Raw genomic sequence first — 115,343 nt, 5'->3', positions numbered from 1 at the left:
CCATCCGTTTATAAAAGGCAATTACATACTTATAAAAAATTTGTCGAAATGGAGTAGGAATTTTTAAACTCCCCTCAAGCGTTTCCGGCAAAAAATGAACGTATCCAATCTTTCGTCCCATTTTTTTTGAAAATGTAGACAAATAAAACGTTGGATTAATGGTGTGATAATGACTAATGTTCGCTTGATTAAATTTATTAATCTCAATGTCAAACTCGTTTGGAAAATGTTTCTTTAACATCTTAATTAACTCAATGTATGCACTACCAACTCCTTGACCTTTTACTTTGTCAGCAGTTGAAAACATATCGATCTTTAACATCAACAAAACTCCTCAGTCAGATGTGTTAGTTTGCTTAGCTTTAGTTCGATCAAACTCTTTGATTGTATCATCATAAAAGCTCAACATCTGATCCACAAAATACTCAGCTGAAATTTCGTGTAATTTCTCTTCACGGACATTTTCGGAATCGGGGTATTCACCTCGGTGTTGCAAATAATCCACCGTTTCAGAAACAAACCTTTCTTCTGACTCAAACGTCATTCCAATTGATTTATCATCAATTAAGTCATCGGTGTACGGACTTCTTGCAACGACAACTTTGGTGCCAGCAGCAACTGCTTCAATGTACGTTAACCCCTGAGACTCAGAATTAGACGTAGAAACAAAAACATCTGCCATTCGATAATAATCATTGACATGATTATTATTAATTTCTCCGGTGAAAATAACATGGTCGTTAAGTTTCATGTCAGACACTTGCTTCATTAAATCATCTTCGGCAGGTCCTTCACCCACAATTACAAGCATAGCATTTGGAACTTGATCCAAAATTTTAGGTAGTGCATCGATCATTTCGGAGATGTTTTTTTCATACGCAACTCGACTAACGGAAACCATCAATGGGGTCTCATCACTAATGCCTAATTTTTTTCTAATATCAACATGGTCATTTTCTTCATAATGCTTAACGTCAATCCCAGTTGGAATAATTCGAATGGGACTCTTAACCCCATAATCAGTAAGCTTGTCCAAGACACGCTTACTTGGTGCCACCACACCGTCCATGTGATGGCAAAACGCTAACATCATTTCTTTTACGTGTACTGGTTTTAATAATTTGCCGTTAGCAACATAGTGCAAATAATCTTCATACATTGTGTGATAAGTGTGAATACAAGGAATATTCAAATTTTTAGCAACGAACTTTCCGATAATTCCAAGTGAAAATTCAGTTTGGGTATGAACGATATCTAATTTTAATTGCTTAGCAATTTGATAAGCCTGAAATATTCCTCTGACGGCGATTCTTCTTTCGGTAAAAGAAATAAAGGGAACACTTGAAAAACGGTAAATGTCTTTTTCATCGTCATCATTTTTTTCAACGTTAGGATCAGTTGTAGTAAAAATATAGACATGATTTCCACTCCTTTCTAACTCATCTTTTAACGTTTTGATTGACGTAGCAACTCCGCTAACTTGTGGAAAGTAAGTATCTGTAAACAAACCAATATTCACGTTGTTTTCCCCTCTCTCTTTAACGTTAAACAAATGTAATTATATGGGTTTCCCGCATGGTTTGCAACTTTGTGCCTAACTACTCAAACCTAAGTAAACCATCTACTCTGGCATCTTAGAGATAAAGTCATCAATCATCTTATTAACGTCACCAGTGGTATCTGCATTTTTAACGACACTATCAGCTAACTTACTTGCTGATTTCGAATTAATTTTACTAATATATGCTTTAGTTTTTAAAATTTGAGTTGGAGTGGCTGATAATTCATCCACTCCTAACCCAATCAAAAAAGGAATCACCTGTGGATCACACGCAACCTCACCACAAACACCCACGGTCTTAGAAGCGTTATGAACGATCCTAACGACCCTTTCAATTAAACGAAGCACGGCTGGATCACAAGCTTGGTACAAATAGGAGACACGCTCATTTAAACGATCAACAGCAACCGTGTACTGAACTAGATCATTAGTGCCAATACTTACAAAATCTACTCTTGAAATGATCTTATCAATCATAATTGCTGCCGCTGGAACTTCAATCATCGTTCCTAATTGAACATCTCCAAGTTTAACTCCTCTATCAATCAAATTCTGGCGTTCTTCAGTGTAAATCGAAAGAACCTGATCCAGCTCTGAGACCGTTGATATCATAGGAAACATGATCCGAATTGGTCCATAAGCTGAAGATCTAAGGAGTGCCCTGATTTGAGTGCGAAAAACCTTGCTTTCACCTAAACTATAACGAATGGCACGATAGCCAAGAAAGGGATTCGTCTCATTATGGGAAATATTAGGCAAATAATTAACTAGTTTATCTCCACCAACATCCATTGTCCTAAAAGTTAACTGCTTTCCTTTTACTTTTGAAACAATGTTTTTGTATATCAAAAATTGTTCGTCTTCGCTCGGGAGATGGTCAGAATCCATGTAAATGTATTCGGTACGAAATAATCCAATTGAATCAGCCCCAACTTCTAAAGCATTATCAACTTCATTTTCGTTACTAACATTAGCCCCCAATAGCAGAGGGTGCTCATCTAATGTCTTGGTCGATTGGCCCTTGAACTTTTCCCATGACCTTTTTTGTTTTCTAAATTTTTCAAGCTTTGTCTGGAATTTCTCGATTTCATCTGAATTGGGACTTTCAATAACGTTTCCATTACTTCCGTCAACAATCAATTGTTCATCATTTTTTAAATGATTTAGGCTGTCCTGCAATCCTAGTACAGCTGGAACGTCCATACTTCTAGATATAATGGCTGCATGAGAATTCTTGGTTCCAACAGCTGTAACAATCCCTTTAATATTTTTCTTTTGAACTTGTGCAATCTGAGTTGGAGAAATGGAATTAGCAACAATAATAACTGGCTGGTTAATAAGTGATAGATCGGGAGTATCGACGCCAAGTAGATGTCCCAAAAGCTGGTCTCTGATATCTTCAATATCATGAACCCGTTCCCTTAAATACGGATCATTCATATTCAAAAAAATAGCTGCATATTGATTGAATACACGATTCAATGCAAATGCAGCATTCTTTTTTTCTTCTGTTATGACTCTTTTAACCTCATTAATCAACTCTGGATCAGATAAAACTTCTAAATAAAAATCTAAAATATCAAGATATTTTTTAGCCATTTCAACTCTATTACTTTGTTTGATTTTTATAATAGTAGTTTTGGTATCTTGAAACGTTTTTTTAAGGCGTGCTTTTTCTTCGTCTATACCCAAAAAGGCTTCTTTATTAAAAGTTAAATCTGGTTTAGTTAAACAATAAGCTTTTCCAAATGCGATCCCATCACTAACACCAATACCCTTAAAGGTAGTCATATTAGTCGATCAATCCTTCATCTTTCATGGTTTTAGCAATTGCATCAAGGGCTTCTTTAGCATCGTCACCATCGGCTGAAATAGTAATATCAGCACCTTGGCCAACTCCTAATGACATAACACCCATGATTGATTTTAAGTTTACAGATTTATCACCATATTCAAGACTAATATTTGAATCAAATTTGCTAGCGGTCTGAACTAACAAAGTTGCTGGACGAGCATGAATGCCAGTTTCTGCCGTGATTTTGAATTGACGTTTCTCCATAATGAACGCACTCCTTTAATCGTTTATTTAACTCTATTTACAGTTTAAGAATATCAATTTATCATCTAAAAAACAAGTAATTATCATAAATCGCTTACATAATTGTTATGACGCTAATTTTCAGACGAATAATGATAGGTTAAAATGCCCTTTTCGCTGGCTTTCCCTACGATTCTTTTCCGTGTTGGAAAGCTCATAAAAGCCTGCTGAAATTTCGGAAAATCCTTTGGTTCAACCGTCAAATCTTTGATTTTTCCATCCTTTAATTGGTTTAAGAGTCCGGTAAAGTCATTTTCGTTTTTATCCATAATTATTGCCTCCTAATCGGTTTCAATGTTACCACATTAAAATAATTTCTAGATCAGTCAAAATACTTGATTGAATGTTATTAGTGCGTATAATATTCATGAATGGTCAATAAAGGTCAGACTTTCGTCTGACAATTTAGTTAAGCAAAAGGAGGCTTAAACTATGGAAGGACAAGGTTCATACGGATTTGGTAGTCTAGATGACTTTCTTCGTGCCATGCAAAATGGCCAAGTCAATGATTATCAAGTTCCACCACAAAGTGGACGCGGCAACGGCCGAAATGGTTCAAAATCAATTCTTTCAACTTACGGAACTGATTTAACTAAAAAAGCTAAAGCCGGAAAACTTGACCCAGTAATCGGTCGTGATAAAGAAACGGCTCGAGCAATCGAAGTTTTAAATCGTAGAGGCAAGAATAACCCAGTCTTGATTGGTGAAGCCGGAGTTGGAAAAACAGCAATCGTTGAGGGTCTCGCTCAAAAAATTGCTGATGGTACTGTTCCAGAAAAACTTCAAAACAAACAGGTAATTCAATTAGACATGGTTTCAATGGTTCAAGGCACAGGTATTCGTGGTCAATTTGAAAAGCGAATGCAACAATTAATTAAAGAGGTTCAGTCAAACCGTAACATCATCTTATTCATTGATGAAATTCATGAAATCATGGGTGCAGGTAATGCTGAAGGTGGCATGGACGCAGGTAACGTCTTAAAACCCGCTCTTGCTCGTGGGGACTTTCAATTAATTGGAGCAACCACCCTAAAAGAATACCGTGACATTGAAAAAGACTCTGCTCTTTCAAGACGACTTCAACCAATCATGGTCAAAGAACCAACGGTTGATCAGTCCACCAAGATTCTAAAGGGTCTACAAAATCGTTATGAAAACTATCATCTAGTCAAGTATACTGATCAAGCAGTGAAAGCGGCAGCTACCCTTTCAGATCGTTATATCAGTGATCGTTACCTTCCGGACAAGGCAATTGATTTACTTGATGAAACTGGTTCCAGAAAGAATTTAACTTTAAACATTGTTGATCCAAAAACAATTGACAAAGAGATTGACAGTGCTGAAAATGAAAAGAAGACGGCTTTAGATAAAGAAGACTACGAACAGGCCGCTTACTACCGTGATAAGATCAAACGACTTCATCAAAATAAGGATAAGGGTGCTACAAGTGAGAAACACAACACCGTTACCGAAAAGGATATGCAACAAGTTGTTGAAGAAATGACCAATATCCCAGTTGGAGAACTACAAACCAAAGAACAACAACAATTAAAGGACTTAGCTCCAAATTTAAAGCAACATGTGATCGGACAGGACAAGGCTGTTGATTCAGTTGCTAAAGCCATTAAACGAAATCGAATTGGTTTTAATGGTAGCGGTCGTCCGATTGGTTCATTCCTATTCGTTGGATCCACTGGGATTGGTAAGACTGAGATGGCTAAACAACTTGCCAAAGAATTATTTGGATCCGAAGATTCAATGATTCGATTTGACATGTCAGAGTATCGTGAACCACAATCAGTTGCTAAATTGATTGGTTCACCGCCTGGCTACGTTGGATACGATGAAGCTGGCCAATTAACCGAAAAAGTCCGTCGTAATCCTTACAGCTTGATTCTGTTAGATGAAGTTGAAAAAGCTCATCCAGACGTTCTTCACACATTCTTACAAATCTTAGATGACGGTCGTTTGACTGACTCACAAGGCCGAACGGTTTCCTTTAAGGACACTGTCATCATTATGACTAGTAACGCCGGAAGCGATGCCGAAGCAAGCGTTGGGTTTACACCAGAAGCAACTGGTAAAACTCATTCTGTGATGGATAAATTAGGACTTTATTTCAAGCCTGAATTTCTCAATCGTTTTGATGACATCGTTGAATTCAATCAACTTTCTAAAGATAACTTAAACCAAATTGTCGATCTGATGATTAAAGATATGAATAACATGTTAGCGTCAAGAAACGTTCACATTGATGTTTCCAAATCGGCCAAAGCAAAAATTGTCGAACTCGGTTACAATCCGTCAATGGGTGCCCGTCCGCTTCGACGAGTAATTCAAGAACAGTTAGAAGACCAAACGGCCGACTACTTCTTGAATCATCCAGAAACTAACAATCTTGTTGCTGATACAGACAAGAACAACAATATCGTTATTAGTACTAAGTAGTGAAAGAGACTTAGATTAGAATTCTAATCCAGGTCTTTTTTTATTTCCAGAAATGGTAAAATCAATATAAACCATCTTTGGAGGAAAATTATGTTTAATTGGATGAAAAAAATCTTTTCAAAAAATAATCATAACTACAAGCATTCAAAACATCGGATGAAAAGACCAATCAGACAAAACAACGTTAAAAAGACGACAACCTCCATAGATCCATCCGAAATTTCTTTAAACAAGCCAAAATCAATTCATACCACCACTCCATTACCTGCCGAAAATCATCAATCAACTCCTAAAAAAGAGGTTATCAGAACCCCAAGTACAGTTTTTATGGAATTTGTCGATCAAAACGGGAATCAATTAAAATCAACTGAAATCATTAGTGGTTCAGTTGGCGATCCAATTAATTTCATCGTTCCCAAAATAAAAAACTACATATTAGTTAGTGTTGATGGAATGACTAAAAAAATGCAAGCAAAAAAACAACTAATCAAGTTTCATTACATCCCTAAGTTAGGCCAACCAGTTAGCGTTTACTGCTTTGATTTTGATTCATTTCGCTTGCTTCTCCCTCCCAAAATCGTGAATGGTCCATTAAACCAGCAGTTTACACTAAAGTCTCCTGTGATTCCTAACTACCAGCTTCACCTATCGGTTGGTGACTTAACCGGTCAATTCACAAATAAAACCAAAAATATCATCTTATATTACCGACGTTCTAACTGGAAAGTGGTTCAGTCAGTCAATTATTTAGTCAAAATGAAAATCCCCACTTCCGTTTATGATTCACCCGTGCAAAAGCAAAGATACGATCAAATTTTGCCAGCTGGATCAACTTGGCGTGTCTTTACAGAAATTCGAACTAATCAAGATGATTGGTTAAATCTCGGCGGATCACAATGGATCAAAAAGCGATCCACGATTCGTACCCATAACAATGACAAACGTCTAACCTAAAAAAATCCCACTCTTATTGAGTGGGATTTTTTACAAATTTTTATCCATGTTATACGTCAATTTAGAGAGTGTAAGACCCTTTTCCATCAATTCATGCATAAATTGATAGGTTCGACTCCTCATTTCTTTGACCAATTGCTGATTCTGATCTTTCAAAAATTCAGATGCGTCCTGATCATTCATATTAGCAGCTTGACCCATCGTATCTGATATATGCCCTAAAAATAACTCGTTAGCATGTTTCTTAAAATCACGATCCTGTTGAATAAAATTACTGTAATGAGATTCAACGATCATCGATAGTTTACGATACATCCAGTATGCGCTCTTATCATCCATCGTGAGAGGAGTAACCTCATAACTTGGATCAGTCTCGTCAACGTTAGCAAAAAAAGGAACATATGGACTAAAGGCGGGAATTCCAAAATTTAGCCACATAATTGCCGAACATTTATCACTTACATCATTTCTAATTTGCAGAACATGTGAATTTTGGGTTCGATTCATTGAAATTGGTCTAAATTGAGTATTCGATTCTTTTGGATCTTTAGCCAATGGATCATATTTGGTCTCGTTATAATGAGAACTCAAAATAAACTGAACGTCACTAACTTCAATTTTACGGCTTGCTTTTCTAATAAACGGGAGATCATTTGAGGTTGGCTCCTGCTCAATCTCGGGATTCAGCACCTTTTGCCCATACCAAACTCGAGGTGTGTTGTAATGGTGATCAAATTCATTATGAGTCCCAAAGATATGTCGAAAGTTAAATCCCTCTTTATCAGGATTTAACTGGTACTTTTCAACAAACTCTTGTAACCCATCGGAATACATAAAGTTCTCTGGATCATCAAAATCAACCTGTTGAATCGCAACCTCATTTGCTACGACCGCATAACAATCGTCAGGAATTCGTTGTGCAACCCAGTGGTGACCAGTAACGATCTCCATATACCAGACTTCGTTCTTGTCACTAAAAAGGACCCCATTTCCCTCTGGTGAACCATACTTTTTGATTAAATTTCCAAGATAGGCAACTCCATCCCTTGCAGAATTAATGTAAGGGAGAACCATCGATTGTAAAGAATCTTCAGCTAATCCATGCTGAACAAGCGGATCATGAGCTAAAGCATGCTCGTTTCCATAAACACTTTCAGTGGCACTCATTGCAACATTCTTTTCATTAAATCCACTTTCAGCATAAACGCCTTCTTTTTTAACGTCAGCGTTCGGTGTCATCAAAATTCGGTAACCCGACTTTGGCATTGGAGCAGTAAAGCCGTTTTGGTTGGATTTCCAAACTTTGTCCTCGTTATGATATGCAGGTTGAACATAAAAACGTTGAGGAGTTAATGGTAAAAAGGTATCATCATTTCTAGAAATCATCGTTGACCCATCAACACTAGCGTCTTTACCAACCATCACACTGGTACAAGCACTTAACTTTTTCATAATTCATATCCACCTTTCACAAAAACTAGTTTATATCGAATATTACGTCAATTCAATCCTAAAGCTTGGCAGTTAACTTGACATCAGGATATTTATCTTTAAACCAGCGTTCTGCAAACTCATTTTCAAAAAGGAATAACGGATCCCCCTTTTGATCCCGTACTAAAATATTTCTAGACGAAGACATCTTTTCGTCCAGCTGGTCAGGGTCAATCCACCGGGCAATTTTATGCCCCATTGGTTCCATCACAACATCTGAGTTATATTCATTTTTCATTCGAAACTGAAATACTTCAAACTGAAGCTGACCAACTGCTCCCAAGATATACTGTCCCGTGCTGTAATTAGTGTAGAGCTGAATGGCTCCCTCTTGTACTAATTGTTGAATGCCCTTATGAAACGACTTCTGCTTCATAACGTTTTTGGCTGAAACTCTCATAAATAGTTCTGGAGTGAACTGTGGCAGCTTTTCAAACGCAATCGGTTTTTTGCCGGTATAAATGGTGTCGCCAATCTGAAAATTACCAGTATCATAAAGACCAATAATATCTCCAGCAACCGCTGTTTGAACGTTTTCACGCGTATTAGCCATAAATTCAGTAACGTTTGATAAACGGATCGGCTTCCGGGTACGATCAAGGGTAACATCCATGCCTTTTTGAAATTCACCAGAGCAAATTCGTACAAAGGCAATTCGATCACGATGACGTGGATTCATATTAGCCTGAATCTTAAACACAAATCCAGAAAATTCTGGTGCTGTTGGCTCAATTTCATTTCCTTGAAGAGTTTTGTGAGGACCTGGAACTGGTGAGAGCTTCAAATAAGCGTCTAAAAAAGTTTTAACCCCAAAGTTAACCAACGCTGAGCCAAAGAAGACTGGTGTTTGATCACCCTTGGCAATTTTTTCTCTGCTAAATTGATTCCCAGCTTCAGAGATTAAATCCATTTCACTTCTAGCATCTTGATAAATGCTATCGTCTGCTAGTGAGTTATCTCCAATAAGATTGCCATCATCATCTAGTTTAATAAAGTTCTGACCATCCGCTTCTGGTTTATAAAGTTCAACTCGATGATCATAACGGTCGTACAGCCCCTTTAAAATTCGACCAGAGCCAATGGGCCAGTTCATCGGATAAGCCTCAATTCCCAGTACATCTTCCAATTGATCGATTAATTCCATGGGATCCTTGCTATCACGATCAAGCTTATTCATGAAAGTAAAAATTGGAATTCCACGCATTTTACAAATTTTAAATAACTTTTTAGTTTGCGGTTCAATTCCCTTAGCGGCGTCAATCACCATCACGGCAGAATCCACTGCCATAAGAGTTCGGTATGTGTCTTCTGAAAAATCTTCATGTCCCGGTGTATCAAGAATGTTAATCCTTTTTCCCTGATAATCGAACTGCATAACCGAACTAGTAACTGAAATTCCACGCTTCTGTTCAATTTCCATCCAATCTGACTTAGCAAAATTTCCACTTTTTTTAGCCTTAACGGTTCCAGCTTCCCGAACAATCCCACCAAAGAGGAGTAGCTGTTCGGTGATAGTGGTTTTCCCAGCATCAGGATGGGAAATAATGGCAAACGTTCTTCGTTTATCGACTTCTTTTTCTAGGTCTGCTTTTTTCATCTTTACTTCCTTTCTGTTATAGATTAATTGTATACCATCAAACAAACAAAAAATCCGGAAAGCTCCGGATTATTTTTAACGAATTTGTTGCATTACATAATCAATCGTCTTAATCGAACTAAGTCCATCGTTAATCCGACAGAAGCGATTGTAAAATTGCATAAATTTAGGATCGTTTTCAACATTTTCGTCTTTTAAATCAGTTGAGATTCCCTTCATTAACTCATCAGAATCATAGACGATCCTTCCAGGCAAATCTCGTTCATAATTCAAGTAAAAGCCACGCAACTCATCCTTATACACGTGATAGTCATAAGGATAGAACAAAATTGGCCGTTTAAGGTAGGCGTAGTCAAAAAAGACTGAGGAATAGTCGGTTACCAGCAAATCTGAAATTAAATATAAATCAGAAATGTTGGAATAGTTCGATAGGTCATAGACGAACCCTTTGTAATCAGAGACGTCTAATGCATTCGAAATCAAGTAGTGCATCCGTAGAATTAGGACAGTATCACTTCCAAAGTGTTGTTTGAACTCTTCCAAACTAAACGGTAGCTTAAAAGTATATTTCCCCTTGCTCTCAAACTGATTATCTCGGTAAGTAGGAGCATATAGGACAACTTTCTTGTCCCGTGGGATTCCCAATCGATCCTTAATCTTATTAATCTCAGTAGGATTATTCCCGTTAATCAATTCATCATTTCTTGGATATCCCACCTTTAAAATCTTGTTTTCATACCCGAAGGCACTTCTAAAGACCTTGGTTGAAAAATCATTTGGTGAAATCAATGCATCCCAACGATTAGCTTCTTTAACAAAGTTATCATGGTACTTATTGGTTGTCGTACCAGGCATTGAAACTCGTTCAATATCTAACCCTAACTTCTTTAATGGTGTGCCATGCCAAGTTTGAACATACGTTACATAGTCTGGTTTAACGACCCAGGCAGGAAATCTAGCATTGCTAATCCATACCTTAGCCTTTCCCATGGTACGAACCCAACGTCCCGTATTTTTAATTACATAGTTAATGTTATGGTCTTTACAAAATTGCTTTTGTGACTTTTGAATGGACCACACAAAGTTAATCTTAGGATGTAATTTTTTAAACACCTGATAGATAGCATAAGGACTATCACTCACCTGACGTCCACCAAAGCTCTCAAACACGATCGTCGTAGTAGCAAATGGTGTATGCCCCCGTTTAAACAACTTTCGTAAGCGCAAACGATTAACTTTACTTAATAAGATTTTAAACGATTTCCACAAATGCTTAGCTTTTCCGTAAAACTTAGTAAGTCTTTTTGTAGGAGACGGCCGTCTTCTTTTAATAACACGAAGTTGACCTTGCTTTCCCGCTTTTAATACTAATTCACGATTATCACCTAAGTGAGAAACGGTTTTAAACGATGAAAGCGAAACATCCATCACCAATCTTTGCTGAAAATGCTTACCATGATAATTATACCTGATATACAAACGATATGTATCTTCATCCTTTAGCTCTTTAAGCGGAATGGTAATCGCAAAAATCCCTTGAAAAGGTGAATCGGTAATCGGATAAAGTCGTTTGCTTTGATCACTTGCTTGCTTAATCATAATTGCCATCTGATCAAGTTTTTTACCGTCAATGTGGTTAAACCCCGTTAATCGTAAATTACCGCCACCAAGCAAATTAACCGAGTTCATCACAAATTGCTTTTTAGATCGGTTCGTTCTGACATAAAAGACCGCCATGCCAGAGGGGTCAATCTCATATTGATAATAAGCATTTAACCCAATCCGCCGAACGGCACTCACGTATTCACTTTCAACTTGAATAAGGGTTCGACGGTCACTATTACCACACGAATAATAGAGTTGCCATTCAAATTCATCCTGTCCGACGGAGTCAAAGTGAAATTTATTTGGATCAATTATAATTGCTGCCTCATTGCCACTTACATCCCCTTTAAGAATAGGGACGGTGATTGAGGCTAAGCTTTCTTTTTCAATCAAAGTAACAGTTGCATCTTCATCAGCGTAACTAGGATTAATTAACTCAAATTCAATTTTCAACTTTGTTTGTTTTGGTATAACGTTAGAAAGTATTGCTCGCATTATTTCTCCTTAATAGTTGAAAATCACGTTTTGACCAAGATATTTAGAAAAGTTAACCATATCATCCAAATCGATAAAAATGGTAGTCTCCTTACCTTCAGCATACTTATTAACTAAAGCAACGTTAAATGCTGAAATATCACTATAACGGCTTGCATTGCCATAGTCTGAAATGACATATGATCGAGCATCTGAACCTTTAGACAAATACTTCAAATTACCAAGATTAACATCATAATCGATTAAATCACTAGTTGGTCTAGCAATCTTTAAACTTGTTTCTGGAGGTGAAACAACCGAGGTTTTACTAAGATAAAAAATCTGAGCTGCTCCACCGTTACTTTGATCCACCCGACATGCCACGTCACCACGTTGATTTAAAAATTTAATTACTTGATGTTCATCATTAATCCGTTTGAAAACAGCAGTAGCGTTATCATGATTGTCATAATAAATCGTTTTACTAACGTAGGGTCCATCATAAAAGATCACTTTGAATAAACCTGACCCAGCCAAAATTTCCTTTCGTTCAGCTCGAACCACCCCATTATGGTTACTGTAGACTTGAACGGACTGACCCTTAACCACTCTGTCGTGAACGTCAAATTGGGTTAAATCGTTATTTAAATCATGATTTTGATCAAAAATTCCACGTTGTTTACTAAAAACGTCAAACAATTGGATGATTTCTAATTGCACTTGCTGATGAAAAGAATCAGATAACTTCCTAATCAAAGTGGCCACGTACTGTGATTGATCATAGTTTAAAATGGAAATTACAACTTTAACTGAATTCCCGTCATCGATCATTCTTTCCAATCGTTCTTTAAATCGGGGCTTTTCAGCTCCATGAACTGAAGTTACCAAAAAAAGTGCTTGTTTCATTTTGCTCCCCTTAAACTAAAACATTCTAAGAAATAAAACGAAGAATCCTGGGACTTAAACTAATCTTTCCAATCCTTTTGGCTCGTGACGCCTAAATCAGACTTGATCTTAGACGTTGAAATTCCTTGGGTTCGCGGCAAATAAATCACTTTACAATACTCTTTAAGAAAGTCAAACTTACCCTTCCAATCGTCACCCATAACAAAGATATCAATCTTATGATCTTTAATATCTTGAATCTTCTGGTTCCATCCCTTTTCAGGAATTACTTCGTCAACGTAGCGGATAGCGTCTAAAATGTACTTACGATCCTCATAAGAATTATAAGCACGTTTCCCCTTTACGGCATTAAACTCATCCGTCGAAAGACCGACCGTCAATGAATCACCTAATTCACGAGCACGTTTTAATAAACGCACATGACCCTTGTGAAGCAGATCAAATGTGCCATACGTAATTACTTTCGTCATAATATCTCCTGTCAGAAGACCATAATTAATACTCCTACTTATCAACAATTAAATGTTAGCATATCTTCCATTATCGTCAATAAAATTCACGATCCATAACTAAAGTTTAATTTGGCTCATTTTCAGATGAATTAGTTTTTGCTGAATTAGTGGAATTCGAATCGTCATGTTGAACTAACCAAATATTGTAACAATATTCAATCACAACCTTCGCAATCGCATAAACTGGAATGGCTAGAATCATCCCAAACAACCCAGCAATGTGACCAGCTGCAAGTAAAATGATAATAATAGTTAGTGGATGAATCTTTAACGATTTCCCAATCACATTCGGGTACACCAAGTTTCCATCAATTTGTTGAACAATAATGACTACCACAATTACCCAGATAACTTGCATAATATTATCTGAAAAAGCAACAAAAAGTGATGGAATAATTCCAATGTAGGGACCAACGTATGGGATGATATTACATAATCCGGCAAAGACCCCGAGCAAAAGAGCATACTTTTGTCCGATCAGAAAGTATCCTAAAGTGGTAAACGTTCCAACAAACAGACACTCAATGACTTGGCCACCGATGTAACGTGAGAGAGTATGATTCATTTTTTTAAGTAGCGTTACCGTTTGTTTCCTGTGGTGTTTGGAAAGTCCGGGAGTTAACTTTTCAATGCTTGGAAGTAGTTTGTTTCCATCCTTTAACATGTAAAACAGAATGACAGGAACAGTAATTGCCGTGATAACCACGTTCGTTGCCATCGAAATAATCGTTCCCGCACTATTCGTCAAATTAGCCAGAACTGTTTTCAAATACGATGAATATGAGGACTGAATCTTGTCAACAATGGGACGCCAGTCCACTTTTTTTAAAAATCCATAACGCGTGATTTTAGTTAGTAATTCCTGCCCTTGTTTAGCAAATTCAGGTGCTGCCCCTACCATGTTAGCCACCTGAGTAATCAACCGTGGTACAAATGAAAACGCCATGTAAACAATAACCCCAATCACAATTAAAAATACGATGGCGGTGGCCCAGGTACGATTAATGTGTTTTGTTTTTGTGATTTTTATTTTCATTAGAAGGTTAACGATCGGATTCAACATGTAATACAAGAATCCCGCTAACAAGAGTGGAACGAAGATCGTTGACACAAAAATTACAATCGGCGAAAAAACAAAACTAATTTTGGAACATAAATAAACGATTCCAACTGCAATCAGAATCTCAACCGTCCAAAAAAATAAAGCCGAATTTTTAAATCTATTCATTTGATTCACTCCAATTAATTTTCTTTTGTGTCCAAGAATTGATCAATATCATCAAGATCAAAGCCCTTACGATATAACGACTGCTTGGCTTTCTGACGTCGACTCATATCATTATACTTCTTATACTTATTCCAAGCCTTGTTACCCTCTTTAGCAAGTAACTCATTTTGATGATTGACATCACTTTGAAAGTCTAATTCACTAATGATTGTATCAATATCATCAAATGAGTATCCCTTTCGGTATAAAGCCGTCTTAGTTTTTTGCATCCGTTTGTTAAAGGGATATCGCTGATTATGAGCAAAGATTTTTTGGGCCTGCTTTTTACCATTTTTAAGCGTCATTTCGCTCGAATAATTAACTGAAATTGCCTCATTTATGTATTCATCTGCAATTCCCTTTTGTTTTAAATACCTTGAAACAGCCATGGGACCCTTATTCTGTTGTTCAACAATTCCTTTGACATAGGTGTCAGCATAATGTTCATCATTAAGTAGATTAATCTGTTCTAGTTTTTCAACCGCTTCATCGACTGCTTCAAGGTTGTCTGAATATGATTTTAACTTATCTCTAACCTCTTTTTTTGAACGAGTCTGATACGAAATAAAATCAATAGCCTTATTATATAACTTTGAAACATCGTCCGCCGCCTTAATTTTGTCAATCTCACTTTGGCTTAACTCAGATCCCTTAAAGATCCCAAACTGAATCATTACTTCTTCACTCACAGGAAAAGCATAATGATCATTGATGTATACGTTATATCTCCCCGGTCTTTTTTGCGAAACAATTTTTGTGACCCTTAATTTATTTGCATTTTGCTTATCCATCAGCGCTAACTCCCATCAAATTAACAATTTGAAACTATTCTGATATACTTATTTGAAAACACTACAAAGGAAGTGGTTTCACTCATGCCAAAAGCACACGTGATTTACGCCACCATTACTGGTAATAACGAAGACGTTGCTGATATCGTCACCGAGGGACTTGAGGACCTTGGCGTAGATGTCGAAGAATCTGAAATTTCTCAAACCGACGCGGACGAACTTAAAGATACCGATATTATTGTTATATGTCCATACACCTACGACGAAGGAGCTCTCCCTGAAGAAGGGATGGACTTTTTTGAAGATTTAGATTCACTGAACCTAAAAGGAAAAGTTTTTGGAGTGGCTGGTTCTGGAGACGTTTTTTATCAAGAATATTATAACGTTGCCGTCGACGCATTTACCAAAGCTTTAAGGAAAACTAACGCTACTCAAGGAGCTAAAAGCGTCAAAATCAATCTTGAACCTGATGAAGATGACATCAAAGTTCTTGACCAGTTTTCTCGTGAACTGGTGAAATCCACCGAAAAATAATTTAGCAAAAAACATCACCACCTAATCCTGGGTGGTGTTTTTCTTTTTGGAACGAAATTTACGTGCACTAGAAATAATAGACCGAACGGATCCGTTTGTTGATTCAATGTTACCAGTAAAGTACTCTTGGATACTGGCATTAATAACGGCACCAAACATCAGCACGAGCCCAATAAAATATAACCACAACATCACTACTATAAAAGTTCCTAACGTCTTATAAGCGGTAATATTTCTAAAAAAGTACTCAATGATTAGCGAAAAAGCTTGTGACAAAATCATTAAACCAAGCACAGATATCGCTGATCCTAGAATTGTATAACGAATCTTGGTCTTAACACTTGGCACAAAATAGTACAAAAGCATCACAACTATGAAAGACCCAGAAATAATAAATGGAATTCGAATGGATGCAACCACTTGCGTTGCAATGGTTGAAAGATGCAGAATTGGTCTCAAATACGTGATAATTTCTTGACCAAACCCTTGCAAAATCATTAAAACAATCAATAAGAGTACCAGTAAAAGCATCCACACAAATGAAATTAAACGATTCGTGATGGCATTCTGAGTGTCAGCTACTCCGTAAGTTCGGTTAACCGTTCGTTGAAATGCTGCCATCGCCTGACTAGCTGACCAAATTACCAGCAACAACCCAATCGATAAGCTACCACCACTATTATTATTATCAAAAGCTGACTTAATCATGGGCAAAAGCATCGTATAAATCGATGACGGAACCGCGGTTCTGATATACATTAAGATATCATTAGGATCTCCATGTAAAAGTTTAATGATGCTACCAATCATGATTAAAATTGGAAACAGTGATAAGAGGGAATAATACGCCAAGACGATGGCAGAATCAGAAACGTTTCCCATCTTAAAATGTTTCATAACTAACTTAACAAATGAAATTACTTTTTGATTTGTTTTTAGTTCCACAAGCTAGGACTCTCCTTTAAAAGTTGCCTCAATTGCAGATAAGATTTGCTTAGCTGCCGTTCCATCCCCATAAGGATTATGAGCATCAGCCATTTTTTGGTAATCATCTTGATTATCAAGTAAATCCACCATCGCATCTTTAATGGCCTTAGGATCAGTCCCAACTAGTCTCAAAGTGCCCGCTTTAACTCCTTCGGGGCGTTCAGTCGATTCTCTAAGAACCAAAACGGGCTTTCCAAGTGAAGGAGCTTCTTCTTGAACTCCACCAGAGTCAGACATAATAAAATAACTTCGAGCCGCCATATTATGAAAATCAACCACATCTAAAGGTGCAATCAAATGGATACGAGAATCGCCCTTAAAAATCTGTTGGGCCATCTTTTGAACCACGGGATTAAGATGAACCGGGTAAACCACATCCACATCAGGATGTGAATCAACCACTTGTTTAATTGCTTGAAACGTTCGTTTCATTGGTTCACCTAGATTTTCGCGCCGATGCATTGTAAGTAAGATGATCCGCTGTCCATCATCAATGTTATCTAAGATCGAATGATGATAATTATCACTCACCGTTTGATGAAGGGCATCAATGGCAGTATTCCCGGTAACAAAGATGTTTGACCCCAGATGATTCTCTTTTATTAAATTTTGCTTACTTAACTCCGTGGGTGCAAAGTACAAGTCAGCTAAAACATCCGTTAATTGACGATTCATTTCCTCTGGATATGGGGAATATTTATTATGAGTACGCAGCCCTGCTTCAACGTGACCTAACATTTTTTTATGATAAAAAGCAACCACTGAAGCGGCAAACGTACTCGTAGTATCACCATGAACTAGAATAATATCTGGATTAGTTTTAGAAATAATTGGACTTAACTTAGTGATCACAGAAACAGTAATATCTCCAAGTGTTTGATCATTCTTCATAATGTTTAAATTATAATCGGGAGTGATTTTGAAAATATCGAGAACCTGCTGCAGCATTTCACGATGTTGACCCGTGACCACTGTGATTGGTTTAAACTTGTTTCGATTTCGCTTCATCTCTAAAATAATTGGAGCCATCTTAATGGCCTCCGGTCGAGTTCCAAAAACAGTCATAACTTTAATTGGTCTGGTCACACTTAATCCCTCCCATTTGCCTAGTACCTTAAGTATATCAAAAGATTTACCCAATTCCGATGCCAAACCACTTTAAATAATGATAAAATGATATTAAACAATCTGTAAATAATTGGTAATGTATTTTTGAATTTAAAAGTTTAATTGCCAAGTACTAAGGAGTAATTAATTTTGGAAAAAATTAGTCTGATTGTTCCTTGTTATAATGAACAGGAATCAATTGAACTTTTCTACAAAACTGTGGAAAAGGTTTTTGCACAAATGAATAAAGACGGTGAAAAGTATGAGCCTGATTACCTTTTTATAAATGATGGATCAAGTGACAATACCTTTAAGATCATTAAAAATCTTCACGAAAAACATCCTGACACCGTTCACTTCATCTCATTTTCAAGAAACTTCGGGAAAGAAGCCGGAATGGCTGCTGGGCTAAGAAATGCCAAAGGCGATTACATTGCATTAATGGACGTTGATCTCCAAGATCCGCCGGAACTCCTTCCTAAAATGCTTAAAATCATTCAGACCCAGGACTATGATTGCGTTGGCTGCGTCCAAACAAGCAGAAAGCAGAATCCAGTACGAGCTTTCTGTTCTTCGATGTTCTATAAAGTTATTGATAAAATGTCAGACGTTAAAATTAAGCCTAACGTTCGAGATTATCGTTTAATGTCTCGACGTTACGTCGATGCAGTAAATGAATTAACAGAATACAATCGATTCTCAAAAGGAATCTTTGCTTGGGTTGGCTTTAACACCAAATATTTAGAGTATCAAGGGGTCCCTCGGGCTGCTGGAGAAACTCATTGGTCTTTCTCACAATTGGTAGAATACTCGATGGAAGGAATTATTGATTTCTCTGATGCCCCACTAACCTTTGCCACTTACGTTGGGATAATCTCATTTTTATTCTCACTCGTTGGGATTGCTTTTGTCGTTATCAGGGCATTATTCTTTGGAGGAGCCGTATCTGGTTGGCCTTCTTTAGTATCAATTATTCTCCTAATCGGTGGAATCCAACTCTTCTGTTTGGGCATTCTAGGAAAATACATTGGAAAAATTTATTTAGAAACGAAACACCGTCCTCAGTACATCATTAAGGACGAAGCATAGTTTAACCGGTAGCCACCTATAAATTATAGGTGGCTTTTTTATACAAAAAAGACTTCACATCATAAAGTGAAGTCTTTTTGAATTTATTAACTAACTTAGAACATTCCCAGAATTCCATTCAGAATCAAGACCATTATTAGCCCCACAACTGAAATCACGGTTTCTAACACCGTCCAAATTGAGAAAGTTTGTTTCATAGTTAAGTCAAAGTATTCTTTGAACATCCAGAATCCGGCATCATTAACGTGTGATGCGGCAAGTGATCCAGCACCAATGGCTAAGGCCATCATTACTGGGTTAACGTTCAATGAAGACATCAGTGGCATAACAAGTCCGGCAGCGGTCATTCCAGCCACCGTAGCTGAACCTAGCGATACACGAAGAATAACGGCAACTAACCAGCCAAGGATGATTGGAGATAGTGATGAGTGCATCATGATGTTCTTAACGGCATCACCAACACCACCATCAATCAAGACTTGCTTGAAGGCACCACCACCACCAATAACCAATAGAAGCATGGCAATTGATTTAACGGAGGCTTCAATACTCTTAGAAACGTCACTCATTTTCTTACCACGATGGAAGCCCATTGACCAGATGGCAAATACTAAAGCGATTACCATGGCAATCATTGGGTTACCTAACATCGAGATAATAGCATCAAATCCTGATGGCTTAGCAACTGCTTTCCCGCCATGGAAAACTAACTGGTAAATGGTATTAACCGCCATGAAAATAGCTGGTAATAATGAAGTTAAAACCGAAAGACCAAAACTAGGAGTTTCATCTAATTTGTATTCTTTAACTTCACCAAAAGCTGGCAGGCTCTTCTTGACTACGAACGCGCTCGGAACAAACTTCTCAGCAAACTTCGTAAAGACAGGACCCGCAATTAAAACAGCTGGAATTGCAACAATGATACCAAAGAGCAATACCTCACCAATATTAGCGCCCAAGGCTGTGGCAACAGCAGTTGGAGCAGGTTGTGGTGGTAAGAATCCCTGGGTTGCTGACAATGCAGCCGCCATTGGAATTCCTAGATAAACAAATGGTACATCGGCTTCAAGGGCAACCGCGAAGACGATTGGAGTAAGTAATACCAATCCAACTTCGAAGAACAATGACATTCCGATAATGAACGAAGCAATTACGATTGCAATCTGTAATCGCTTCTTTCCAAATTTGTCGATCAGCGTCTTGGCGATTCGATACGAACCACCAGAATCAGAAACCAAACGACCGATCATGGCACCGAATCCGAAGACGATGGCCAATTCACCTAATGTACTACCAATACCAGTCTTAATGGCATCGGCAATTGATGCTGGGTTCATTCCTAATCCAAGCGCAACTAAAATAGCTGTGATGATCAAGGAAACAAAAGTATTTAGCTTAAGTTTGATGATCATGAAAAGGAGAAGTGCGATTCCTAAAATCAACACTATGAAGGGCATGTATGACATTTCTTTTCCTCTTTCCAATTATTAAATTAAAACAACGCTATAAATTAATTGTATACGGTTTCATGCCAGTTTTCAACACCATCTTTTAAAATTAAGCTTTAAAATAGCACTAGCCACCTCTTCTTTTACTTAATAAAACTAGTAATGACTCCTCCGATAATGACGAAAATCATTCCAATGGTAATATATAAAAGTTCTCTTTTAGTTTTGTGTTCGTGTAAAAAGATGATTCCACCAAAGGTTGATATGACAACACACATTTGCGAAATCGTAAATCCAGTTGCTACTCCATTTAATTCGGTTGAAATCAAATAGGTTAAAGCACCAAATCCAAACAAGAAACCACTGATAATATTTTTATAGGTAGCCACTTCTTTAAACGGATTAACCTTGGTTTTAAATATTATAAAGCAGGCAAAGATAGTTCCCATCACGACCATTCCAATGGTTTGAGGGAGAAACGCTGCCCATCCATTAGTATTAGCAACTTTTGGGAATGCCGAATAGCCAACATACCCAAAAGTTCCGATGATTAAAACTAAAACACCCTTTCTAATATTAACCTGTTGCTTTTCTTCCTCAGTTTTTGGTGCTAACGTTCTGTCTTTTTTGGTAGTTAGTAAAACACCCAAAATGATTAAAATAATCGATCCGAATCCAGCTAACTTTGGAATCAAACCCGCCCATTCACCAAAAACAATTACTCCAGTTAATGAATTGCCAATCAACTGAAGACCAGTTGACACTGGCATGGATAACGAAACTCCCATCAGTGAAAATGCCGTGTACTGAGTATATTGTCCAATTGCCCATGCCATCCCAGACAGAAGACAAAGCCAAAAAACTTCTTTTGAAATCACTGGTTGCTTAATGAAATAGACAATAACAGCAATTAAAATGGCTCCATATGTAGAACCCATTAGTTGATTAATTGGCTTTCCACCTAGCAAACCGATTGAAATTGGTAAAATACCCCAAGCAATCGCTGGTAATAATGCAATTAAAATATTCAAACTTAATCCCCCGAATTAAAATAATTTCTAACCATTCTCTTCAAGTTCAATATACTACCTTTTAAATCAAACCGATATTCAACTTCACAAAAAAAGGACACTAAATGTGTCCTTTTTTGAAAAGATAAAATTTTAAATAAAGCTTGTAATGACACCACCAAGAATGACACAAATCATTCCAAGTGTGACAAATACTAGTTCTTTCTTTGTCTTGTGTTCGTGAAGAATTATAATTCCACCAAAGGTTGAAATGACAACACACATCTGTGAAATCGTAAATCCAGTGGCCACTCCGTTTAATTCAGTCGAGATTAGATAGAAGAAGGCACCAAATCCGAACAAAAATCCGGTAATAATGTTTTTATATGAAACAGCTTGTTTAAACGGATTAACCTTGGTTTTGTAAGCACTAATAATAACAAAGATCGTTCCCATGATGACCATCCCGATCGTCTGGGGCAGAAAGGCTGACCAACCATTGGTATTATCAATCCTTGGAAAATCAGAGTAACCGATATATCCAAACATGCCAATTACTAACAGAATTAAACCATTCCGAGTATGCTGAGTGGCATTCTCTTCAGCCGTCTTGGGTTCATTACTGCTATTGTCTTTCAAAGTTGTTAGTAAGACCCCAATGATAATCAAAATAATTGATCCAAAACCAGCTAGCTTGGGAATTAAGCCAGCCCATTCACCAAAGAAGATTACTCCGGTAACTGAAGTACCAACTAACTGCAAACCAGTTGAAATTGGCATCGTTCGTGATACACCAATTTGAGTAAAGGCCATGTACTGAGTCATTTGACCAACTGCCCAAGCCATCCCTGAAAGTAAACACCACCAAAAGTCTTGCATGGTAATCACTGGCTGTTTAAAAATAAACACAAGAATGGCAATAATTAATGCACCATATGTAGTTCCCATCAACTGATTAACTGGTTTACCACCAATTAATCCGGTTGCAATAGGAAGAAGACCCCAACCTAACGCTGGGAGTAAAGCAATTAAGATATTCAATATAATTTCCTCCTAAAATATAAATCCGTGTAGAACCCATTATAATCGCCCATAAGCCCAAAAATCAATTAATTAATTATTATCAGCAACATTTGCCCAAATAAAAAACACCTCATTTAGATGAAGTGTTTTAGCGCATATAAATGACCCCACTCAGACTCGAACTGAGATCGACCGCTTAGGAGGCGGTTGCCCTATCCAGTTGTGCTATGGGGCCAAAAACATTTTCTATTCTCTCACGAATAAAAAATTTAGTAAAGAACCAAACTAATGGTGATTTTTATGACTACTTGGTTTACCCTTATCTTTTTGTTTTCGTTTTCGGTGTTTATTCTTTTTTGGTTTAGCCTGGATAGCTTCGTGCACCTGTCTTTTTTTAGTCAGTGCCTGTTGTTTGATTTCTTTTTGATGCTCTAACTGTGAGTCATCAATGTGATCAACGATCTCCCCATTGAAATAATAAATTGGTTTTAATTCATATTCACTATTATCTAAAACGTGCTTTAAATCGCGAAGATCATGGTCATCTCCAAAATTAATTACTAACCCTGGCTCACCCATTCGACCTGTTCGACCAACACGATGAATGTAGGTATTCGAATCATTTGGCAAATCATAATTAATCACAGCTGGTAACTTGGTAATATCAAGTCCCCTTGCAGCCACGTCTGTCGTTAATAATAATTTGATTCTTCCCAAACGAAAATCATCCAGCGCCTTTTTGCGGCTCTGTTTACTTTCACCTGCGGCTAATTTTTGTACCTTGCCATTTCCCTCGTGTTTGAAGAAATTAAAAGCCCGATTAAGCGTATCAGTCTGATTAAAAAATACTAATGCTTTAAATCCTTGCATTTTAGATAACCGGTTTAACATCTCATTTCGTTTGGCACGCGAAATTTGAAAGAGACCATGGGTTACCTTACCCCTGGTTTGATCAACATCCCTAACGTCAATTATGTCGGCACTTTTACCCATTTTTTCCTTTAGATGATACAAAACATCAGTGTCTGTAGCAGAAAAGTAGGCAGCCTGAGCATCTCTTGGAACTGCAGCAATAATATTTTTAACCTGATCTAAAGAAGTATCGTTGAGCAAATCATCAGCTTCGTCAATGACCACTGTTTCAGCGTCATTAACCTTTAATTTTCGTTCATTAATCAAGCTAAGAATTCTTCCGGGAGTTCCCACAACAATCTCTGGATGTTTTTTTAACTGTTCCTGTTGCCGTTTAACGTTTGCTCCACCAATCAATGGCAAAATTTTCACTTTAAAAGGAACCGCCCAATCTCTAATCACACCTGCCACTTGCATAGCAAGTTCTTGAGTAGGTTCGATCACAATGACCTGTGTGCCAACACCTGGCATCGAATTAGCCAAAATCGGCATTGTAAACGCCACGGTCTTGCCAGAACCAGTTGGTGATAGTGCGACAATGTCATTTTCACCCTCAATCATTGGTGCATAGACAGCTTTTTGGATTGGGGTCTGTTTTTCATATCCTAATTTTTCAAAACGCTTAACAAATTGTTCGAGCACACTATTCTCCTATTTGTAAATAATGAATTCCAGCACTATCAGCAAGACGTCCCATTAAAGCATTAACTTTCTGCATTAAATTCAGTCCTCCAACGTATCGATTCTCGTAAACAGGATTCCCTGGATGATTTATGACTTCAGCAAAATCATTTGCTTCTGGAATCATCGGATTGTCGGTATAAAGAGGAGAAATCTCACTTTCTTTACCCTCATTCATTAATTTAGCTGCCGTAAACTCACCAGCATTATCAATTAAGACCGTTTGCTTTCCACAGTAGATCTCTGATTGTTGATACGAAGTAGTAACCTTACTAAAGTTTAAAGTAACATCAAAAGTACCATAGTTTAAAACAGCGACTCCACCACCATCAGCTCCGGTTTCAATGAATTTAGGATAGTACATCTGTGTTCTTGGTAATCCAAATAGAGCAACGGCATCATACACAGGATAAACTCCGAGGTCTTCCAAGGCTCCGCCACCAAATTGAAGGTTAAAGACATTCGGAACTTCACCCTTAAGAACCTTATCGTATCGAGAAGAATATTTGCTAAAAGTAAATTCTGCCCCATCAATTTTAATATCATCAATTTGATCTTGAACCGCTTTAAAAGCGGGCATGTGAATGTTCCGTGCTGCTTCCATTAAGCGAGCTTTGGGATGTTGCTTTAACGTGTCGATGGCAGACTGGAATTGATATGGTCCAATAAAAGCAGGCTTTTCAACAATGACATTCTTGTCATGCTTAAGTGCTTCAATGACTTGTTGATAGTGAATGGCATTTGGTGAAGCAATATAAACGGTGTCGAATTTGTCAGATTCAAAGAAAACCTGTAAATCATCAAAAATGTTGTCACAATCATTTGGCTGAGCAAATTTCCGCGCCGTATCTAATTTTCTTGAATAAACAGCGTTCAACTTATACTTGCCAGTACTAACAGCAGCATCAACAAACTTTTGTGTGATCCAGTTAGTTCCAATTATTCCTAATTTAATCATTGTAATTCTCCCATTGTACTTCTTCATTATTCACAATATTTACCTGACCTAGATACTGATTCCACTGCTTCTGGTTCCCATTAAAAGCTACGGAATCAAAGCTTCCCTTCTGCCCATCAATGTTTAAATGATCGGAAGAATTCATGTTGATAAAGCGCACGTGCGGTTTCTTTGCATCGCTTTCATTATTTAACCAAAAAGCGGCGTGTGGAATTGATCTAAATTCTCGGTACATCTTCTCGTTAGTATTAATAATAACAGGTCGATCGTATCTCTGGTACAAAAACTGAACAAATTCATTAATCCGTTTCTTTTGTTGCTTTAAATTCACGTTGTTTTCATCATACGGATAGTAATATTGAACTTGAATGACGATTGGAAGCGTCCCGGTATTATCTTTGACTTGAGTTATAAAATTACTCTCTTGGTCTTCAATACTACTCTTAAATCCATAGGTATGATAAACCCCAATCTTTAAACCAGATCCCTGACTGCGATTGTAATTATTGTCAAAATTATCGTCAGCAAAGCTTGCTCCTTGAGTAGAACGAATGTACACGAACTTTTGGTCTTTCTGTTTAAGTGCCGTAAAATCGATGTACCCATCGTCTTGATTTACCGTCACACCCTGAACTGGATACTTTTTCAAAAGTAATTCGCGATCACGATTTTTATGAGCAAAGTACATCCAAATGGAAATAACGATAACTAGTAGCAGTACACTAACCAGTCCAATTAATGCCCACCTAGTTAATTTTTCTTTTCTTACTTTTTTTCGAAGGTTGGACCGGTTAATCTCAGTCATTTGGACCTCCTCAATCATTTCTTATAATTAGTATAATTATAAATCAATATTATCACTATTTATTGATATTCGCTTGAATTCAAACGTTGATTTCAATATAATGAAAGCGTTATAAGTAGTATAATTTTTTTACTCGATCACTTAATAAAGTTGGCATGAAATCTGTCATAGAGTGCATCAACTAGCATGGAAGGGAAAGATTATAATGGAAAACGTAATTGGGGTCGACATCGGAACTACAAGTGTCAAAACCGTTTTATACGATGACAAAGGTGAAGTTAAAGGTTATTCAAACGATGGATATACTTTGTATCAAGACACTGCCGACATGGCAGAAGAAGATCCAGAGGAGATTTTCTCAGCGATGATTCAAGGTCTACAAAATGTTCTTAAAAAAGTAGACCCTAAAAAAGACACCATCAAGGGAGTTTCATATTCGTGTGCGATGCACAGTTTGATCCTCTTGGATGAGAACCACAAGCCACTCACCCGCGCAATCACTTGGGCAGATAATCGTGCCGTTGAATACGCAGATAAATTAAAAGAAAACGGCATTGGAATGGAACTTTACAAAAAGACTGGTGTTCCAACTCATCCAATGACACCACTTGTAAAGGCCATGTGGCTCAGAAATGAAAAGCCTGAATTGTTTAAAAAAGCCCGTTATTTTGTTGGTGTTAAAGAATACATCAACTATAAATTATTTGGGGTTCTAAAAGAAGACTATTCGATCGCTAATGCAACTGGCCTATTCAATATTTTTGACATGGACTGGGACGATGAAGCATTAAAAGTTGCTGGCATCAAGCGTGATCAACTGCCTGAATTAGTAGACACCACTTATCAATTAAAGGGCTTAAACGAAGAATACGCCAATAAAATTGGAATTGATAAAGATACACCATTTATCATTGGTGCTTCTGACGGTCCTCTGGCTAACTTAGGGGTAGACGCCATTAAACCTGGTGTAGTAGCTGTCACAATTGGAACTTCTGGTGCCGTTCGTGTCGTTAACGACAAGCCAACGATTGATCCTAAGGGCCGTGTATTCTGTTACTACCTAGCTAAGAATATGTGGGTTGTCGGTGGACCCGTTAATAACGGTGGAATTGTCTTCCGTTGGGTTCGTGACCAACTCTGCTTGCCAGAAAAAGTCACTGCCGAACAGATGAACATTGATGCTTACGATCTTCTAACTGAGATTGCTTCTAAGATTCCAGCAGGATCCGAAGGGTTAATCTTCTTGCCGTTCTTGGGTGGTGAAAGAGCTCCAATCTGGGATGCCGACGCTCGTGGAACATACTTCGGTTTGACCAGAAAACACACTCGTGCCCACATGATTCGATCTGCTCTTGAAGGAATCGTGTATAACCTCTACACCGTTATGTTAGCCCTTGAAGAAGTTGTTGGCGAACCAAAGAGTATTCAAGCAACTGGTGGTTTTGCTCGTTCAGAACTTTGGCGCCAAATGTTAGCCGACATCTTTGAACAAGACGTCAACATTCCAGAAAGCTTCGAAGGTACGGCTCTTGGAGCTGCTACCCTTGGAATGTACAGTTTAGGCATGATTGACAGCCTTTACGACGTCAGCAAGTTTGTTGGGGTTACCAATACTCATAAACCAAATCCAAAGAATTACCAAGCTTATCGTGAATTGATCCCAATTTACATTCGTCTAAGTCGTCATCTTCAACCAGAATACAAGAACATTGCTAATTACCAACGTGAACATGAAAATGATTGGAAAACCGGTCCAAAAGACGAAGACTAAATCAATATCACTAAAAAGCATCCAATTGGATGCTTTTTTATTTTATGTACTGACTTCGATTTGGCCCCATGCTATAATTAACCATTACGCAAAAGGAGTGGATCAAATGCCTCAAAGCAACTTAAAGAAAAACATTGGAATCGGTGCTGCCCTGTCAACTGTCATGGGAACCGTGATCGGTGCTGGAGTCTTTTTCAAAACTGCCAGTGTCGTATCTAATACTCATTCTGTCACTCTCACCATCCTAGCATGGATCATTGGTGGCCTTTTAACAATTTGTGGTGGACTAACGGTTTCAGAATTGGCTGCGGCCATTCCTAAAACTGGAGGAACCATTCAATACTTAAAGTATACTTATGGACCGCTAACTGGATTCCTACTGGGATGGGCCGAAATCCTTGTGTATTTTCCGGCCAACTTAGCGGCTCTCTCAATTGTTTTCTCCACTCAACTAATTAATTTGTTTCACTTATCAACATCACTCTCAATTACCATTGCAATTATTTGTGCATTAAGTGTTACGTTAATTAACCTTTTAGGATCAAAAGTGGCCGGAAGAGTCCAATCTTTGACACTAATTGTCAAATTAATTCCTATCTTTATCATTGTAATTGCTGGACTATTACTCCCGGGTCACGTTGACGTATCTTTTTGGCCTCCAATCCAAAACCATGGCTCCACTAACCTATTAACTGCTTTTGGTGGCGGATTACTGGCCACAATGTTTGCCTACGATGGATGGATCAACATCGGAAGCATCGCCGGCGAAATGAAAAATCCCCAAAAGGACCTTCCTAAGGCCATTATTTTGGGTTTAACTTTTATTATGATCATCTACGTTTTGGTAAACTGGGTTTTCTTAAAAAATATGCCACTTGACCAAATTGCAGGAAATCAAAACACCGCCTATGAAGTTGCCATGAAACTATTTGGTGGCATTGGCGGAAAACTAGTGACCATTGGCATCTTAATTTCCGTTTATGGCGCTATGAATGGTTACATCTTAACCGGGATCAGAGTTCCGTATGCAATGGGTAAAGACGATCAATTACCATTTAGTAAATACTTTGCAAAACTTTCTAAACACACTGCTACCCCCTATATTTCGGGATTATTTATGTTTATGATCGCTGTCGTTATGATTTTCATGGGTAGTTTTGATATGCTAACTGATATGTTAGTTTTCGTGATGTGGATATTTAATTGCCTTTTGTTCGTTGCTTTATTCATCTTAAGAAAGCGTGAACCGGAGTTGGTTCGCCCATACAAAGTACCTTGGTATCCAATTGTCCCAATTCTCGCACTAGTCGGGGGGATCTTTATCTTAGTTTCAACGATCCTGACCCAAACCGTTTTGGCTATCATTGGTATCATAGCCACTTTAATCGGAATTCCAGTTTATTACTGGCATAAAATGATGAAAAACAAAACTTCAACTGAAAAATAAAAAGAATCTAGCTAGCTAGATTCTTTTTATTTACTCTTTTCCAACACCGTTACACTTTCAACATGCGGTGTTTGCGGAAATTGATCCACTGGTTGAATAGGTTGTTTAATTTCATAGCCACCATCAATTAAAGCCTGACAATCCCGTACAAGAGTAGCAGGATTACATGAAACATATACTAATCGTTCTGGCTTCATCTCTAAGACACTAGCAATAAAGGTTGGATCAAGGCCCTTTCTTGGCGGATCAACTACCACGACATTTGGTCGAATGTCCTGCTCTGCCCACTTTTTCATCTGATCCTCAGCCTTTGCAACCACAAAGCTAACATTATCAATATGATTTAATTTAGCGTTCTTTCGGGCATCTTCAATTGCCTCAGCAACCACATCAACTCCGTACACATGCTTAACTTTTGGTGCCATTGCCAGTGAAATTGTCCCAATCCCGCAATACGCATCAACCACCACATCATTTTTCGATAATTGCGCCTTATCGATGGCCAAAGAATAAAGTTTTTCAGTCTGAACCGGATTAACCTGGTAAAACGACATTGGTGAAATCAAAAACTTGGTGTTTAAGAGTTCATCCTTGATGTAAGCTTTACCTGATAACAGGATGTTCGTGTCCCCCATCAGTCGATTCCCGTGAGAATCATTAACATTTTGAATTAAACTATCTAAATCAGGCAACTGATCATTAATGGATTTAATAATTTCATCTTTATGTGGCAAATTTTTACCATTGGTAACCAAAACTACCATCATCTCGTCGGTTGCTTTTCCATAACGGACCATAATATTCCTAATACAACCCTTGTGAGTTGCCTCATTGTAAGCACTAACATGATAAGCTCGTAAAACATCCCGAACCTTAATAATGGCTTCATCGATGTGAGGATCTTGAATGTAAAAATCTTCAATTGGAATTAAATCATGACTGTGGCGCCGATAAAAACCCGTTTCCAATTGACCATTCATCTTCCTAACCGGAATCTGAGCCTTATTTCGGTATTTTGATGGATTATCCATTCCAATTGTTTGAGCAACAGCAACGTTTAAATGATCCTTCTTAAACAATTCCTCAATCTGATGTTGTTTAAACTCTAATTGTTTTGGATATGCAAGGTGTTGTAATGGAGCAATCCCAGACTGCGTATACCGTCGATCAATTGCTTGAACTCGATTGGGACTTGGTTCGATAATCTTTTCTAATTTTCCAAAGGCGAAGTTCTTTTTAACTTTAATCACCCTGATCTGGACTTTCTCACCTGGAAGAGCATCCTCAATGAAAATCGGAAAATCGGAAACCTTACCAACCCCCATTCCCTGGTAAGTCAAATCAATCACGTTTACCGTGAGGTCTTGGTTTTTCTGTACTGGAGCTTCTTTTTTAGCGCTCATTTGTTCTCCTTACTAAAAAGTTTTGCCGTTACACGGCAAAACTTATTTTTTACTATCAGACGGAAGTTCATCGACTTTTCTGACGAACTTCTTTTCAACATTTTTGACCTGAGGAGCGACACTAGCCGACTCACTGATATCATCAGTCTTAAGGTTGGAATAAATACTAATTCGCTGCTTTAGATCGACAAACTTCATCGGAGCATCACCACCGTATTCGCCATCAAGATTAATCTGTAAGCGACTATCATCCCCAGGAAAAGCCTCAAATGTATTGGTCTTTTTGTATATAATCCTAGGATCATCAATGTGCCGACCGCCATTAAACGCTTTAGCAATTAATTGCAACATTTCAACTAAATTACCGGTTTTAACAATAATCATGGTAAATTTACCATCATCCATGGTTGCGTTTGGAACAATTTGTTCAAAACCACCCACTGAATTAGTCATGGCTAAAAAAAACATTGAAGCCTTCCCACGATATTCTCCACCATCATACTTTAATAACATCGGAACTGGCTTCACATTTGGCAACATTTCTGCTCCCTTTACCAGGTATGCAAGATACCCAAAAATAGTCTTTAAATCAGAAGGAACATTGTAAGTTAATTCTGTCATAAACCCACCAGCCGCAATATTAATGAAATAATTAGTCACTTCATCATTGTATGCTTTACCAACGTCCATCTTTGAAACATTGCCCTTAGTGATCACTTTAGCAGCTTCAACGTAATCATCTCGAGGAATGTGCAATGCACGCGCAAAATCATTGGTAGTTCCAGCGGGAATGATTCCTAATTGTGGTCGATAATCACGTGGAGCAATGCCATTAATTACTTCATTGATGGTCCCATCTCCACCTGCCGCAACGATGAGATCAAATCCCTCTTCAGATGCACGGGCGGCTTCATCACGTGCTGAATGTGGTTTGGGAGTGGTCGCAAAAGCACTGGCTTCATATCCACCATTCTCCAAAACATCCAAAATATTAACCAACTGCGGTTTTAACATTTCACGTCCAGACGTTGGATTGTAAATTACTCGTGCTTTTTTGACCATTCTTACATCACCCTATTTATCTAAAGAACCTTTCAATAATTTGTTTACAACTTGCGGATTAGCTTGTCCATGAGTTTGTTTCATAATTTGTCCAACCAAATACCCAACAGCTCGATCTTTACCATTATGATAATCATCAACTGACTGTTGATTATCTTTTAAGACCCCATCAATAATTGGTTGCAGTTTTTTAGGATCAGATAATTGGACCAGTCCTTTTTCTTCAACGAATTTCTTTGGATCTTGCCCCTTAGTAACTGCCTTAAATACTTTTTTAGCCATTTTACTTGAGATGGTATCGTCCATAATCATTTTAATCATGGTAGCCATCGCTTCAGGCGTGATTTTGGTGTCTTCCAAGTTAGCTTGATTATCGTTCAAGTACGCATTGACGTTATCTTGAAGGTAGTTAGCGGCTAATTTAGGATCAGCACCTAATTTAACCATTTTATCATAAAAATCAGACATTTCTTTGGTCTGAGTGATAACCATTGCATCATAATCAGTGATCCCTAATTCATTAACGTAACGATTACGACGTTTGATAGGCATCTCAGGCATGGATTCTTTTAATTCATTAATCCATTCATCAGAAATACTCAAAGTTGGAAGATCTGGTTCTGGGAAGTAACGATAATCATCTTTTCCCTCTTTGACACGCATTAACTCAGTTTTACCAGTAGATTCATCAAAACGACGACTCTCAGAATTAATCTGACCGCCGGACATCAACACCTGTTGTTGACGTTGTTCTTCGTACTCAAGTGATTTTCTAACATGATTAAATGAATTCAAGTTCTTTAATTCAATCTTTTGACCTAGTTCTTTACTACCAATGGGTCGAACTGAGATATTAACATCAACCCGCATTGACCCTTCTTCCATCTTGACATCAGAAATTCCGGTAAATTGAATCCGTTGTCTTAATCCTTCCAGATAATCATATGCTTGTTGCGGAGTTGTCATCTCGGGCTTAGAGACAATTTCAATAAGCGGAGTCCCCTGACGGTTTAAGTCAACGTAAGAATATTTTTGTTCATGGGTATTCTTACCAGCGTCTTCTTCAATATGCATCTCTTCGATTCCAATTTTTTTCTTACCATTTTCGGTCTCGACTTCAATCCATCCGTTTCTAGCAGTGGGTCTCTCGTTTTGAGTAATCTGATACCCCTTCGGATTATCCGGGTAGAAATAATTTTTACGATCAAAATGAGGGTGCTTTTCAATATGAGCATGTAAAGCTAGAGCCGCGGTGATACCATCCGCAACGACCTGTTTGTTAACGACTGGGAGCGTTCCAGGATAACCCCAGTCAATCACGTTAGTATTACTATTAGGCTTGTCCCCAAACTGTGCAGCAGATGGACTATAAATTTTTGAATTAGTTTTAAGCTCAACGTGGACTTCTAGACCAATGGTCGTTTCAAAATTCATGACTATTTACCTCCCATCTTTGGTGTTTGCTTGTGAAAATCAGTATTCTGTTCAAAAGCGTATCCTGCTTTATAAATGGTACTCTCATCAAACGGTTTCCCCATTAATTGCATTCCGATTGGCAAACCATTACTGGATCCAGCAATTTGGGACATAGCAGGAACTCCAGCCATATTGGCTGGGATCGTCAAAATATCATTCATATACATTTCAATGGGATCTTGATCTTCTACTCCAATTGTAAAGGCAGTAACTCGAGATGTTGGACTCAAAATTAAATCATGGTCAGCAAAAACCTTTTTAAAATCATTGATGATTAAAGTCCGAATTTTAGCAGCCTGTTTGTAATATTTATCAACATTATCGTAAGAAAGCGATAAGGTACCTAGCATAATCCGTCGCTTAACCTCATCTCCAAACCCTTCTGATCGTGATTTAACGTACAATTCATCAAGTGTTTGAGCATCTGATGCTCGATATCCATAACGAATTCCATCGAATCTTTCTAGGTTAGAAGATGCTTCAGCGGTTTGAAGCGCATTATAAGCAATAACACCATATTTAGAATTAGGCATCGAAACCCAGTCAACCTTTGCACCTAATTTTTTAAACGTTTCTGCGGCATTTTTGATTGCTTTTGAAACATCAGGAGATAACTTATTAACGTATTCCTTGGGAATGCCAATTCTCATCCCCTCGACCCCATCTTTAATGTGTTCGGTGAAATCCGGAACTTCCTGTTTTGAACTAGTTGAATCGTGTTCGTCATGACCTGAAATTGCGTTTAAAACCAGAGCATTGTCAAAGACACTTCTAGTAAGAGGTCCGATTTGATCAAAACTTGAAGCCATCGCAATAAGTCCAAAACGTGATACTCGACCATAGGTTGGCTTCATTCCAACAATTCCCGTGAATGAAGCTGGTTGTCTAATTGAACCTCCGGTATCTGATCCAAGTGCAACTGGAACTTCACCGGAAGCAACTGCGGCAGCCGAACCACCGGACGAACCGCCAGGAACTTTGCTATAATCCCACGGATTGTGAGTGGTTTTAAGGGCTGAATTTTCAGTTGAACTTCCCATTGCAAATTCATCCATGTTGGTTTTACCAACGTTAATGGTACCAGCATTAGAAAGTTTCTTGGCCACCGTTGCATCATAAATTGAAGTGAAATTTTCTAGCATTTTTGAAGATGCAGTAGTTGGTAATTCTTTAGTAACGATGTTATCTTTCAAAGCCAACGGAATCCCATCTAAAATATTATTAGGATCAATCCCACGTTCATCAATGGCTTTAGCATTTTCAAGCGCTTTATCATTTAGATTATTAAAAGCATCAATGTTTTGGTCAGTAGTTTTGATGTTGTCCATGGTCTCTTTTACTAAGTCAACGGCCGAAATTTCCTTATTTACCAACATCTGGTGAAGTGAACGCAAATCCTTATCTAAATAGTTCATTATTATTCATCCTCACTTTCGTCAATAATTACTGGAACTTTAATTAAGTCATCTTGAATATCAGGAGCATTCTTTAACAAAGCATCTTGTTCGTGCCAATCTTCTGCCACGTCTTTTCTAGTAACGTCAATTCGATCCGTTACCGTATAAGTGGGCTCAACACCCGATGTATCAACTTTTTCAAGTGTATCCAACATTTTCAACAAATCATTTAATTGTTGGGTGAATTCAGGCAATTCATCTTTTTTCAATTCAAGCTTAGCTAACCCAGCAATATGTTGAGTTTGTTCTTCCGTAATCTTATCAGCCATTTTATCCCCTCTTTTACTAAATCACTAAATCTTAATAGCTATTAAACACATGCGAACTGAAGGACTTTCCTCCCGCATTCCGGTTCAAATAACTTTGAATTCCATCAGTTGATTTTACGGTAATATCAATTGGAACACTGCCAGGAAGATATTTTTGAGCAGCATTCTGTAGGTATTGAGTAAAACTGATGATTTCAGTTTGACTATAAAATTGAGTTGTAATGTTAATGTGCATTCCTTGAAGTTGCTTACCCTTGTATTGAGCCTGTGCAGTAATCCCACTCAAGTTAGGGAAGAAATTTTGAACCTGTGACTTAAATTGATTAAACGCAGATAAATCATTCGTATTAGGTCCCTTAGAACCATTGGCAATCGGGAACACATATGATTTTTCATTAATTGGTTTCCATGAGTTTACAGACGTCGTGCCCGGATTGTTAACCGATGAGGCAAAGAAATTACCACCAGTCAAACTATCGTTTGGAGCTTGCTTGTACAATGCAATCACGATTGGAATATTCTTTAATTCTTTATTCTGTCTCAATCGTTTAAGGATTGTGTTAGCCATCTCCTTACCTTGTTTCTCAACCACATCATCGGGGATCTTCTGTTGGTACTGGCTCCCGTACTTCTGCTTAGTGTAGTAGTACACTGAATTGATCCCAAGGCCAATGGTCATACCCTTCATGGTCATTTTATTACCATTTGGAACTAAGAAATCTTGTTCATCCATCTGTTGTAAGTACATCGGGGTTACTTTTCCCTTTTGTTGCGATGGATTTAGTCCCTCCGGGTTTTGCTTTGACTTACGATCAAGCCACTTCTCGGCAGTGTCAGTAGAGATGTATTGTCCCTCCTGAAAAACATACTTATCAGTCGAAAAATTCTGCTTGGAAATTCCAAGCAAACCGTTCTGAAATCCTTTCAAGTTAAACTGATTATCATTTTGTTGAATGTCAACCCCACGCGATTTACTAGTTTGATAATGTCCATCCTTAATAACACTCTGATAATTCTTACCACCAGTTTCCCCGGTTAATTGTGTATTCTTATTATTTGTATTAGTGGTACTCTTGTTAGTACTCCCACAAGCTACTAACATTAACGCGCTAGCCGCCACCATTAAAATTACTTTTAAGCGTCTCAACTTAAATTCCTCCGACTTCTTATCATTCTTTTTGCATTTCATTTTTAAAATGATCTTCATCCCAAACCGGAACCGAAAGAGATTGAGCTTTGGTTAGCTTACTACCTGCATCCTCTCCCGCAATTACTAGGTCGGTATTTTTAGAAACACTACTTGTGACATCCGCTCCATGGTTTTCAAGCCATTCACTGGCTTGACCCCTAGTTAAATCAACCAACTTTCCGGTCAATACAACTCGTTTACCATTGAAAAAGTTATCTGGTTGTACTATCTCTTCATTATTTACATAGTCCATATTAACACCAACATCAACGAGTTCGCCAATTAATTCTCTACTATCAGCGTTTTCAAAATAAGTATGAACACTATCAGCAATAACTTGACCAATGGTGTCAATTGAGGCGATTTCTTCGACACTTGATTTCATGAGAGCATCCATGGTTTTAAAGTGGGCAGCAATTAATCGCGCTGCTTTAGCACCGACGTGTCTGATGCCTAATCCAAAAAGCAATCTTTCAAGTGAATTGCTCCGACTACTATCAATGGCAGAAAGTAAATTGTTAGCAGACTTGTCACCAAACTTATCAAGAGTGAGTAGTTCATCATAACTAAGGTGATACAAGCTGGCCACATCCGAGACCATTTTTTTATCAAACAACTGCTTCACAATCTTAGGACCCAAACCATCAATATCCATTGCATTTCTAGAAGCAAAATGATTAATTTGTTCCACCAGCTGTGCTGGACACTTCGGATTAATACAACGTAAGGCAACTTCACCATCTAAGTGGACTAATTTAGCACCACATGAAGGACATCGATCTGGGATAACATATGGCTTAGAATCTTTTGGCCTTAAATCAGGAAGATACCTTTCAACCTCCGGAATAATGTCACCAGCTTTATACAAAACAACTGTATCGCCGACACGGATATCTTTTTTCTCAATATAATCAGGATTATGAAGTGACGCTCTTGAAACGGTAGTACCGGCCAATTGCACTGGATCCATGATTGCGGTAGGAGTTACCACTCCCGTTCTTCCAACGGTCCACTCAATCTTTTTAATTTTAGTATGAACTTCTTCTGGCGGAAACTTGTAAGCGATCGCCCACTTTGGGACTTTAACCGTATGCCCAATTTCCATTTGTAAAGGAAGCGAATTGGTCTTAATCACAATGCCATCGATACCAAAGGTGAGATTATCTCTTGCTGCTGAATACTTTTTAATGTAAGCATCAATCTGATCCATATTATCAGCTACTTGATAATGCTCATTAATGGTAAAGCCTAATTCTTTTAGTTCCTCTAAAAGTCCACTTTGAGTGGTAGCCTTTAAATCGTCATAATTAGCAACGTTATACATAAAAGTACTTAAGTGGCGATCCCTAGTAACTTTTGGATCCAATTGCCGAAGACTCCCGGCAGCAGCATTTCTCGGATTAGCAAACGTTGGTTTTCCGTCATTTTGTCGTCGTTCATTTAACTTTAAAAAGGCTTCTTTTCCCATATAACATTCGCCACGTACTTCAATATCAATGGGTCGACTTAATTTTTTAGGGATTGATGGGATGGTTTTTAAATTTTCAGTGATATCCTCACCAATTTGTCCATTTCCCCTAGTCGATCCCTGCACGAACACCCCATGCTCATAACGAAGTGAAATAGCTAGTCCATCGATCTTCAACTCACAATTATACTCAGTATCTTGAGGATAATTGTGCTTGAGTCGAATCACAAAATCCTTAAGCTCTTGGGGTGAAAATACGTCACCCAGTGAAAGCATTGGAATCTCGTGATTGACCTTTGTAAATTCATTCGAAGTTGCCCCACCAACGTGCTGAGTCGGTGAATCAGGAGTGATAATTGCTGGAAACTTAGCTTCCAGATCCTGCAAGCGAGCATAGTTTCGATCATATTCCGCATCTTCTACGGTTGGCTGATCCTGTTCATAGTACTGTTTTCCCCACTTAATTAACTTTGGTCTTAGTTCTGAGGCCTCTTTTTTTGCTTCACTTTCATTAACCTGATCCATTGGAATCTTAAACAATCTTACCACTCCCTTACTTAATCGATTGAATTTTTGTTATGGGTGCAAATGCAGCTAATAGACGTTTAATTCCTTTTTCTGGAAAGGCAATGTCAAGTTCCATATCTTCACCGGTTCCATTAATTTTAACAACCGTTCCAGTTCCCCACGCCTTGTGTTTGACTTTATCACCAATATTCCATGACTTCTTGTCAGCACCAGTTCCTTGGGGTTTTTCGACTCGTTTGTTAGGTCGATGATATGGTTCACTAAAGGCTCGATTGGTTCGTTTATTATACTCACTACTGGTGTCAAATGGAGTCTTAGGTCCCGTTGGAATTGAACTCTCATTATCCAATACATCCGAATTAATTTCATCCATAAATCGTGACTCGGGATTATTTTGCATTCTACCATATAACATTCGTGAATATGCATTTGTCATATAGAGTTTGGTCTGAGCCCGCGTAATTCCCACATAGGCTAACCGTCGTTCTTCTTCTAACTCACTTTCCTTTTCAGTAGCTCGACTAAGAGGAAAAATTCCTTCTTCCATCCCAACCATAAAGACGACTGGAAATTCAAGTCCCTTAGCAGCATGCAAAGTCATTAAAGTCACCTGTTTAGCCGATTCATCAACATCGTCTTGAGCCGATACAAGGGCCAGATCCGCCAAAAAATCTGTCAAACGACTATCACTACTACCAGTCTGTTCATCATACTTTAAATCAGAATCTTTTGTGACAGAAAGAAATTCTTCAATATTCTCAATCCGTGTCTGTGACTCCAGTGAATTGGTTTTCTTTAGATCAGCCATATATCCAGATTGATCCAAAAGTGCTTCGGTAATTTCCGTAACGGTCATATCCTTTTGCTTTTTTTGAACGTTTGATATGACATTAGCAAAATTAGCAATGGCATTTCGGGCACGACTGGAGATATTATTGGCCAAGTCAACATTTTGAGCTGCTTCTAGTAGATTCCATCCATTATCTGCTGCAAACATTCTCAACTTTTCCACACTTGAACTACCAATTCCGCGCTTAGGAACGTTAACAACCCGTTCAAAACTTAATGAATCACTAGGATTAGCAATGAGAGTCAAATACGAAAGAATGTCCCGGATTTCCTTACGGTCGTAGAATTTATGCCCACCAACCATCGTGTACGGAATATTTGATTTCAAGAAGGTCTCTTCGATTACACGAGACTGGGCATTCGTCCGGTACAAGACCGCAAAATCATTATAAGAATAATGATGTTTACTGACCTCATCTTTAATCTTAGACACCACGTAATGGGCCTCACTAGCCTCACTTTGAGCACGATAGTACGTTATTTTTTCGCCAGTATCATTTTCCGTCCACAAATTCTTATCTTTTCTCTCAGCATTGTTTTGAATAACGTCGTTTGCGGCACTTAAAATATTCTTAGTTGAACGATAATTCTGTTCCAGTTTCACAACGTGTGCATTTTTATAGTCATTTTCAAAATCCAAGATATTATTCATGTTAGCACCACGCCAACCATAAATGCTCTGATCAGCGTCACCCACTACACACAAATTTTGATACTTTTTGGCAAGCATTGATACTAATTTATACTGTGCTTCATTGGTATCCTGATATTCATCGACATGGATGTAATGAAACTTATCTTGATAATAATTCAAAACCTCTGGATATTGTTTAAACAATCTAATCGTAAGCATAATCAAATCATCAAAATCGACAGCTTGATTTTCTTGAAGTCGCTTTTGATATTCGAAATATACCTGTGAAACCACTTCTTCAAATGGACTGTTAGCTGAATGTGACTTTTGATAATCTCGTGGAGTCTGTAAATTATTCTTAGCGTTTGAAATGGCACTTAAAATAGCCCTTGGATCATTCTTTTTCGGGTCTAGATCTAAGTCTTTTAAAATTCGTTTTACAAGGGTCTTTTGTTCTCCTGAATCAGTGATAGAAAAAGCACGATTATAACCTAATTTATCAATGTCACGTCTCAAGATTCTCACGCCAAGTGCGTGAAAAGTTGATACCCAAACATCGTCACCACCGACGCCAAGTAATTTACTAACACGTTCCTTCATTTCGCGAGCAGCTTTGTTGGTAAATGTAATCGCCAAAATATTCCATGGCATCACACCTTTTTTCTCAATTAGATAAGCAATTCGATGAGTGAGCACCCTGGTCTTACCACTTCCAGCACCAGCCATAATCAAAAGTGGACCTTCAGTTTGTTCTACCGCCTCTTGTTGCTTATCGTTCATTGTCTTTAGTAGGTCTGTCTTTGACACGTTAACCAATCCTCTCGCTTTGTAAATCCATCATTAATTATAGCAAAATAGAGCCGACAAATTGCCGACTCTTCAATTTTAATAACATTTAATTTTTGGTCCAAATTCCTGTATTCACAATTCGATTAAACGTCTCTTCAACCGAATTGGTTGGAATTAAAATCACTCCAACCACATCATCATCACGTGCATTACTGTGATAATTAAAATAAAATTGCCAGTTTGGTTGAAGGATTCGTTGTCTAAGAACCTGTTCATATTGCTTTTTCGTAAACAAACGAGCAACCACATCACTAATCTTATTAATCTTAGCTAATGGCAACCCTGAAATGGCCCGAAGATGTTGATCATACTCGCTGATATCAGTAGCTAAATTAAACAAAAAACCGGCATTATTAACGGTTGGATCAATGTTTGTAACGTAAATGTTTTGATCAGCCGTTACACCGAACGATACCTCAAATGAACCAACGTATTTAACATTTTTGCCGATTTGATTAACAATTCTAATCATTTCGTTAATAACGTTAGAATCTGTTTTGGAAGTATCAGTACTTACCGTTTGGAGCATGTTCCCTAAATAACTGGTTTTAACGGCGGGAAATTGTTGTAAATCTTCTTTTACTGATTTAGTAGCAATAATTGCGTATTCGGAACGATAGGGAACGTAAGACTCAAGGATATAAGGCCCTCTTTTTAACATGTCGGACGCAAGTGCAATATCATTTGATTCGTTAATAACTAACTGTTGGTTATTAGTCATGTGTCGCTGAATTGGTTTTAAAATTGCAGGATATCCAATTGAATCAATTGCTTGATAGATATCTTCCAAGTTAATAATAGTGACGTATGGTGACGTATTGACGTTAATTTGATCAAAAAAGGCCCTTTCCATCACACGGTCCTGACTAATCTCTAAAAGGGATTCGCCTTGAGGAACATAAGTATACTTTTCGATTTCACTAATAACCTGAGGATCAATGTCATTTGAAACGTATGTAACTAAATCACACTTCTCAGAAAATTCCCTTAAAGTATCAACATCATTAACGTCACCTGTAAATGCGTAATCAGATTGTCTAGCGATCTCGCTATCTGAATTAGAACTATAGGTGGCGATTTTTAATCCCGCGTCGCGGGCCACGTTAACTAGTTGCGTACTACTAAAATAGTCACCAATAATTCCAATTGTGCTTCCTGGGTAGAGTAATACTGAATCCATAGTTTAACCTCCAATAAATCTTTTGCTACATCATTGTTTATCGTATTGATTAAGATGATACTTTTTAATGATTTTAATGATTTTGTCTGCATAAGCCGGGTCTGTTGCATATCCATCGGTACTGAGAGCCTTGGCAGAATCGACGTAATTGTCCGCCGACACAACTTCTTTATATTGCATGGGGTTCCAGTCTGTGCCATGAGCTAGTAAAACAGCATGATCTTCAATTGACTCATCCCAATTATCATAAACGCGAAAACTTCCGTGAACCATTGCGGGTGATCCACTCGTATATTCAGTCGTGTCCAAAGTGACACTCTTTTGTCCAGCACCCGCTTTAACACCAAAAAGATTATTATACTTTGAGGCCAAAGTACTCTGGCCCCAATCTGATTCTAAAATAGCCTGAGCAAGGGTAATGCTAGTCAAAATTTTATACTTCCGTTGCATCTCAACTGACTTCGGTAAAATCTTGTTGATAAATTCCTTATGTTGAACACTAACATTATTTTGTTCATACTGCGGGTTAAAATGAGAATTGCCTAAAATCATCACAGCACCAACGAACATGACTAACAGGATTAGCACGGTCAGGACATAAGCAACTAACTTATTTTGCTTTTGCTTCTTTTTCCTAGCCAAACTAACCCTCCTTACAAATAAATTTACTGTTTAAATTGTACTACAAAAATGTTAAAAATTGACAAATGTTAATTATTCGTTTATATTTCATTAGTTGAATACAATTGGAGGTGGTCAGTTTGGCAAAGAAACACGATGAACAAACGGAGACCGAAAAATCACCCTTTGAAGTTGGCGATGAAGTATCGTTTAAACTTGAAAAGAATGATTTTACCGGTTATATCGATAAAGCTTACAATAATGCCTTTTTGATTACATTTGAATCTGATGATCCAGAAATAATTGATAAGTATCATAACAAGACCGTTATTAATCACAAAGATCTTAAAATGATTAAGCAAGCTCCACGAATTCAAAAAGATCCTGATGAGGGACCAGATGACGATTCAAAACAAGATGGTGACAAAAAATCATCGGACGCATCAAAGTAACAAAAAGCAGATCGTAATGATCTGCTTTTTATTTTTGGATTACTTTATCTAACGAAATAATGATAATTGGACAAACAATTGCTGTAATAATCATTTCTATCAGACCATTGGTTCCAACTACCCCTAATAAGGCATAGATAATTTTGTCAACACTCACATGGTATAGGATTGGGGCTTGCTTTCGATTAAAAATATAAATAAATAACAGCACTAAAATTGTATTGGTCATGGAACCCAAAGCGCATGCAATCACAAGTGAAAGCTTATTATTAAGTAATTTTTTTAACCATTTGTAGGAAAAGTAAGCAACTACCGGAATTAAGGCCCGCGGTAAAATGGCCGTAATCGGATTCTCAAAGACAAGTGGAGCAATTGGACTAGTAGGCCACGTAAAGGCCCTGACAAACACAATTACACCCCAGAGCGTGCCAAGAATAAAGCCATCCTTTAAACCAAGCACTAAGGTTGCCACAATCACGGTAATTGGAATTAACGTAATGCTTAGTGGACCAACCGGAATATATCCTAAAATAGGAACAAAGTTTTGAATCAAAATAATGGCAATAAAAACTGACAAGATTGCAATATGATAATTTCGTGTCTTTTTCATTTTAAATTCACCCATTTAATAAAAAAGCGCTCATGCGGACATGAGCGACAAAATATAATCTTCTGATTAACGTTTTGAGAATTGACCAGCCTTACGAGCTTTCTTAAGGCCGGGTTTCTTACGTTCCTTCATACGAGGGTCACGTGTCAATAAACCAGCCTTCTTGAGGGCTTCTCTAAAGTCTGGATCAACTTCAAGTAAAGCACGTGCAATTCCTAAACGAACAGCACCAGCTTGTCCTGAATATCCACCACCATTAACGTTAGCTAATGTGTCATAATTACCAAGTGTCTCAGTAACATTGTATGGTTGTAAAATGATTTCTCTTAAATTAGGAAATGGAATGTAATCTTCAACATCTTTGTCATTGATTACAACTTTTCCAGTACCTGGTACTAAGCGTACACGAGCAACTGAATCTTTACGGCGACCTGTGCCGGTATATTGTACTTTAGCCAATTGTGTTTCCTCCTTAAATTAGGTTCTTAATATCAAGAACTTCTGGTTTTTGAGCTTCATGAGTGTGATCTTCACCTGCATAAACGTGAAGTTTCTTAGCGATTTGACGACCTAATGTACCGTGAGGAAGCATACCTTTAACTGAAGTTTCGATAAGTCGATCAGGCTTCTCTGCTCTCATTTGACCAGCAGTAATTGACTTAAGTCCACCAATGTAAGATGTGTGGTGATAATAAATCTTGCCACTAGCTTTCTTACCAGACAATGCAACTTTAGATGCATTGATTACAATAACATTGTCACCTGTATCTACGTTTGGCGTAAATGTAGGTTTGTTTTTTCCGCGTAGAATAGAAGCAACGACACTTGAGAGACGACCTAATTCAACGCCATCTGCGTCAATAACGTACCACTTGCGATCTACTTCGCCGGGTTTAGCCATATATGTTGTATGCACTTTTAATTCCTCCATGTTTCCGTGTTTGTTCGACACCTAATAAGTTTCCGGGGCTTATCGTGGGGCAAACAATACCAGTTACAATAGTACTAACATTTCTTCTGAAAGTCAAATTCATTTTAATCATCTGGATGATGTTTTCGTTTCGAATGTTTTGGATCATCTCCTGGATAATAAACCCTTTTTAAGTACAAGCCATTAGCTGGCATTGTTAAACGTGCTTCGTTTCGATCCTTCACTTTGAACAATCGTTGGATATCATGAACTGGCCGCTTTCCCCGTCCAATCTCCATCAGCACCCCAACCATAATCCGAATTTGATTATACATAAAACCATCACCATAAAACTCGAACTGCATCTCATTAGTAACTTTATCTAAGTTAGCATCAACCGAGAAAATTGTACGAACCCGACTTCCTTCCTTTGCACCAGAAGCAACAAAAGACGAAAAGTCATGTTTGCCAACGTAATCATGAATGGCCTCTTCGATCCAATTGAAATTAACGGGAAAACGCCAATGAGCAGTATAATTTCTTTTAAATGGATTGGTAAAGCGCCCCAAATCCAACCGATACAAGTACTTTTTCCCCGTTACATCATAACGAGCATGAAAGTCAGCATTAACCTTTTGCACACTTATTATTTCAATATCCAGGGGACACATACTGTTTAACCCCTTTAACATACTTTCCTCACCTAAATCATAGGGAAAATCAAAATGGGCAACCTGACCTAGGGCATGAACACCTGCGTCAGTTCTGCCAGATCCATAAAGTAAAACATGCTTGCCACTTTTTTGGGCCATTTTGTTAATAATATTAGTTAAAGTTCCTTCCACCGTTCGCTGCTTCGGCTGCGTTTGAAAGCCAGCAAATTTAGTCCCATCATATGCAAATGTAATTTTATACCGAGTTTTCATCTAATTCCTCACTAAAATAATTACAACCGTTAAAACCATCATGACCCCTAAAGCAACCCAATCAAGGACCGTCCAAGAGACGAGCTGATAATGAGTTCGCTTGACCTCATCAGAATATCCACGAGCTTCCATGGCATCTGCAAGGTGTTCAGCATGACGAAAAGAAGAAACAAACAAGGGAATAATCAGCGACACTAGGCTTTTAGCTCGTTTCATTAATTTGCCTTTACCAAAATCAACACCCCGTGCCCTTTGAGCATTCATAATGTCATTTAACTCATCGATTAGAGTCGGAATAAATTGCAGTGCAATTGAAACCATCATCCCAATCGTTTCAGTGGGAACTTTAACCCACTTAAGCGGTCTCAGAATCGTCTCAACACCAAGTGCAATCATCGATGGACTGGTCGTGATGGTCAAAATAGTAGCAATCGTGATAATAAGGACCAATCGAACAAATATCATGACCGCATTAATAATTCCCGATGAAGTGATGGAGATAAACCATAAATGAAAATAAACCGTTCCGCCATGGCCAAAAAACACTTGAATCAAGACCGTAAAAATAATTAGCCACAGAATGGGTTTGATCCCCTTTAGAAGCATCTTAATTCGAGAATGAGATAAGTATATCAGTACCAATGTAAAAAGCGTCATACATCCATAACTTACCCAATTATTGCACATCAAAATAAGCGTAATAATGATAACGGAGCCTAAAATCTTAAAAGCTGGATTTAAACGATGAATGAATGAATTTCCAGGAAAGTATTTTCCAAACACAAATTGATCGATTCTACTTCACTCCACTTCGTTTTTGCGTAATTTCGTTAACAACTTCATCCGCTGTTAACGGAATCTTTTTTAATCTGATGCCTCGATTAATTAAATCATAGTATATCTGAACAGAATCAGGAAGCGCTAATGAATTTTGATCGATTAACTTGTAATTGCTGAATAATTCCCTAGGAGTTGAATCAGAACACACTTTTCCATCATTCATAACCACAACACGGGTAGCATTTTGTGCCACCACATCCATATCGTGAGTAACCATGATGATGGTTACTCCATTTTTGTTTAGTTGCTTGATAATCTTTAATATCTCAGTCTTGCCACTAGGATCCAATCCCACCGTTGGTTCATCTAAAATGAGAACGGTTGGATCACATGCAATCGTTCCAGCAATTGCGACCCGACGCATTTGACCGCCAGACAACTCAAAGGGTGAACGAGAATATAGTTCTTTACTAATGCCAACAATTGAAAGCGCCTGAATGGCTCTCTTTTTTGCAACTGCTTCATTTTCGCCAAAATTAAGTGGACCAAAAGATACATCTTTTAGAACATTATCTTCAAACAGTTGTTTTTCCGGAAACTGGAAAATCATCCCGACTTTTTTTCTGAGCTCACTTAGGTTATGGTTGTTAGTTTCACTGTTAATTTTGATTTTGCCAACGGTAACACTCCCCGAAGTCGGTTTCAATAATCCGTTAATCATCTGAACTAACGTTGACTTTCCGCTACCAGTTTTTCCAACAACACCCAAAAATTCACCCTTATTAATCTTTAAACTGACATTACTTAAAGCCTGTCTTTCTGATGGCAGACCGGGTTGATAGACAAAATCAACGTTACTTAAAATAATGTGCTTATCCATTGGCTCATCCCCTCATCATCCATGTACTTGTCAGTAATGTCATATCCTGCATCAAGGAATTTCTGCCTTAACTTCTCACTAAAGGGAAGATCTAGATCCATATCAGCAATTAATTGATGCTTCTGAAAGAAAGCACTTGGTTTTCCGTCAAATACAATTTTATTATTATTAAGTGCTAATATCCGATCGGATTTAGCCGTCACATTGATATCATGCGTAATGGAGAGAATTGTCATATTTTGTTTTTGATTTAATTTGTTGACAACTTGATGAATTTGTCTAGTAGCTAAAGGATCTAGCATACTTGTCGCTTCATCTAGAATTAAAATTTTAGGATCAAGCACAATTGCTCCTGCAATTGCGACCCGTTGCTTCTGTCCACCAGAAAGACTACTAGGAATCTCGTCTCGATATTCCCACATTCCTACCTTTTCTAACGCCGATTTAACTTTTGGCTTCATCGCTTCTCTTGGAACCGCCCGATTTTCAAGTCCAAACGCAACGTCACTTGCTACCGTGGCACCAACAAATTGATCATCTGGATTTTGAAAAACTAAGCCAATTGCTTTTCTTGTTTCGCGGTCATTACCATGAGAGTCCAACCTGATCCCATCTACCACAATTTCTCCCTCACTAGGAGTTAGAAGACCATCAACCAGTTTGGCAATGGTACTTTTACCACTCCCATTGCGACCGATTAATGAAATATATTCACCTCGTTCGCACTGAAAAGAGACATCATCTAATACCTTATGATCATCTTCATTATTATACCTAAAAGAAAGATTGGAAACATTAATGATTTGATTCATGGAATCAGCTCTCCTATTATTAAAATTATGTATAAAAAAATCACTAAAAGATTAAGGCGCATGGAGTTAACCACATTCAAGCTAGACTTGGAAAATCCATCATCGTAACACTTTATACCTTTAACCTTAGTGATTCCTATAGTGAAATATTTATTATTCTTAACAAATATCGAAATTATTCGACAAATTGCAAGATTACCATTGGTGCACCGTCACCACGACGAGGCATTGTTTTAAGAATACGTGTGTAACCACCGTTTCGGTCCGTATACTTTGGTGCTACTTCGTCAAATAACTTTTGTAATGCACTAGTTACTTTGATACTATCTCCGTCTTCTTTTACATCAGCAATGGTGTTTTGCAAGTAAGCTGCAGCTTGACGACGAGCATTCAAGTCACCCTTCTTGCCCAAGGTAACCATCTTGTCGGCTAATGATCTAACATCCTTAGCGCGAGCTTCTGTTGTTTTGATTTGACCGTTAACAATTAAGTCAGTAGTCAAATTACGAAGCAAAGCACGACGTTGAGCACTCGTACGTTGTAATTTGCGATAACTCATAACCGGATATCCTCCTTTTTAGTCTTCTTTACGTAAAGATAGTCCTAATGCTGCTAATTTTTCTTTAACTTCATCGAGTGACTTACGGCCAAGATTTCTAACCTTCATCATGTCAGCTTCAGACTTATCAGTTAATTCTTGAACAGTATTAATTCCAGCACGTTTCAAACAATTGTAAGAACGAACTGAAAGATCCAATTCTTCAATTGACATTTCAAGCATTTTTTCTTTATGGCTTTCTTCCTTCTCAACCATAACATTGGCATTCTTTGCTCTGTCAGTTAAATCAATAAATAATTGGAAATGTTGATTTAAGATCTTAGCTGCCAAACTAATTGCATCAGAAGGTGTAATTGAACCATTAGTCCAAACGTCTAACGTCAATTTGTCGTAATCATCACGTTGACCAACACGTGCATCTTCTACTTGATAATTAACACGTTCGATTGGGGTATAAATAGAATCAACTGGTAGAACACCAATTGGCATACCATCGTTTTTGGCTTTGTTTTCTTCAGCAGAAACGTAGCCGCGACCTTTGTTGGCAGTCATGTTCATGTGGAATGTAGTTCCGTCAGCAACCGTTGCAATGTGCAAATCCGGATTTAAAATTTCAACATCACTATCAGTTACGATATCACCTGCGGTTACATCGGCTGGTCCAGTTACATTAATACTCATTGACTTTGTTTCATTGTCATCTGAGTTAATTTTCAAATTAATCTTTTTAACGTTTAAGATAATTTGAGTAACATCTTCAACTACACCCTTTACAGTTGAAAATTCGTGTAGAACACCATCAATTTGGATGCTAGTAACCGCAGCTCCTGGTAATGAAGCCAACAAGACACGTCTAAGTGAATTGCCTAAAGTGGTACCATATCCTCTTTCGAGTGGTTCTACAACTATTTCACCATAGTTGTCTGTTTCTTCAATTTTGTGAATGTTTGGCTTTTCAAATTCAATCATTGTAGTCTCTACCCCTTTCAAAACGCATTGAGTAATTTAAAACTTTAACGTTCATTAAATATTAAACTCTACGACGTTTTGGAGGACGAGAACCATTGTGTGGAACTGGAGTTACATCACGAATTGCAGCAACTTCCAAACCAGTACTTTGTAAAGCACGAATAGCTGACTCACGACCAGATCCAGGACCCTTAACAGCAACTTCTACTGATTTCATTCCATGTTCCATTGCAGTCTTAGCAGCTGCTTCAGCAGCCATTTGAGCAGCAAATGGGGTAGACTTACGACTTCCACGGAATCCCAATGCACCAGCTGATGACCAAGCAATAGCATTCCCTTGAACATCGGTAATCATAACCAAAGTGTTATTAAAGGTTGAGTGAATGTGTGCTACACCAGACTCAACGTTTTTTCTTGCTTTACGCTTACGAGTATTTTTAGTTTTAGCCATAGAAACTGATAGCCTCCTTCTTTATTATTTTTTACCAGCGATTGTGGTTTTCTTACCTTTTCTTGTACGTGCGTTATTTTTCGTGTGTTGACCTCTAACAGGTAAACCGCGACGATGACGCATCCCACGATATGAACCGATTTCTTGAAGAGTCTTGATACTCATAGTAACTTCTCTACGTAAGTCACCTTCGATTGTGTAACCATCAAGAGCTTCTCTGATCTTATCTTCTTGATCAGGTGTTAAATCACGTACACGAACGTCTTCTGATACCCCAGCTTTTTTCAAAACTTGCTGAGCAGTTGTGTTTCCAACACCATAAATGTATGTTAACGCAATAACAATTCGCTTATCACGTGGTAAATCAACTCCGGCAATACGAGCCATTAAAGTCCACCTCCTATAATTTTAATTTATTTATTTTCCTTGTCTTTGCTTGTGCTTAGGGTTTACAGGGCAAACCACCATCACACGGCCTTTTCTCTTAATAATCTTACAATGTTCACACATTTTTTTTACTGATGGACGTACTTTCATTTTTTATAACCTCCTATATGAAGGGTTTACTTAAATCGATAAGTAATTCGACCCTTTGTTAAATCATACGGTGACATTTCAACGGTTACACGATCTCCTGGTAGGATCCGAATGTAATGCATTCTGATCTTGCCAGAAACGTGTGCCAAAATTTCATGACCATTTTCAAGCTCGACCTTAAACATTGCATTAGGTAAAGTCTCTGAAACCTTACCCTCAACTTCAATTACATTATTTTTAGACACGAATAATCCTCCAAAATTACTAAACTCGTAAGTATCACTTACAAATAGACATACAAACTATAATATACCACATCACTGACATTCCAGCAATCAAACGACAATTTACTAATTTAAATTGCTTAGAATTTTCTCAATGTCGTTACTAACGTCTGCAATATCTCGATCACCCTTAACTGAATGCAAAATGCCGCGATCCTTGTAAAAGTCAATTAAAGGAGCATTACTCTTTTCATTGATTTTCAGACGATTCTTGACAGTTTCAGGTTTATCATCACTTCTTTGATAGAAGACGTGAGCACCGCAAACATCACAAGTACCATCAACTATAGGTTTTTTATATAATTTATGATAAGTTGCGCCACAGTTTTTGCAGATGAAACGACCCGACAAACGTTTGATTAAAACACTTGGATCGACTTCAATATTAATAACTGCATTCAACTCTTTGCTCATTTTCCTAGTCATTTCCTCAAGGCTTTTAGCCTGATCAATGTTTCTAGGAAAACCATCTAACAAATAACCTTTGTCAGTATCAGGTTGTTTAAGACGATCCTCAACAATCCCACAGGTAACATCATTAGGAACTAATTCACCCTTATCGATGTATTGTTGAGCCTTAATTCCCATGGGAGTTTTGTTTTTCATTGCTGCCCTAAATATGTCTCCAGTTGAAATATGTGGAATCCCATATTTTTCAACAATGAATTCAGCTTGAGTACCTTTTCCAGCTCCTGGAAGACCCATTAGTAATAAATTCATTGACATTTAAATTCCTCCACTACTTGTTATCATCCGGAGTACTTTGAATAAATCCAACGTACTCTTTTCTCATCATTAATCCTCTAATTTGTTGAATGGTTTCAATAGCAACTCCAACGATAATCAAGAGGTTAGTACCACCTAGTCCAATTGATTCGTTTAAGTTCCAAACATTTTGTGCAATCAATGGGATTAGAGAAACAATACCCAAGAACAAAGCACCAACGGTACTAAGTCTCATCAACAATCGAGAAATATATAACTGAGTTTCACGACCAGGCCATACTCCCGGAATGTAGCTACCTTGTTTTTGTAAGTTTTCCGACAATTTCTGTGGATTAACTTGAACAAACGCATAGAAGAAAGTAAATACAACAATTAAGAAGGTGTAAAACGCAGCTCCAAGTGGGGTCTGCATGTTAAACAACTTACTTAAAAATTCATACCATCCGGATCCTTGAAAGTTTTTGGTGAAAAACATCAAAATCGTTTGAGGAGTGGAAATAAATGCACTTGCGAAAATAACTGGAATAACTCCAGCGACGTTAACCTTCAAGGGAAGGTAACTGCTGTCTGGTGAACCTGATGTTCTTCTAGTATATTGAATTGGAATTCTACGTTCAGCTTGTTGTACCCAAGTAACAAAGGTAACAATAATCAAAATTACAATAATCAAGGCAATAATGAAAAGAGCTGGCTTCCAAATTTCATTCATTGGTGTACCTTCAACGTATTGACGATAAACACTCATAATTCCACTTGGCATTTCAGCAACAATTCCAGCAAAGATGATCATTGAAACTCCCTGACCAATTCCTTTGTCAGTAATCATGTCGCCCATCCACGTAGTGAGCATTGTACCAGCAGTCAAAATTAAACCAATACTAATGTAAGTTCCCATTCCAGGGTTCTTAACTAAATGAAGACTACTCAAAGCATTAAATCCAGCAGTAATACCAATTGACTGGACAAATGCTAAAACAATCGTTAACCATCTTGTTACCTGATCCAGTTTTTGCCTTCCGACTTCACCTTGTTTCCCCCATTCAACGAATCGAGGAACGATATCCATCTGAAGTAACTGAACAACAATTTGTGCAGTAATGTATGGTGAAACTCCCATTGCAAATAATGAGTAATTAGTTAATCCACCACCACTAAACATATTCAATACATTAACTAAACCTGAGGATGCAACACTTTGCAAAGCTTCCGCATTGATTCCAGGCACAGTAATGTAAGCACCTAAACGGAAAACTGCCAATATAAAAAGGGTAAATAAAATCCTTTTTCTAATATCTTTTTCTTCAAAGGCATTCTTTAAGGTAGTGAACATTAAATCACCTCAGCTTTACCGCCGGCATCTTCAATTGCTTTTTCAGCACTCTTTGAGAATTTGTTAGCTTTAACAGTGAGCTTCTTAGTTAACTTGCCATCTGCAAGAACTTTAACGCCATCATTTGAGCCCTTAATCATTCCAGCTTGAATCAATACATCTGGAGTTACCTCTGAGCCATCATCAAAATTATCTAAATCAGCTAAGTTAACGATCGCTAAAACTTTTCTGTTGAAGTTGGTAAATCCACGTTTTGGAATTTGACGGTATAAAGGCATTTGCCCACCTTCAAAACCAACACGAGTTTTGCCACGAGCCTTTTGACCCTTCTGGCCACGACCTGAAGTCTTACCTTTACTACCAAGACCACGACCTAAACGAGTTCTTGATGAACGTGAACCGTTAGCAGCTTTTAATTCATTTAACTTCATTGAATTGCACCTCCCTATCTTTTAAAGAATATTAATCAACTTGTTCAACCTTAATTAAATGAGCAATCTTGAATAGAGCTCCACGAGTTGCTTCATTATCAGGTTTAATAACACTACTATTTACTCGTCCCAATCCAAGGGCCTTAACAATCTTACGTTGTTTAGGGAGACGGTGAGCAGCACTATGAACTAAAGTAATCTTTAATTGAGCCATCTTCTAACCCCTCCTTATTATTCGGTTAAGTGATCTGATGAGACACCACGTAATGATGAAATTTCTTCAGCATTCTTAAGTTCCTTAAGACCTTCAAAAGTTGCACGAATTACGTTTACTGGTGTATCAGAGCCTAAACGCTTACTAGTAACATCGTTTACACCAGCTAATTCCATAACTGATCGAACGGCACCACCGGCAGCAACTCCGGAACCTTCTTCAGCAGGCTTCAACATAATCTTTCCACCGCCGAAACGACCGATAACTTCGTGAGGGATAGTAGTTCCAACGATTGGAACTTCAATTAAGTTCTTTTGGGCACTATCAACGGCTTTTCTGATCGCTTCAGGAACTTCTTGAGCTTTACCAGTACCAAAGCCAACGTGGCCATTCTTGTCACCAACAACAACTAATGCAGCAAAACGTAGTCGACGACCACCCTTAACAACCTTAGTAATTCGGTTGATAGCAACAACGTTATCTTCTAAGTCCAGTTTGTCTGGATTAATAAACTTTGCCATGTGCGTTATATTCCTCCTTTTTTAAAATTCAAGTCCATTTTCACGTGCTGCATCTGCAAGGGCTTGTACACGTCCGTGATATAAGTATCCACCACGATCAAAAACAACATTCTTAACATTCTTTTCAACTGCACGCTTAGCAACTAAAGCACCAACGCTTGCGGCTTGTTCTGATTTGTTGTCTCCGGAAACTTCCTTGTCAACAGTTGAGGCACTAGCTAGCGTTACACCCTTTACGTCATCAATAACTTGAGCGTAAATGTTTTTATTAGAACGGAAAACGTTCAAACGTGGGCACTCAGCAGTACCAGAAATTTTACTTCTAACACGATTATGACGAACTTTACGTGTTTTATTCTTGTCTGGTTTGGAAATCAAAATAGTCACCTCTTATTTTTTATATTGTTAAATTACTTACCAGTCTTACCTTCCTTGAGGGTAATATGTTCATTTTCATATCTAATTCCTTTACCCTTGTAAGGTTCTGGTGAACGGTATGAACGAACTTCGGCAGCAAAATCACCAACATGTTGCTTGTTGATCCCACTAATGTTAATAGTAGTGTTATCTGGAACAGCTACGGTAAGATCTTCTGGGACTTGAACTTCAACTGGGTTTGAGTAACCAACGTTTAGAGTCAAAGTACTACCCTTTAATTGTGCACGATATCCAACTCCAACTAATTTAAGTGTCTTGTGGAATCCATTTGTAACACCTTCAACCATGTTATTGAAATTAGCACGTGTTGTACCATGTAAGGCACGTTCTTTATTGTCATACTTACCAGTTGGAGTGAAGTTCACTTCGTTACCTTTAACTTGCATTTTAATTTCTGGTGAAATTGTAGCATTTAAAGTACCCTTTGGTCCCTTAACAGTTACGTTAGTACCTCTATGATTTACTTCAACACCGTCTGGAAGATCAACAGTTTTATAACCAATTCTACTCATATTAACACCTCCAATTCTTTTTTAATTTTTACCAAACGTATGCTAATACTTCGCCACCGACTTTTTTGTCTCTAGCTTCTTTATCAGTAATAACACCATCTGAAGTTGAAATGATAGCAATTCCTAAACCGTTTAAAACTTTAGGAACATCATCTGATTTAACATATGAACGTAATCCTGGCTTTGAAATTCGCTTCAAACCAGTGATTACACGTTGATTATCTTTTCCATACTTAAGGTATACACGGATAACACCTTGTTTATCGTCATCGATGTATTCCACATCGCGTACAAAGCCTTCACGCTTCAAAATTTCGGCAATGTTTCTTTTGATTTTTGATGCAGGAACGTCAACTGAATCGTGTCTAGCCATATTGGCATTACGAATTCGAGTTAAAAAGTCTGCAATTGGATCTGTCATGGACATAAACGTGAAACCTCCTTTTCAGTTTTATAATTTTACCAACTAGCTTTTTTCATGCCAGGAATTTGACCCTTATGGGCAAGTTGTCTTAAACAAATTCGGCATAAGTGAAACTTTTGGTAAACCGCACGAGGTCGACCACAACGTTCACAACGAGTGTAATTCTGTGTTGAGAACTTAGCTGGACGTTCACTTTTTTTAATTAATGATTTTTTAGCCAATATTAAACCTCCTATTTAGCGAATGGCATTCCGAATTGAGCTAACAATTCATGTGATTCTTCATCCGTATTAGCGGTTGTTACAAGTACGATATCTAAACCTCTAACACGGTTAACATCATCGTAATTAATTTCTGGGAAAATTAGTTGTTCTTTGATACCCAATGTGTAATTTCCACGACCATCAAATGATTTGTTGCTTACACCGTGGAAATCTCGAACACGTGGCAATGAAACATTAACTAACTTATCCAAGAAGTCATACATTCTTTCTCCTCTTAAAGTAACTTTGGCACCAATTGGCATTCCTTCTCTAAGACGGAAACCAGCAATTGATTTTTTGGCCTTAGTTACAATAGGCTTTTGTCCAGAAATTAGACTTAATTCATGAACCGCCTCATCAAGGTTTTTAGAATTTGTTACAGCATCACCAACACCCATGTTTAAAACGATTTTATCAAGTTTTGGTGCTTCCATAACTGATGAGTAATCAAATTTCTTAACGAGCGTTGGGAGAATATCTTCTTTGTATCTTTCTTCTAAGCGAGCTGCCATGCGATTAATTTCCTCCTTTCAATTCCAATCCTAATCGATTGGTTTTTGTGATTTTTTTGAAATACGAACTTTTTTACCATCTTTAACCACGAAGCTTACTTTTGTAGGTTCGTTAGTAGATGGATCAATTAACATTACATTTGAAGCATCAATTGGAGCATCAACGTCAGCAATTCCACCTTGGGGATTGTCTTGTGAAGCTTTTTGATGTTTCTTGATCTTGTTGATTCCGTCAACAACTACACGGTTCTTAGCAGCAATGGTTTTAACGACTTTGCCGTCTTTACCCTTGTCTTTACCACTAATAACACGAACTTTGTCACCAGTTTTCAAGAACATAATCCTGGCACCTCCTTGTTTTCCAATAGTATTAAAGTACTTCAGGCGCTAATGAAACGATCTTCATAAAATTATTACTACGTAATTCACGAGCTACCGGACCGAAAATACGGGTACCTTTAGGACTCTTATCATCGTTAATCAAAACAGCGGCATTTTCATCAAAACGAATGTATGAACCGTCAGTTCTATGTGCAGCAGATTTAGTTCTAACTACAACAGCCTTAACGACGTCTCCCTTTTTGACAACGCCACCTGGTGTTGCTTGTTTAACAGTAGCAACAATCACATCACCGATACCTGCATATCTAACTCTTGAACCACCTAGGACTTTGATAGTCAAAAGTTCACGTGCTCCAGAGTTGTCAGCAACCTTTAAACGACTCTCTTGTTGGATCATGGTTAGTGTCCTCCCTTCAACTTAAAATCAGAATACGATAGATAAAAAAGCTAGATAATAACTGCCTTTTCAACAACGTCTACTAGACGGAAGCGCTTAGTCTTAGACAATGGACGAGTTTCCATGATGTCAACAATATCGTTAACTTTTGCTTCGTTATTTTCATCTTGAACTTTATATTTCTTAGAATATTTAATACGTTTCCCGTAAGTTGGATGAGTCTTGTAAGTTTCAACGACAACAGTAATGGTTTTGTCCATCTTATCTGAAACCACACGACCTCTGTAACTTTTACGTTCGTTACGTTCTTCGCTCATAAAGTATTAACCTTCCTTTCTATCGTATTCTATTTCTTCAGTTCTTGTTGTCTAAGTGCTGTCTTGATTCTAGCGATTGTCTTTCTGACAGTCTTCAATCTAGCAGTATTTTCCAATTGACCAGTGGCTAATTGAAAACGAAGATTAAACAATTCTTTCTTGTAATCTTGTTCCTTAGCCCGCATTTCATCAGTGGTTAATTCATTAATTTCTTTAGCCTTCATTTGATTCGCCACCTACTTCCTCACGTTTAATAACTCGGGTTCTAACAGGTAACTTCATTGAAGCTAAACGTAAAGCTTCTTCAGCAGTTTCTTTGGAAACACCACCAACTTCGAAAAGAACCTTTCCGCGCTTGACAGTTGAAACCCAACCAGCTGGGGTACCTTTACCTTTACCCATTCGAACACCGATACCTTTTTCAGTATATGATTTTTGAGGGAAAATTTTGATCCAAACTTTTCCACCACGTTTCATATAACGAGTCATGGCAACACGGCAAGCTTCGATTTGTCGGTTACTGATCCAATGTGAATCAAGTGCTTGCAAACCATAATCACCAAAAGTAACAGTGTTTCCACCCTTTGAGTGACCACGCAACTTACCTCTGTGCTGTCTTCTGAACTTAACACGTTTAGGTACTAGCATGCTTATTTCCCTCCTTTTTCAGTTTTTTCCTCCGGTTTATCGGGCAAAACTTCACCACGGTTGATCCAAGTCTTAACACCGATTTTACCGTAAGTAGTATCTGCTTCATTCCATGAATAGTCAATATCAGCTCTAAGTGTATGAAGTGGAACACTTCCGTCTGAATATCTTTCAATTCGTGTCATATCAGCACCATTTAAACGACCTGAAGATTGAACTTTAACACCCTTAGCTCCAGAACGCATAACTCTTTGCATTGCCTGACGCATTGCACGACGGAATGCTACCCGACCTTCAAGCTGACTTGCAACGTTTTCACCAACAAGATCAGCTTCTAAATCAGGTTTTTTAACTTCAACAATATTGACATGAACCCGACGTCCCGTCAATTTGTTTAATTCTTTACGAAGACTTTCAACTTCTGCTCCACCTTTACCGATAACCATTCCTGGCTTGGCAGTATGGATAGAAACATTAACACGTTTTGCAGCACGCTCAATGTCAATACTTGATACAGAAGCATCAGCGAGTCTCTTTGCTAGATAGTTACGAATTTTTAAATCTTCGTTTAAGTATGAAGCGAATTTATCGTCGTTAGCATACCATTTAGCTTGCCAACCACGGTTAACGCCAATTCGTAAACCATTTGGATTAATTTTTTGACCCACGTTTATCCCTCCTACTTTTCTGACACTACAATTGTAATGTGACTAGTTCTTTTGTTGATTGGTGAAGCAGAACCCTTAGCACGGGGACGGAAACGTTTTAAAGTTGGTCCTTCGTTAACATATGCTTCACTAACAACTAGATCTTGACGATCTAAATCAAAATTATTTTCTGCATTTGCTACAGCTGACATCAAAACCTTTTCTACAACTGGTGAAGCACCTCTAGGGGTGAATTTCAAAATTGCAGTAGCTTCTGATACGCTTTTACCTCTAATAAGATCTACAACAAGGCGAACCTTACGAGCGGCGATACGAACAGTCTTTGCAGTAGCTTTTGCTGATGTAACTTGTTGTTCAGCCATTGGTTATCCTCCTTGCTTAAACTGTCTTTTTATCTGCGTCGCCATTTCCATGTCCATGGAAAGTACGAGTAGGTACGAATTCTCCGAGCTTGTGGCCCACCATGTCTTCTTGAATATAAACTGGGACATGTTTTCTACCATTGTAAACAGCAATGGTGTATCCAATGAAACTTGGGAAAATGGTTGAACGACGTGACCATGTTTTAATTACCGATTTTTTATCTTGATCTTTTTGTGCATCGATCTTTTTTAATAATGATTGATCGGCAAAAGGTCCCTTTTTTAAACTTCGACTCATTATGAAACCTCCTCTGCGATTACTCAATAAATAAATAATTCAGACTACATCTTTGAACCTTTACGGTGTCTAACAATAAACTTGTTTGAACGTGCTTTCTTTGATCTAGTCTTCTTACCAGTTGTCTTCTTATGCCATGGAGACAATGGACTTGGGTAACCAACTGGAGCCTTACCTTCACCACCACCATGTGGGTGATCGTTAGGGTTCATAACAGATCCACGTACGTGAGGTCTTTGACCACGGTAACGAGTTCTACCAGCTTTACCCCATACAACTAATCCATGTTCATCATTACCAACACTACCAATAGTAGCTCGGCAAACTGAAAGTACCATTCTAACTTCACCAGATGGTAATTTAACTAATGCATACTTTCCTTCGTTACCAAGTAACTGTGCTGAAGCTCCAGCAGAACGAACAAGTTGTCCACCCTTGCCAGGTTTCAATTCAATGTTAAAGATGGTTGAACCGACAGGAATATCAGCTAATTGAAGGGTGTTACCAGCCTTAATATCAGCATCCTTACCAGATTCAACAACGTCTCCGACTTTTAATCCTTTAGGTGCAATGATGTATGATTTAATTCCGTCTTCATAAACGATTAAAGCAATATTTGCAGTTCTATTTGGATCATATTCGATGGTTTTAACGGTTGCAGGAACACCATCATGATCACGTTTGAAATCGATAAGACGGTATCGATGCTTGTTTCCGCCACCACGATGTCTAACAGTCATCTTACCTTGACTATTACGACCACCGCTGTGAGCATTTGACTCAACTAAACTTTTTTCTGGCACGTTAGTAGTAATTTCACTATAGTCAATACTAGTCATATTACGACGGCCATTAGTAGTTGGTTTGTACTTTTTTAGAGCCACGTTATTTCCCTCCTATTCAAAGATTATTCTTCTGAGAAAATTTTAATTTCGTCAGAATCGTTGGACAAAGTAACAATAGCCTTACGACGTTTCTTAGTACGTCCAACATATTGACCTTGTCGCTTTTTCTTACCTTTTACATTCATAATATTAACTTTAACAACTTTAACGTTAAAAATCTCTTCAACAGCATTTTTAACTTGAGTCTTAGTTGCTCGTACATCAACATCAAAAGTATATTTTTTGTCGTCCATTACATCGGTTGAAGCTTCAGTAACTACCGGACGTAAAATGATATCTCGTGCTTCCATTATGCGAGCACCTCCTCTACTTGAGAAAGAGCAGCCTTTGTAATAACAACCTTGTTGTTGTTTAATACATCAAGTGTGTTAACACCTTTAGCATTAATAACTTGCACATTTTCGATGTTTCTTGCAGAACGTGCAGCATTTTCATTGTTATCTTCCAAAACTACTAATGTCTTAGTTGCAGCATCAAGTTTCTTCAAAAGATCTGATAAATCTTTAGTTTTTGGAGCCTTGTAGTCTAATGAATCTACTACTACTAAATCACCATTAGCAACTTTTTCAGAAAGAACTGACTTAACAGCTAATCTAGTAACCTTCTTTGGAAGGTGATATGCATATGAACGAGTAGTTGGTCCGAAAACAACTCCACCGCCAACCCATTGTGGGGCACGGATGGAACCTTGACGAGCACGACCAGTACCCTTTTGACGCCATGGCTTCTTACCACCACCACGCACTTTACCTCTAGATTTAACACCATTAGTACCTTGGCGTTGTGATGCTCTTTGCATTACGACAGTATCGTAAACAACGTTTTCATTTGGTTCAACGGCAAAAACAGCATCGTTTAAATCAACTGTTCCTTGTTTACTACCATCTTGTTTGTATAATGTTACGCTTGCCATCTACGGTTCCTCCTTTCTTATTTTCTTGATTCGATAACAGAAGTCTTAACTGTTACTAATGATTTGTTTGCACCAGGGACGTTACCTTTGATCAATAATACGTTGTTATCAACATCAGCATTAACGATTTCAAGATCTTGAATGGTAACACGGTTGTTACCCATTCGTCCTGGCAATTTCATCCCTTTAACAACTCGGTTAATGATGACACCTAATGAACCGGGACGACGGTGATATCTTGATCCGTGGGTTTCAGGACCACGACGTTGTCCATTTTTGTGGATGTTACCTTGGTAACCATGACCTTTAGTAGTACCCGTTACATCAACGACGTCACCTGGTTTAAATACGTCAGCTTTAACTTCGTCTCCAACTTTGTAATCTCCCAAGTCAACATCTCTGATTTCACGAATGAAGCGCTTAGGAGTAGTTTTTGCTTTTTTAACATGACCTTGTTCAGGTTTATTGCTTAATACTGGACGTTTGTCATCGAATCCAAGTTGAATCGCATCGTAACCATCCGACTTGCTGTTCTTAACCTGCAAGACAACATTAGGAGTTACATCAACAACCGTAACTGGAACGAGTTCCCCGTTATCAGTAAAAACTTGGGTCATTCCGACCTTTTTACCTAAGATTCCTTTTTTAGCCATGAGTACACCTCCGATATTCTGTAATTATTATAGTTTGATCTCGATGTCAACACCGCTTGGCAAGTCTAATTTCATTAATGAATCAACAGTTTTAGGTGTTGGATTCAAAATATCAATCAAACGCTTGTGAGTTAACATTTCAAATTGTTCTTGAGCTTTACTGTACTTAAATGGTGATGCCAATACGGTATATAGAGTTCTGTCCGTTGGTAATGGAATTGGACCAGAAATAGTAGCACCAGTACGTTGTGCGGTTGCCACAATCTTGTCAGCAGCTTGATCTAAAATACGGTGTTCATAAGCTTTCAAACGAATACGAATCTTCTCTTTTGCCATGTTTTTCCCTCCTTCGTCTATTTTCAAAATAAGACTAGCTCCGTGGAAATTACCGGCACATCCTCGCATGGCAAAGCGGCCGGGTGTGTCGCAACCTCCCACATCAAAGCTAAATGTTGTACTAATTTTGGACAGTCTATCCCCCCCAAAACCGAGTACTTAACTATCATACCCGATATTCTCTTATTTTTCAAGGCTTCTCATCACATTAAGTATAAAAAAAGTTCCAGAAACTTTTTCAATTTCTAGAACTTTTACAAAAAATTACTTTTCTTCTTTACTATTTCCACCATTTTTCTTAATGATGTCTTCTTGGATGCTCTTAGGAACAGCACTGTAATGATCAAAACTCATAACAAATGTTCCACGTCCCTGAGAAGCAGAACGTAAATCGGTAGCATAACCAAACATTTCTGATAGTGGAACCATTGCATGAATGTTTTGTGCCTTGTCTTGAGCTTCCATACCTTCAACGTTTCCACGTCGTGCGGTAACTTGTCCCATGACGTCACCCATGTATTCTTCTGGAACACGAATATCAACTTTCATGATTGGTTCAAGAATAACTGGATCAGCCTTCTTAGCAGCTTCCCTCAAAGCAATGGAAGCAGCGATCTTAAAGGCAGCTTCACTTGAATCGACTTCATGATAACTACCATCATATAATTTAGCTTTCAAATCAATCAATGGATATCCGGCTAATACACCATTTTCCATGGCTTCTTTTAGACCTTGTTCAACTGAAGGAATGAATTCTCTTGGAACAACTCCACCAACGATGGCGTCTTCAAATTCGAATCCTTTTCCTTCGTCATTTGGTGTAAATTCAATCCAAACATCACCATATTGACCTTTACCACCAGACTGACGAATAAACTTACCTTCGGCCTTAACTGGTTTAGTAAATGCTTCACGGTAGGCAACTTGGGGAGCACCAATGTTAGCTTCAACATTAAATTCACGTCTCATCCGTTCAATCAAAATGTTTAACTGAAGTTCACCCATTCCGGCAATCAAAGTTTGGCCAGTTTCTGGATTAGTTTCAGCTCTAAAAGTTGGATCTTCTTCAGATAACTTTTGCAAAGCATCATTCATCTTATCCTGATCAGCCTTAGTCTTAGGTTCAACGGCAACTTGGATAACTGGTTCTGGGAATTCCATTGATTCAAGACGTAATGGATGGTCTGGATCGGTTAAAGAATCACCAGTAGTGGTATTCTTCAAACCAATTGCAGCTGCAATATCACCTGAGAATACTTCTGGGATTTCTTGACGATTATTGGAGTGCATTTGTAGTAAACGACCAACACGTTCACGTTTGCCATTCGTAGCATTCAAAACGTATGAACCAGCCTTTAAGGTACCACGATAGACACGGATATAAGTTAAACGACCAACGTATGGATCGGTAGCAATCTTAAATGCTAATGAAGCAAATGGTTCCTTATCGTTAGCACGGATGTCAACTTGTTTGTCGTCATCATCTGGGTCAGTAGCAGTGTAAGGACGAACATCAAGTGGTGATGGTAAGTAGTCAACCACTCCATCCATCAACATCTGAACACCCTTGTTCTTGAAAGCTGAACCAGCAAAGACTGGGTAGAAATCAAGATTCAAAGTGGCACGACGAATTCCAGCTTTAAGATCTTCTTGTGAAATTTCTTTACCATCAAGGAACTTCTCCATTACGGCGTCATCAACGTCTGCAACGGCTTCAATCAAAGCATCATGACGTTTTTGAGCTTCCTCTTGCATGTCAGCTGGAATCTCATCAACATCCCATTCTGAACCTTCTTTATCTTCATCATAAACATAGGCTTGCATGGTAATTAAATCAATCACACCAGCAAAGTCAGCTTCAGCACCAATTGGCATTTGAACGGCCTGGGCGTTAGCACCTAAACGGTCATGCAAACTTTTAACTGACATATCAAAGTCAGCACCAACTTTATCCATCTTGTTAATGAAGACAATTCGTGGAACAGCAAAGTCTGATGACTGACGCCATACGGTTTCAGTCTGTGGTTCAACACCGGCTTGACCATCCAAAACAACAATACCACCATCTAACACACGTAATGAACGTTCAACTTCGGCAGTAAAATCAACGTGTCCTGGGGTATCAATGATGTTAACACGGTAACCCTTCCATTCAGCAGTGGTAGCAGCTGAGGTAATAGTAATTCCACGTTCCTTTTCTTCTTCCATCCAGTCCATTTGTGAATCCCCTTCATGGGTTTCACCAATTTTGTGGATACGACCGGTATAGTACAAGATACGTTCAGTAGTAGTAGTTTTACCGGCATCAATATGGGCAACAATACCAATATTACGAGTTTTGTCTAACGGAAATTCTCGCTTGTTAGCCATTATTTAACTCCTCTCAATCATTCACAATTTCATTATTTTAAAAAAGTGGCTAAATCGCTTTAGCCACCCACTTACAGTTAAAAACTAAAAGCTGATTACCAACGATAATGCGCAAAGGCACGGTTAGCTTCGGCCATTTTGTGAGTATCCTCACGCTTCTTAACTGCTGCACCGGTGTTATTTGAAGCATCGATGATTTCTTTTGCAAGACGTTCAGTCATGGTGTGTTCACCACGAAGTCTTGCATAGTTAACAATCCAACGTAAGCCTAAAGTAGTTCTTCGATCAGGACGAACTTCAATCGGAACTTGGTAGTTAGATCCACCAACACGACGGGCCTTAACTTCAAGAACTGGCATAACATTTTTCATTGCTTCTTCAAATACATCAACTGGATCGTTACCAGTTTGTTCCTTGATCATATCAAAGGCACCATATAAAATTTCTGATGCAGTCCCTCTTTTACCATCTAACATCAAATGGTTAATTAATTTAGAAACCAATTTTGAGTTGTAGATTGGATCAGGAAGGATTTCTCTTTTTTGCACTTTTCCTTTTCTAGGCATGTAAAAGTCCTCCTCAATAATAACTTAATTAGTTGTCTATTCCTTAGGTTTCTTAGTACCGTATTTAGAACGACCTTGGCGACGATCACTTACACCCGCAGTATCTAATGCACCACGAACAACATGATATCTAACACCAGGCAAATCCTTAACACGTCCACCACGAATTAAAACAACACTATGTTCTTGCAAGTTATGTCCAATTCCGGGAATGTATGCAGTAACTTCAATCAAGTTAGAAAGTCTAACACGAGCATACTTACGTAAAGCTGAGTTAGGCTTTTTAGGAGTCATAGTACCAACACGAGTTGCAACTCCACGTTTCTGAGGTGCAGGGTTCTGTGTGTTTTTCTTTTTGTAACTGTTATATCCGAAGCCTAAAGCTGGGGATTTTGATTTAGAAGTTCTAGATTTACGACCTTTACGAACCAATTGGTTAATTGTAGGCATCTAAAAAGTCCTCCCTTTCCTAATATAATATATTTTTTAAGTCCACACATCCAGGCGGTTCTTTTTTGAAGTTAAAAAAATCGCTTAGTTGTTTATAAGCACAATAAGTAGAATACCACGTAGAAAATGACGTGTCAACAAGACTTCAATTAATTTCCGTACTTTTTGGTGGAGGTTTTGTTGATGATCATTTATTGGTTTATTGTAGGTAGCATCATTGGATCTTTTATAAACGTTATGGTTGATCGAACCATTACGCACGAAAACTTTGTCTTCGGTCATTCTAAGTGTAGTAACTGTGGCAAGTTTCTAAAATGGTACGAACTCATTCCAATCGTGAGTTACATGATTCAATTCGGAAGGTGTCGGACATGTTCAACTCGATTACCACTTTATTTACTGTATTTTGAAGTAACCGGAGCCACCGCTTTTACTATATTTCCACCTGTTTGTTTAGATAACCTCGAAAATTTATCGCTACTTTTACTCATGCAGGTTATGGCAACTTTTGATTTATTAACTTACCATTTCCCTATGGCATATTCACTGATTGCAGTAATGATAGCTCTTATAATTTCTAATCCTCTAACAAAGACAACTGGAATTTATATTATTGGATATTTAATATTGATAATAATAAATCATTACTTCCATTTCATTGGCAACGGGGATTTGGATCTCTTCTTGATCCTTTTAATTGCATACGGAATTACGGTTACCAATCTAGTCGTTTTAACCGGGTCAATCATAGCGATCATTTATGCCATCTTATTTAAAAAACGTGCGATTGCTTTTATTCCATTCATTTACATTGCCACTCTAATTATATTAATTTGGTTTGCTTAAAGTTAAAAATTAAATTATGATTAACGTAATAAGTGAAGCTCTAATATATAGTCGTAATGGGTCGACAGTCTCTACTTGGAACCATAATTCCAAACTATTAGGAAAAAAGACCCTAAACTTCTATATTAGGGTCTTTTTAAATGGGAGAGTAATCATGAAAGAATTAGAAGAAGCAATCAAGGAGAAAGGACAGGTTCTTCCTGGAAATATCTTAAAGGTCAATTCGTTTTTAAATCATCAAATTGATCCCAATCTGATGTACTCCGTTGGTAAAGAATTTGTCAAACGTTTCTCAAACGATAACATTACTAAGGTAATCACGGTTGAATCATCTGGAATTGCCCCAGCCGTTATGACTGGCCTAGTATTAGGTGTTCCCGTGGTTTTTGCTCGAAAGAAAAAGCCATCAACTTTAAACGATGCAGCCTATTCAGCTGATGTATACTCATACACCAAGCAAAAAACTAATCGCATCTTTATTGAGAAAAAGTTTCTCTCACCTGAAGATAATGTCTTAATCATTGATGATTTCTTAGCAAACGGCGAAGCCACAAAAGGGATGATTAAGATCGTTGAAGCTGCTCAAGCCAACTTAGTTGGAGTGGGCATCGTGATTGAAAAATCATTTCAACCGGGCGCTAAGTGGATCAAGGATCATGGAATCCACTTAGAGTCGCTTGCTCGTATTTCATCCCTTGATAATAACGAGGTAAGCTTTAAAAAAGATTGATTAATATGTATCAAAAAGGGAGCTCATCGTACGATGAGCTCCCTTTTAGCTTAATAACTAGTTTTTACTTGAATCTTTTTGTTGCATTTCTTTTTCGACATCACTTAATGAAGTAACACCCTTGGTATCAGTCTTACCCTCTTCTTCTGGTTCAATGTTTTCATATTTCCCAACACCAGTACCAGCAGGTAACAACTTACCAATGATAACATTTTCCTTCAAACCAACTAATGGATCAACTTTACCACGAATTGCGGCATCAGTAAGAACACGAGTGGTTTCCTGGAATGATGCAGCTGACAAGAAACTATTAGTTTCAAGCGCAGCCTTGGTAATTCCAAGTAATACGGGACGAGCCGTTGCAGGTGTTTTACCACTAATCACAGCATCCTTATTACGATCCTTGAAATCATCAATATCCATCAAAGTACCAGGGAGAATGTCAGTGTCACCTGGATCCATGACACGAACCTTACGTAACATCTGTCTTACCATGATCTCAGCGTGCTTATCGTTAACTTCAACACCCTGTCTTCTATAAACTTCTTGAACCGCAGTTAACAAGTAAGTCTCAGTTGACAAAACGTCTCGAACTTTAAGCAATTCCTTTGGATCAATTGAACCTTCATTTAAAGCATCACCACGACGAACCTGATCGCCTTCTGAAACCTTCATTCGGGCCTTAATTGGAACCTTATATTTACGAGTATCGGACTTCCCTTTAATGGTAACTTCCTTGATACCTTCAGCAGGATCTTCTTCAATTAATTCAACCGTACCAGTAACTTCACTGATGATTGCCTTACCTTTAGGGTTACGTGCTTCCATAATTTCCTGAACACGAGGAAGTCCCTGGGTAATATCTGAACTACTTGCAACACCACCGGTATGGAAAGTACGAAGAGTTAACTGAGTACCTGGTTCACCAATTGATTGGGCCGCAATGGTACCAACAGCTTCACCAACCTCAACTTCGTCACCAGTAGCAAGGTTTCGACCATAACACTTCTCACAAACACCATGAGCAGTATTACATGTGAAGGCGGAACGAATTTCAACTGAATCAATTCCAGCGTCCACAATTTCTTGAGCAACGTCTTCATCGATCATTTCATTCTTTTTAACAATCACTTTACCAGTCTTAGGGTTCTTAACGGTCTTCATTGCGTTACGACCAAGGATTCGGTCATACAATGGTTCGATCATTTCGTCCCCTTCGGTAATGGCACGAACAACAAGACCACGGTCAGTTCCACAGTCTTCTTCTCTAACAATGACATCTTGGGCAACATCAACAAGTCGACGAGTCAAGTAACCAGAGTTAGCAGTCTTAAGTGCCGTATCGGTCATACCCTTACGAGCACCGTGGGTTGAAATGAACATTTCCAAGACTGAAAGTCCTTCTTTAAAGTTAGAGGTAATTGGAAGTTCCATGATTTCACCATTAGGTGAAGCCATCAAACCACGCATCCCAGCTAACTGAGTAAAGTTCGAAATGTTACCACGAGCACCAGAGTCACTCATCATAAAGATTGGGTTCTGGGGATCGAAGTTTTTCATTAATTTGTTTTGAATTTCGTCTTTGGCATCATTCCAAACACTAACAACTCGTTCATAACGTTCTTGGTTAGTAATTAAACCACGACGGAATTGTTTAGTGATGGTATCAACTTTCTTATGGGCGTTAGCAACAATTTCTGGCTTTTCCTTTAAATCAGTAATGTCAGAGATACCAACCGTCAAACCAGATTTAGTTGATTTATCATTACCTAAATCTTTGATTCGATCAAGAAGTTCTGAAGTTTCAGTAACTTGGTATTGACTGTAAACTTCAGCAATGATGTCACTTAAAAATCCCTTCTTAAACGGTTTAACCAATTCAGCGTTCTTCAAGTGTTCATGAATGTCTTCACCAGGCTTCAAGAAATACTTGTCAGGAACGTATCCGTGCAAGTTAGTTGAAGTTGGTTCGTTCAAATAGGTAAATTTCTTTGGAAGAATCCCATTGAAAATAACCTTTCCAACCGTCGTTACTAAAATCTTATCTTTTTGATCGTCAGTAAACGGTTTGTCTGGGAAGGCGCTCGCTGGAATACCAATTCTGGTATGCCAATGAACCTTTCCATCACGGTAAGCTAATTCAACTTCATCAGGATCGTTGAATACCATTCCTTCACCTTCAGCCCCTGCTTCTTCAAGGGTTAAATAGTAGTTACCAATAACCATATCCTGTGAAGGAGTAACAACTGGTTTACCATCTTTAGGAGCCAAAATGTGTCCAGCAGCAGCCATCAATAATCTTGATTCAGCTTGAGCCTCATCAGATAGTGGAACGTGAATGGCCATTTGGTCACCATCAAAGTCAGCATTATACGCAGCACAAACTAATGGATGCAAACGCATTGATTTCCCACTAACCAAAACTGGTTCAAAAGCCTGAATTCCAAGTCGATGCAAAGTAGGAGCACGGTTCAAAAGAACTGGATGTTCCTTAATGACATCAGGGAGAACTTCAAAGACAGCGTCGTCTTGACGTTCGATCTGACGTTTAGCGTTTTTAATGTTAGAAGCTAGACCACGTTTAACTAGCGCATGCATAATGAAGGGTTTAAATAATTCCAATGCCATTGATACTGGAAGCCCCATCTGACTTAGTTTTAAATTAGGACCAACGTCAATAACTGAACGACCAGAATAATCAACACGCTTACCTAACAAGTTCTGTCTGAATCGACCTTGTTTACCCTTTAATAGGTGAGAAAGTGATTTAAGGGGACGGTTACCAGGTCCTGCAACAGGACGACCACGACGACCATTATCAATCAAAGCGTCGACAGCTTCCTGGAGCATTCTCTTTTCGTTTTGAACAATAATGCCAGGGGCGTTCAGGTCTAACAATCGTTTTAATCGGTTATTTCGGTTAATAACCCGACGATATAAATCATTTAAATCAGAAGTAGCAAAACGACCACCTTCAAGTTGAACCATTGGTCGTAAGTCAGGCGGCATAACTGGAATCGCATCCATTACCATCCATGACAACTGATTGCCAGAAGTAGCAAAGGCCTCAAGAATATCTAGACGACGAACGGCACGAGTTCGCTTTTGTCCCGTTGCTTTCTTAAGCGTATCTTTTAACTCTTTGACTTCTTTATCGATGTCAACGTCGTTTAATAAAGTTCTGATGGCTTCCGCACCAATTTCAGCGTGGAAACGATTGCCGTATTCACGCTTTTTGTCACGGTATTCTTGTTCTGAAAGCAACTGCTTCTTCTCCATTGGTGTGTTACCTGGATCGGTAACAACGTATGAAGCAAAGTAGATGATTTCTTCAAGAGCCCGTGGACTCATGTCAAGAACTAGTCCCATTCGACTAGGGATTCCCTTGAAATACCAAATGTGGGTTACAGGAGCTGCTAATTCGATGTGTCCCATTCGTTCACGTCTAACTTTTGAACGAGTGACTTCAACACCACAGCGATCACAAACGATGCCCTTATATCTGACACCCTTGTATTTTCCACAGGCACATTTCCAGTCCTTAGTTGGACCAAAAATTCTTTCATCAAACAATCCATCCTTTTCAGGCTTTAAAGTTCGATAGTTAATCGTTTCTGGTTTTTTAACTTCTCCATATGACCAACTACGAATGGTCTCAGGTGAAGCTAAACCAATTTGCATACTTTTGAATTTATTAACATCAACCATTGGCGTACCCTCCTTTATTATTTATTGTCGTCATTTGTATCATTTTTTGAGTCGGCATCAGATGAAGTTGGAGCTTGTTTCTCATTTTCATCTTTCTTTTCTTTATCCTTCTCATTTTTATCATCTTGTTTTTGAGCAAACTTACTCAATGCGTTCACGTTAACAACGTCTTCGTCATCGTCCATGTCACGCAAATCAATTTGTTTGTTTTCGGCATCGAGAACCTTCATGTCCAGTCCCAATGCTTGTAATTCTTTAACTAATACTCGGAATGACTCAGGAACACCTGGTTTAGGAATTGGATCACCTTTCACAATTGCTTCGTAGGTCTTAACCCGTCCGACAACATCATCTGACTTGTAAGTCAAGATTTCTTGGAGGGTGTGTGCGGCACCATAAGCTTCAAGAGCCCAAACTTCCATTTCACCAAAACGCTGTCCACCAAATTGAGCTTTACCACCAAGTGGTTGTTGCGTAACTAGTGAGTAAGGTCCAATGGCTCTTGCATGAATCTTGTCTTCAGCCATATGGTTAAGTTTCAAGTAACCCATAACTCCAACAGCAATTCGTTTGTCAAATGGTTCACCGGTTCTACCATCATACAGAACCGTCTTACCATCAGCTGGCATACCAGCTTCCTTTAAAGCGTCGGTAATATCTTCACTACGAGCACCATCAAAGACTGGGGTGGCAACGTGAATTCCAAGCTTCTTAGCAGCCATTCCAAGATGCAATTCAAGCACCTGTCCAATGTTCATCCGTGATGGAACACCCATGGGGCTCAATAAGATGTCGATTGGGGTACCATCTGGCATATATGGCATGTCTTCTTCAGGAATAATGACGGAAACAGTACCTTTATTACCATGTTTTCCAGCCATCTTATCTCCAACTTGAAGTTTACGTTTCTGGGCAATGTAAACTCGAACCATCTTGTTTACACCGGGCTTTAATTCATCGCCGTTTTCCCTAGTAAAGACTTTAACGTCTTGAACAATTCCACCGGCACCATGAGGTACTCGAAGTGACGTGTCACGAACTTCTCGAGCCTTTTCACCAAAGATAGCGTGAAGTAGTCGCTCTTCAGAAGATAATTCAGTAACACCCTTAGGGGTTACCTTACCAACCAAAATATCGTTGTCATGAACTTCGGCACCGACTCTAATAATTCCATCTTCGTCAAGATCCTTTAGTGCATCTTCACCAACGTTAGGAATTTCTCTAGTCATTTCTTCAGGTCCCAGTTTGGTATCTCTAGTTTCTGACTCATACTCTTCAATATGAATTGAAGTGTAAGCATCATCTTTAACTAGTCGTTCGGAAATGGCAATGGCATCTTCAAAGTTATAACCCTGCCATGTCATAAAGGCAACGGTTGGGTTTTGACCTAAGGCCAATTCACCATTTTCCATTGCTGGGCCATCAGCGATAATTTCATCGGCATCAACATGATCTCCAATTTTTACAATTGGAGTTTGGTTATAGTTTTTACCACCGTTAGAACGCATAAACTTCATCAATTTGTACGTATCTAAAGTGCCATTATCACGTCTTACCCGAATTTCTCTTGCATCAACATATTCAACGGTTCCAGGATACTTAGCAATCTTAGCAACTCCAGAATCATGAGCAGCTTGATATTCCATCCCAGTTCCAACAAGTGGTGCGTGTGGTCTGATCAAAGGAACAGCCTGACGCTGCATGTTAGCACCCATTAGGGCCCGGTTTGAGTCATCATTTTCTAGGAACGGAATACATGCCGTTGCCACCGCAACAACTTGCTTTGGTGAAACGTCCATGTAGTCAACGTTCTTTGAATTAGTTTCAACGTATTGGGACTTATCACGTGCCATAACTTGATCGTCTTGAAAGGTTGCGTCTTCATTTAACGGAGAGTTCGCCTGTGCAATCACGTATTTATCTTCATCATTAGCAGTTAGGTAATCAATCTTGTCGGTAACCTTATGAGTAGTCCAATCAACACGACGGTATGGGGTTTCGATAAATCCATACTTGTTAACCCGAGCATAACTTGAAAGTGAGTTAATCAATCCAATGTTAGGACCTTCGGGAGTTTCAATTGGACAAATTCGACCATAGTGAGTGTAGTTAACATCACGAACTTCATATCCAGCACGGTCTCTAGTAATACCGCCAGGTCCTAAAGCAGATAATCGACGTTTATGGGTCAATTCACCTAACGGGTTCGTTTGATCCATGAATTGTGAAAGCTGTGATGAACCAAAGAATTCTTTAACAGAGGCCACCACTGGTCTAATATTAATTAGTTGTTGCGGCGTTACCGTTGAAGCATCCTGAATGGACATTCTTTCTCTAACAACTCGTTCCATCCGTGAAAGACCAATTCGGAATTGGTTTTGAAGTAATTCACCAACTGATCGAACACGACGGTTCCCCAAGTGGTCAATATCATCAACAGATCCAATTCCCTCTTGAAGATCCAAGAAGTAATTGATTTCAGCCAAGATGTCCGCTGGGGTAATGTGTTTATAGTCCAGATCAATATTGTCATTACCAATTACAGGAACGACTTTGTCTGGATCTGTATTTGAATATACTTTAATTACTTGAACAGTAACTGGATCAGTTACGACAGCTTGATCGGAAGGATTAAAGGTGTAAGCCTTAAAATCTTTGTTAGCCAAGTACGGCTTCAACTTTTCCATCAATTCTTTGTCAATCACATCACCTTTGTTAGCGATGATTTCACCAGTATCTGGGTCAGCTAGGGTTTCGGCCAAAGCTAATCCCATTAAACGAGTCTTCATGCTCAATTTTTGGTTTGTCTTGTAACGACCAACTGGTGCCATGTCGTAACGTTTTGGATCAAAGAATCTTTGGGTTAACAAGTTTCTTGCTGACTCAGCTGTCTTTGGTTCACCCGGACGCAAGCGTTCGTAAATATCCTTTAATGATTCTTCAACACGAGAATCATCGGCATCTTTATGAACGTCTTTTTCAAGGGTAAGTGAGAGACTATCATTAGTATTTCCAAAAATCTCAGTAATTTCATCATCTGATCCAAAACCAAGGGCACGAACTAATTCAGTCAAAGGAATCTTTCTAGTACGATCAATTCGAACGTATGAAATATTCTTCGCATCAGTTTCAAATTCCATCCAAGCACCACGGTTGGGGATCACAGTTGAACTGTAAATTTCACGACCATTTTTGTCGAGATCTTTATGGTAATAAACACCTGGTGATCGCACTAATTGAGAAACGATAACACGCTCTGCACCGTTAATGATGAAAGTTCCTTGGTCAGTCATAAGTGGAAAGTCACCAAAGAAAACATCTTGAGTCTTAATCTCACCGGTTTCATGGTTGGTTAACTTGAGAGTAACGTGTAATGGGGCTGAATAATTTGCCTCATGAGCACGTGCTTCATCAACCGTGTACTTAGGTTCCAATAGTTTATAATCAACGAAATCTAGTGAAAGCTTTCCCTGAAAATCCTCAATTGGCATAATATCTTTAAACATTTGACGCAAACCTTCGTCTAAGAACCAGTTATAAGAATTTGTTTGAATCTCAATCAAATTTGGAAGATCCAATACCTTCTTAATTCTGGAATAACTTCTACGGGTCCTGTGTTTTCCATACTTTACAATGTGTCCTGCCAAGTTATTCACCTCTCCCTAAAATTCCACGAAAAAGAAATGTTACGTTTTTGTTACAAAAAGCCATATTGCTGGTTTTTGAGCAAAAAAAATCCAAAAATAAGATCTAAATCTTACTTTTGGTTCTTATAAACGCCATCACGGACAATAGATCGCAACGACTCATTTCAATTCCCAGTTGCATACTCTACACATAATACAAAGAATCAAAGTAAAAGTCAATTAATATGCACAAAAACTCTCAGTAAAAATTTACTGAGAGTTTTAACGTTATTTACTTAGAATTTCTTCTTTGGGATTCTTAACTTCACGTCTATTGATCGTAATCTTGTTTTTATGCGCACCGATCGTAATCTGATCACCGGGTTTGAACTTGCCCGCTAATAAGTCTTCACTCAATGGATCTTCAACTTTATCCTGCAAAGCTCTTCGAATTGGTCGAGCACCATAGGTTGGATTGTAGCCAACTTCAGCAACTAAATCAATGGCAGCTGGAGTCATTCTAACTTTGTAACCCAATCCATTGGCACGATCAATCAGTTCTTGAGACATTAACTTAACGATCCGGTGTAATTCCGACTTAGTCAAGGAATGGAAGATCACCGTATCATCAATTCGGTTCAAGAATTCTGGTTTAAAGAATTTCTTCAACTGTTCTTGAATCGTGGCCTTCATAGCATCGTAATTATCATCATTACCCGATTTTTCAGCGGCAAATCCAACGGTGTTCTTGTATTGAAGCTCGGTGGCACCAATGTTGGAAGTCATAATGATAACCGTGTTTCGAAAGTCTACCTTTCGGCCCTTGGCATCGGTTAAGTACCCATCATCTAGAACTTGAAGTAGCAAGTTAAAGACGTCAGGATGAGCCTTTTCAACCTCATCAAGTAGAACAACTGAGTAGGGATGCTTTCGAACTTTTTCGGTAAGTTGACCACCTTCATCATAGCCAACGTAACCAGGAGCGGATCCAACCATCCGGCTAGTCGAATACTTTTCCATGAATTCACTCATGTCAACTCTGATCATGTCATCTTCTGAGCCAAACATTGCTTTTGCCAAATCCTTGGCAAGTTCAGTTTTACCAACTCCGGTTGGCCCAAGAAACATGAATGACCCAATGGGACGGTTTGGATCTTTAAGTCCACTTCGTGCCCGACGAATTGCTCTTGCAACTGCCGAAACAGCTTCATCTTGTCCCACAACTCGTTCGTGTAAAATCTTTTCCAAGTTTACCAAACGCTTCTTGTCAGACTGTTTCAAATGAGTAACGGGAATCCCGGTCCATTCAGAAACAATTTGAGCAATATCTTCAGCATTTTCTTTTAATTGATAATTATGGGTCTTGTTAGCGTCATTTTCTTTAATGCGCTGTTTTTGGGTTAAATCAGCAATCTCTTTTTGTAACTTTTGTTCTTGCTTACGAATTGAAACCGCATCTTCAAAGCGCTGTTCCTCAATGGCTTTGTCCTTATCATTTTTAACGGAACTAAGTTTTGATTCAGCGCTTGCTAACTTGTCATCTTTTCCAGTTGAATCCAGTCTAACTTTAGCTGCACCTTCATCCATCAAGTCAATTGCCTTGTCAGGAAGGTAACGATCACTAATGTAACGACTAGATAAATCAACGGCTGCATTAATGGCATCATCGGTGATTTGAACGTGATGGTGTTCTTCGTATTTGGGACGTAATCCCTTAAGAATCTTCCGTGATTCATCCTTACTTGGTTCTTCAACTTCAACCGTTGCAAAACGACGTTCTAACGCTTCATCAGATTCAATGTACTTCTGATATTCATCTAAGGTAGTAGCCCCAATGACTTGAACCTGACCACGAGCAAGAGATGGCTTTAAAATATTTGAAGCATCAACTGATCCCTCAGTTCCACCAGCGCCAATCAAGGTATGCAACTCATCAATAAAGAGAATGACATTTCCACTATCTTCGACTTCTTTTAAGACCTTCTTTAAACGATCTTCAAATTGGCCACGATACTTGGTACCAGCAACCAGTGATCCCATGTCTAATTCCATTACCCGCTTATTTTGCATATCCGTAGGAACGGATTTATTCACAATTTTTTCCGCTAAACCTTCGGCAATGGCAGTCTTACCAACACCAGGTTCACCAATTAAAACTGGATTATTTTTAGTTCTTCGGCTCAAAACCTGAATGACACGACGAACTTCAGAGGTTCGTCCAACCACTGGATCAAGCTGATTATCTCGAGCAGCTTTCGTCAAATCACGTGCTAGTGAATCTAAAGTTGGAGTTTCGCTTTGTTCTGACTCACCATTTGAATTGTTTTCAGAAGCCATATTAGTATCTGCAACCCCCATTTTCCGGATCGTTACTTTCCGGACTTGTTCTGGGCTAACTCCCAGGTTAGTCAAAATTCTTGAAGAGAGCATCGCATCATCACTAGTTAAAGCTAGCAAAATGTGTTCAGTTCCCACTTTGGTTGAGCCATACTGTTTAGCAATCTTCCCAGCTAAAGCTAGAATTTCCTTCATCTTTGGAGAATACGGCAAATACGTGTTTCCATCTACCTTCAAATTACCGTATCCAGCCAACTGCTCAATTTCTTCTCTAACGTCCGCCTCGCTGACGGCAAGTTGTTGGAGAGTTTGATAAGCAATCCCATTCTTCTCAATGGTAAGTGCCAATAGCATGTGTTCGGTTCCAACAGCTTGGTGCTGGAAACTCTTAGCTTGTTCTTGGGCAATTACCAAAACATTTTTTGCACTAGGGGTAAATAAATTATGCATATGCAAATCTCCCTTCATTTCTCTTCAAATCATAATCCATAATCAAACTAACACTCATATTTAAGCCGGTAAAGTAAAGCCTCCAGAACACTCGCTCTAACCTGATATTCCATTGCTTGATCAGGTAGTCTAATTGCCTCTTTCTTTAAAATAGCAGCAATCATGTTCTCCTCTTTCTCGGTAATGACTCCATTAGCATATAAGGTGGTTAAAATTGATTCTTCATCCTTTTCGGAAATTTCATCACCAATTGAATCAATCAAACTGTCTAGGACATCCGAATTATCCATTAAGTTGATTTTTTCAATCCTGATGTAACCACCACCACCACGTTTGCTCTCAACTAAATAACCATTACGCAACGTAAAACGTGTTTTAATTACATAGTTAATTTGCGAGGGCACCACGTCAAAATGATTGGCAATGTCTGATCGACGAATTTCGACTCGTTCTTGATCATTATCACCTAGCATATCCTTCAAATAATCTTCAATAATGTCCGATATATTACGGCTTGCCATAAACTCATCTCATCTCTGACTAATGTTGACTATTATTATACAAAGAAGATTCGTAAATTCCAAGTAAATACTCTTGGAAACCAAGGTAATAAAAAAAATCGGGAAAACAAGATTCGAACTTGCGACCTCCACGTCCCGAACGTGGCGCTCTACCAAGCTGAGCTATTTCCCGATGCTTAAATATTAAAAAGTATATAAAAATCGGGAAGACAGGATTCGAACCTGCGACCCCCTGGTCCCAAACCAGGTGCTCTACCAAGCTGAGCTACTTCCCGATGAATGCACCTAGTAGGAGTCGAACCTACAACCTTCTGATTCGTAGTCAGACACTCTATCCAATTGCGCTATAGGTGCATAAGTATTAAACGTTCACATTCATCAGCGAACATATATTATTATACCAGAAGTATCCGATTTTGGGAAAGAAAAATAAAAAAAGTAACCAGAAAAATCTAGTTACCTTTACCACCACAATAACACACCCACTACCACGATAATCGTAACGACTAAAATCGAAACATAGAACCACTCGTTTTTTAATTTGGAATCGTTTTTAACGTTAATCCGAATGTCATGACGTTTAGAAACGTGCTTTTTATTATTTAATTTGGGATCATCGATAATCTTTAAGAAGGTCTGTTGGGCGGACTTGCCTTTAGGATGCTTGAATTTAAAGTACTTCCCATCAGGCTTTAAAAAGCTCCCATCCACATCATCTTGAGCGTAAATGTCGATGATGTTTAAAAGCTGTTGTTTTAGTTTTGGATCGAGAATTGGCGCCGCTAGCTCGACACGGTTATCCATGTTTCTTGTCATTAAATCAGCAGAAGATATCCACAATTTAGAATCATCCTGAGTGAAGAATCCATAAATTCGACTATGTTCCAAAAACTCACCAACAATGCTTGAAACCACGATTTTTTCTTTCTTCCCGCAAATTCCAAGTTTAAGACAGCAAGCTCCTCTAACAACGAGCCTAAATGGTACACCCACTCTGGCTGCATCATAAATGGCTGAAATCACTTCTACATCAGTCAACGAGTTAATCTTTAAAAAGACTGCTCCTTTGCCGGTTCTTAAATAACTTTCTTTAACTTCCTGGATCCCATCAATCACTTGATCTTGAATTTGATGGGGAGAAGCTGATAAAACTTGATAACTGGGTTGAGCGGCATCTGGAGCTTGCAAGTAATCGAAAAATTTTGATAGGTCTTGAACATAATCATCCTTACTGGTAAAGAAACTGAGATCAACAAATCCCTTCGCGGTTTGCATGTTGTAGTTTCCCGTTCCAACCTGGATATAGCCCTTGGGGTGATTGCCCTCTTTTGTTAACACCAAACAAGTTTTACTATGAACTTTCATGTCTTTTTTCCCAAAAATAACATGAACACCAGCATTCTTCAGTTTTTCAGTTACTTTCAAGTTGTTCTTTTCATCAAAACGAGCTCTTAATTCAACCACAACGGTGGTTTTAATTCCCTTTTGAGCGGCTTTTGCTAGTAAATCAACCACTTCAGAGTGTTTTGAAACCCGATACAGGGTTTGTTTAATCGCAACAGTTTTAGGATTTTCGACCGCTTCTTTTAAGAACTGCAAAAACTGACTAAACGAATCATATGGATATTGGATAAGGAGATCCTTTTGATCCAAGTACGAAAGGATTGAGGCGGAAGTCGGCCAAGTTCGAGGATTAAATTTTGCGTAACAATATTCTGGATAATCAGGTGAATACTTACTGACGATCTCAAATAGATAAGTTAAATCAACCGGACCAGGAATCTTAAAAATAGCATTCTTTTCAATCTTAAACTTGTCAATAAAATCATTTAAGAAATCATCGTCAGTATTACCATCAAATTCCTCAACTTCAAATCGGGTTACCTTTCCTTTTTCCCGGTCAACAAGATACTGACGCATCCGAGAAATTGTTTCAAAATTATTATCCTCTTTTTCAACATCTAAGGTGGCATCAAGGTCTCTCGTCACTCTAAAGACGACCGTTCCAGTAATTTCTTTTCCATTAAAGAGACGCTTGAGGTTATGATTAATCAAATCTTCAAGTAAGATATACGTATCAATCCCGTTCGATTTAACCGAAAGCAAGCGGTTAAACTTAGAAGGAATGGGAATAATCCGAATGACTTTTTTATCATCACCTTTGACTAAGACGCCAATCGCAATTTGCTTGTTAGAAAGAAACTTTAAATCATAATTTTCATCAAACTCTTTAAAGGAAAGTGATGGTTGAATCTTCTTAATAAAGTATTGATTGACTTGATCCTTTTGTTTGTCATTAAGGTCTGCATAAGACTCAATCGAACAAACATCTCTCTCCTTTAATTCTTGATTTAATTTATCGTAATCATTGTATTGGATCTTAAAATTTTCATCATTACGATCATGAATCTGATCCAGGATCTGGCTATAGTGAAGTCCAGACTTCTTTTCAATCCCATTATCACTAAGCTCCATTTGCCCTTGAACGCTTGGAACCCTGACACTATAAAACTCATCTAAATTATTTGACCCAATTGCTAAAAACTTCAGCTTTTCCAAAAACGGAGTGAACGATTCAGTGGCTAGATTAATCACTCTTCGATTAAATAAAGTCCAACTCAAATCCCGGTTATAGCACGAGTCAACATACTCTTCATTTCTCTTCATGTTATTTCAAATCCTTAATAAACGTATCATAATCAATCTCAACTTGTTTCATGTATTCATTGGCGAACTCAATGAATGACTTTTTGACCTTGTCACTATTTTTTAGGTACCCGATAATCATCGGAAACGTTGGTGATTGACTGTGTGCTCGTGCAAGTAAAATCACACAAACTAACACGTAATCCTTAAAAGCGTCTAAATCCAACTTATTAAGATTTACGGAACCCTTCATATCCTTAAACTGACGAACGTAATAACTCTTATTACTAGTATTAAACCACCCTAAAAATGGGTCCGAGGCAGTTTGAAGAATCAGCTGACAATCAACAATATTTTCACCCAATGAATCATTTTTGTTCATACCAATAACATTGTTTTTATAAATTGGAAGGGCTTGCTTAATCTGCAAAACCAAGTAATTATTGTTAGCGTCCTCTAGTAAAACTAAAAAGCAAAGAGTGCCAACACTTCCCACTCCCACACTGTGTCTTACAATATCAACGATCTGGAAGTTAGAGAGAAAGAAACGGATATCACTTTTAGTATGATTGTAGTAACGATCGAGTCCATCACTAATTTTTTGATAATCTTTTTTCCCAATGTGAACCGTAACCGGTTCATTATCAATAAAGCGCCGTTCCCCGTTTTTAAGAACGGTTGTATACTTTTCCACAGCGTAGTCAGAAGTACTTCTAAGGGCCTTGTTAATACTCTTAGCGGTAATTTTTTGAAACGATTTTTTAAAATGCTTCTCACCGTCTTTTAATGTACCAAAAATCTTAGAAATATTTCTGATGGAATTAGGCAATGTCAGTTTATCCATGGCTGGAATCTCCGTCATCCTGACCAAGGCACTACGATAAGCCTCCAAGACATCCCTTAAAAACGGATTAACTTCATTTGTGATGTCAAATCCTTGTTGCTTCGCGACCAATAAAGCACTTACTAGAAAACGTAATAAGTCATCTTCAAAGTGACCTACGTGAGATTCGTCAAAATCATTTAAATCGAACAAAAGTTGATGCTCTGGAGAACCATAAAAACCAAAGTTGCCAAGGTGAGCATCACCCGCAATCAACAGATTGATATCACTCATGGGAATGGTACCTAAATCATGATTCATTAGCTCAACGCTTCCCCGATAAAAAGAAAATGGATTTTTGGCCATTCGTTCTCGTTTTAATCCTAGAAGTCCACTAAGTAGCAGTGAATCACGCTCAGTCAAAATTGGTTTAATGTCCCGCTTTCTAGCTTTGAAATTCCGCATGGCTTCCATGTTGGCATCATTACTCATCTTCTCACCAACATGAATTAATTGATCATCATTCATTGAAACGTCATTAAGTAAAGCACTTACGTTATTAAGCCCATAAGGCGATTTTTTCTCGAGTTTCATATCGCTTCTCCTTTATTTGATCAATCATACCGTTATCGTAATTCTAACTTGTCATGTAAATGGAAATCAACTTATTACCCACATCACAACATCAATTTAACTCTATGATAGCGCTGTCGGACCCGTATTTCTACCTTGAATCAATATTTTAAATAAAAAAGAGAGTCCTAGTAATAGGACTCTCTTACTGTTTTAAATTTTAAATGCCGGGGACCGGGATCGAACCGGTACGGTCATCACTGACCGCAGGATTTTAAGTCCTGTGCGTCTGCCAATTCCGCCACTCCGGCAGTATGATAACAAAAAAAGCGGAAGACGGGATTCGAACCCGCGACCTCCACCATGGCAAGGTGGCGTTCTACCACTGAACTACTTCCGCATATGCCGACTATAGGATTCGAACCTACGACCTCTTCATTACTAGTGAAGCGCTCTAGCCAACTGAGCTAAGTCGGCGAAAAATCAATGCGGGCGAAGGGATTCGAACCCCCACGTCCTAAGACACTAGAACCTAAATCTAGCGCGTCTGCCAGTTCCGCCACGCCCGCATAATAATGTGTTACTGGCAATGAGCCGTGGCGGGTTCGAACCGCCGACCCTCTGATTAAAAGTCAGATGCTCTACCAACTGAGCTAACGGCTCAAATGGAGGATACAGGGATCGAACCTGTGACCTCCTGCTTGTAAGGCAGATGCTCTCCCAGCTGAGCTAATCCTCCATTGATAGATATCATTGCGATAAAGCGCAACGACAACTATTAAATAATATCATTTTGATGTTTAAGCGTCAAGAACAAATTGGTTACGCCTCAACGATCAATTCTTCTCAAACCAGTCATACAACAAATATTATTATACCGGAATGTCTTATTGATTTCTACTATTTTTGTTAAAATTTTTCATTTTTTACAATCTTCTTCATCCCATGCATATAAGGTTGAAGAACTTCGGGCACATTCACCGTTCCATCTTCATTTTGATAGTTTTCAAGGATAGCTGCAACCGTTCTACCAACGGCTAAGCCAGAACCATTTAACGTATGAACGTACTGCAATTTGCCGTTCTCATCTCTGTACTGAATGTGAGCCCGTCTTGCCTGAAAATCAAGCGTGTTAGAACAACTTGAAATTTCGCGGTACCGATTTTGAGCTGGCATCCATACTTCAAGATCATGAGTTTCAGCGGCAGTGAAGCTCATGTCACTTGACGTTAGCGTGATGACATGATAAGGCAGACCGAGTTTCTGAAGTAATGTCTCTGCTTGATGCGTAATTTCCTTTAAAGCATCCCAAGACTCCTCGGGCTTGGTAAACTGAACCATTTCAACTTTGTTAAACTGATGCAATCGAATTAAGCCCCGGGTATCTTTTCCGGCACTTCCTGCTTCTGATCTAAACGCTGGGGTCAAGGCGGTGAATTTCACTGGTAACTTCTCTTCAGAAATGACTTCGTCGCGATAGAAATTAACCAGTGGAACTTCAGCAGTCGGAATCATGGTCAAGTCACTATCTTTAATCTCAAATCCAGCCTTATTTTCTAGGAATTTAGGAAACTGCCCGGTCCCAAACATTGAATCAGAATTAACCATGTATGGGGGTAAGACTTCGGTGTATCCAGCATCGGTGTTTTGATCCAAATAGAAATTATATACCGCACGTTCTAATTTGGCTCCTGCACCTAGATAGTATACGAAACGACTTCCTGATACCTTAGCACTTCGCTTGAAATCTAAAATATCTAAGTCTTCGCCAATTTCCCAGTGGGGTTTAGGGGTGAAATCAAACTTCCGTGGTTCACCAATTCGTCTTAACTCTTTTGAACCCTCTTCGGTGAGACTAACGGGAACTTCATCAGCAGGAACATTGGGTAAATGAGCCTCAATATCATGTTGTTCGGCTTTGATAGTTTCTAGCTTTTCATCCAGCGCCTTGATCTCTTTTCCAACTTCACGCATTCTGGTAATTTGATCATTTGCGTCCTCTTTATTGCGCTTGAGCTGTGAAATTTTCTCAGATACCTCATTTCGTTCCGCTTTAAGCGACTCACTTTTAACGATTAGATCACGCCGTTCTGAATCTTTTCTAAGTAAATTGTCAATCACTTCGCCAGGCACATTTCGCTCGGCTAGTTTTCCTTTATACCAGTCTGGATTACTTCTAATCAACTTCATATCTAACATTTTAATTTCCTCCCTTAAAAGACACAAAAAGACCCTCGTCATATTGGGACGAAAGTCTTTTCGCGGTACCACCCAAGTTCCAATTAAGGCACTCGATTAATTAATAACGGTAATTGCCGTGCGGGATTGGCCGCCCGAAATACGTGCTGGAATTTTCAAATGACAATTTTCACCAACATTGTCTCTCTGTGATTCTACTTAATGGGCACGTCACGTTTATTTGTTGCGTCAATTATACAATAATCTCTTAAATTATCCTAATACTTCTTGAATTTTGTCAGAAAGTCTCTTTAAAACTTTGTTTCTGGCGTCCGCATCTTCGACAAAATCATACTTATCCCCGTTAATCCTAATCTTAGGAGATAAGTTATAATCCTCGTACCATTTCGAATATCTCTGGTTTAACTCACGATAATATTCATACAAACTAGCGTCATTATCGATCTGTTCGTATTTTCTTCCACGCTTTTTAATTCTTTTAAGCATCGTATCAAAAGAAATATCAATATAAATCAGTAGGTCCGGTATTTTCTTATATTTACCGTTAGGGATCGGTTCCATCATGTTCTTTAATAAAGAATCATAAATTTGAACTTCTGTTTCAGTTGCTCGACCAAGGTCAGCATTTAGATGAAACAGTAATGAATCTTCAAAGATTGAACGATCCATCACACTGTACTTATCAGAAGAAGCTTCTTTAATGCTGTCCAAACGTTTATTTAAAAAATAAATCTGAAGCAAAAAAGCATACTTTTTTGGGTCTTTGTAAAACAACGGAAGAATCTTATTATCATCAACGGACTCGTAATATGCTGGTGAGTTTAGTTTCTCAGCCAATAATGTCGTTAACGTGGTCTTCCCTGCTCCAATAGTTCCTGATAATACAATCATTTATTTGATCCCCTTAGACTAATTTAAAGAATTTGCAATTGTAATTGTACCATTTAAAAATCATGAATTTAAGACTAGCTTTCATTCTTTTTAATTTCATCCGTATAATCTTCTGAAGGTGAGACATCCACTTTATCGAGAGGAATGATATGGGTATGATGAACAAATTTATACCCAAAATACAAGATGATAACCAACGGAACACTCATATACGTGACCGCAATCTCAAATAAGTTGAAGTGAGCAAAGGCACCAATATCTTGACCACAAATAACAACGATACACAGGATTAAAGTGATAATTGGACCGACCGGGAACCAAGTCGCATGGTATTTAAGTTCTGAAACTTTGTGTCCTTGTTTTATAAACGCCCTTCTAAATCGATAATGTGAAAGAGCAATCCCGAACCAAGCAATAAATCCAGTCAACCCGGAAGCAGCCACTAACCACATGTAAATCTTAGATCCAAAGATACTTGTCATAAAAGTCAACAACGAAATCACCATAGTTGCTAGGAGCGCTAACACTGGAATTCCACGCTTAGATACTTTGCCAAAAACTTTTGGAGCATAACCTTCATCGGCCATCGAATACAACATTCGCGTTGAGGCATACATTCCAGAGTTGGCTGAAGAAATCACGGAGGTCAAGATGACCGCGTTCATAATACTTGCAGCTCCAGCTAATCCGGCACGTTCAAACACAATCGTGAACGGACTAATGGCAACATCTGAAGCACTTGATCCCAACAAATCGGGACTAGTATATGGAATAATTGCAGCAATCACAACAATTGCCAGAATATAGAATAAAATGATGCGCCAAAATACTTCATGAATCGCTTTTGGGACCGTTTCCCGTGGGTTTTCTGACTCTCCAGCTGTAATTCCAACTAACTCAGTTCCTTGAAATGAGAATCCAGCAATTACGAAAACACTCAGAATGCCGGGAATCCCGTTTACGAAGGGAGCCTGCTTATAGGTAAAGTTCCTCATTCCAATAAAGTGACCACCCATAATTCCAAAAATGGTCAAAATTCCGACGGCTAGAAAGATAAAAATCGTGATCACTTTGATCAAAGACATCCAGAACTCAGTTTCTCCAAACGCCTTGACGGACAAGATGTTAATCAACAAAATCAGTGACAGAGCCGCTAAACTCCAAATCCAACTCGGAAAATGTGGCAGCCAGAATTGCATGACGATTGCCACCGTACTAACGTCAACCGCCACCGTAATTGCCCAGTTAAACCAGTAGTTCCAACCCATTGCAAACCCTAAAGCCGGATCAACGTACTTAGCTGAATATGTAGCAAATGATCCAGAGACTGGCATATTAGTGGCCATTTCTCCCAAACTAGTCATCAAAAAATAAACCATGATTCCCATACATACATATGCTACTAACGCACCACCGGGACCAGCATTGTGAATTGCTCCACCACTAGTCACAAAAAGACCGGTTCCAATACAACCACCAAGGGCGATCATAGACACATGACGAGACTTTAATCCCCGCTTCACCTGTCCGTTTCCATTTTTTTCAGACATAAATTATCCTCCTAAATAATTAAGAAGAAACCCAATAACAAAACGACAAAGAAAAAGACCCTCTTGAATAACTTCCAAAAGAGTCCACAAATTCTTACTAATCGTAATCTTAGAAAGCTCTCCGTGCAACACACGACAGTCCTTGACTTATTAAATCAAAACCCAACCAATCATTTACCACGTGATCAGTTTCGGCAACTTTCCCTTTCATAAGCCCTCATCGATTAAGTGAATCTCTGGCAAATTACTGATAAAAGTCGCGCCTCTTCTTAGAATTCATATTTCATTATAAGTAAAGTATAAGTGATAAGTTAACGATTATCAATCACTTTCATGAAATTAGTAAATTGTATTCTGAAAAATCTTTGTTGTACTTAGCTCCTTGGCCCACTTTACGTACCCATATTCACAAACTTGAAGCCATGTGTAAGCAATTAAGGCGGCACCAACGGTATCTGAAGGAAAATGGGCATTCAGATAAACCCGTGAGATCATCACTAGGAAAAGAACAATTGCTAAAATAGTTCTAATAATCCATTTAGTTGATTGTCGATTAATCATTGGAACCACTATGATCCACAGGACGCTAATCACTAGAAAAGCTCCTAAAACATGTCCACTAGGATAACTAAAGCCAGTGTCCCTCGGCAAATGCATTGAGGGACGGGGTTTGGCTACGATGTGTTTAATCACAAATCCAATGGCATCTCCACCAAAAACCAGTACCAGCGAAAAGAATGCCGGTATTTTATACTTAAACCACCACAACAAAACAGCAATTATAAGTATCCACACAATATCCATCTTGGGACTCGCGACAAAACTAATCATTGAGAAAATGGTTTCTTCAAATGAAGACGGGTACCCTTGAATGGTTCCAATTATCATTGAATCTAAAAAGTCAACGTAGCCAAAACTCATTTTGACTCCAATCGTCAGGATTAACGATAAGAGAAACGCAATTGTTAATTTGTACGGACGACTAACGTCCCTTCCAATCATCATAAACGCCATACCTCCAAGAATTCATATAAAAAAAGTATAACATAATATCGATTAGCCGATTGAGAGAAGCACCAAAATCGCCGTGATTAGTGTGATATAATTGCACCATGAATTTTACAGATTGGAGTTTTATTAATGATTCATAGCCTTATTATCATGTTACTGGTAGGAGTTTTTGCGGGTGTTCTGGGTTCAATCCTAGGAATCGGTGGTGGGATGATCATTACACCGGTTTTAACCATCGGATTTAATCTTGACATTAAGTATGCGATTGGTGCAAGTATCATTGCCGTGATTGCTACCAGTTCAGGAGCAACGATCGCCTATCTAAAAGACAACGTCTTAAACTTACGGGTAGCCATGTTTCTAGAAATTGCTACTTCCATTGGGGCCGTTGCCGGTGCTTTACTAACTGGAGTGATCAATCCAATCTTTCTCTACATTTTGTTTGGCCTGTTACTCTTCTTTTCCGGTCTAAATATGGTTAAAAAGATTTGGGGCAAACAGGTTCAAACGAATACAACCAGTGAAGATAAAATTGCAAAAGAACTCAAACTAAATGGTTCTTACTACGATAAAAACCTAAAAAAGCAGATTGACTATAAGGTAACAAACGTTCCAGCTGGTTTAACCGTAATGTTTGGTGCCGGAATTGCCAGTGGTTTACTGGGAATTGGATCCGGTGCCTTTAAGGTGATTGCGATGGACACTTTTATGAAAATGCCACTCAAACCATCGAGTTCCACCAGTAATTTAATGATGGGGGTCACGGCAGCAGCGAGTGCCACCATTTACTTTTTTAACGGATCAATTTTGCCTCAGATTGCCGTCCCACTGGCGCTCGGAATTATCGTTGGAGCAACCGTCGGGTCACGTGTGATGCAAATCATGCCTTCCAAATTAATTCGAATTATTTTTATTCCCATCCTAATTTACCTTGGCGTTCAAATGATTCTTAAAGGATTTGGGGTGAACTTCTTATCATGAGCACTCAAAATAATGTAAATCAAAGTGAAAAAAATCAAGAAGCTGAAAATATTCGAATCGAAAAACTTATCGGAAAAATCATGCGTATTGGGGTGATTGTTTCCGTCATCATCATGATCTTTGGACTTTTCTTGTACCTTGTTACCGGAACAACGGGGTTTGGCAGTCACTATTACCTAACCTCCTTTGGTCAACTGCTAAAGGGAATCATTCAATTAAAACCCTATTCCATCATGATGTTAGGCGTTTTTGCTTTGATCCTAACGCCAGTTCTAAGGGTGGTCGTATCAATCTATTCATTCTATAAAGAACACGATAAGATGTACGTCATCATTACTACCATCGTCTTCATCATCTTGATGATTAGTTTTTTTCTTGGAACTTACCTGCACCTTTAAACAATTTTAAACAAAAGCGGAATTAGACATTTGTCTAATTCCGCTTTTTTAATAATTACATTAACTTAAATAATTTTCCATCCGACTTAGTGCTTCTTTTAAATCATTACTAGAAGCAGCGTAGGAAATCCGAACGTGGCCTTTACCACCGTCACCAAACGCTGATCCGGGAATTACACCAACTTTAGCGTTTTGCGCTAAATCCTTGGCAAAACGAACGTCATCATTTCCGTAAGTTGCTGGAATTTTTACGAAGATATAAAACGCTCCGGTAGGATCAATCGGGTCAAGTCCCATCTTCTTTAAACGCGGAATGGCCTCATCACGATTTTTCTGGTATTCATCTCGCATCGGAAAAGCATCATCCATCCCATTCTTAAGTGCCTCAAGTGCACCATACTGAGCAGGGTCTGATGGTGAAGAAACTAAATAACCATGCATCTTATTAGCCTGAGTGATAAATTCAGCGGGTCCAACCGTGAACCCCAGTCGATAACCAGTCATTGCGTGAGATTTAGACACTCCATTAATTACAATCGTTTGATCAGGTAAATACTCTGCCAGTGAATGATGTTTAATACCATAGGTTAACTCACTATAGATCTCATCGGTGATCACAAAGAGTGAATGTTGTTTCAGAATTGGGACAAGGGCTTTTAACTGCTCTGGTGTGTATTCAACCCCCGTTGGATTATTTGGATAATTTAATATCAACGCTTTAGCACTGGGATGATTTGAGAGTGCCTCATCCAATTCTTTAGGTGTTAAAACAAAATCAGAAGTGGACGTATCGATAAACACGGGTTTCCCACCAGCAAAACGTACTAATGACTCGTATAGGGGATAGAAAGGTGCTGGAATCAAAACCTCATCGCCAGGATTAACCGTGGAAAGAATCGACGAAGCAAGCGCTTCGGTTGCTCCCATATTAACCATTACTTCAGTATTAGGATCATACTTTAAATTATATTTCTTTGCCATAAAGTTGCTGATGGCATCTCTTAAAGATTTGATTCCTTTATGAGGAGAATAATGCGAGTGATTATCTTCAATACTCTTCATCATTGCTTTTTTAACGTGTTCAGGGGTGTTAAATCCTGGTTCTCCCACTGATAGCATAATCAACCCGTCAATATCAGATATCGACTCCGAAAAAGCTCGAATTGCTGATGGTTGCAGTTGAGTTAAATTCTTGTTAAACCGATTTTGCAAGTTTTCATTTAACGTAGGCATGTTAATCCTCTTCCTTATCATCATCGTCAAGAAATTTAATCATTAAATTAAATCTCTTTTAACTAATTCTTCGCCAATTTCAACCGTATTTAGTGCAGCACCCTTTAATAAATTGTCGGCTACCACCCACATATTATAGGCATCACCATTTTCTTGGTCCGGTCGAACTCTTCCGACATATGTATCTTCTTTGCCAGCAGCGTCGATTGGTTGTGGGTAGAGTTGTTTTTTGGGATCATCTTTAAGAGTTACTCCCGGAGCATCATTTAAAATCCTTTGGATCTTTTCACGACTGGCGGCTTTTTCATCCTTGACCGTGAAATAAACTGACTCACCGTGACAAATCTCCACTGGAACTCTGACACAGGTAGCGGTCACCTTAATATCTCCAGAATCCATATCATTCAGCATGATTTTCTTCGTTTCGTGAATCATCTTCCACTCTTCGTGAGTATAACCGTCTTTTTCAAACACATCGATTTGGGGCAAGAGGTTGAACGCCAGCGGATAATGTTCTTTTTCACCTTTGACTGGGAAAATGTGAGCATCCATCTTTTTGCCATCAAGGTGTTCTTGCGCTTCATCTTTTAATTCATCAAGTCCACTCTGACCGGCACCTGAAGCAGCTTGATAAGTAGAAACAATAATTTGTTTTAACCCAAACTGCTTTCTAATCGGCTCTAACGCCACTACCATTTGAATAGTGGAACAGTTTGGATTGGCAATGATCCCGTGATGATTCTCTAAAGCATCTGGATTCACTTCTGGCACAACTAAGGGAACATCCGGGTCCATTCGAAACGCACTCGTGTTGTCAACCGCAACAGCACCACGCTTCACGGCTTCTGGTAACAATTTTTTGGAAACCGAACCGCCAGCTGAAGCAAGGACTAAATCAACACCGTTAAATGAGTCGGGAGTGGCCTCTTCAACGGTTAATTCGTCACCTTGATACTCGAGCCTTTTCCCAGCGGATCTTGTAGAAGCCAACAATTTCAGACTTTTAACCGGGATACTTGATTCAGCTAACTTATCCATGAGACGTGTTCCAACGGCGCCAGTGGCACCTAAAATTGCGACATTATACTCTTTCATTACTACTTGCCCCTCTATAAAATATTTTCTAATCCAACAACTAACCCATCTAAACCGTCAACTCTCTCAATGGCAACCCTTAAACCATTCATAAATGAATCACGATCAAAGGAATCTTGACGAATGGTGAGTGCTTCACCATCTCCGCCAAACAGCACCTGTTCATGAGCAACATATCCAGGAAGCCGAACGGAATGAATCGGAACTCCATCATACTCAGCTCCGCGAGCACCCTTTAGGGTTTCCTCAGTGGATAAAGCTTTGGGTCGTTTCTTTCTTCCCTCACTGATTAACTTTGCGGTATTAATGGCGGTCCCAGACGGAGCATCTTTTTTATCCTGATGATGCATCTCGATCACCTCTGCATTGGGGAAATACTGAGCTGCCTCTTTAGCAAATTTCATTAACAATACCGCTGAAATTCCAAAGTTCGGCGCAATAATCCCACTCACATTTTCATTGTCCGCTAATTTTTGCAATTCAGCTAGTTGATCATCACTTAACCCACTGGTTCCAATAACCGGATGAATCCCATGATCCAAGGCAAATTTAGTGTTGGGATAAGCTGCTTTTGGAACCGTAAAATCAACCCAAACGTCTACATCTGGTCCCTTAATCTGATCAAAATCGTTATAAACTTTTACGTCTTTTGGTAAATCATAACTTTCAGGACTCAAATCGTTCGCTTTCGGGTCATATACGCCTATCAAATTAAAATCACCATTCTTTTCAATCATCTTAACGGCCTTTTGGCCCATTGAGCCACGAAAGCCAGCTACTAATACTTTAATCATTTAAAATGTCTCCTAAAGAATCAACGTCTAGTGCTTTTGCCAATTCTTTTTTCTCATCTTGATTTAGGGTTGCAATTGGTAAACGACAACCACCCACATTTAAACCATTAGCATTTAAAGCTGCTTTAGTCGGTGATGGTGAAGGATACATAAATAGCGCCTGCATCTTTGGTGTTAACCAACGTTGAAGCTTGCCAGCTGCTTTGTAATCCCCCTGATCTAAATCATCGTACATTCCCCTTAATTGCTTACCATAGACATGGGAAGCAACCGAAATCACTCCATCACCACCAAGCATCTTAGTTGCTAGTGCTTGTGGATCTTCACCACTGTAAACCAGAAAATCATCTGGAGTGTTGGAAATGATGTATTCCATATCAGGAAGTGAGCCACACTGCTTAATTCCAGCAATGTTATTGTATTCGGATAATTCCACGACCGTTTCCTTATCCATGTTCACGCCCGTTCGTCCAGGAATGTTATAGATGATGATTGGTTTATCTGAATGATCGGCAACGTACTTAAAGTGTTCCTTCATGCCCCGTTGGTCGGGTTTGTTGTAATAAGGCACAACCACCAAGCCATAATCAATCCCATCTAATTGCATCACTTTCTGGTTAAACTCAGCCGTTTGTCGGGTATTGTTTGAACCAGTTCCTGCAATTACCGGATACTGATCGCCCACAATCTTGCCAAATTCACCGTACAGTTTTAATTTTTCGTCTTCAGATAATGTCGGAGTTTCACCAGTCGTTCCGCCGACCACAAATCCATTGGTCCCCGTATCAACCAAATGTTTAATCAGCTTCTTAAGCCGTGTAATATCAACCTCACCGTCAGTGCCAAACGGGGTGACGATGGCCGTTAATAAATCTGCTTTTTCTACCATGATTATGATCTCCCCTATTTTTTTGTTCCTTGTTGCATTCGATAATTCAAAAATCCGATAATGGCTCTACTTCCAATCGCAATTGCCTTTGGATTGGGGGTAAGCGTCGCCTCATGAAGCTGAGACTTTGGGTCACCAATTCCCAACCAAAACATTGTTCCGGGGATTTTTGACAACAAATAACCAAAATCTTCTCCCGTCATTGCGGGCATCGTGTTAATAAAATCAACGTTTTTTTGTTTTTCCATGTAATCAATAAAATTACTGGTTAACTTCGGATTATTCTCGACTGGCAAATAACCGCCCTGATTCAGGTTGAGTTTAACCTGGCAGTCGTAACTCACTGAAATCCCATTAGCGACTTCTTTTAACCGCTTATCAATCAACTCAATCATTTTCTGGGTCAGACCCCGAATCGTTCCTTCAATTCGAGCATGACCAGCGATCACATTTCGAATGGTACCGGCTTCCATTTTTCCAAAGGTAACAACCCCGCCTTCAATCGGATCAACACTCCTTGATACAATCGTCTGAACCTGATTAATAAACTGACTGGCGGCCACAATCATGTCGTTTGCATCCTGCGGATAAGCAGCATGACCACTTTTTCCGATCAGGTCAACGTTGACCTCGGTTGTCCCAGCGAACAGTGTACCCATCCGACAACCGATTGCCCCAACCGGAAGCTGGGGGTTGTCATGTAGACCATAAAATTCATCTGGATGCCACTTCCCGGTAAAAATACCGTCCTCGTATGCCACCTTACCGCCATTTTCACTTTCTTCAGCTGGTTGAAAAAAAACTAACAAATTATCTTGGGGTTGATGAGCAGCATAGTAATTCAAGATACTCAACGCAACCGTCATGTGGATATCATGACCACACGCATGCATCACACCATCATTTTTTGACACAAACGTTAAATTCGTTTTTTCCTTAACTGGTAACGCATCAATATCCGTTCGGTATCCAATAGTACGCTTGGGATCAGTTCCATGGACCAGCACCAAAATCGCAGTTGGTAACTTTTCTGGTACATTAACTTCCATATAGTCCGTTTTAAACTTATCAATGACTTCTTTTAGATATTCATGGGTCTGAAACTCATGCATTGCTAATTCTGGGATTTGGTGAAGATGACGATAAATTTCAAGGAGATCATCGTCACTCAACTTGGTCGGGTTATCTGACACATTCATCACTTCCTTAAGTCGTCTTCAAGTTTAGTCTTAGACTTGGTCTGAGTGTCGATGTCCTTGATCTTTTTAGCAGGAACCCCGGCTACCATGGTATTAGGTTCAACATCATGCAAAACCACTGAGCCAGCAGCAATCACTGCACCCTCACCAACATGAACGCCTTCAATCACAACCGCATTAGCACCAACTAAGACGTTATCGTCAATTCGAACCGGTTTAGCACTAGCTGGTTCAATCACACCGGCCAAAACAGCGCCAGCACCGATGTGACAATGCTTTCCAACGATCGCACGACCACCCAGGATGGTCCCCATGTCAATCATAGAATCATCACCAATCTCAGCTCCAATGTTAATCAAAGCTCCCATCATTATGACAACATGCTTTCCAATTGAGACCTGATCACGAATAATAGCACCAGGTTCGATCCGAGCGTCTAGGTTCTTGGTATCAAGTAATGGAACGGCAGAATTTCGTGCATCACTTTCAATTTCATAACTACTGATTAATTTTTTATTCTTTTTAAGAAATTTAGAAACGTTAGCCCAGTCGCCAAAAATGACACCAGTTTTGTTAGTGGTAAAATTCTCAATTCCCTTAGGAAATTTGATTTTTCCTAACTTACCTTTCAAATAAACCTTGACTGGGGTCTTTTTGTCTGAGTTAGAAATAAATTTAATGATTGATTGTGCATCTAATTGTGCCATCTTCTAGTTCTCCTTTAATTTCTTATCTAAGTGGATCAGGTCCGCATAACTCTCACGTTGGACCGCTAACTGTGCTTTACCATCTTCAACAAACACAACGGCTGGACGCGGATTTCGATTATAGTTGGAAGCCATTGAGTATCCGTAAGCCCCGGTGTTGAAGATTACAAAAATGTCTCCCGGTTGGCTCTTTGGGAGTGGTTGATTCTTAATCAAGATGTCACCTGATTCACAGTATTTCCCGGCAATTCGGACGGTTTCAACCGGCTTTCCATCAACATTGCCTGCAAGAGCGCCTTCATAGTCTGCTTCATATAAAGCTGGCCGAATGTTATCACCCATCCCACCATCAACGGAAACGTACGACTTAATCCCGGGGACATCTTTTCTGGAACCAATCGTGTACAAACTATAACCCGCTGACCCGACGATTGAACGTCCCGGTTCAATCCAAATTGATGGAGTTGGTAAATCAGCCTCAGTTGTTTTTTGTTTAATCTCATCCACAATGGCTGAGACGAAGTCCTCTGGGGCGACGGGATGTTCTTCATCGGTGTATTGAATACCAAAACCACCACCAACGTTGATTACCTTCGTCGTGTAATCAAAATCGTCATGCCAGTGCTTCATTACATCAACAAGTTTATCGGCCGCTCCCACAAAGCCTTCGGGTGAAAAAATCTGAGACCCAATGTGAGCATGAACCCCTTTCATATTCATTCGCTTCTCAGAAAGGACCTTTTGTAAAGCTTCATCAGCTTGTCCCGATGCCAGATCGAACCCAAACTTACTGTCGACCTGACCCGTTTGGATGTACTCATGAGTATGAGCTGAAATACCAGGGGTAATCCGTAACATCACGTCGATGTTTTTATCTTGCTCTTCTAGCACGTCGTGGAGTAACTCAATTTCGTGGAAATTATCCAACATAATCGTTCCCACTCCGTTTTTGACAGCCATCGTTAGTTCGTCTTTTGATTTATTATTGCCGTGAAAACTGACCTGTTCCATCGGAAAATCAGCTTGAAGCGCAGTGTACAACTCGCCACCGGAAACTACGTCAATTCCAGCTCCCTCTTGCTTCACAATTTGATACATTCCAACCGTGGCAAACGCCTTACTAGCATAATTAACCGAGTATTTAACTTTACGGTCCTCAAAAACCCGTTTAAATTTTTCAATTTGACTCCTGATCTTACTAACGTCATAAACCTCTAGGGGTGTTCCATATTCTTTTGCTAAATCACTGGCCTTAATCCCACCAATGTACAAATCATGATTTCTTATATCTTGCTTATCAATAACCGACTTCATCTCGCACCTCTTAAATAATTTATAAAAAAAGATCTTTTTGCTCAGGAGTTGAACAAAAAGATCTAAAAATAATTAATTTGACATTATTTGATCAAATATTCTTGAATAGCTCCCCGCAGAATATCTGCGACAGTCCGCGATTTATTAAATCACGTCCCAGCACCAGTGCCACTACTCTGACAGAGTGCTTCGGCAAACAACCCTTTCACTAACTTCTTCGACGAGTAAATCTCCATTAGCTAATCTTGTTACCTGCAACCTCTATTTAAATTTGTTAAAAATATAACCCATTTTGACCTATTCGTCAATTAATATCATCTAAATTAATAATTATTTCACATATTTTGGGTTCCAAGATTGATAAATTAAAAATTAATGCTACAATTCAACTTAATTAAATTCTTAAGGATGAATAATTCATGAAAGTAACCAAATTCGGCGGGAGCTCACTAGCTAACGGAGCCCAATTTCAAAAGGTAATTAATATCATCAAATCAGATCCAGATCGGAAGGCAGTCGTTGTTTCTGCTCCCGGAACTCGCTTCAAGGGTGACGTAAAAGTTACCGACTTATTAATCGAGTACGCTAACAAAGTTCTTGACCATGAAGACTTCTCTGACGTTCTTAATCAAATTATTGATCGCTATCAAGAAATTGGTGAATCATTTAACGTTCAGACGAAACAGATTACCCAAATTGTCTCACAGTTAAGAGAATTACCTAATCAATCGTTTCCGGATTCTGCTCATCTAATGAGTACCTTTAAAGCTCAGGGAGAATACCTCAACGCGCAAATGTTGACGATGATTCTAAACCAACTTAAAATTCCCGCAAGGTTTATGGATCCAAAAGAAATTGGTTTTAAAGTCACCGGCGACGTTGCCGATGCGCAAATCAATCCAGTTACCTACGGAAACATCAGAAGATTTCGTGACGTTAAAGAAAAAATGATCTTTCCAGGATTTTTTGGGGTCAATGATGATAATCAAATCGCTACCTTTTCAAGGGGTGGTTCCGATATTACCGGCTCAATCGTAGCTCGTGGGCTTCAAGCTGATCTATACGAAAACTTTACCGATGTCAACGCGATCTATTCGGTTGACCCGCGGGTGGTTAAAAACCCGAAAGCTATCGACGTAATGACTTATAGAGAAATGAGAGAACTCTCGTATGCTGGTTTCTCAGTCTTTCATGATGAAGCCATCATTCCAGCGATTCAGGTCGGAATTCCCATCAACGTGAAAAATACATCAGCCCCTGATTTACCCGGAACCCTGATTGTTCCTGAAAATAAATTTCAACCAACTCGCGTAATTACCGGGGTAGCCAGTGCCAAGCACTTCTCAGCACTGTACATTCATCGCTACCTGCTTAACAAACAAGTGGGTTTTACCCTTAAGATTCTCAAAATTCTGTACAAATACAACGTGTCGTACGAACACATGCCTTCTGGAATCGATGACCTGACCATTATCTTTGATAAGGCCCAACTAAATGACCATATCGTCAAAGAAATCACGAGAGAAATCAAAGATGCCCTTCATCCCGATCAAATTCGTTGGATTAATGACTATGCCATCATTATGATCGTTGGCGAGGGAATGCAGTCTGATAATCACACCATTGAAAAAATCATTCGGCCCCTAACCGACAATGGCATCTCCATTCATATGATTAATCAAGGAGCTTCCAAGATTTCCGTGATGCTTGGAACTGACATTAAAGATTCAGATAAAGCCGTCAAGCTAATTTACAGAAACTTCTTTGACAACAACCGACTAATTTATTAGGAGACTAAATTATGACTAAATTACTTAAAGTACACGGATCCGAAAATCAATTCTTTATTTTGGATCAAACCGAATTAGACCAAAAACTAACTGACGCGGAACTTAAAAAACTTGCTCAAACCATTTCAGACCCCAAAAATCACATTTTAAACGGCGCTGATGGGGTCCTGGTGGTTGATTCATCAAACCACCCCAATGCACTGGGAAAAATGCGAGTCTTTAACGCCGATGGTAGTGAAGCTTCAATGTGTGGAAACGGACTTCGGACCGTTTCTCGGTACTTGTCACAAAAGTTTGGTCAGGATGCTTTTAAGGTTGAAACCAACGATGCAGATCTAGATGTGACAAAAGAAAGTGACATTGCACCTGGGGTTCCCGCCTTTAGTGTCCAGATCTCACCAATTTCATTTGACGCTAAGAGTCTGCCCCTTGAAAATATCAAAACCCCACTGTTAGATCAGCCTGTCAATGATTTCATTTCGGGATTAGATTATTCAGCGGTCGCAGTGCCTAATCCCCACCTCATTAGCTTTATGAGTATGGATCAAGTTAAATCAGACGATTTAGTTAAGCTAGGCAAAATGCTAAATGGAAAAAACAAGTACTTTACGGACGGTGTTAACGTTAGTTTTGCTAACGTTATGGATCAAAATGAACTTTTCGTTCGAACCTTCGAACGGGGTGTAGGTCTTACAAATGCCTGTGGGACTGGAATGACGGCCACTAGTCTAATTTACGAAATCTTAACTCATGATTCGGACTTTGACGAAACCGTCAATATTTATAATCCAGGTGGGATGGTAAAAACTCACATAAAACGCAGTGGGGTTCACTACGATCTTCATTTGATTGGAAATGCGACTTTTACTAATGAGTTAAATATTAGTGAAAGTGACCTAAGAAATGCCAACCTCGATAATATTCAAATCACCGATACCGGTGAGGAGCAGGATTATCAAGACTTTGTCAAACAGCTTCAAACTAACTAAAAACCACATTGGCCGCTTGTCAATGTGGTTTTTAGTTTCAATTAAGATACGATTCCCTTCAAAAGATGGGTGATGTGAAAGAACAGTTGAATCGCCAACTCAGCTAGTAAGAACCCAATTGCCAACGCTCCTGCAATCATCGCGACTTGCATTAAGTAAACAAACGCTAAGTGCGTGTTGCCCGTTGCAATGTATTTCATAACTTCATACGCCTGTCCACCGGGAACAAGCGGAACTAACGCTGGAATGTTAAAAACGATGATTGGCATTTTTTTGTACCGAGCTGCCAGCATTCCCAAGATCCCAATCGTAAACGCTCCAAAGACGTTTCCACCAACGTAACCACCAAAAATCGAATTGTAGGTTAGGTACACTAAATAGCTGGCAACCCCCACCAATCCACCTAGATTAAGAGCACGCGGTGGCACGTTGATCAAAATTGCAAAACAAAGGGTGGCAACGTAAACTCCAATTATTTTCACTAAAATTTCAATCATAAACACCCCTATCCAAACCACTTCAAAGCAAGTGCCACTCCAAATCCTAAAGCACAAGCTCCCATAATGGCTTCCATTGCTCTAGCTGGTCCACTAACAAGGTTGCCAGACATTAAATCTCGGACCGCATTAGTGATTTGGACGCCAGGAACAAGCGGCATCACACTCCCAATAATCATATTATCCACACCACTTCCAAGTCCCAACTTTCGGGCTAGCATGGCTAACATGCCAATTGAAATGGCCGCAGTAAATTCGTTTATAAACTCAACTTTCACGATACGATTCAAATAGTCAAAAATAATCCAACCTAACATCCCAATCAGACAGGTAATAAAGAATACCGAATAATCACCACGAAAAACCACTTCAATGGATCCTGAAAGGACCGCAGCCGCTAACATTTTCATCCAATACGGAAAATAAGTATCCAGATCACTAACGTGTTGCAATTCTTGATAGAACTGCTCTAACGTTGTCTTGTGTTCCGCAAAGCGTCGCGATAAATCGTTCACAGCCGTGATTTTTCTTAAGTCAAAAGCCCGCTTATCAATTTCAGTAATCTGAGTTTCTGAATTATCATTAACGGAAATCATAATTCCAGTAATCGTAATGTAAGTCTTCAAGTTTGGCATCCCAGCATTTCGTGCGATTCGCTTAATGGTGTCATTAACTCGTGTCATTTCTGACCCATTCTCAATCATGATTTTACCCGCCAACATACAGGTCTTAATGACCAAATCACTATAATTACGAAAACGCGAATCCGGATCCAGTTGATTCTTCCCAAACATGCGACTCACCCCTTTTCTTTAATATTTCTAGCATATCAAAATATAAGTAAAAAATCTCATTGAGTTTTCGTTACAAAAAACTATTTTACGAATGGTATCCAGACAGATATAATTAAATTAGATTTGTAACGGTATCATACAGGAGGAAAAATATGAGTGACAATGTAAAGTTTAGTGATTTAAGTGAGCAGGCACAAAAAAAGGTTGTTAACGATTTTGTTCCTTTCTACATCAAACTATTTAGGAACAACAACCTGGAAGTTATGAGTACTTTTGACGGTGAATCTGGTGTAATTGCTGATTTAAACCGTGAAATCGTCACTCTGAGTAATAATAGTCCACGAGACGTTGTCGCTGACATCATTGAACTTGACTATGGTGATTTCGCAATCCTTTTAAGTAAATTAAGTCAGACTTACTTTGAAAACGGTAACCCCACCACTGATTGGTCAGAATGGTATGTTAACGAAACCAATAAATTAGATCCAGACAGCACTTTATAGATCACTTTAAAATCACAAAAAAACAGTTTCTTTCTCTAGTAGAAAGAAACTGTTTTTTTATATGTCTTTGCCGTTATCGTAAAATAAATCATCATGTCTTCCCCGGTCAACTTCTGGTTGAATCGTGACATGGTCAATGTGATACTTACTCTTCAATAATTTATTAATCTTATCGTAAATTAATTGGACCTGATCTAAGGGCATATTTTTCATATTAACGTGAGCCGAAAAAACGATGCTGTTTTCATCCACCATCATCGCATGCACGTGGTGAACACCAGTCACCCCATCAATTTTTAATAGATCTTTTTTAATGGCAGCGTAATTCAGTTTGGGTGCACTTTCCATCAAAATCCCCACTGTTTTCCTAATGATGGGCCAACTCTCCCACATAATGTAAAGTGCCACTAGGATGGTCACAATTGGATCCACAATTGTCCAATTCAAGAAAGCAATTAAGATTCCACCAATAATAATTCCAAGCGATGACAACGAATCACTCAACAAGTGGAGGTAGGTGGCTCTCATGTTCAAGTTGTGCTTAGCGCCTTTATTTAACAAAAAAGCAGAAAAGAAGTTGGCCACAGTTCCGACAACTGCAACCACCAGCATTACTGGCCCATTAATTGTTTCTGGATGTGAAATTCGCTTAACAGCTTCAATAATCAAAAAAAGCGAAATTAAAATCAAAAACAATGAATTCAAGAACGCCGAAATAATTTCAGCTCGTTTAAAGCCATAAGTGTTCTGTTTGGTTTGTTGTTTTTTACTTATTCGATGAGCAATATAGCTCAATACAATTGAAATGGAATCCCCCAAATTATGGAAGGCGTCCGAAAGAAGTGACAAACTTCCCGAGAAGATCCCACCCAAAAATTCAAGAATCGTAATGACTGCATTTAATACCGTTACTTCGAAAAATCTCATTCCAGATAATTGATCATTATTCATAATCTTTCTCCTTTAATTCGACTTAAAAAATGTTCCCTGTATAGTGACTCTCTGGCATCTTAGTAAAATCATAAGCCTGGAGTTGCTCGCCGTTTTTCAGGTAAGCATGCAAACTTTCTGAGATCATTAGGTTAAGTGGTTCATCCTTTTGCTGAAAAACCACAACGGGCTTTCCCATTTGAACCCCCGCACCAATCTCATACGCAGTACCACTATCAACATTACTACCACCAAAATCAACCACAGCCACCACTGCTTCAGCTGCTTCTAGATTTTCCATGTCACGATGATAGATCTCGTTCGCCCACGGAAGGGTAAACTGCTCATTTTCAGCGTCCTGATGTTTACGTGGCGAATAAAAATCAGTCACCGTTGGATTTGCCTCTAATGCGTGTTCAACAACTTCAATTCTTTGAATTTGTTCGTTACTAAAAAATGGACTTGCTAAATAAATTTGGGCCATGTTAACTCTCCTATTTTCTGTTTAGTCTTCTACCATTCGCCATTCACCCTCGCCAGCTTTTGAAATTAAATTCAAAAAGTGAAGAGCTTCTTTCGCTTGGTCCTGATCGTGTTTATATAATTCGTTTAATCCGGCACCCGTATTAAATGGTCGTGACAGATCAAACTGACCTTTTTTACCAGACTGACCAGTTGCCATTGCTACCACAATCTCGCCACTATTAACCCTGGTGACAATGAAGAAAATGGTAAAATCATCGTCTTTTTTCATGTAAGCAGGCATTGCCCAAATGTCGTCAGCAATTTGCTGCATCTCATAATCTTTGAACTTATAGTCAAGGTGATTCTTCTCATTCACCGGCTTATTAAGTACAAACATCATTTTATCAAAGGATTTTTCACCTAACTGGATGTTATCTTCCACGGAACATTCTCCTTACTTTACTAACTTTATTGTAGCAAATTTTAAAAAATTTACATACTAATTTTTGGAAATTACCTTTTCCATATCATCAGGCAACTTGGCTTCAAAATTTAACTGCCGTCCTTGAAACGGATCAAAGAAAGAAAGCGTAAAAGCATGTAACGCCTGGCGTTTAATTCCCCGATCAAGTGGACCATGATAAAGTTCATCACCAAGCAGCTGGTGACCAATCGATGTCATGTGAACCCGAATCTGATGGGTACGCCCAGTATGAAGTTTAATTTCTAATAGTGATGCATCACTTAAGTCTTTTTTAACCCAGTATTCCGTCTGTGCGGCCTTTCCCGACGTAGTCACTTGTCTCGCAAAGTTATCACCAATTCGCCCAATTGGCTGGTCAATGAGCCCGTGCTTTTGTGTCATTTTGCCAGAAACGATTGCTAGGTATCGCTTATCAATTTCATGACGATTCAGCTCTTCATTGGCATAACTATTTGCCAAACGATTTTTAGCAACTAAGACTACTCCACTAGTAAACCGATCCAAACGTGTAATAATGTGCGGTCGTAAATTTGCGGCCTCTTCGTTTATTAAATAGCCCTTAATCCGATTCACCAGTGTATCGGATTGGTTGCTTGGACCTGGAACCGACGTTAACCCAGCTTCTTTATTAACCACTAGCCAATTCTCATCTTCGTAAATTACATTAATTGGTTCAAAACTAACCGCAATTCGTGGATCAGATAATTCATTTGGGAGAAAAACAGAGACGACATCATCAAAGGAAACGTTAACCGACGGCTTGACGGTCTTAGCATTAATCTTAAAAGCATTTTTCGCTCGCTTTAAGTCTGCATACATCCGATGACTAATCCCATGTTGACTCAAAAAGGCCTTGAGCGATATGGGACTAGTATGAGAACTTTTAAAATTAACTTTCATGGTTTTTTGCTCCTTTGACCAAAATAAATAAGGCGATGCATCAAATGCACTGCCCTAATTAAATATTTTTCTGCGTAAAAATTTAATATCCCATACACCAACGGCTCCCATAGCTAGTAGAATAATTCCACAAACTACAAAGGTTAATGCGGGCTTATTGGAACTAAATACCGAATCAATCCCACCTAAAGCAATCGGCGCTAAAAAGATTCCACAATTACTACCAATCAACAAGATTGAAGTGGTTAAGTTCAAAGTTCCTTTGGATGAAATTTCAGTTGCAATGTTTAAAATGTAGGAAACCACAATCGCATCAAGAAAAGTTACTAGGAAAAAGCCAAGCGCCGCACTAAAGAACGAGTGTGATAACCCAATCCATAGCTGACAAAATCCACTAGCAATAATTCCGACAGGCAATAAATATTTCTTCAACTTCATCAGTGCCATACTGAAGACTATACCACCAACTAAACCAAAGATTGGGGCAATACTGATAACAACCGCTGACTGTTGCGTGGAACCAATCCCGGTTCCTTCAATAAATTCAGCAATTCGAACGGTGGCACCCACATACGTAATTTGATATCCAGCAAGTAGCATGGTCCAGAAAAGAACATCAGTATTAATCTTTGGAAAGTATTTGTTTTTTCGTTCCGCTTGATAATGTTCCACTTTTGGTGGTGACGGAACAAAGAAGAAAAACAAGATGGCAACCGGAAATGCCAAGGTATAAATTAGAAAAGCACTATGCCAACCAAAATCAACTAGTAATGCACCAGCAACGTACGCTGAAATGGCATTACCCAACATCTCAAATCCACTTCTAACTCCCATCAGTTGATTCTTTTCTTTTCCCTTAAAGAAGGTTCCAATCAGACTAACGGCCAGTCCATTCAACAAACCAAGTCCAATTCCAAAAGCAAATCGTGAAATAAGCATTACATAATAATTAGTAACAAAAATGGGAATCACTCCAGCGATTCCGCTGACCAGCAACCCGAGTATAACGGTTCTTTTGGCACCAATCTTTTTAGCAATCCAACTACTTCCAAGCAGGAAGATGATCACTGCTAAAGCTGGCATGGTGGCAATTAACTCAATACTTGAATATGAATGCCCTGGAAATGCACGCTGCCATTGTGGTACTTCCGCTGAAACTGACAGTGATGACGCTAAAACTAACGAAACCGCCAACAACGAAAACTTCATCATTGGGGAATACTTTTTCTTTTGTTGATCCATGAACACCCACCATCCCTTGTTACTTAATTTATTACTTAATGGATCGATTATACAAAAAAAGAGTGGCAAATGAAAGCCACTCTTGCTTAATCGACTAATTAATTGTTTATTCTTTAATCTTTCCCATATGAAGGGTGAAAGCATTCACAGCCACAATGATGGTTGAAGCTGACATAATCAAGGCCCCAACGGCTGGCGAAAGGATAATTCCAATTGGAGCTAAGATCCCAGCAGCAAGTGGCATTGCAATGATATTGTAGCCAGCTCCCCACCAGAGGTTCTCAACCATTTTCCGGTTAGTTGCTCTGGCAAGGTCTAAGAAGTCAATGATATCTTCTGGATCACTTCTAACCAGTACAACGTCAGCCGATTCGATGGCAATGTCGGTTCCAGCACCGATGGCCACTCCAATGTTAGCACGTGATAAACTCGGAGCATCGTTGATACCGTCACCAACCATCATGACATCATTACCCTTATTCTGATACTCTTTGATGATTTCTTCCTTATTTTGTGGAAGTAGTTCGGACCGATAATCAATATCACCCAATTGATGAGCAACTCGCTTAGCAGCCAAGTCATTATCACCAGTGAGCATTACGGGGGTAATGTTCATTCTTCTAAGTGCCTTAATTAAGTCAATTGACTTAGGACGAAGAACATCTCCTTGGGCAATCACCCCAAGCACCTTATCATCACTTACCAAGTAACTAATCGAATTACCTTGACTAGCAAGATTATCAAATTGTTTATGATCGTAGTCCATGTGATTATCAGTCAGATACTTAGCTGTCACAATCTTATACTCTTTTCCGTCAATTTGTCCCGTTAGTCCAACTCCCTGAATGGCTTGGACGTTCTTGGCTGGGACGACGGAAACTTGCTCCTTTTTAGCCTTGGCTAGGATTCCAGCTGCTAGAGGATGACTAGAATTAGCTTCAAGATCAGCAAATTTAGTCAGAAGTTCTTCGTTACTCATATCGGAATCAGAGATTACATCATTGACTTGAAAGACTCCTTCAGTCAGAGTCCCAGTCTTATCCATAAAGACGTAATCCAAACGTTTAACCTCTTCAATTGACTGACGATTTCTGATTAACAGTCCATTCTGAGCGGCAATTGAGGTACTTCTAGCTACGACTAGTGGGATGGCTAAACCTAAAGCGTGGGGACATGCGATAACCAGGACCGTAATCATTCGTTGCAGTCCATAACTTAATCCGCTTAAAATCGTCCAAACGACCAATGCTAAAATTCCAATGATCAGGGCGCCATAGAACAACCAGCGCGAAACCTTGTCAGCTAACGTCTCCGCTTTTGATTTTTCCTTTTGAGCGGCTTGCACCATTTTAATAACTTGAGCTAGGTATCCATCTTTAGCAGTGGCGGTAACTTTGACTTGCATACTACCATCACCGTTGACGGATCCACCAATTACTTTACTTCCCTTTTTCTTAGTCACTGCCTTCGACTCACCAGTTACTAAGGCTTCGTTTACAGCACTAGTTCCAGAATCAACCACGCCGTCAGCTGGAACTTTTTCACCCGGTTGAACCAAAACAATGTCGCCGGCTTTTAACTGGTCTAGTTGAATATCCTTAGTTTCTCCGTTAGATTCAACCAAATGGGCTGTGCTTGGAAGTAGTGCAGCCATCTTTTTAAGCGCATCGCCAGCATTCATGACCGCATCCATTTCAATCCAGTGACCTAGTAGCATAATGACAATCAAGCTTGCTAGTTCCCAGAAGAAATTCATCACATGACCGTTTGGATTAATGAAGGTATTCATAATAAAAGCATACAAACTATAAAAGTACGAAGCTGAAATACCTAGTGTAATCAACGTCATCATTGCTGGAGCATGACTTTTCAACTCATTTTTGGCTCCACTAAAGAATGGTTGACCACCATAAAAGAACAGAATGGTTGAAAGAATCATTACAATCCAATCAGACCCCGGAAAAGTAATCTGAAACGGCAACTTCATCCCCATAAACGGAGAAAGTAATAAGATGGGAATCGTAATAATCAATGAAATCCAAAAGCGCCGTTTGAAGTTTCCCATGTTCATCATGTGGCCGCCACCCATATCCATTGAACCGTTTCCCATGTTCATAGATCCATGATCCATTTTCATCGAACCATGGTCCATTTTCATTTTAGAATTACCCTTCATGTTCATTTGACTATTATCACTGTCTTTGGGGTTCATATTTTTCATATTATGGTTATCATGATTCATATTCATTTTCCCCATTGAATCATGTTTTCCATTGTCCATATCCTTCATTAAAAAGCTCCTCTCTATTGACAATCCATAATCATATCGCCTGGTAAACAGTTACAATCCACTTTATCGGGGGCGGTTTTTAGCTTTTGTCTCAAAACTTCACCCAACTTGTGAATATCACTCTTACTAATCTTACTTTGGTTAATCAAATCCATAATGGTCTGGCCCTTACGCATGTCGCACATTTGTTCAAAAAGTTCTTCAGCACTTAGATTCATCGCATTCTGTTCGTTAACAGTGGGCGAATAAACGAAATAGCGTCCTTTTTTAAACCGAGTCAACAATCCCTTCTTAACCAATCGACTAAGTAACGTTTTAATCGTTGACTCTTTCCAATCACGTTTTTTCGTAATCGTGTCAATGATTTTTCGTGATGAACTATCTCCCATCGTCCAAATCAACCGCATAATTTGCCATTCAGCGGGCGTAATTTCTTCAATTTTTTTGGTTTGATCCAAATAATTCACCTCCAATTCATGGTTTACATCTGTAAATTCAATTTTAATCATAATCTACATTTGTAAACTTTGCAACCATTTAATCTATTTCTCAATAAAAAATCGCTCAATCATTGAATTATAACGATCGAGCGATTTTTATTTTAATATTTCCTAAGATAAACTTTATCAACGATGTGACCCACACCTTTATGAATAATAAGGTTGGCTCTTTCACGTGTTGGTAAAATGTACTCCTTTAAGTTCGGTAAATTGACGGTTTTCCAAACGTTTCCCGCCATTTTAACCGCCTGTTCTGGCTCCTCTTTTGCGTACTTATAGTAATAATTAGTTGGATCCTGAAAAGCCGTTTTCATTAACTTCTTAAAACGATTAAGGTACCAAGTCTCAATCAGATCTGGATTAGCATCGATATAGATCGAAAAATCAGTAAAATCACCAATATAGAGTTTTTGATGATCAGGAATTTGAAGTGTGTTAATTCCTTCAATGATTAAAATGTCGGGATTAGTGATGACATCATAACGATGAGGAATAATGTCATACGTTTGATGAGAGTAAACTGGTGCTTTTACTTCTTTCACGCCGGCTTTAATCTTAACCAAAAACTGAATCAATGATTCCATGTCATAGCTTTCAGGAAACCCTTTACGATCAAGAATGCCCTTTTCTTTTAAGACCTTAGTTGGATACAAAAAACCATCAGTCGTGATTAGTTGCGTTTTCATTTCTGGCAATAAATCGGTAAAAAGGTATTGAAGCAAACGCGCTGCGGTTGATTTCCCCACAGCTACACTTCCCGAAATTCCGATGATAAATGGAATTTTAGGCGTTTTACGTTTTAGAAAATCACTTTCAGTAAGCTCCCAATCTTGGTAATGCTTAGAAGCCAGTTCTAATAAGCGTACCAATGGCATGTAAATATCAGAAACATCATCAAGTGAGATCTGATCATTAAAGGCCTTTAATCTTTCCAAATTAGCCTGTGTAATCGGAGCCGATTCGTTTGGATAAAACTGTTTCCATTCATCTTTACTAAATTCATAGAAATCCTTCAACAAAACTCACCTACTTGGTTACTAAATCATACTCATCCTTTGGAACGTCCTTAAACGTTGGTGATAACTCCCCAACTGAAATCACGTCCAGGCGGTGCATCGCACGACTACAAATTGTGTACACTAACTGGTCATCACGCTCCGTTGGATATTCTTCTTTAGAACCATTCCACATTACAACGGCGTCAAACTCAAGTCCCTTAGCTAAATAGGCCGGAACAACAATAACACCCTTGACCAACCGCTGATTTTCGGTTTGAATCAACGTGGACTTAATCCCATCTTTTTTTAGCTCATCATGAACTCGTCGACACTCGTCTAACGATTTAGCAATGACGGCCGTGGTATCACTCGCCTGATCATTTGCCTGAATCGTATTCTTTAAAACGTTTATTCCCTTATTAAAATCTTTGACAACGTTAATTTTAGGAAGTTCACCACTTCTAGCAAACGACTGGATCTTACTGCCATCTGGGATCAAATGCTTGGTAAAATCAGTGATTTGTTCAGTTGAACGATAAGACTTATTAAGTTCGATTACCTTGGTCTTCTCAGGATCAAACATCGTCTTCATTTCCCGCAAAAGGCTGTTACTACTCTCATGCGTGAAGATCGCTTGGTTGAGGTCTCCCAGTAAAGTAAACTTAGCCCTTGGAAAATTAAATTTGAGGTAAGCCAACTGAAAGGGGGTATAGTCTTGAACTTCATCGACAAACAAATAACGCATGTGAATATCAGGACGTTTCCCAGATATTAAATCATACAAATAAAGATAAATTGAAATATCAGCATCACTAATTTTGCCATTCTTTAATCGCTCAATTGATTTTTCAACCCCGTCATTCCATTCTTGTTCATCAATTCCATACTTGCTCAAGTCGGTAATTCTAGGAACGTTTCTGATTAGATTAACGAACTGGCGATTGATACTAACAAATCGACCGCGAGTAATGGCCTTTCTAACGTTTCTAAAAGCGTTTTGGACAATCTTTTTAGCCAAAAAGTTATATTCCTTATCGGGATTATCCATACTTTCGCCATATTTAGCGTAAATGGCCTGAAGTTGTTGCTGGTCAAGTCCTTCAATGGTTTCTTCGACCCACTTCTTTTTCATCTCACTCCCAATGTGACGATTTAAAATCTTATTCAGTTCTTCCTTGGTAGCTTCCAAACGATTCCGTAAGTTATAGTTTTCGTTAAAACGATAGTAGATTTCACTAATATCTTCCTTAGAAATAAAGATATTATCTTCAAATTTAATGTCTTTGAACTGAAAGTTTTCCTTATTTAAATGATGAGCGTACGTTCCAACTAGATCAAAGAAATCCAAGCTGTTTTTGAAGTCAACCACCTTTTGTTGGTGTTTTTCATGAGTTTCGACAAAACGTTCACCAATGGTTTCAACCTCCAAGTGGGGAACTCGTCGGTTGGTGTATTGGTAGTACGTCATCTGAACCATATTTTGTTCCCCTAACTCGGGTAAGACCTCATTGATGTAGTCATTAAAAAGTTGGTTGGGGGAAAATAAGATTACTTGTCCAGAATTCAAATTACCACGATAACGATAAAGTAAGTATGCAATTCGTTGCAAAACAGCAGCCGTTTTTCCTGACCCGGCCGCTCCTTGAACAAAAAGCAAATCAGAATCAGTATCACGAATGATCTGGTTCTGCTCTTTTTGAATCGTGGTAACGATGCTCTTCATTTTGGTATCAGACTGATGACTGAGATTTTCTAGAAGTAAGTTGTCTCCAAGGGCTTCGTCTGTATCAAAGATGGTTTCAATCTTACCGTTCTTGATCTCAATCTGTCGCTTTAACTTGACGTCAACCTTTTGGGGACCAGCCGGTGAATCATACGTCATTTCACCAATTCCACTATCATAGTAAATACTGGAAATAGGTGCCCGCCAGTCGTACACCAGATAATCGTCAGGATTATCGGTAAATGACGCTAGGCCAATGTAAATGGTTTCAGTGTGTTTCTCGCCTTCTTCGTGAAAATCAATTCGAGCAAAGTATGGATTTTGATCCAGCCGTTTTAGCGTATCAAGATCCTTTGCGGCGTTCTTCCAGCGGTTCTCACGTTCCGAAAGTAATTGCTGTTGCTGTCTAACCGAGACACCCGTCTCCATCTGTCCACTATATGTACTTGTCTTTAAACGAACATCGTTAAAAAAGTTCTTTTGGATTTCCGATTGGTCACCCTTCGCTTTTTTAATTTTTTTAGCAGCATCGACCTCTGCCATTTCAATTTTGCTTTCAACAAAATCAAGGTGTTTCTGTTCTTCATCTTTAATTGAATTTTCCAACGGATAATCCCTCCTGCTTGCTAAACTTGATTAAATATTCTAACATATTAACTCAACTGAACAAAATATATAAACCAAGGTGATCGTAATATGGATTCAATCTCATTAGTAATTGTTCTACTTGCGGCCCTAATAACTCCATTAGTGATGGCACGATTCCACATTTCAATGCTGCCAACCGCAGTCGTTGAAATTTTAGTTGGAATCATATTAGGACCCAGTTTATTCAACATCGTTTCCGACTCAAACATTTTATCCATTCTTTCCAAGATTGGTGTGATCGTCCTGCTGTTTTTGAGTGGAATGGAAATTGATTTTTCCTTATTTAAACCCAAAAGCAAAAATCCCAGTGAACTAGAAAAAAAATCAAGCAAAACTGCTCCACGATTTTCCTCCGTTCAACTAGCCTTTATGGGTTATGCAACGGTTATCATTCTAGCATTAATCCTAGGATACTTCTGTAAATTAACTGGACTATTTAGTGACTTCTGGTTAGCTTCAATCTTGTTTGCTACCATTTCACTTGGCGTGGTCATCGCAGCCTTAAAGGAAAAAGACGTCACTGGAAGCGCCTTTGGCCAAACCATTCTGTTAATTGCTGCCCTTGGTGAAGTTTTACCGATCTTTGCCCTGACGATCTACGCCTCAGTATTTGGATCCGACAGTAAGTCACTATGGCTCATCCTGATTCTATTTGTGGTAGCAGGTTTTTTATTGTGGTGGTTTAAACGTTTCTTCAAGGTTTCAGACCAAATCAATAAATCAACCACTCAGATTGACATCCGGCTAGCTTTCTTCATCATTGTTTTACTATCAACGATTGCCGTCTTTGTTGGATCAGAGGACATCTTAGGGGCATTCATCGGTGGAATGGTCTATAAATTACTACAACCATCCGAAACCACGAAAGATCGATTGGATTCAATCGGATATGGGCTCTTCATTCCAGTCTTCTTTATCATGAGTGGTGTTGGTTTGAATGTCAAAGAGTTGCTGTCAAACCCAGCGACTTTGGTTCTAATCCCCGTTTTCTTTGCTAGTTACATCATCGCGAAGTTGGGACTTTATCCCATCTTTAGGTTACGTTTCAATAAGCAAAACTCACTGGCTGGAATGGCCCTTCCGAGTGCAACCATCACCATGGTTCTGGCAATCCTCCAAGTTGCTAAGGGGATGAAAGTGATCACATCTCAACAATCGGGGGCATTTTTGCTTGCAGCGATTATTACCTGTATCATTGGCCCACTGGTCTTTAACAAGGCCTTTAAAGTCGAACCAGAAACCTATCCTAAGATTAAGGTTAATTTCTTTGGGGTTAACTTAACTACCATCCCAGTCGCTCAACAACTTTCAACTGGGTGGTACGACGTTAACGTATACACTGATAATCAGGAGCACTACCGCTCCTATAACAGTCAGGCTAACGTTCATCTTGTTTCTAAGCTTGACCCAAGATTTTTAATTGACAACGGCTATTTTGACTGCGATATCGTCGTCATGGCCTACTTTGATTCAGAGAAAAGTTACGAATTGGCCAAGTCGGCTAAAAAGTACGGTGTCAAACGGGTTATCGCTCGTTTTGAGAATCGTGATGTCCTTGATAAGCATCAAGATGAACTCCTTTCTCTAGGGGTCGAGATATATAACAACCTTGCCGTTAATATTGCCATGCTAAGAGAGTTGATTGAGGTCCCGTCAACATTTAAGATGATTGAATCTAACGAATCAGTTCTCCATGAAGTTAAACTAACTAATCCGAGTTTGGCTAACATAGCAGTCAAAGACCTTCCCTTTAGTAGTGACATTACTATTAACGAAATCTTTCGCGACCATAAACTACTTCACCCGACCGGTGAGACGATCCTAAGATTAGGTGATCAAATTATTTTCTCAGCCCAAAAGGGAACTGGAATTCAAATCAGAAGTGATTTTAACCCGGAAGCATCACAAAATTAGATTAATTAATCCACTGACTAAGATGATGTCAGTGGATTTTTTATCGCGTTCATGATGATTTACGCAAAACAATATAATGATTATTTCAAATGATTACTAAATTATACCAATTCCATCCGTCCGTTTATCTTGGACGTTAAAATATGCTAGAATTAAGCAACTAGTGAATCAGGGGGAAATAAAAATGACTTCAATCAATTTATATTTTGTCAGACACGGCCAAACATATTTGAATCGTTACCATCGTTTACAGGGATGGGCAGACTCAGCTTTAACCGATAAGGGAATCACCGATGCAATTGATGCTGGAAAACACCTTAATAAGGTTGATTTCAACAAGGCATATAGTAGTGATACCAAAAGGGCCCGTGACACCGCCGAACTAATCCTAAAGGAAAATCCATCAGGACTAGTTGAACCGATCGAAATGGAAAACCTCAGAGAAGAGAATTTTGGATATTTTGAGGGAAATGACATGGGACAAGTTTGGCACATCATTGGGGGGCCATCTGGCGCTGATTCATACAGTCAAATGATCGCCACTTATACGATGGAAAAGACCCGCGACATGATTGCTGACGCCGATCCATACGGGGATGCTGAAAATGATTCACAGTTTTGGAAACGAGTTCAAACTGGGCTGGACGAAATCGTTAACAACGCTGAAGATGGTGACGATATTCTCATTACTGCTCATGGAACTCTCATTCGAAGTATCGTTAGTCGTTTTAGTGACATCGATATTAGTGAACCCATTCAGAATGGCAGCGTCACTAAAGTTGATTATAAAGATGGCGATTATATTATCAAATACTATAACAACATTTCAGATCCAGTCTAAAGGAGTATAAATGATCGACAACTTTACTGATGTAATTACAATTGGTTTAGATTTAAATGATGCTAATTTTCAGTACTCAATGGAGGAACTTAACAACTTAGTCACCGCGAACAACATGCATAGCGTTGAAACTGTGACCCAAAAATTGGATCACCATGATCCAGCAACCTACTTCGGCAAAGGTAAGGTTGAATTTCTAGAACAACTCGTCAAAACGTCTGGGACAGATATCATTGTGGCAAACGATGAACTCAGTCCTAGTCAAATTCGAAACCTTGAAAAATTAACCAATGCTAAAATCATTGACCGAACTGGGCTAATTTTGGAGATCTTCGCCAATCGAGCTCGTTCCCGTGAAGCCAAGTTACAGGTCCAATTGGCCAAACTAAACTATCAACTCCCGAGGCTTCGTACTAGTGCTAGTCAACGATTAGACCAACAGTCTGCTGGTGGCGGACTAGCTAACCGTGGTGCTGGTGAAACCCAAATTGAATTGAATCGTCGAACCATTCAACATCAAATCACGCACGTTCGTCACGAATTAAAGGAAATTGACAAATCATACGACACTCAAAGTAAAAAGCGCAAACAAAACGATTTGAAAACCATTGCTCTTGTTGGTTACACCAACGCAGGCAAATCCACGATTATGAATCAACTGGTAAAACGATTTGGTGAAAACGAGGAGAAAGAAGTTACCGTTAAAAACATGCTATTTGCCACCTTGGACACCAGCGTGCGAAAGATTGAGCTACCAAACCATAAACGTTTTCTTGCAACCGACACGGTTGGTTTTGTCAGTCAACTTCCGCATCAACTAATTCAAGCCTTTAAATCAACTTTAAAAGAGGCAAGCAACGCCGATCTCTTGGTACAGGTAGTTGACTACTCTGACCCGAATCAAGAACTAATGATGCAAACTACTGAAAAGACTCTAAGAGAAATCGGGGTCCCCGACATTAACATGATTAAGGTCTTTAATAAGGCTGATAAGAGTGGAGAAAATTATCCCGTTCGTGAAGGCAATAACATCATCATGTCAGCTCTTGACCCTGATTCAATTAATTTATTAATCGACATAATTTCTCAAAACTTGTTTAAAGATTACGTCAAAAAGACGTACCTCATCCCTTTCAGTAGTGGCCAAGTAGTTTCGGACCTAAATGAAAACGAAACGGTCTATCAGACTGACTACACCGATCAGGGAACGAGGTTGAAAGTTGAACTTCCCGAAACATCGGCCAAAAAATACCAAAAATACGAAGTTAATTAATAAAATTACATTGACATTTAATATGGATCGCGGTTAAATGGTCCTATACTAATTTAAGAGAACAATATTTAAAGAAACCGCCCAAGAGAAGCCGACGTTATTCTGGAAGTTGGCTGACTAATCTTTATTTAACCACCTCTTAAAACACATTAATACGCAACAAAAAGCGCTCTGAAAATTTCAGAGAATTTTGGGTGGAACCGCGCAAATTTGCGTCCCTGACATTTAGTTGTCAGGGACTTTTTTTTATTCTCAAAGGGAGGAATTTTATATGAAGAAACCAAAAGAAGAGTCCAATGTAAAGTTAAACCGTTCTTTAGGAATTTGGTCAGCACTCTCACTTGTAGTTGGAACCATCATCGGAGTTGGAATCTTTGTTAGACAAGCTGCCGTTCTAAACGATGCAGGATCAGCAAATGGTGCCATGCTGGCTTGGCTAGCCGGGGGACTTCTGACTTTAGCCGCGGGACTTTCAATTGCCGAGATTGCCTCGCAAATTCCAGAAACCGGTGGACTATATGCATACATGGAAGTCATTTATAACAAGTTTTGGGGCTTTTTATCTGGATGGATGCAGATTATTGTTTATGGTCCCGCAATGATCGCTTCACTTGGAGCTTATCTTGCCATCCTATTAGGTGACTTTTTCCATATTTCACCAGAATGGAACATTCCGATAGCTATCATTGCAGTTGTTGCGGTTGGTCTATTAAATACCTTTCCCAATCGATTTGGAGCTGCTTTTTCAATTATTACCACAATTTGTAAGCTCGTCCCAGTCGCAGCGCTTATTATCTTCGGACTTTTCTTTGGT

General features: G+C 38.8%; 115 protein-coding genes, 10 tRNA genes and 3 riboswitches (2 of these 128 running past the window's edge). Of the genes, 18 read left to right on the top strand and 107 right to left on the bottom strand.

Features of this window, described 5'->3' with window-relative positions; translation table 11 throughout:
- The 5 genes from AC6UDE_RS02885 to ykzS all read right to left on the bottom strand — a co-directional run.
- A protein-coding gene (locus AC6UDE_RS02885; RefSeq protein ID WP_500693601.1) for a glycosyltransferase family 4 protein crosses the window boundary here: on the bottom strand, window positions 1–322 show its 5' portion. Its footprint begins 701 nt before the window's first position; only the first 322 of its 1,023 coding nucleotides appear in the window; the start codon lies at window positions 320–322; its stop codon lies beyond the left edge, outside the window.
- A gap of 12 nt (window positions 323–334) precedes the next feature.
- On the bottom strand, window positions 335–1,519 hold the full coding sequence (locus AC6UDE_RS02880; RefSeq protein WP_500696562.1) for a glycosyltransferase family 4 protein: 1,185 nt from the start codon (window positions 1,517–1,519) through the stop codon (window positions 335–337).
- A gap of 102 nt (window positions 1,520–1,621) precedes the next feature.
- Window positions 1,622–3,352, bottom strand: a complete 1,731-nt coding sequence (ptsP, locus tag AC6UDE_RS02875) for a phosphoenolpyruvate--protein phosphotransferase (RefSeq protein ID WP_500696561.1) — start codon at window positions 3,350–3,352, stop codon at window positions 1,622–1,624.
- A gap of 1 nt (window position 3,353) precedes the next feature.
- Window positions 3,354–3,620, bottom strand: a complete 267-nt coding sequence (locus AC6UDE_RS02870; protein WP_500693598.1) for a phosphocarrier protein HPr — start codon at window positions 3,618–3,620, stop codon at window positions 3,354–3,356.
- Window positions 3,621–3,733: 113 nt separating this feature from the next.
- Entirely contained in the window at window positions 3,734–3,928 is a 195-nt protein-coding gene (gene ykzS, locus AC6UDE_RS02865; protein ID WP_500695201.1) for a protein YkzS, read from the bottom strand.
- A 163-nt stretch (window positions 3,929–4,091) separates the two neighbouring features.
- Here ykzS and AC6UDE_RS02860 point away from each other — a divergent pair, with 163 nt between their 5' ends.
- Together AC6UDE_RS02860 and AC6UDE_RS02855 are read left to right on the top strand one after the other, a co-directional pair.
- Window positions 4,092–6,107: an ATP-dependent Clp protease ATP-binding subunit gene (locus tag AC6UDE_RS02860; protein WP_500696560.1), complete on the top strand. Its 2,016-nt coding sequence runs from the start codon at window positions 4,092–4,094 to the stop codon at window positions 6,105–6,107.
- Window positions 6,108–6,197: 90 nt separating this feature from the next.
- Complete coding sequence (locus AC6UDE_RS02855; protein ID WP_500696559.1) at window positions 6,198–7,061, top strand: MucBP domain-containing protein; 864 nt, start codon at window positions 6,198–6,200, stop codon at window positions 7,059–7,061.
- 30 nt (window positions 7,062–7,091) lie between these two features.
- Here the strand turns inward: AC6UDE_RS02855 and AC6UDE_RS02850 are convergent, their stop codons facing one another.
- The 7 genes from AC6UDE_RS02850 to recX all read right to left on the bottom strand — a co-directional run bounded on the left by AC6UDE_RS02850 (window position 7,092) and on the right by recX (window position 15,704).
- Window positions 7,092–8,513 carry a C69 family dipeptidase gene (locus AC6UDE_RS02850; protein WP_500696558.1) on the bottom strand — a complete coding sequence of 474 codons (1,422 nt, stop codon included), beginning with the start codon at window positions 8,511–8,513 and terminating at the stop codon, window positions 7,092–7,094.
- 58 nt (window positions 8,514–8,571) lie between these two features.
- The gene (locus AC6UDE_RS02845) at window positions 8,572–10,149 is read right to left on the bottom strand and encodes a peptide chain release factor 3 (protein ID WP_500696557.1); all 1,578 of its coding nucleotides are present in this window, start codon (window positions 10,147–10,149) and stop codon (window positions 8,572–8,574) included.
- Window positions 10,150–10,224: 75 nt separating this feature from the next.
- A complete protein-coding gene (locus AC6UDE_RS02840; RefSeq protein ID WP_500696556.1) occupies window positions 10,225–12,249 on the bottom strand; it encodes a CDP-glycerol glycerophosphotransferase family protein in 2,025 nt (674 codons plus the stop codon).
- A gap of 9 nt (window positions 12,250–12,258) precedes the next feature.
- The gene (locus tag AC6UDE_RS02835) at window positions 12,259–13,134 is read right to left on the bottom strand and encodes a hypothetical protein (RefSeq protein ID WP_500696555.1); all 876 of its coding nucleotides are present in this window, start codon (window positions 13,132–13,134) and stop codon (window positions 12,259–12,261) included.
- A 59-nt stretch (window positions 13,135–13,193) separates the two neighbouring features.
- A complete protein-coding gene (gene tagD / locus AC6UDE_RS02830) occupies window positions 13,194–13,604 on the bottom strand; it encodes a glycerol-3-phosphate cytidylyltransferase (RefSeq protein ID WP_500693590.1) in 411 nt (136 codons plus the stop codon).
- Between the two features lie 106 nt (window positions 13,605–13,710).
- Window positions 13,711–14,874: an AI-2E family transporter gene (locus tag AC6UDE_RS02825; protein ID WP_500696554.1), complete on the bottom strand. Its 1,164-nt coding sequence runs from the start codon at window positions 14,872–14,874 to the stop codon at window positions 13,711–13,713.
- A 14-nt stretch (window positions 14,875–14,888) separates the two neighbouring features.
- Window positions 14,889–15,704, bottom strand: coding sequence for a recombination regulator RecX (recX, locus tag AC6UDE_RS02820; protein WP_500696553.1), 816 nt, complete (start codon window positions 15,702–15,704; stop codon window positions 14,889–14,891).
- 84 nt (window positions 15,705–15,788) lie between these two features.
- On the opposite strand from recX, the gene AC6UDE_RS02815 reads away from it, so the two are divergent.
- On the top strand, window positions 15,789–16,238 hold the full coding sequence (locus AC6UDE_RS02815; RefSeq protein ID WP_500693587.1) for a flavodoxin: 450 nt from the start codon (window positions 15,789–15,791) through the stop codon (window positions 16,236–16,238).
- Window positions 16,239–16,259: 21 nt separating this feature from the next.
- Here AC6UDE_RS02815 and AC6UDE_RS02810 read toward each other — a convergent pair whose 3' ends face one another.
- Window positions 16,260–17,183 (bottom strand): YihY/virulence factor BrkB family protein, encoded by a 924-nt coding sequence (locus AC6UDE_RS02810; RefSeq protein WP_500696552.1) that lies wholly within the window; start codon window positions 17,181–17,183, stop codon window positions 16,260–16,262.
- 3 nt (window positions 17,184–17,186) lie between these two features.
- The gene (gene wecB, locus AC6UDE_RS02805) at window positions 17,187–18,290 is read right to left on the bottom strand and encodes a non-hydrolyzing UDP-N-acetylglucosamine 2-epimerase (RefSeq protein WP_500696575.1); all 1,104 of its coding nucleotides are present in this window, start codon (window positions 18,288–18,290) and stop codon (window positions 17,187–17,189) included.
- Window positions 18,291–18,482: 192 nt separating this feature from the next.
- Between wecB and AC6UDE_RS02800 the strand changes: the two genes are divergently transcribed.
- Window positions 18,483–19,421 carry a glycosyltransferase family 2 protein gene (locus AC6UDE_RS02800; protein ID WP_500696551.1) on the top strand — a complete coding sequence of 313 codons (939 nt, stop codon included), beginning with the start codon at window positions 18,483–18,485 and terminating at the stop codon, window positions 19,419–19,421.
- A gap of 95 nt (window positions 19,422–19,516) precedes the next feature.
- On the opposite strand, the gene AC6UDE_RS02795 is transcribed toward AC6UDE_RS02800, so the two are convergent.
- The 7 genes from AC6UDE_RS02795 to AC6UDE_RS02765 form a co-directional block, all read right to left on the bottom strand.
- Window positions 19,517–20,878: a gluconate:H+ symporter gene (locus AC6UDE_RS02795; protein WP_500693612.1), complete on the bottom strand. Its 1,362-nt coding sequence runs from the start codon at window positions 20,876–20,878 to the stop codon at window positions 19,517–19,519.
- Between the two features lie 134 nt (window positions 20,879–21,012).
- Window positions 21,013–21,900 carry a GRP family sugar transporter gene (locus AC6UDE_RS02790; RefSeq protein ID WP_500696550.1) on the bottom strand — a complete coding sequence of 296 codons (888 nt, stop codon included), beginning with the start codon at window positions 21,898–21,900 and terminating at the stop codon, window positions 21,013–21,015.
- Window positions 21,901–22,032: 132 nt separating this feature from the next.
- On the bottom strand, window positions 22,033–22,920 hold the full coding sequence (locus AC6UDE_RS02785; RefSeq protein WP_500696549.1) for a GRP family sugar transporter: 888 nt from the start codon (window positions 22,918–22,920) through the stop codon (window positions 22,033–22,035).
- Between the two features lie 144 nt (window positions 22,921–23,064).
- Window positions 23,065–23,137: transfer RNA gene (locus AC6UDE_RS02780), tRNA-Arg, on the bottom strand.
- A 50-nt stretch (window positions 23,138–23,187) separates the two neighbouring features.
- Window positions 23,188–24,456, bottom strand: a complete 1,269-nt coding sequence (locus AC6UDE_RS02775; RefSeq protein ID WP_500696548.1) for a DEAD/DEAH box helicase — start codon at window positions 24,454–24,456, stop codon at window positions 23,188–23,190.
- Between the two features lies 1 nt (window position 24,457).
- Window positions 24,458–25,453 carry a Gfo/Idh/MocA family protein gene (locus AC6UDE_RS02770; protein WP_500693581.1) on the bottom strand — a complete coding sequence of 332 codons (996 nt, stop codon included), beginning with the start codon at window positions 25,451–25,453 and terminating at the stop codon, window positions 24,458–24,460.
- Window positions 25,446–26,258 (bottom strand): GH25 family lysozyme, encoded by an 813-nt coding sequence (locus AC6UDE_RS02765; protein ID WP_500696547.1) that lies wholly within the window; start codon window positions 26,256–26,258, stop codon window positions 25,446–25,448. The genes AC6UDE_RS02770 and AC6UDE_RS02765 overlap by 8 nt, the downstream gene beginning before the upstream one ends.
- 205 nt (window positions 26,259–26,463) lie before the next feature.
- Here AC6UDE_RS02765 and gntK point away from each other — a divergent pair, with 205 nt between their 5' ends.
- A complete protein-coding gene (gene gntK, locus AC6UDE_RS02760; RefSeq protein WP_500696546.1) occupies window positions 26,464–28,029 on the top strand; it encodes a gluconokinase in 1,566 nt (521 codons plus the stop codon).
- A 106-nt stretch (window positions 28,030–28,135) separates the two neighbouring features.
- Window positions 28,136–29,476 carry an APC family permease gene (locus AC6UDE_RS02755; RefSeq protein ID WP_500696545.1) on the top strand — a complete coding sequence of 447 codons (1,341 nt, stop codon included), beginning with the start codon at window positions 28,136–28,138 and terminating at the stop codon, window positions 29,474–29,476.
- Window positions 29,477–29,502: 26 nt separating this feature from the next.
- On the opposite strand, the gene rlmD is transcribed toward AC6UDE_RS02755, so the two are convergent.
- From rlmD to AC6UDE_RS02705, 10 genes are all read right to left on the bottom strand, one after another.
- Complete coding sequence (gene rlmD, locus AC6UDE_RS02750) at window positions 29,503–30,879, bottom strand: 23S rRNA (uracil(1939)-C(5))-methyltransferase RlmD (protein WP_500696544.1); 1,377 nt, start codon at window positions 30,877–30,879, stop codon at window positions 29,503–29,505.
- 42 nt (window positions 30,880–30,921) lie between these two features.
- Entirely contained in the window at window positions 30,922–31,941 is a 1,020-nt protein-coding gene (locus AC6UDE_RS02745; protein ID WP_500696543.1) for a diacylglycerol kinase, read from the bottom strand.
- Window positions 31,942–31,953: 12 nt separating this feature from the next.
- Window positions 31,954–33,375, bottom strand: coding sequence for an Asp-tRNA(Asn)/Glu-tRNA(Gln) amidotransferase subunit GatB (gene gatB, locus AC6UDE_RS02740; RefSeq protein WP_500693575.1), 1,422 nt, complete (start codon window positions 33,373–33,375; stop codon window positions 31,954–31,956).
- Window positions 33,376–33,377: 2 nt separating this feature from the next.
- Complete coding sequence (gene gatA, locus AC6UDE_RS02735) at window positions 33,378–34,832, bottom strand: Asp-tRNA(Asn)/Glu-tRNA(Gln) amidotransferase subunit GatA (protein WP_500693574.1); 1,455 nt, start codon at window positions 34,830–34,832, stop codon at window positions 33,378–33,380.
- A gap of 2 nt (window positions 34,833–34,834) precedes the next feature.
- Window positions 34,835–35,143, bottom strand: coding sequence for an Asp-tRNA(Asn)/Glu-tRNA(Gln) amidotransferase subunit GatC (gene gatC / locus AC6UDE_RS02730; RefSeq protein WP_500693573.1), 309 nt, complete (start codon window positions 35,141–35,143; stop codon window positions 34,835–34,837).
- A 31-nt stretch (window positions 35,144–35,174) separates the two neighbouring features.
- Window positions 35,175–36,350: a CamS family sex pheromone protein gene (locus tag AC6UDE_RS02725; RefSeq protein ID WP_500693572.1), complete on the bottom strand. Its 1,176-nt coding sequence runs from the start codon at window positions 36,348–36,350 to the stop codon at window positions 35,175–35,177.
- Window positions 36,313–38,331 (bottom strand): NAD-dependent DNA ligase LigA, encoded by a 2,019-nt coding sequence (gene ligA / locus AC6UDE_RS02720; RefSeq protein WP_500696574.1) that lies wholly within the window; start codon window positions 38,329–38,331, stop codon window positions 36,313–36,315. The genes AC6UDE_RS02725 and ligA overlap by 38 nt, the downstream gene beginning before the upstream one ends.
- Before the next feature lie 22 nt (window positions 38,332–38,353).
- A complete protein-coding gene (gene pcrA, locus AC6UDE_RS02715; RefSeq protein ID WP_500696542.1) occupies window positions 38,354–40,618 on the bottom strand; it encodes a DNA helicase PcrA in 2,265 nt (754 codons plus the stop codon).
- Between the two features lie 88 nt (window positions 40,619–40,706).
- Window positions 40,707–41,840 (bottom strand): ATP-grasp domain-containing protein, encoded by a 1,134-nt coding sequence (locus AC6UDE_RS02710; protein WP_500696541.1) that lies wholly within the window; start codon window positions 41,838–41,840, stop codon window positions 40,707–40,709.
- Window positions 41,841–41,870: 30 nt separating this feature from the next.
- Window positions 41,871–42,482: a glycoside hydrolase family 73 protein gene (locus tag AC6UDE_RS02705; RefSeq protein WP_500693569.1), complete on the bottom strand. Its 612-nt coding sequence runs from the start codon at window positions 42,480–42,482 to the stop codon at window positions 41,871–41,873.
- A gap of 119 nt (window positions 42,483–42,601) precedes the next feature.
- On the opposite strand from AC6UDE_RS02705, the gene AC6UDE_RS02700 reads away from it, so the two are divergent.
- Entirely contained in the window at window positions 42,602–42,913 is a 312-nt protein-coding gene (locus tag AC6UDE_RS02700) for a DUF2187 family protein (RefSeq protein ID WP_500693568.1), read from the top strand.
- Between the two features lie 28 nt (window positions 42,914–42,941).
- Here the strand turns inward: AC6UDE_RS02700 and AC6UDE_RS02695 are convergent, their stop codons facing one another.
- The 39 genes from AC6UDE_RS02695 to rpsL form a co-directional block, all read right to left on the bottom strand.
- A complete protein-coding gene (locus tag AC6UDE_RS02695; RefSeq protein WP_500696540.1) occupies window positions 42,942–43,523 on the bottom strand; it encodes an ECF transporter S component in 582 nt (193 codons plus the stop codon).
- 66 nt (window positions 43,524–43,589) lie between these two features.
- Window positions 43,590–43,982 (bottom strand): 30S ribosomal protein S9, encoded by a 393-nt coding sequence (gene rpsI / locus AC6UDE_RS02690; RefSeq protein WP_500696539.1) that lies wholly within the window; start codon window positions 43,980–43,982, stop codon window positions 43,590–43,592.
- A gap of 13 nt (window positions 43,983–43,995) precedes the next feature.
- Window positions 43,996–44,439 (bottom strand): 50S ribosomal protein L13, encoded by a 444-nt coding sequence (gene rplM / locus AC6UDE_RS02685; RefSeq protein WP_500693566.1) that lies wholly within the window; start codon window positions 44,437–44,439, stop codon window positions 43,996–43,998.
- 119 nt (window positions 44,440–44,558) lie between these two features.
- Window positions 44,559–45,359 (bottom strand): tRNA pseudouridine(38-40) synthase TruA, encoded by an 801-nt coding sequence (gene truA, locus AC6UDE_RS02680; protein WP_500696538.1) that lies wholly within the window; start codon window positions 45,357–45,359, stop codon window positions 44,559–44,561.
- Window positions 45,360–46,142, bottom strand: a complete 783-nt coding sequence (locus AC6UDE_RS02675; protein WP_500696537.1) for an energy-coupling factor transporter transmembrane component T family protein — start codon at window positions 46,140–46,142, stop codon at window positions 45,360–45,362. It lies immediately after the preceding gene.
- 13 nt (window positions 46,143–46,155) lie between these two features.
- Window positions 46,156–47,019, bottom strand: coding sequence for an energy-coupling factor transporter ATPase (locus AC6UDE_RS02670; protein ID WP_500693563.1), 864 nt, complete (start codon window positions 47,017–47,019; stop codon window positions 46,156–46,158).
- On the bottom strand, window positions 46,998–47,831 hold the full coding sequence (locus tag AC6UDE_RS02665; protein WP_500696536.1) for an energy-coupling factor transporter ATPase: 834 nt from the start codon (window positions 47,829–47,831) through the stop codon (window positions 46,998–47,000). Before AC6UDE_RS02665 ends, AC6UDE_RS02670 begins: the two co-directional genes overlap by 22 nt.
- 175 nt (window positions 47,832–48,006) lie before the next feature.
- On the bottom strand, window positions 48,007–48,390 hold the full coding sequence (gene rplQ / locus AC6UDE_RS02660) for a 50S ribosomal protein L17 (protein ID WP_500693561.1): 384 nt from the start codon (window positions 48,388–48,390) through the stop codon (window positions 48,007–48,009).
- Window positions 48,391–48,408: 18 nt separating this feature from the next.
- Window positions 48,409–49,359 carry a DNA-directed RNA polymerase subunit alpha gene (locus tag AC6UDE_RS02655; protein ID WP_500693560.1) on the bottom strand — a complete coding sequence of 317 codons (951 nt, stop codon included), beginning with the start codon at window positions 49,357–49,359 and terminating at the stop codon, window positions 48,409–48,411.
- A 61-nt stretch (window positions 49,360–49,420) separates the two neighbouring features.
- Entirely contained in the window at window positions 49,421–49,810 is a 390-nt protein-coding gene (gene rpsK, locus AC6UDE_RS02650) for a 30S ribosomal protein S11 (RefSeq protein WP_010022745.1), read from the bottom strand.
- Window positions 49,811–49,834: 24 nt separating this feature from the next.
- Complete coding sequence (rpsM, locus tag AC6UDE_RS02645) at window positions 49,835–50,197, bottom strand: 30S ribosomal protein S13 (RefSeq protein ID WP_500693559.1); 363 nt, start codon at window positions 50,195–50,197, stop codon at window positions 49,835–49,837.
- A 30-nt stretch (window positions 50,198–50,227) separates the two neighbouring features.
- Entirely contained in the window at window positions 50,228–50,347 is a 120-nt protein-coding gene (gene rpmJ / locus AC6UDE_RS02640; protein ID WP_010022743.1) for a 50S ribosomal protein L36, read from the bottom strand.
- Window positions 50,348–50,373: 26 nt separating this feature from the next.
- Window positions 50,374–50,592 carry a translation initiation factor IF-1 gene (infA, locus tag AC6UDE_RS02635; RefSeq protein WP_010022742.1) on the bottom strand — a complete coding sequence of 73 codons (219 nt, stop codon included), beginning with the start codon at window positions 50,590–50,592 and terminating at the stop codon, window positions 50,374–50,376.
- Window positions 50,593–50,697: 105 nt separating this feature from the next.
- A complete protein-coding gene (locus AC6UDE_RS02630; RefSeq protein WP_500693558.1) occupies window positions 50,698–51,357 on the bottom strand; it encodes an adenylate kinase in 660 nt (219 codons plus the stop codon).
- 13 nt (window positions 51,358–51,370) lie between these two features.
- Window positions 51,371–52,687, bottom strand: a complete 1,317-nt coding sequence (secY, locus tag AC6UDE_RS02625; protein ID WP_500693557.1) for a preprotein translocase subunit SecY — start codon at window positions 52,685–52,687, stop codon at window positions 51,371–51,373.
- Window positions 52,687–53,118: a 50S ribosomal protein L15 gene (rplO, locus tag AC6UDE_RS02620; protein ID WP_500693556.1), complete on the bottom strand. Its 432-nt coding sequence runs from the start codon at window positions 53,116–53,118 to the stop codon at window positions 52,687–52,689. Before rplO ends, secY begins: the two co-directional genes overlap by 1 nt.
- Window positions 53,119–53,149: 31 nt before the next feature.
- Window positions 53,150–53,332: a 50S ribosomal protein L30 gene (rpmD, locus tag AC6UDE_RS02615; RefSeq protein WP_500693555.1), complete on the bottom strand. Its 183-nt coding sequence runs from the start codon at window positions 53,330–53,332 to the stop codon at window positions 53,150–53,152.
- A 17-nt stretch (window positions 53,333–53,349) separates the two neighbouring features.
- On the bottom strand, window positions 53,350–53,853 hold the full coding sequence (gene rpsE, locus AC6UDE_RS02610) for a 30S ribosomal protein S5 (RefSeq protein WP_500693554.1): 504 nt from the start codon (window positions 53,851–53,853) through the stop codon (window positions 53,350–53,352).
- A 21-nt stretch (window positions 53,854–53,874) separates the two neighbouring features.
- On the bottom strand, window positions 53,875–54,231 hold the full coding sequence (gene rplR, locus AC6UDE_RS02605; protein ID WP_500693553.1) for a 50S ribosomal protein L18: 357 nt from the start codon (window positions 54,229–54,231) through the stop codon (window positions 53,875–53,877).
- 32 nt (window positions 54,232–54,263) lie between these two features.
- Window positions 54,264–54,803, bottom strand: coding sequence for a 50S ribosomal protein L6 (gene rplF, locus AC6UDE_RS02600; protein WP_500693552.1), 540 nt, complete (start codon window positions 54,801–54,803; stop codon window positions 54,264–54,266).
- A gap of 28 nt (window positions 54,804–54,831) precedes the next feature.
- The gene (gene rpsH, locus AC6UDE_RS02595; protein ID WP_010022729.1) at window positions 54,832–55,230 is read right to left on the bottom strand and encodes a 30S ribosomal protein S8; all 399 of its coding nucleotides are present in this window, start codon (window positions 55,228–55,230) and stop codon (window positions 54,832–54,834) included.
- 32 nt (window positions 55,231–55,262) lie between these two features.
- The gene (locus AC6UDE_RS02590; protein ID WP_010022727.1) at window positions 55,263–55,448 is read right to left on the bottom strand and encodes a type Z 30S ribosomal protein S14; all 186 of its coding nucleotides are present in this window, start codon (window positions 55,446–55,448) and stop codon (window positions 55,263–55,265) included.
- A gap of 11 nt (window positions 55,449–55,459) precedes the next feature.
- A complete protein-coding gene (gene rplE / locus AC6UDE_RS02585) occupies window positions 55,460–56,002 on the bottom strand; it encodes a 50S ribosomal protein L5 (RefSeq protein ID WP_500693551.1) in 543 nt (180 codons plus the stop codon).
- 30 nt (window positions 56,003–56,032) lie between these two features.
- A complete protein-coding gene (gene rplX / locus AC6UDE_RS02580) occupies window positions 56,033–56,341 on the bottom strand; it encodes a 50S ribosomal protein L24 (protein ID WP_500696535.1) in 309 nt (102 codons plus the stop codon).
- Window positions 56,342–56,372: 31 nt separating this feature from the next.
- A complete protein-coding gene (rplN, locus tag AC6UDE_RS02575) occupies window positions 56,373–56,741 on the bottom strand; it encodes a 50S ribosomal protein L14 (RefSeq protein WP_039144780.1) in 369 nt (122 codons plus the stop codon).
- 50 nt (window positions 56,742–56,791) lie between these two features.
- Window positions 56,792–57,058 (bottom strand): 30S ribosomal protein S17, encoded by a 267-nt coding sequence (gene rpsQ, locus AC6UDE_RS02570; RefSeq protein WP_039144781.1) that lies wholly within the window; start codon window positions 57,056–57,058, stop codon window positions 56,792–56,794.
- Window positions 57,059–57,087: 29 nt separating this feature from the next.
- The gene (rpmC, locus tag AC6UDE_RS02565) at window positions 57,088–57,282 is read right to left on the bottom strand and encodes a 50S ribosomal protein L29 (RefSeq protein WP_010022719.1); all 195 of its coding nucleotides are present in this window, start codon (window positions 57,280–57,282) and stop codon (window positions 57,088–57,090) included.
- Complete coding sequence (rplP, locus tag AC6UDE_RS02560) at window positions 57,272–57,706, bottom strand: 50S ribosomal protein L16 (RefSeq protein ID WP_500693549.1); 435 nt, start codon at window positions 57,704–57,706, stop codon at window positions 57,272–57,274. Before rplP ends, rpmC begins: the two co-directional genes overlap by 11 nt.
- A gap of 2 nt (window positions 57,707–57,708) precedes the next feature.
- Entirely contained in the window at window positions 57,709–58,374 is a 666-nt protein-coding gene (gene rpsC / locus AC6UDE_RS02555; RefSeq protein ID WP_500696534.1) for a 30S ribosomal protein S3, read from the bottom strand.
- Between the two features lie 11 nt (window positions 58,375–58,385).
- Window positions 58,386–58,736: a 50S ribosomal protein L22 gene (rplV, locus tag AC6UDE_RS02550; RefSeq protein WP_010022715.1), complete on the bottom strand. Its 351-nt coding sequence runs from the start codon at window positions 58,734–58,736 to the stop codon at window positions 58,386–58,388.
- Window positions 58,737–58,752: 16 nt separating this feature from the next.
- Window positions 58,753–59,034, bottom strand: coding sequence for a 30S ribosomal protein S19 (rpsS, locus tag AC6UDE_RS02545; protein ID WP_010022714.1), 282 nt, complete (start codon window positions 59,032–59,034; stop codon window positions 58,753–58,755).
- Between the two features lie 44 nt (window positions 59,035–59,078).
- Window positions 59,079–59,918, bottom strand: coding sequence for a 50S ribosomal protein L2 (rplB, locus tag AC6UDE_RS02540; protein WP_500693547.1), 840 nt, complete (start codon window positions 59,916–59,918; stop codon window positions 59,079–59,081).
- A 23-nt stretch (window positions 59,919–59,941) separates the two neighbouring features.
- Complete coding sequence (gene rplW, locus AC6UDE_RS02535) at window positions 59,942–60,229, bottom strand: 50S ribosomal protein L23 (protein ID WP_500693546.1); 288 nt, start codon at window positions 60,227–60,229, stop codon at window positions 59,942–59,944.
- Window positions 60,229–60,852 carry a 50S ribosomal protein L4 gene (rplD, locus tag AC6UDE_RS02530; RefSeq protein ID WP_500696533.1) on the bottom strand — a complete coding sequence of 208 codons (624 nt, stop codon included), beginning with the start codon at window positions 60,850–60,852 and terminating at the stop codon, window positions 60,229–60,231. The genes rplW and rplD overlap by 1 nt, the downstream gene beginning before the upstream one ends.
- A gap of 17 nt (window positions 60,853–60,869) precedes the next feature.
- Window positions 60,870–61,505, bottom strand: coding sequence for a 50S ribosomal protein L3 (gene rplC, locus AC6UDE_RS02525; protein ID WP_500696532.1), 636 nt, complete (start codon window positions 61,503–61,505; stop codon window positions 60,870–60,872).
- Window positions 61,506–61,532: 27 nt separating this feature from the next.
- Window positions 61,533–61,841: a 30S ribosomal protein S10 gene (gene rpsJ / locus AC6UDE_RS02520; RefSeq protein WP_500693543.1), complete on the bottom strand. Its 309-nt coding sequence runs from the start codon at window positions 61,839–61,841 to the stop codon at window positions 61,533–61,535.
- 264 nt (window positions 61,842–62,105) lie between these two features.
- A complete protein-coding gene (gene fusA / locus AC6UDE_RS02515; RefSeq protein WP_500693542.1) occupies window positions 62,106–64,211 on the bottom strand; it encodes an elongation factor G in 2,106 nt (701 codons plus the stop codon).
- A 95-nt stretch (window positions 64,212–64,306) separates the two neighbouring features.
- Window positions 64,307–64,777, bottom strand: a complete 471-nt coding sequence (gene rpsG, locus AC6UDE_RS02510; protein WP_500693541.1) for a 30S ribosomal protein S7 — start codon at window positions 64,775–64,777, stop codon at window positions 64,307–64,309.
- Window positions 64,778–64,813: 36 nt separating this feature from the next.
- Entirely contained in the window at window positions 64,814–65,227 is a 414-nt protein-coding gene (rpsL, locus tag AC6UDE_RS02505) for a 30S ribosomal protein S12 (protein ID WP_010022704.1), read from the bottom strand.
- A gap of 183 nt (window positions 65,228–65,410) precedes the next feature.
- Between rpsL and AC6UDE_RS02500 the strand changes: the two genes are divergently transcribed.
- Complete coding sequence (locus AC6UDE_RS02500; RefSeq protein WP_500696531.1) at window positions 65,411–66,073, top strand: prepilin peptidase; 663 nt, start codon at window positions 65,411–65,413, stop codon at window positions 66,071–66,073.
- A 21-nt stretch (window positions 66,074–66,094) separates the two neighbouring features.
- Window positions 66,095–66,190, top strand: a riboswitch (purine riboswitch).
- 37 nt (window positions 66,191–66,227) lie between these two features.
- Window positions 66,228–66,803: a xanthine phosphoribosyltransferase gene (locus tag AC6UDE_RS02495; RefSeq protein ID WP_500696530.1), complete on the top strand. Its 576-nt coding sequence runs from the start codon at window positions 66,228–66,230 to the stop codon at window positions 66,801–66,803.
- Window positions 66,804–66,860: 57 nt separating this feature from the next.
- Here the strand turns inward: AC6UDE_RS02495 and rpoC are convergent, their stop codons facing one another.
- The 19 genes from rpoC to AC6UDE_RS02400 form a co-directional block, all read right to left on the bottom strand.
- Window positions 66,861–70,511, bottom strand: a complete 3,651-nt coding sequence (rpoC, locus tag AC6UDE_RS02490; RefSeq protein WP_500693538.1) for a DNA-directed RNA polymerase subunit beta' — start codon at window positions 70,509–70,511, stop codon at window positions 66,861–66,863.
- Window positions 70,512–70,528: 17 nt separating this feature from the next.
- Complete coding sequence (gene rpoB, locus AC6UDE_RS02485; protein WP_500696529.1) at window positions 70,529–74,167, bottom strand: DNA-directed RNA polymerase subunit beta; 3,639 nt, start codon at window positions 74,165–74,167, stop codon at window positions 70,529–70,531.
- A gap of 258 nt (window positions 74,168–74,425) precedes the next feature.
- Window positions 74,426–76,924 carry an ATP-dependent Clp protease ATP-binding subunit gene (locus tag AC6UDE_RS02480; protein ID WP_500696528.1) on the bottom strand — a complete coding sequence of 833 codons (2,499 nt, stop codon included), beginning with the start codon at window positions 76,922–76,924 and terminating at the stop codon, window positions 74,426–74,428.
- 47 nt (window positions 76,925–76,971) lie between these two features.
- The gene (locus tag AC6UDE_RS02475; RefSeq protein ID WP_500693535.1) at window positions 76,972–77,445 is read right to left on the bottom strand and encodes a CtsR family transcriptional regulator; all 474 of its coding nucleotides are present in this window, start codon (window positions 77,443–77,445) and stop codon (window positions 76,972–76,974) included.
- A 98-nt stretch (window positions 77,446–77,543) separates the two neighbouring features.
- Window positions 77,544–77,617 (bottom strand) — tRNA-Pro (locus AC6UDE_RS02470).
- A gap of 29 nt (window positions 77,618–77,646) precedes the next feature.
- Window positions 77,647–77,720, bottom strand: a tRNA-Pro gene (locus AC6UDE_RS02465).
- Between the two features lie 5 nt (window positions 77,721–77,725).
- Window positions 77,726–77,799: transfer RNA gene (locus AC6UDE_RS02460), tRNA-Arg, on the bottom strand.
- Between the two features lie 108 nt (window positions 77,800–77,907).
- A complete protein-coding gene (ppk1, locus tag AC6UDE_RS02455; protein ID WP_500696527.1) occupies window positions 77,908–80,112 on the bottom strand; it encodes a polyphosphate kinase 1 in 2,205 nt (734 codons plus the stop codon).
- Window position 80,113: 1 nt separating this feature from the next.
- Window positions 80,114–81,508 (bottom strand): DUF2252 domain-containing protein, encoded by a 1,395-nt coding sequence (locus AC6UDE_RS02450; RefSeq protein ID WP_500693533.1) that lies wholly within the window; start codon window positions 81,506–81,508, stop codon window positions 80,114–80,116.
- A gap of 204 nt (window positions 81,509–81,712) precedes the next feature.
- A tRNA-Leu gene (locus tag AC6UDE_RS02445) sits at window positions 81,713–81,798 on the bottom strand.
- Window positions 81,799–81,815: 17 nt separating this feature from the next.
- Window positions 81,816–81,887 (bottom strand) — tRNA-Gly (locus tag AC6UDE_RS02440).
- A gap of 3 nt (window positions 81,888–81,890) precedes the next feature.
- A tRNA-Thr gene (locus tag AC6UDE_RS02435) sits at window positions 81,891–81,964 on the bottom strand.
- Between the two features lie 10 nt (window positions 81,965–81,974).
- Window positions 81,975–82,056: transfer RNA gene (locus tag AC6UDE_RS02430), tRNA-Leu, on the bottom strand.
- A 21-nt stretch (window positions 82,057–82,077) separates the two neighbouring features.
- Window positions 82,078–82,150 (bottom strand) — tRNA-Lys (locus AC6UDE_RS02425).
- 3 nt (window positions 82,151–82,153) lie between these two features.
- Window positions 82,154–82,226 (bottom strand) — tRNA-Val (locus AC6UDE_RS02420).
- A gap of 170 nt (window positions 82,227–82,396) precedes the next feature.
- Entirely contained in the window at window positions 82,397–83,686 is a 1,290-nt protein-coding gene (serS, locus tag AC6UDE_RS02415; RefSeq protein WP_500693532.1) for a serine--tRNA ligase, read from the bottom strand.
- Between the two features lie 252 nt (window positions 83,687–83,938).
- Window positions 83,939–84,577 carry a deoxynucleoside kinase gene (locus tag AC6UDE_RS02410; RefSeq protein WP_500696526.1) on the bottom strand — a complete coding sequence of 213 codons (639 nt, stop codon included), beginning with the start codon at window positions 84,575–84,577 and terminating at the stop codon, window positions 83,939–83,941.
- A gap of 74 nt (window positions 84,578–84,651) precedes the next feature.
- On the bottom strand, window positions 84,652–86,127 hold the full coding sequence (locus tag AC6UDE_RS02405) for an amino acid permease (protein WP_500696525.1): 1,476 nt from the start codon (window positions 86,125–86,127) through the stop codon (window positions 84,652–84,654).
- 106 nt (window positions 86,128–86,233) lie between these two features.
- Window positions 86,234–86,403: riboswitch (Lysine riboswitch) on the bottom strand.
- A 63-nt stretch (window positions 86,404–86,466) separates the two neighbouring features.
- A complete protein-coding gene (locus AC6UDE_RS02400; protein WP_500696524.1) occupies window positions 86,467–87,132 on the bottom strand; it encodes a phosphatase PAP2 family protein in 666 nt (221 codons plus the stop codon).
- A gap of 135 nt (window positions 87,133–87,267) precedes the next feature.
- Between AC6UDE_RS02400 and AC6UDE_RS02395 the strand changes: the two genes are divergently transcribed.
- Together AC6UDE_RS02395 and AC6UDE_RS02390 are read left to right on the top strand one after the other, a co-directional pair.
- Window positions 87,268–88,119, top strand: coding sequence for a sulfite exporter TauE/SafE family protein (locus AC6UDE_RS02395; protein ID WP_500693528.1), 852 nt, complete (start codon window positions 87,268–87,270; stop codon window positions 88,117–88,119).
- Window positions 88,116–88,517, top strand: coding sequence for a DUF1634 domain-containing protein (locus AC6UDE_RS02390; protein ID WP_500693527.1), 402 nt, complete (start codon window positions 88,116–88,118; stop codon window positions 88,515–88,517). Before AC6UDE_RS02395 ends, AC6UDE_RS02390 begins: the two co-directional genes overlap by 4 nt.
- A 60-nt stretch (window positions 88,518–88,577) precedes the next feature.
- On the opposite strand, the gene AC6UDE_RS02385 is transcribed toward AC6UDE_RS02390, so the two are convergent.
- The 7 genes from AC6UDE_RS02385 to lysA are packed head-to-tail and all read right to left on the bottom strand — an operon-like array spanning window position 88,578 to window position 95,748.
- Window positions 88,578–89,750, bottom strand: coding sequence for an aminotransferase class I/II-fold pyridoxal phosphate-dependent enzyme (locus AC6UDE_RS02385; protein ID WP_500696523.1), 1,173 nt, complete (start codon window positions 89,748–89,750; stop codon window positions 88,578–88,580).
- A gap of 42 nt (window positions 89,751–89,792) precedes the next feature.
- Window positions 89,793–90,845, bottom strand: coding sequence for an aspartate-semialdehyde dehydrogenase (locus AC6UDE_RS02380; protein ID WP_500696522.1), 1,053 nt, complete (start codon window positions 90,843–90,845; stop codon window positions 89,793–89,795).
- A 14-nt stretch (window positions 90,846–90,859) separates the two neighbouring features.
- Window positions 90,860–91,639: a 4-hydroxy-tetrahydrodipicolinate reductase gene (dapB, locus tag AC6UDE_RS02375; protein ID WP_500693524.1), complete on the bottom strand. Its 780-nt coding sequence runs from the start codon at window positions 91,637–91,639 to the stop codon at window positions 90,860–90,862.
- Window positions 91,632–92,528, bottom strand: a complete 897-nt coding sequence (dapA, locus tag AC6UDE_RS02370) for a 4-hydroxy-tetrahydrodipicolinate synthase (RefSeq protein WP_500696521.1) — start codon at window positions 92,526–92,528, stop codon at window positions 91,632–91,634. The genes dapB and dapA overlap by 8 nt, the downstream gene beginning before the upstream one ends.
- A gap of 14 nt (window positions 92,529–92,542) precedes the next feature.
- Entirely contained in the window at window positions 92,543–93,727 is a 1,185-nt protein-coding gene (locus tag AC6UDE_RS02365) for an N-acetyldiaminopimelate deacetylase (RefSeq protein WP_500693522.1), read from the bottom strand.
- Window positions 93,727–94,434: a 2,3,4,5-tetrahydropyridine-2,6-dicarboxylate N-acetyltransferase gene (dapD, locus tag AC6UDE_RS02360; protein WP_500693521.1), complete on the bottom strand. Its 708-nt coding sequence runs from the start codon at window positions 94,432–94,434 to the stop codon at window positions 93,727–93,729. The genes AC6UDE_RS02365 and dapD overlap by 1 nt, the downstream gene beginning before the upstream one ends.
- 3 nt (window positions 94,435–94,437) lie before the next feature.
- Complete coding sequence (gene lysA, locus AC6UDE_RS02355; RefSeq protein ID WP_500696520.1) at window positions 94,438–95,748, bottom strand: diaminopimelate decarboxylase; 1,311 nt, start codon at window positions 95,746–95,748, stop codon at window positions 94,438–94,440.
- 98 nt (window positions 95,749–95,846) lie between these two features.
- A riboswitch (Lysine riboswitch) is annotated at window positions 95,847–96,020 on the bottom strand.
- Between the two features lie 147 nt (window positions 96,021–96,167).
- Between lysA and AC6UDE_RS02350 the strand changes: the two genes are divergently transcribed.
- Entirely contained in the window at window positions 96,168–97,538 is a 1,371-nt protein-coding gene (locus AC6UDE_RS02350; RefSeq protein WP_500696519.1) for an aspartate kinase, read from the top strand.
- Window positions 97,539–97,549: 11 nt separating this feature from the next.
- Window positions 97,550–98,527, top strand: coding sequence for a diaminopimelate epimerase (gene dapF, locus AC6UDE_RS02345; RefSeq protein WP_500693518.1), 978 nt, complete (start codon window positions 97,550–97,552; stop codon window positions 98,525–98,527).
- 41 nt (window positions 98,528–98,568) lie between these two features.
- Here dapF and AC6UDE_RS02340 read toward each other — a convergent pair whose 3' ends face one another.
- Complete coding sequence (locus AC6UDE_RS02340; protein ID WP_500693517.1) at window positions 98,569–99,024, bottom strand: threonine/serine exporter family protein; 456 nt, start codon at window positions 99,022–99,024, stop codon at window positions 98,569–98,571.
- A gap of 8 nt (window positions 99,025–99,032) precedes the next feature.
- A complete protein-coding gene (locus tag AC6UDE_RS02335) occupies window positions 99,033–99,818 on the bottom strand; it encodes a threonine/serine exporter family protein (protein ID WP_500693516.1) in 786 nt (261 codons plus the stop codon).
- A 152-nt stretch (window positions 99,819–99,970) separates the two neighbouring features.
- Between AC6UDE_RS02335 and AC6UDE_RS02330 the strand changes: the two genes are divergently transcribed.
- Window positions 99,971–100,321 carry a hypothetical protein gene (locus AC6UDE_RS02330; RefSeq protein ID WP_500693515.1) on the top strand — a complete coding sequence of 117 codons (351 nt, stop codon included), beginning with the start codon at window positions 99,971–99,973 and terminating at the stop codon, window positions 100,319–100,321.
- 57 nt (window positions 100,322–100,378) lie between these two features.
- Here AC6UDE_RS02330 and AC6UDE_RS02325 read toward each other — a convergent pair whose 3' ends face one another.
- The 9 genes from AC6UDE_RS02325 to helD all read right to left on the bottom strand — a co-directional run bounded on the left by AC6UDE_RS02325 (window position 100,379) and on the right by helD (window position 110,459).
- On the bottom strand, window positions 100,379–101,272 hold the full coding sequence (locus AC6UDE_RS02325) for a cation diffusion facilitator family transporter (protein WP_500693514.1): 894 nt from the start codon (window positions 101,270–101,272) through the stop codon (window positions 100,379–100,381).
- A gap of 22 nt (window positions 101,273–101,294) precedes the next feature.
- The gene (locus tag AC6UDE_RS02320) at window positions 101,295–101,735 is read right to left on the bottom strand and encodes a nucleoside 2-deoxyribosyltransferase (protein ID WP_500696518.1); all 441 of its coding nucleotides are present in this window, start codon (window positions 101,733–101,735) and stop codon (window positions 101,295–101,297) included.
- 21 nt (window positions 101,736–101,756) lie between these two features.
- A complete protein-coding gene (locus AC6UDE_RS02315; protein WP_500696517.1) occupies window positions 101,757–102,158 on the bottom strand; it encodes a hypothetical protein in 402 nt (133 codons plus the stop codon).
- 57 nt (window positions 102,159–102,215) lie between these two features.
- The gene (locus AC6UDE_RS02310) at window positions 102,216–103,100 is read right to left on the bottom strand and encodes an RluA family pseudouridine synthase (protein ID WP_500696516.1); all 885 of its coding nucleotides are present in this window, start codon (window positions 103,098–103,100) and stop codon (window positions 102,216–102,218) included.
- A 54-nt stretch (window positions 103,101–103,154) separates the two neighbouring features.
- Window positions 103,155–104,342, bottom strand: coding sequence for an MFS transporter (locus tag AC6UDE_RS02305; protein ID WP_500693510.1), 1,188 nt, complete (start codon window positions 104,340–104,342; stop codon window positions 103,155–103,157).
- Window positions 104,343–104,448: 106 nt separating this feature from the next.
- The gene (locus tag AC6UDE_RS02300; protein WP_500693509.1) at window positions 104,449–106,632 is read right to left on the bottom strand and encodes a heavy metal translocating P-type ATPase; all 2,184 of its coding nucleotides are present in this window, start codon (window positions 106,630–106,632) and stop codon (window positions 104,449–104,451) included.
- Window positions 106,633–106,646: 14 nt separating this feature from the next.
- Window positions 106,647–107,099, bottom strand: coding sequence for a CopY/TcrY family copper transport repressor (locus tag AC6UDE_RS02295; RefSeq protein ID WP_500696573.1), 453 nt, complete (start codon window positions 107,097–107,099; stop codon window positions 106,647–106,649).
- 134 nt (window positions 107,100–107,233) lie between these two features.
- Window positions 107,234–108,148 carry a type I pantothenate kinase gene (gene coaA / locus AC6UDE_RS02290; RefSeq protein ID WP_500696515.1) on the bottom strand — a complete coding sequence of 305 codons (915 nt, stop codon included), beginning with the start codon at window positions 108,146–108,148 and terminating at the stop codon, window positions 107,234–107,236.
- Window positions 108,149–108,158: 10 nt separating this feature from the next.
- Window positions 108,159–110,459, bottom strand: a complete 2,301-nt coding sequence (helD, locus tag AC6UDE_RS02285; protein WP_500696514.1) for an RNA polymerase recycling motor HelD — start codon at window positions 110,457–110,459, stop codon at window positions 108,159–108,161.
- A gap of 90 nt (window positions 110,460–110,549) precedes the next feature.
- Here helD and AC6UDE_RS02280 point away from each other — a divergent pair, with 90 nt between their 5' ends.
- The 4 genes from AC6UDE_RS02280 to AC6UDE_RS02265 form a co-directional block, all read left to right on the top strand.
- Complete coding sequence (locus AC6UDE_RS02280) at window positions 110,550–112,415, top strand: cation:proton antiporter domain-containing protein (RefSeq protein ID WP_500696513.1); 1,866 nt, start codon at window positions 110,550–110,552, stop codon at window positions 112,413–112,415.
- Window positions 112,416–112,599: 184 nt separating this feature from the next.
- Entirely contained in the window at window positions 112,600–113,256 is a 657-nt protein-coding gene (locus AC6UDE_RS02275; RefSeq protein ID WP_500693505.1) for a histidine phosphatase family protein, read from the top strand.
- A 10-nt stretch (window positions 113,257–113,266) separates the two neighbouring features.
- The gene (hflX, locus tag AC6UDE_RS02270; protein WP_500696512.1) at window positions 113,267–114,529 is read left to right on the top strand and encodes a GTPase HflX; all 1,263 of its coding nucleotides are present in this window, start codon (window positions 113,267–113,269) and stop codon (window positions 114,527–114,529) included.
- A gap of 271 nt (window positions 114,530–114,800) precedes the next feature.
- On the top strand, window positions 114,801–115,343 hold the beginning of the coding sequence (locus AC6UDE_RS02265; protein WP_500696511.1) for an APC family permease. 804 nt of this gene lie beyond the right edge of the window; 543 of the gene's 1,347 nt are visible here — the first part of the coding sequence; it begins with the start codon at window positions 114,801–114,803; the stop codon falls past the right edge of the window.

The sequence above is a fragment of the Fructilactobacillus sp. X2R5C3 genome (assembly GCF_059901325.1).
The sequence above is the reverse complement of the archived record's forward strand: the minus strand, read 5'-3'. Positions and strand labels throughout refer to the sequence as shown.

Bases quoted from the DNA above. Each gene is read 5' to 3' on its own strand.
- AC6UDE_RS02405 (WP_500696525.1), bottom strand. From the start codon at position 86,127: ATGTCTGAAAAAAATGGAAACGGACAGGTGAAGCGGGGATTAAAGTCT.
- AC6UDE_RS02335 (WP_500693516.1), bottom strand. From the start codon at position 99,818: ATGTTTGGGAAGAATCAACTGGATCCGGATTCGCGTTTTCGTAATTAT.
- AC6UDE_RS02815 (WP_500693587.1), top strand. From the start codon at position 15,789: ATGCCAAAAGCACACGTGATTTACGCCACCATTACTGGTAATAACGAA.
- AC6UDE_RS02765 (WP_500696547.1), bottom strand. From the start codon at position 26,258: ATGACTGAGATTAACCGGTCCAACCTTCGAAAAAAAGTAAGAAAAGAA.
- AC6UDE_RS02480 (WP_500696528.1), bottom strand. From the start codon at position 76,924: ATGCATAATTTATTTACCCCTAGTGCAAAAAATGTTTTGGTAATTGCC.
- AC6UDE_RS02450 (WP_500693533.1), bottom strand. From the start codon at position 81,508: ATGAAACTCGAGAAAAAATCGCCTTATGGGCTTAATAACGTAAGTGCT.
- ptsP (WP_500696561.1), bottom strand. From the start codon at position 3,352: ATGACTACCTTTAAGGGTATTGGTGTTAGTGATGGGATCGCATTTGGA.
- rplP (WP_500693549.1), bottom strand. From the start codon at position 57,706: ATGCTAGTACCTAAACGTGTTAAGTTCAGAAGACAGCACAGAGGTAAG.
- rpmC (WP_010022719.1), bottom strand. From the start codon at position 57,282: ATGAAGGCTAAAGAAATTAATGAATTAACCACTGATGAAATGCGGGCT.
- AC6UDE_RS02850 (WP_500696558.1), bottom strand. From the start codon at position 8,513: ATGAAAAAGTTAAGTGCTTGTACCAGTGTGATGGTTGGTAAAGACGCT.
- AC6UDE_RS02630 (WP_500693558.1), bottom strand. From the start codon at position 51,357: ATGTCAATGAATTTATTACTAATGGGTCTTCCAGGAGCTGGAAAAGGT.
- AC6UDE_RS02310 (WP_500696516.1), bottom strand. From the start codon at position 103,100: ATGAAAGTTAATTTTAAAAGTTCTCATACTAGTCCCATATCGCTCAAG.
- AC6UDE_RS02835 (WP_500696555.1), bottom strand. From the start codon at position 13,134: ATGAAACAAGCACTTTTTTTGGTAACTTCAGTTCATGGAGCTGAAAAG.
- AC6UDE_RS02500 (WP_500696531.1), top strand. From the start codon at position 65,411: ATGATCATTTATTGGTTTATTGTAGGTAGCATCATTGGATCTTTTATA.
- rpsG (WP_500693541.1), bottom strand. From the start codon at position 64,777: ATGCCTAGAAAAGGAAAAGTGCAAAAAAGAGAAATCCTTCCTGATCCA.
- gatC (WP_500693573.1), bottom strand. From the start codon at position 35,143: ATGGCTGATAAGATTACGGAAGAACAAACTCAACATATTGCTGGGTTA.
- dapA (WP_500696521.1), bottom strand. From the start codon at position 92,528: ATGGTAGAAAAAGCAGATTTATTAACGGCCATCGTCACCCCGTTTGGC.
- AC6UDE_RS02340 (WP_500693517.1), bottom strand. From the start codon at position 99,024: ATGATTGAAATTTTAGTGAAAATAATTGGAGTTTACGTTGCCACCCTT.
- gntK (WP_500696546.1), top strand. From the start codon at position 26,464: ATGGAAAACGTAATTGGGGTCGACATCGGAACTACAAGTGTCAAAACC.
- AC6UDE_RS02770 (WP_500693581.1), bottom strand. From the start codon at position 25,453: ATGATTAAATTAGGAATAATTGGAACTAACTGGATCACACAAAAGTTT.
- AC6UDE_RS02300 (WP_500693509.1), bottom strand. From the start codon at position 106,632: ATGAAGGATATGGACAATGGAAAACATGATTCAATGGGGAAAATGAAT.
- rpsK (WP_010022745.1), bottom strand. From the start codon at position 49,810: ATGGCTAAAACTAAAAATACTCGTAAGCGTAAAGCAAGAAAAAACGTT.
- rplE (WP_500693551.1), bottom strand. From the start codon at position 56,002: ATGGCAGCTCGCTTAGAAGAAAGATACAAAGAAGATATTCTCCCAACG.
- rplO (WP_500693556.1), bottom strand. From the start codon at position 53,118: ATGAAGTTAAATGAATTAAAAGCTGCTAACGGTTCACGTTCATCAAGA.
- rpoC (WP_500693538.1), bottom strand. From the start codon at position 70,511: ATGGTTGATGTTAATAAATTCAAAAGTATGCAAATTGGTTTAGCTTCA.
- tagD (WP_500693590.1), bottom strand. From the start codon at position 13,604: ATGACGAAAGTAATTACGTATGGCACATTTGATCTGCTTCACAAGGGT.
- AC6UDE_RS02670 (WP_500693563.1), bottom strand. From the start codon at position 47,019: ATGGATAAGCACATTATTTTAAGTAACGTTGATTTTGTCTATCAACCC.
- AC6UDE_RS02825 (WP_500696554.1), bottom strand. From the start codon at position 14,874: ATGAATAGATTTAAAAATTCGGCTTTATTTTTTTGGACGGTTGAGATT.
- AC6UDE_RS02725 (WP_500693572.1), bottom strand. From the start codon at position 36,350: ATGAAGATCATTTTAAAAATGAAATGCAAAAAGAATGATAAGAAGTCG.
- rlmD (WP_500696544.1), bottom strand. From the start codon at position 30,879: ATGAGCGCTAAAAAAGAAGCTCCAGTACAGAAAAACCAAGACCTCACG.
- AC6UDE_RS02385 (WP_500696523.1), bottom strand. From the start codon at position 89,750: ATGCCTACGTTAAATGAAAACTTGCAAAATCGGTTTAACAAGAATTTA.
- dapB (WP_500693524.1), bottom strand. From the start codon at position 91,639: ATGATTAAAGTATTAGTAGCTGGCTTTCGTGGCTCAATGGGCCAAAAG.
- lysA (WP_500696520.1), bottom strand. From the start codon at position 95,748: ATGAAGTCGGTTATTGATAAGCAAGATATAAGAAATCATGATTTGTAC.
- AC6UDE_RS02745 (WP_500696543.1), bottom strand. From the start codon at position 31,941: ATGGTCAAAAAAGCACGAGTAATTTACAATCCAACGTCTGGACGTGAA.
- rpsS (WP_010022714.1), bottom strand. From the start codon at position 59,034: ATGAGTCGAAGTTTAAAAAAGGGACCTTTTGCCGATCAATCATTATTA.
- AC6UDE_RS02365 (WP_500693522.1), bottom strand. From the start codon at position 93,727: ATGAATGTGTCAGATAACCCGACCAAGTTGAGTGACGATGATCTCCTT.
- rpmD (WP_500693555.1), bottom strand. From the start codon at position 53,332: ATGGCTCAATTAAAGATTACTTTAGTTCATAGTGCTGCTCACCGTCTC.
- dapF (WP_500693518.1), top strand. From the start codon at position 97,550: ATGACTAAATTACTTAAAGTACACGGATCCGAAAATCAATTCTTTATT.
- ykzS (WP_500695201.1), bottom strand. From the start codon at position 3,928: ATGGATAAAAACGAAAATGACTTTACCGGACTCTTAAACCAATTAAAG.
- AC6UDE_RS02475 (WP_500693535.1), bottom strand. From the start codon at position 77,445: ATGGCAAGCCGTAATATATCGGACATTATTGAAGATTATTTGAAGGAT.
- rpmJ (WP_010022743.1), bottom strand. From the start codon at position 50,347: ATGAAAGTACGTCCATCAGTAAAAAAAATGTGTGAACATTGTAAGATT.
- AC6UDE_RS02695 (WP_500696540.1), bottom strand. From the start codon at position 43,523: ATGAAAAAGACACGAAATTATCATATTGCAATCTTGTCAGTTTTTATT.
- rpsL (WP_010022704.1), bottom strand. From the start codon at position 65,227: ATGCCTACAATTAACCAATTGGTTCGTAAAGGTCGTAAATCTAGAACT.
- AC6UDE_RS02860 (WP_500696560.1), top strand. From the start codon at position 4,092: ATGGAAGGACAAGGTTCATACGGATTTGGTAGTCTAGATGACTTTCTT.
- serS (WP_500693532.1), bottom strand. From the start codon at position 83,686: ATGTTAGATATGAAGTTGATTAGAAGTAATCCAGACTGGTATAAAGGA.
- truA (WP_500696538.1), bottom strand. From the start codon at position 45,359: ATGAAAACTCGGTATAAAATTACATTTGCATATGATGGGACTAAATTT.
- ppk1 (WP_500696527.1), bottom strand. From the start codon at position 80,112: ATGAAGAGAAATGAAGAGTATGTTGACTCGTGCTATAACCGGGATTTG.
- wecB (WP_500696575.1), bottom strand. From the start codon at position 18,290: ATGACTGTTTTTGGAACTCGACCGGAGGCCATTAAGATGGCTCCAATT.
- hflX (WP_500696512.1), top strand. From the start codon at position 113,267: ATGATCGACAACTTTACTGATGTAATTACAATTGGTTTAGATTTAAAT.
- AC6UDE_RS02665 (WP_500696536.1), bottom strand. From the start codon at position 47,831: ATGAATCAAATCATTAATGTTTCCAATCTTTCTTTTAGGTATAATAAT.
- AC6UDE_RS02840 (WP_500696556.1), bottom strand. From the start codon at position 12,249: ATGCGAGCAATACTTTCTAACGTTATACCAAAACAAACAAAGTTGAAA.
- AC6UDE_RS02845 (WP_500696557.1), bottom strand. From the start codon at position 10,149: ATGAAAAAAGCAGACCTAGAAAAAGAAGTCGATAAACGAAGAACGTTT.
- AC6UDE_RS02400 (WP_500696524.1), bottom strand. From the start codon at position 87,132: ATGATGATTGGAAGGGACGTTAGTCGTCCGTACAAATTAACAATTGCG.
- rpsJ (WP_500693543.1), bottom strand. From the start codon at position 61,841: ATGGCAAAAGAGAAGATTCGTATTCGTTTGAAAGCTTATGAACACCGT.
- rplC (WP_500696532.1), bottom strand. From the start codon at position 61,505: ATGGCTAAAAAAGGAATCTTAGGTAAAAAGGTCGGAATGACCCAAGTT.
- rplW (WP_500693546.1), bottom strand. From the start codon at position 60,229: ATGGAAGCACGAGATATCATTTTACGTCCGGTAGTTACTGAAGCTTCA.
- AC6UDE_RS02495 (WP_500696530.1), top strand. From the start codon at position 66,228: ATGAAAGAATTAGAAGAAGCAATCAAGGAGAAAGGACAGGTTCTTCCT.
- rplF (WP_500693552.1), bottom strand. From the start codon at position 54,803: ATGAGTAGAATTGGTTATAAAACTGTTGATCTTCCAGACGGTGTTGAA.
- AC6UDE_RS02330 (WP_500693515.1), top strand. From the start codon at position 99,971: ATGAGTGACAATGTAAAGTTTAGTGATTTAAGTGAGCAGGCACAAAAA.
- rpsH (WP_010022729.1), bottom strand. From the start codon at position 55,230: ATGTCCATGACAGATCCAATTGCAGACTTTTTAACTCGAATTCGTAAT.
- AC6UDE_RS02305 (WP_500693510.1), bottom strand. From the start codon at position 104,342: ATGGATCAACAAAAGAAAAAGTATTCCCCAATGATGAAGTTTTCGTTG.
- AC6UDE_RS02755 (WP_500696545.1), top strand. From the start codon at position 28,136: ATGCCTCAAAGCAACTTAAAGAAAAACATTGGAATCGGTGCTGCCCTG.
- AC6UDE_RS02280 (WP_500696513.1), top strand. From the start codon at position 110,550: ATGGATTCAATCTCATTAGTAATTGTTCTACTTGCGGCCCTAATAACT.
- rplD (WP_500696533.1), bottom strand. From the start codon at position 60,852: ATGGCAAGCGTAACATTATACAAACAAGATGGTAGTAAACAAGGAACA.
- AC6UDE_RS02855 (WP_500696559.1), top strand. From the start codon at position 6,198: ATGTTTAATTGGATGAAAAAAATCTTTTCAAAAAATAATCATAACTAC.
- AC6UDE_RS02320 (WP_500696518.1), bottom strand. From the start codon at position 101,735: ATGGCCCAAATTTATTTAGCAAGTCCATTTTTTAGTAACGAACAAATT.
- AC6UDE_RS02655 (WP_500693560.1), bottom strand. From the start codon at position 49,359: ATGATTGAATTTGAAAAGCCAAACATTCACAAAATTGAAGAAACAGAC.
- secY (WP_500693557.1), bottom strand. From the start codon at position 52,687: ATGTTCACTACCTTAAAGAATGCCTTTGAAGAAAAAGATATTAGAAAA.
- rpsE (WP_500693554.1), bottom strand. From the start codon at position 53,853: ATGGCAAAGTTTATTAATCCAGACAAACTGGACTTAGAAGATAACGTT.
- rpsQ (WP_039144781.1), bottom strand. From the start codon at position 57,058: ATGAGCGAAGAACGTAACGAACGTAAAAGTTACAGAGGTCGTGTGGTT.
- AC6UDE_RS02390 (WP_500693527.1), top strand. From the start codon at position 88,116: ATGAGCACTCAAAATAATGTAAATCAAAGTGAAAAAAATCAAGAAGCT.
- rplN (WP_039144780.1), bottom strand. From the start codon at position 56,741: ATGATCCAACAAGAGAGTCGTTTAAAGGTTGCTGACAACTCTGGAGCA.
- rplV (WP_010022715.1), bottom strand. From the start codon at position 58,736: ATGGCTGAACAACAAGTTACATCAGCAAAAGCTACTGCAAAGACTGTT.
- recX (WP_500696553.1), bottom strand. From the start codon at position 15,704: ATGGATAAGCAAAATGCAAATAAATTAAGGGTCACAAAAATTGTTTCG.
- AC6UDE_RS02795 (WP_500693612.1), bottom strand. From the start codon at position 20,878: ATGCCCTTCATAGTGTTGATTTTAGGAATCGCACTTCTCCTTTTCATG.
- AC6UDE_RS02275 (WP_500693505.1), top strand. From the start codon at position 112,600: ATGACTTCAATCAATTTATATTTTGTCAGACACGGCCAAACATATTTG.
- rpsM (WP_500693559.1), bottom strand. From the start codon at position 50,197: ATGGCTCGTATTGCCGGAGTTGATTTACCACGTGATAAGCGAATTGTT.
- AC6UDE_RS02325 (WP_500693514.1), bottom strand. From the start codon at position 101,272: ATGAATAATGATCAATTATCTGGAATGAGATTTTTCGAAGTAACGGTA.
- rplQ (WP_500693561.1), bottom strand. From the start codon at position 48,390: ATGAGTTATCGCAAATTACAACGTACGAGTGCTCAACGTCGTGCTTTG.
- gatB (WP_500693575.1), bottom strand. From the start codon at position 33,375: ATGAATTTTGAAACGACCATTGGTCTAGAAGTCCACGTTGAGCTTAAA.
- AC6UDE_RS02870 (WP_500693598.1), bottom strand. From the start codon at position 3,620: ATGGAGAAACGTCAATTCAAAATCACGGCAGAAACTGGCATTCATGCT.
- AC6UDE_RS02410 (WP_500696526.1), bottom strand. From the start codon at position 84,577: ATGATTGTATTATCAGGAACTATTGGAGCAGGGAAGACCACGTTAACG.
- AC6UDE_RS02395 (WP_500693528.1), top strand. From the start codon at position 87,268: ATGATTCATAGCCTTATTATCATGTTACTGGTAGGAGTTTTTGCGGGT.
- rplX (WP_500696535.1), bottom strand. From the start codon at position 56,341: ATGTTCTTGAAAACTGGTGACAAAGTTCGTGTTATTAGTGGTAAAGAC.
- fusA (WP_500693542.1), bottom strand. From the start codon at position 64,211: ATGGCTAACAAGCGAGAATTTCCGTTAGACAAAACTCGTAATATTGGT.
- gatA (WP_500693574.1), bottom strand. From the start codon at position 34,832: ATGAACTATTTAGATAAGGATTTGCGTTCACTTCACCAGATGTTGGTA.
- AC6UDE_RS02710 (WP_500696541.1), bottom strand. From the start codon at position 41,840: ATGGATTCAGTATTACTCTACCCAGGAAGCACAATTGGAATTATTGGT.
- AC6UDE_RS02350 (WP_500696519.1), top strand. From the start codon at position 96,168: ATGAAAGTAACCAAATTCGGCGGGAGCTCACTAGCTAACGGAGCCCAA.
- dapD (WP_500693521.1), bottom strand. From the start codon at position 94,434: ATGGCACAATTAGATGCACAATCAATCATTAAATTTATTTCTAACTCA.
- AC6UDE_RS02380 (WP_500696522.1), bottom strand. From the start codon at position 90,845: ATGAAAGAGTATAATGTCGCAATTTTAGGTGCCACTGGCGCCGTTGGA.